The organism is Microcoleus sp. MON1_C5 (assembly GCF_036701875.1).
Classification (GTDB): Bacteria; Cyanobacteriota; Cyanobacteriia; order Cyanobacteriales; family Microcoleaceae; genus Microcoleus.
In genome coordinates this window covers 1-87,168 of record NZ_JAUBRN010000027.1, presented here as the reverse complement: position 1 = coordinate 87,168, position 87,168 = coordinate 1, and the positions used below count along the sequence as shown (strand labels likewise).

Genomic DNA, 87,168 nt, shown 5'->3' with positions numbered 1-87,168 from the left:
ACATGGCTCAAGCTCAACGTCTTGCTGGCTTTAATTTTAACATCCTCAAAGACTTGTTTAGAATGAAATAGCCCTGCGCTAAGACTACGCAATAAGCGCTTAAGTCGTAGCGACCTACATCTTTTTTTGTGTCCATCCAGTACCTGATGCAGCTATTCCGAATAAAACGAGCAGTACGAATGGCTTCGTCTAGCCGTTCGTACTGCTCGTTTTTTCCTTCTAGCTTGGCTTCAAATACTAACATTTACGTCGGTGGGATGCTGCATATAAAGACTAATTCACAGTTTTGGCTAAATTAAAGCCGTCCTATAAGGACGGGGCTTTAGACCCAGTTTTTCGGTAACCAATTTAATCCTGGTTCGATCGCGCATCATCTCAAACAAAAAAACCTCACAGATGGAGGTTTTTTGATGATTATTTGGGAGCGTCGGACAGGTTAAAACATCCTGTCCCTGCATAATGCCCACAGCACTAAGACTCAATTCTTAGCGGTAGTCAGTGCGCGCAGCGGGCTCGCGATCGCTCGTTGTAGTGGTATGGCGGACATTTTCTTCGCGTTTGCGCGGAATCAAACCCAACAAGCCAGACAAGCCTAGCAGTCCCAACCATCCCCAATCAAAATCGCGATCGGTCTCAGCATTGGAGACATCGGAGCCAGGAGTGGTGGTGGTTGTAGTGCTGTTAGTACCGGAAGTTGTACCGCCAGTTGTATCTGTCTGAGCTGAAGCAGGGAGATGAGCAGGTGCTAGGGCTAAACCAGCAGCTATAATACCTGCACCGATTGCTTTGGATAAATCAGAACGTTTCATAATTCAACTCCTCTGTGTTGGCTAAAATCTTTAACTATCAAAACTATATCGATCGGCGGACAGGTTAAAACATCCTGTCCCTGCATAATGGCCACAGCACTAAGACTCAATTCTTAACGGTAGTCAGTGCGCGCAGCGGGTTCGCGATCGCTCGTTGTAGTGGTATAGCGGACATTTTCTTCGCGTTTGCGCGGAATCAAACCCAACAAACCAGACAAGCCTAGCAGTCCCAACCAGCCCCAATCAAAATCGCGATCGGTTTCAGCATTGTAGACATCGGAGCGAGGAGTGGTGGTAGTTGTAGTGCTGTTAGTACCGGAAGTTGTACCGCCAGTTGTATCTGTCTGAGCTGAAGCAGGGAGATGAGCTGGTGCTATGGCTAAACCAGCAGCTATAATACCTGCACCGATTGCTTTGGATAAATCAGAACGTTTCATAATTCAACTGCTCTCTGTTGGCTAAAATCTTTAACTATCATCACTATATCGATCGGCTATCCAAGTTAAATCCACCTCTAGCAGTAAACATTGTTATGTTCCACGTATAACTACAGATTGATATCAAATTTTTAGCACCCGCACAAAATTAAAGGTTGCTCGCGGAGGCACTCCGGCACGAGAAATGGCGCATCTGGCACCTCACTCGGTTGTGAGGCCCTGCGGCAGTCCCGACAATAGACAAGGTGTGGGGGACAAAAAAAGGTAAACTCAGATATTGCACAGACAAGTGCTGGAACTCGATCGACGGAGATCAAAACTTTTGGGAATAGAGTTACGCAGCTACGTATTTCTAGACAACTTGCAGCCACAGCACGCAGCATACATCGGCACAGTCGCTGCCGGATTCTTGCCGCTGCCAGGGGATGCGTCGCTGTGGATAGAAATCTCGCCCGGTATCGAAATTAACCGAATTACCGATGTCGCCCTCAAATCTGCCTCCGTGCGCCCGGGAGTGCAGATAGTCGAACGCTTGTACGGACTTCTGGAAGTACACTCGAGTCAGCAGGGGGAAACGCGGGCCGCAGGCAAAGCAATTCTAGAATTCATCGGACTCCGCAGAGAAGAAGGTATCAAACCGCGCGTGATTTCCAGTCAAATTATTCGCAACATTGACCCCCACCAAACACAATTAATCAACCGCACCCGCCGCGGACAGTTGCTGCTGGCGGGACAAACGCTTTACGTCTTAGAAGTAGAGCCGGCTGCTTATGCAGCGCTGGCGGCCAATGAAGCAGAAAAAGGCGCATCTATTAACATCTTAGAGGTTCAGGCTGTAGGCAGTTTCGGACGGCTTTACCTCGGCGGCGCAGAACGAGATATTATAGCAGGTTCCCAGGCAGCAATTGCGGCAGTGGAAAACGTGACGGGTCGAGAAAATCCAGCAATTGTTGGTCGCAAGGAATAGCCGTTAAAGGAGATGCAATTATGGCAAACACACAGCATTTAGCGCTGTTAAAAAAAGGTGCAGTTAATTGGATTGAATGGAGAAGTCTCAACCCCAATATAGAACCGGATCTCAGCGAAGCTAACCTCGCCGAAGCAAATCTCAGAGGCGCGCATCTTTGGGGTTCGAACCTTTTTAAAACAGATTTGTTTAAGGCTAAATTAATTTCGGCAAACCTCGCCGAATCTAATTTTAGTTTAGCAAATCTTGCGGGAGCGCAACTGCTCGAAACTAATTTAATTAAAGCTAATTTAACTGGAACCAACCTCCGAGCGGCCGACCTCAGGGGAGCTGATTTGAGCAGTGCTAATTTAATTGGGGCTGACCTCACCGCTGCTAATCTCCAACAAACCGATTTCGGTGATGCGAATTTAATCGGTGCGGTGATGTTTCGAGCTAATGCGATGGGGGCGAACCTCAATTCTGCTAATCTCAGTCAAGCTAATCTCACTCAAGCCGAATTGATTGAAGCACATTGCTATGCAGCCAATTTCTCTAAAGCTCACCTCGGGGAAGCTCACTTCACTGGAGCATATCTTTTCAGAGCCAATCTCAGTTTTGCGGAGTTGAGCGCTGCCGATTTACGGTGGGCAAACCTCGGCAAAGCTGATTTGAGAGGGGCTAATTTGACCGGGGCAAATCTCAGGGGAGCGAAATTGGCGGGAGCTAATCTGGGCGAAGCTATTTTGAAAGGAACAATCATGCCTGACGGCAGCATGGTTTCATAAATATTGGATAATATTTACTCCTGTAAAATAACCGCGATAGTTAAAAAAAGTCAGTTGCGCGTTTACCGAAAGGATGGCCAAAACATGAGTTTTTGGGGCGGGTTGAGGCTTTCTCTCTAATACAAATCCGAGATGAGAGTAAACCCGCCTCGGCTCAAAACTCGCAACTGTCGATCGACTAATTCTTGCGAGCGGGCGATACTTGATAAAGTCCTCTAACTGGCCCTGGATCGGTCTGTGAACCTTCCTGCTGTGTTGGAAGTGTAAACTGATCTTGGAGTCCGGCGGGAGTGGCGAAACAGCCACTTGGCTGAGGTCCTAGCTGACAAGCTGGAGGCAGTGCCATGACTGAGGCATCGAAGGGATTAACTGCATCTGGGACGCGGAGAATCGGGTCGCTGGAAACTTGCCGCTGCATTACTCGTCGGTAGAAGCCGTTGACGCGACTGGCATCCCTCTCGATTTCTTTTTCGGGAAAGGCAACGACGCCGCTGGGGGAACCGATGCCTAAATAGTCGCCAAAGTAACCTTGCAAGCTAACGTTGTGGTAAAAGTCTCCTGAAGCTTGAAAAAATTGTCGGTTGAAGTCGTCGGCAATCGGGTGAAATCGCTCTGTTTGTGCTTGAGCTGGTTTGACGGATGCCATTGCGACAGAGGCGACAGCGAGAATCAACGCGCCGCTCAGGCTTTTTAACTTTTGACTCATAATATTTCAGCCTCCTTAATTAATTCCGATTCCACTATAAACTGATTATCGACGGATTATTTGTGTTTTTTACAAGGTGTGAGTTATGGATGCTGGGAATTTAAAGGTGTTGCGCGATCGACTTCTCGATTTGCTGTGCGAGTTTGCCTATCGCGAAGGCGATTTTGTGCTGTCTTCGGGGCAGAAAAGTTCTTATTATATTAACTGCAAACCGGTGACGCTGCACGCTGAAGGTGCTTTGGCAACGGGACGTTTGCTGTTGTCGATGCTGTCGCCGGATGTGCAAGCTGTGGGCGGTTTGACTTTGGGTGCTGACCCGATTGTAACTGCGGTGAGTGTGGTTTCGGCTCTGGAAGGTCGATCGATTCCGGCGCTAATTGTCAGAAAGGAGACGAAGGGACACGGGACAATGGCTTATATTGAGGGGCCGCTGTTGCCAGAGGGCACGAATGTGGCGGTTTTGGAGGATGTGGTGACGACGGGTAAGTCGGCGATGCAGGCGGTGGAAAGGTTGCGGGGTGCGGGTTATAAAGTCGATCGCGTGTTGTCGCTGATTGACAGGGAGCAAGGTGGTGCGGAGTTTTATCGCTCTGTTGGATTGGACTTTGAAACAGTTTTTACGATTAAGGATCTTAAGGAATGGCGATCGCGCATGGCTGAATCACAAGAATAGCCCTAGCTTCTGCCTCCAAAAATAGGACAAAGGCGCAACTTTAGTCGCTACTTCTCAATAGTAGTGATTAAAGTCCCTGCTACGAAGAGCTAAGGGAATATTTACGGGTAATGGGTAAGCCCTAGTGCCATGTGCCGAGAGTTAAAAAGGCAGGGACTAACAAAAAAAATACGCTCCTAGGCCGTCAAGCTGCGACGCCGTGCAGGTACAAAAATTAAGAGTAGAATACTGCGAAAAAGTGAATTATACAGAGCCATAAAACTTGGTAGTGCTAGAGGAAAGCGGTGTTTTATGGGGTGGTATTAATTAGAAACTATGCCTGCTCTAATTTTATCAAAATCAGCTCAGGTACTTGGATAACAATGGAAAATAAAGTTTTCCGTGCTAAACAAGCGCAAGCTTTCAGGTTCACAATCTATACCAATCGGCTGATTTTAGCAGAGGGAAATTATAACCTGCGTGAGATATTAACTAGAGAAGACAGTTTTAATATGTTATATGACGCGGCGCAAGGAGAAGCAGCAATGATTTTACCTGCATCTATTAAAATGAAATGGAAACTACTGGCAACAGCCTTTATTTGTCCTCTGACACTAATTGGTGTTGGGATTGGGCAACAACCGATTCAAGCACAACAAAATCCATCTAAGACTAATGTTGCTGCTTTGCCCGATGGTATTTACCTGTACGGAGATTCGCCACAGCCCAACCAAGTTCTTCAAAACTACATTGTGTTTCAACGCCAGAACGATCGGGTGGTTGGTGCAATCTACGCGCCGCGATCGGACTTTGCGTGCTTCACTGGTAAAATTCAGGGAAACACACTCTCCGGGAAGGCAATCTCACCCGGCGGAAAAATTCCAACAATTGAAATCAATACTCAGCTAACAAATCTGCATTCTATTCGCACAATTAGCTCAAACGATCGGCGCATTCTTTCAACGTGCCAACAGACAGCGCAAGCTAACATATCCCGGTAAATCTTTTACTTAGCTCAAATGCTGCATTAGGCGGGCGGTGCGTTACACTTCGTTAACGCACCCTAGGACTTGAAAATTTCTGGTTACTAGGATTTGCCGGGTAATAAATATCTAGAGGCTATGCCTCGATTGAAAAGTAGTAGAAAATATAAGCTTTTACCGCCGGCTTAATGGCCCTGAAAAAAATCCGTTTTATTGACTTATTCTCAGGAGTAGGCGCCATGAGATTAGCGTTTGAATCCGCCGCTCGTTCCTTGAATCTGGAAACGGAATGCCTCTTAAGCAGCGAAATCAATCTCGACGCTCAGTTAGTTTACCAGTACAGGGTAGGCGACTAATTGACTCTCGCGGTGGCAATTCTCTTCATTCTTGGGAACTGGGTTTGCGAGGCGAGTTCAGTTTAGACGAAATTGAGTTGATGAAGAGTTTTATATTGAAAAGGCGAAATAAAGAATTTGGGCATGACCCAGATTGCCAGCTATTAACTAAAGAGCAAATAGCTACTTTTTTTGCTCATCCCAATCTCGATAAAATTCTGGCTTCCTTGGTAACAAAAAAATTACCTGCAAAGGAACATCGCAATTCTCCTTGTCGGAAACTCCTTTTAATATAACCTTAAGTGAGGTGCGCCATCAGCACCCTAGTTTTGGGCGAGCAGGATGCCCGCCCCACAAGAAACGAAACAGCTTTACGATTAAGTAAGGCGGGCATTGCCCACCCTACGAATTAATCCAATTAGCTTTGGGCTACAGGTTCCTTAGCCAAAAACTTCTCTAATTCCGTCAAAGCATCGGCATCAACTTTAGTCTGCATCGGACAGAACTTAGGCCCGCACATTGAACAGAATTCAGCAGTTTTGTAGATATCCGCCGGCAAAGTTTCGTCGTGATATTCCTTTGCCCGTTCTGGATCTAATGACAGCTCAAATTGACGGTTCCAATCGAAATTGTAACGCGCTTTCGAGAGTTCATCATCGCGATCGCGCGCACCCGGACGGCCCCGTGCAATATCCGCAGCGTGAGCCGCGATTTTGTAAGCAATCAGCCCGTTTCGGACATCCTCAGCATCCGGCAATCCTAAGTGTTCCTTCGGCGTCACGTAACACAGCATTGCAGTACCGTACCAACCAGCCATCGCCGCCCCAATTGCTGAGGTAATGTGGTCGTATCCAGGCGCAATATCTGTCACCAACGGCCCCAAAACATAGAAGGGTGCTTCGGAACATTCCTCCATTTGTTTTTTGACATTAAACTCAATTTGATCCATCGGCACGTGGCCCGGGCCTTCCACCATTACCTGCACGTCATGTTCCCAAGCTTTGCGAGTTAATTGTCCCAAAGTTTTGAGTTCAGCTAATTGAGCTTCATCCGACGCATCGTGAGTGCAACCGGGGCGCAGAGAATCTCCCAAACTAAACGAAACATCGTATTTTTTGAAGATTTCAATGATGTCGTTAAAGTGAGTGTAGAGAGGATTTTGTTTGTGGTGATGCAGCATCCACCGCGCCAAAATTCCGCCACCGCGAGAGACAATTCCAGTTAGCCGATTTTTCACCAACGGCAAATGCTCAATCAAAATTCCGGCGTGAATAGTTTGGTAATCAACACCTTGTTGAGCGTGTTTGTCAATGATGTGAAGAAAGTCATTGGGGGTCAGACTTTCCATATTACCGTGAACGCTTTCTAGAGCTTGGTAAATTGGTACAGTACCGATCGGCACCGGTGAAGCTTTGATAATCGTAGTGCGAATTTCATCCAAATTGCCGCCGCCGGTGGACAAGTCCATCACGGTATCAGCGCCGTATTTCACTGCTAGTTTAAGCTTGTCAACTTCTTCTTCCATATTGGAAGAGTTGGGAGATGCACCGATATTAGCATTGACTTTGCATTTAGAGGCAATGCCGATCGCCATCGGTTCTAAATTCGTGTGATTGATATTAGCGGGAATAATCATCCGTCCCCGCGCTACTTCGGCGCGGATAAGTTCTGGCGGGAGATTTTCTCGCTTAGCAACAAAGTGCATTTCCTCAGTAATTACACCTTGGCGGGCGTAGTGCATCTGAGATACATTGCTTTGCCCCTGACGCTTCGCGATCCATTCGGTACGCATATTTAATTTCCTTGATAAACAGCTTCCCTCCGCTGGTATTACCCAGACTCAGGTTCTAAGGGTGTTTTCTCAGCCCGGATATTCGGGCACCCCTAGCTAAGCTGTTGATTGTATCACCGATTTCTGTGCGCGACGCCCGCAACTAAGGAAATCTTAATATTGAGATATAGATGAGGGGAGCGATCGCCATTTTGGGCCTTCTGATATTTTTACTGTTTAAAAAGTGCGATCGGACCGCATTTAACAATCTAAAAACAATCACACCTCATCAGGATTAATCCCCATTTCGCGCAATTTTGCTGCTAGGCGAATCGTGTTATTTTTTGCGCGAATCTCTGATGTTTTTCCCTTGCTGTCGTCGCTAATTAGTCTAAAAGCTACTTAAAACCTTTATAATTTTCAATAATTTTTCTCTGATTTCCAAAATTTGATGTAGTAATTGTTGGGAGTCTTCTGAAGAGTTAGCAAGTTTTTTAGAGAGTTGACCGTTGTATTTTCTAATTTTAGAATTGAGAAGTTTCAGAGGCTTAATATAATTTTCTTTCTTAAAATATAGTTCTCCCAATTTAATTGAATTAACTTCTTGCGTTTCAGCAATAAGATTAACTAGAGCTTCTAGTTTGGTGAGATTTAATACTAATAAGGGAGAATCGAGTTTCTCTTGAATTCTTGTTTCATTTATCTTCAATCTCCTAAGGTTCTCCCAGCACTCTACTAAAAGAGAGTTTGCTAAAATCTTATCTCTTTTTCTTGAGTCAGATTTTTCTTTTTCCTGGGCAATCACTACACCTAGAACAAAAGTAAATATTGATAAAACTTGTTTAAACGCTCCGGTTAGTTCATACTCAGGCAGCGCAAGACGAGTCAATATAAACGGAGATATTAACACTATTAATGAAGGTAATATTATCGGTTTTTTATTAAAAAATTTGAAAAGCTTTGATAAATAATTATCATACTCTTTGCTAAATCCAATGGATAATCCTGTATGAATAAACCATAAAACAGCTATGCTTGTACCCAAAATAGCAGGCCAATAGTTAGGAGTTGTTTCAGGCATACTTTTTCCTTTTCATTTGCTGAATCTACGCTTGAACCGGGGGTCAATACGGTCTTTTTTTCGTCTATTGCAATCGAAGCAAAGCGTTTGCAGATTGCTGATGTCATTTGAGCCTCCAAGAGCTAAGGGAATGATGTGATCGATCGTAAGATTAGTCTCTTGGTCAGTTGTGCCACAGCTTTTGCAGCAATTTCCATCGCGCTCAAAAACAAGTTTTCTCACCTTTGGTGGAATTAAACTTCGTGGAGTTTTTCTCATCAAAGACATTGCTGGTAGAAATTATAAAATCAGACACTTCCAGGCTCGTCATGTGGGGGCATATTGCCAATACCTCCTTGACAAATGCCTATGGCTTAGGCAGCTTTTTAAAGGCTCGTTTGACGCGCTTCTCTGCATCATCCATCACTTCTTTCTTTTTCTTAATTATTTCACCCTTACTAATTTCAAGAACCCTAGTAGATAAAGAAATTCGCCCCTTATCATCGTCTATTGCCAAAACTATTGCCTTAATTGCCTCACCCGTTTCAAATATAGGAATAAGAGATTCAAGGAAATCTTCGCTTACATTCCCTATATGTAAAGACCCCTCCTTATGCTCATTAATTTCTACGTCTCTCTCTCCGTCTTTAAAACTATCCACCTCGACATATACAACACGGTCGGTAACAGAAGTTACTGTACAATACACCAGTTTTCCTCTCTCTAATTGGTTGGATGTTGCAGATTGAGCAGCCAAGTAATTAGGTCGCATTAGCGGATCGGGACTCGCTCCAGATTCCGGGCTGTCATCTGACTCTACAGGATTTGTCTCACTATAACTTTGTGTAGCACTCGAATCATTTTCTGAGTCGAAACTGGAAGCCGATTCTGGTGGGATGTTATTTGAATCAACAGAATCTGTGTTAGTGAGAATTGATGTTACACTCGAATTATCTTTCGGTATTATACCCAGCTTGTAGTCGTCTAATTTCATAGCCTCTAAGCAGCTATTGATACCTTCAACAGCTTGGTTATAGTCGGAAATCTTTAGCTCAACTTCTCTCAACTTCTGGTCACGCTCGTCGATTTTAGCTTGAGCCTCTTTTTCTATCGCTTGCCGTTTGTTGGCGCGAGCGCGAGCGGATTGCTGCCCAATCAATTGCCGTTTATTTTCAGCCATCGACAACAGATATTTATTCAGCATTTTGATAATTTTTGAACCCAAATCAACTTCTATTGTTTGTTTAAACTTAGCTTTAAAATCAATTTCTAGCAGTTGACGTATAGGTGCTTCTGCTTCTACCATGCGTTTGACATCTCGACTTTTAGATGCTTCTTGCAAAGTTTCACGGAACTGATAGAGCCAAACACTATCTTCGTAATCATAAAGGTCGGGGCTTTCGACGATATAAAACACACATTCGGCACTCGCCAAAACCTTTACCCCCTCAATAATTATTTTTTCTATATTCTGTAACTCTTGGACAATTTCACAATCATCACCCAACAAATTACGAAGCTGACGGTAGTATGGTTGCTTGCGTACTCGCTTAATCAAGCGTTGGAAAAAACGAGCAATCAAAATTTCTGATTCCTTAACCAGAACATTCTCTAATCCATTAGCAATGTCATAGAAGGCTTGTCCCAAAACGGCTACTAAGGGCGCTGTGACATGACGATGATTGCGGCAGGTATTGGCGAAGGCATCTAATATAGAAAAGTTTTCTATCAAGTCGGTGAGATTCTCCTGCATATTCTGGTGAAGGTTGTTGAAATCTTGCTTAAAATCTTCGCAAGTATTTATCACCAATAGTTGAATTTCTTCTTCTATTTGTCGATAAAAGGCTTCGCCAACCTCCCATACTTCTTTCTCGATCTGTACCAAATCTCGTTCTGTCATTTCTGCAGTATTTGCAGGTTTATTTTTCCACTGACCGCGCTCTTCTAAGTAAGATTCACACAAGTCGTTACAGAGTTCGCTAATATCATTAGCTAGGTTGGCAAATAATTCTGGTCGCTTTTCCTCAGTCAAATAGCGGGTGATAGCATTACTAAATTCCTGAATACCACTATCCTGAAGCAACTGCTCGATTATGCTATCTTTATAAAGATTGAGAATTTCTATATATTTTTCGTTTTTGCTTTTATTTTTACGCAGTACAATATCGGGGAATTTATCAACGGGTAGTTTATCGGAATCGCAGTAGTCAAGAAACTCTCGCACAAATTCATGAGGGATTCCCTCAACTCCATCTGAGTTTTGTACAGGTTCAGTAGCCAATATAGAATTTAGTCCCCATCGCTCACTTTCACTTGTATTTTTGATCTGACAAGCCCAGAAACCTAGCAAAGCGCTAGTTTTATAAAATCCTCTAGGTGTATCATTAAAGTTTGTGCTAATCAGGTCAGAGAGGTCTTGTTCAAGTTTGGGGTTACGCCAGGTTTTATCAATAAGGTTAAATACATAAAACACACGATCACGAATTCCAGTGTTTTCTCGCATTACCTGTATTAGTCTTTTTTCTGCTGTTTCTGTTTCCCCTTCTTGATTGGCCTTCATGACACAGACAACGGCAGAAGTATTAGTGTCTTCGACTTTGCGAGAAGTCAATTGTGCATCTCTTTTCACAGGAGCATCAATCCCTGGTAAGTCAATCAGAACATTACCATCCTCTAACAACTGATGATGACGATAATAATCAATACGTTTGAGAACAGCACTACTTCTTCCGCGACCAGCGTAATTATGTGAATCTTTGGCTGAAAGACCTAACTCCTCCCTTTCATAAACTTTATTTTCAGATGAGTGAATGTACTCGCGGTGAAGCTGAAATCCTTCCAGTAATTCTTTCAGCCCATTAGCTTCTTCTCCCTTCTCTGTGTTTTTGGAACCGCCCTCCTGTTTAATGATTGTTGCACATTCTTCCACAAGCTGTTTAATTGCCTGCTCGTTAGTAATATCAATTTTATTTTTTAGTCTTAAGTTTTCACCCCGCTCATTCACTTCTTCCTGAATTTCTGATATGCTCAGAAATGTGAGTACATCTCGTTCTTCTTCTGGTGACTTGGCATACTCAATATAACATTCGAGGCCAGTAGCATGACCGGTATTACTGTACAGTAAGTTTTGCCCTAACAAGGCATTGATCAGCATTGACTTACCGGCACTGTATGTTCCTGCAAAAACAATCTCGAACCTGGGGGCAATTGCCTTATCACGGGAAGTCCTAATTGCGGCAGTATCGTGCTTCCCTCTCAAAGATGGCTCCTTCTCTAACAGCCGCAACAGACGATTTACATGGGCTTCTAAATTTTCACATTGATGTGGTTTTTGGGTCATGTGGAAAAAGCACTCTAATTTTCAGACAATTATTCAGAAGAGCCGGACTCCCTTAGCAAATCAAGCCCCCCTAGCCTACCTACCCACCAGTTAGTCTCGCCAGAGTCACCCGTGCCGATCGCAATCGCGCTCACCTTATTTGCCCCTAAGTCAGTATAGCTGAATTTAAGTCTCTTTTTCACCCGATGAAATTTTGTCTGTCTCCTGTTTTAATTCCGATATAATTGCGCCGCGATCGCGCCAAGCTTCCGCATTCTCAAGCTTAATGGCAATAGCTCGATCGTAAGCTGCCATTACTTATTCATACTAACCCAATATAAAATCAACGCTCACTTCTAAATCGGGAAAAGCCAGCGGCGCAACTTGTTGACCGCGCCAAAACTTGAGCATTAAACTATAACCGTTCGGGCCGGGCTGACGGTAGACTTCCAAACAATTTTCAACTAAATCTACTAGCCAAACTTCCTGAATTAGCGATCGAGCGTAAATGGATACTTTCACCTCTCTGTCATAATCAACCGTACTATCTGAAACTTCAACTAACAGCAAAACTTCAGACGGTACTGGATGGGCTGTGGCGTAGTAGTCAGCGCGAGGTTCCAGCAATACAACATCCGGTTGAGGTTCAGTCCGCTCAGTCAACTGGATAGGGTCTTGGGCACCTACAATCGCACGTCTTCTCTCCAAATCCGAGAACACAGCGATCAGACGCTTAACAGAACTTGCGTGACGAGTACCAATTGCAGCCATTTTAACAATCTCTCCTTCTATGAGTTCTACCCGATCGCCCTCGGAGAGAATACCAGCCTCAGTCATCAAATGATATTCTTTTACTGTAAATAACCGTTTTTGAAGCTGAACAGACATATAACTATTCTCCTCGTTTGCAGCTTACCTAAATTTACCATAAAAAAACCGCCCCAAACGGAGCGGAAAAAAGAGGAAAAATTTAGATGAGAAACCGTAGACAAAAAGCATTTAAATGTCCGCTATCAAGTCGGTTTAAATACTCTTAATAACTGTAGGGATGGTTCATCGCCAACTATTAATACAGTTGAATTTGAGTGCTGTTGCAAAAGTTTAGCTCGATATACAGGCAAAATATTCTCATCCATTGCCAACTTAAAACTAGAGCTTGCCTCCCGATTCCCTGACACTTAGGAATTTTGAAGAACCGGATTTTGACTGAGTTTAAGTCTCTTTTTCGGCGGAGTCAATTTTTTCTGTATCGTGCTTTAATTCTGATACAATTGCGCCTCGATCGCGCCAAGCTTCGGCATTTTCTGGTTTGATGGCAATAGCTCGATCGTAAGCTGCCATTGCTTCTTCATAGCGCTTTAATTCAGACAAGACTATCCCCACATGACGCCAAGCATCGTAGGAGTCTGGCTTAATAGCAATCGCTTTCTCATATGCTGCGATCGATTCTTCATGGCGCTGCAATTTGGCCAAAGATTCGCCTTTACCAAACCAAGCTTCGTAACACTCGGAATTAAGGGTAATTGCTGATTCGTAAGAGGCAATTGCTGCTTCGTGCTGCGACAGTTTGTCGAAAGCTGCGCCTCGGTTGTGCCACACTTCAAAATCCTGCGGTTTAAGGGCTATTGCTTTGTCGTAGGATTCGATCGATTCTTGATATCGCTGCATTTTGCCGAACACAGCGGCTCTATTGTACCAAACTTCGTATTTATCGGGCCGGATGGCGATCGCCCGATCGTAAGAATCAATAGCATCGCTGTAGCGGAGCAGTCTCCACAGCATATTGCCTCGATTGTACCAAGTTTCATATCTCTTGGGATTGAGTTCAAGGGCGCGATCGTAAGAATCAACTGCTGCTGCGTGCTGCTGTACTTTGGCCAGCATTGCACCTCGGTTGTGCCAAATTTCGCTGTCGGTTGCTTTGATAGCGAGGGCGCGATCGTAACTGGCGATCGCTTCTTCGTAATGCTGCAATTGACCCAACAAAGCGGCTATACTGTGCCAACAACCGTATTTTCTAGATTCGCTCGAACTTGCTCGCTCGTAACAGGCGATCGCCTCTTCGTACCTGTGCATTTTTCCCAGCAAGTACGCTTTATTATACCACACTTCGTAGTTATCTGGTTTAATCGATAGTGCTTGATCGTAACAGGCGAGTGCTTCTTCTGGGCGCTGCAATCTTATTAACACATTTCCGCGCCAATACCAAGCCTCATCCAAATTTTTATTCGCTAAAATAGCTTTTTCCAAGCAGCCTAATGCCTCATCATAATTCCCTTGAAAATAAAGCCCTTCGGCTTGCTTGATATAATCGTCAGCAATCAACTTTTCGTCGCTAGCAGGTGCCGTTTGCGAATTTTGGGAAGTGTTTAAGGGCGGTTGAGGTGCGACTTTGAGAGCTTCTTTGGCAACAACTGCGGGAACTTGGGAAATTTCTTGAACAATTTGAGATTTTTTCTCGTCAACTTCTGTCCGCAAAACTTGCAGGTGCATGATAAATTGAGATTTGAGAGTCTCAATTTGCTCGACGGAAGATTTGGAAAGTTCAGTTTCTCTAGTTAAAAAATCAATAGATTGTTTAGCGGCTGTCATTTGCGCTTCTAATTCATTCCTCAACTTTTGAGTCAGTTGGCTAGAATTTATGAGTTCTGATTCCAATACACCAATGCCTTGCAATCGTTTATTGGCATCCGCAACCAAGTGTTTGATTATCAGCCGTCGCATCATCCAAAAAAACGCAATTGTCACTGGTGGAAATACAGTACCAAGAATTAGTAAAATGTTGAGCAAAGTTATGGTACTATTAAAACCGTATCCCGATTCAGAACTGCCACTAGACGGGGAGATAAAAGCGACAACCTCGCGAACTTGAGGATTGGTCTCAACCCCAGTTTCGATTAATTTAGCCAGCCAGGTTTCTTGTAAAGATTTTGTTAGTTCATCGCCGGATGCAGCAGGAGTATTCGCCTTGGTTTTTGCACTAGCAGATAAATCCGGTTGAGCGGCCGCTACCAGCAAACCAGTCGGCGATTTTACAGCAATTCGCGGGGAAAATTGTTCGTGGGCGATCGTCTCAGGCTCGCTAATTGCCTCAGCCCGACGGGATAGGGTAGTATTTAGGAAAAATTGTTCGTGAGCGATCGTCTCAGGCTCGCTAATTGACTCAGCCCGACGGGATAGGGTAGTATTTGGGGAAAATTGTTCGTGGGCGATCGTCTCAGGCTCACTAATTGACTCAGCCCGACGCGATTCAGTATTATTTACCGCATCAACAAAGTTGCTAGCCTGCGGTGTCTCAGGAGAAATAGGATGTGCAGCAGGATTGGCGCTAGTATTAGCAGTTAAATTGTGGGATGCGAGGGCAGCCAGAGTCAAGAGAGCTACATTTGAGACGCGCATAAACGTCAACTCATTTAGGAGAAATTAGTGCTTGGTTGTCAGCGATCGGGCGATCGACCTCATACTCTCAGCAGTTAGAATAGCTGAGATGAGGAATGCTGACTTACTATCTCCAAAATACGCGCGGAGTCTGACTTTTCAGGAAAACTGCCAGTAATTCTGGGTGGGGAACTTTGATGAAAGAATATATTCTCCCGCCTCATGCGGTTGGATAACTCTCGGAATCATCATTAGGCTGGTAGGGCGGGGTTCACCAATCTGCACAATTAGCCAACTATCCCGGTGAACCCGCCCCAGCCGACCCGATTTTTAACTCTAAACCCCAGCTAATACCGCTTCCGGCTGCTGATGTTCAACCGCCACTTCTTCTAAATCAGCACCGTAAATTTCACAGCTATTATTCGGACTTTCAATCAGCTTAATTTTGTGCAACTCTGCGCCCAATTCCCGAACGGGCGCAAGCAACAATTGCCCGATCCGAACAGCAATATTCTCCGCAGTTGGCACAACGTTCTCAAAATAAGCAATATCCTGATTTAAAAAAGTGTGATCGAAAGGTTCAACAACATAATCGTCAACTGCTTTTTGCAAAGCTCCCAAATCAGCAATCATGCCAGTCCGCGCATCAATTTCCCCTTTAACAGTCACCTCTAAATGATAATTGTGACCGTGACCGTTGGGACGAGCACATTTGCCGTAAATTTCCGAGTTTTCTTCAAAGCTCAAATCGGGACGAGCCAACCGATGGGCGGCGCTAAAATGAGTGGACAAAGTTAGATAAGCTTCCATTCCGTTTCCTAAATATTCAGCCCAAAGTTCGGGATGTTCAAACAATTGAATTTTACTCACAGGTAAATGAGGGGCTAGCCGCAGCCAAATTTGCCGTGCTATGTTTTCGGTAGTTGGCAGAGTCTGCTCAAATTCCGGCCACGCTTCGTTAAGGTAGGAAAAATCGAGATGCTTGATAACTTCCCGCTTGATGACGTGCTTGACATCAGACAGGTTGAGCACCATGCCGTACTCGTCGAGTTCGCCTATCATGGAAACGTAAAGGACGTAATTGTGTCCGTGTCCCGGTGCGCGGGCAGTTGGGCCAAACCGCTCAAAGTTCTCGGCTTCGCTTAACTCCGGCAGCCAGTACCGGTGACTCGCCGAAAACTGTGCCCGACGATTGATGATGCACTGCATAAAAGTCAAGTAGGGTAAGCTTGTTAAGTTCTGTAAAGGACTTACTTCTTAAGGATAAACTAATTTTTGCTGGAATTTTTCGATTATTTGAGGGTGCTGTAAATGAATTTCTACCAATTTTCCAAATATTGGCAACAAGTCGCTCGATCGCGCCGCCGGGCCCTTTTTACGCCACAACACAGATATCCGGCAGAAAATACCGCTACAAAACCGTTTTTCGCCACCAGTTACTAACCCATCAGTTACCAGCCTTTGAGAAAGTGCGTGAAGCGGATCTATCCCGTTCGCGAAGCGTTCCCGAAGGGTAGGGAATCGACCTTTTTTGCAACACAGGGCACTCCACCGTTCGAGTTTTTCGCCTAAGCTCTGCAATAGTTAGCAGTTTGCGGTTCAATTGCGCTCAAAACTAATCACCCATTATCAATCACCAATTACCCATTACCAAATATTAATGAATTGGATTACTGTACGAGCCGATCGCTTTTTTGAACATTTCTGGGGTGCGATGACAACCCCGCTATTCTATATCGGGGACACTCATCTGTCCATCAGTGCGATCGTCAAACTGATAATCTTAGCTATATTTGCCTTCATTATAGCTAAGATTATCAGTGAAGGAATCAAGCGCAGCCTGCTAGTTCGGATGGGATTGGATCGCGGCAGTCGAGAAGCAATTTCTACAATCATTAGCTATATTTTAGCCACTATTGGCTGTATATTCGTCCTGCAAGGTTCCGGCATCAACCTCACTTCTCTCACCGTCTTAGCTGGGGTTGTCGGCATTGGTTTCGGCTTCGGCTTGCAAAATCTCGCCAGCAACTTTATCAGCGGTCTCACCCTGCTATTTGAACACCAAATTAGAGTCGGAGACTTTATTGAAATAGACAAGTTATTAGGAACAGTAGAAACAATTTCTATCCGCTCTACAATTATTAAAACAATTGACGGTCTATTTGTAATCATACCAAATATTAAGTTTGTCGAAACTAACATTATTAACTGGAGTTACAGAGACCCCCGATGTCGCCTCCACATCCCCGTGGGCGTTGCTTACGGATCTGACCCAGTAATAGTTACGGAAGCGCTGTTAATTGCGGCGCGGATGGAACCGAATGTCTTGTCCCATCCTTCTCCTAAAGTATGGTTTCACGGTTTTGGAGATAACGCTTTAAATTTTGAACTTTTAGTTTGGATTGACCAGCCGCAGGAAAGCGATGCTATTAAAAGCGCGGTAAATTTTTTAATAGATTACGAATTGCGCCACCGAAATATCGAAATTCCCTTTCCCCAGCGGGATTTGTGGCTGCGAAACCCCCAAGAGTTAACTCAACTTTTTCACAATAACAAAGACGATAATTCCAACGGAAAACTTTTTCCGCAGAATGCCAAACATTCAGCCGAGTTAAAATCTAATTCCACCGTTTCTGAACCTAAAAATTCAGCGCCTAAATCCCCCAATAATTGGACGCTGCGAGATTTGTTGCGGCGAGTAACTTATTTTGAACAGTGTACGGATTTAGAACTGCGGCAGTTAATTGAATACGGCTACCGACAACTGTTTCCAGCGGGACAGGTGGTATGTAAGGAAAATGACCCTGGCGATTCTTTTTATATTATTCTTTCAGGTACTGTAGAAGTTCTTTCTCAAAAAGCCGGTCAGTATATTGCTACGCTTCATGAGGGCGAGTTTTTTGGGGAAATATCTTTGCTGTTGGGTACTCCGAGAACGGCGACTGTTAAAACTAGCGAAGATGCAATTTTGTTTGTGGTGGAGCGTCACGATTTGCAAAAACTTTTAAGAGAACAACCCAATTTAGCCGATCAGATTGCTCAAAAATTGTCGGAACGCCAGCAAGCTTTGAGAGATTTGGGATTGTTAGATGACGACTCTCTGGAACAAACTCCTTTTATTAAAATTCGCAAGCGAATTCAAGTTCTTTTTGGAATTTGAAAGAAGGAAGAAGGAAGAAGGAAGAAGGAAGAGGGAAGAAGGAAGAGGGAAGAAGGAAGAAGGAAGAGGGAAGAAGGAAGAGGAAAGAAGGAAGAGGGAACAATCTGCTTTTTTAACTTTTAATTTTTAATTCATCCTGCGCTTCCCGCCGCAGCCTAGCGGCAATTCTAAACAGTTCTTGACCGGTGTGCAAGTGGCGATCGTCATAATTGAGGGTAAATAGCTGCAATTCTTCTATTCCGTCTCCGACTTGATTGATGCTGTAGTAGAGATAGGCCGCAACTCCGGCTACATTAGATGGATTGGGCATCGATGTAAGAAAGTTATGAGCTTTTTTAAGATACTCGCGGCTGGTTTCGATATAAAGTTGAAACTTTTCTATCAGTTCGTCATCAAACGGATCTGCGGACAACTCGTCTATTTCCTTTTTAAGCGGCTTCAAGATGCTGTTGAGCATTTTATTGACGGGTTTGTATACTTTAATCAGCCACTGTTCCATTTGTTCGTCAGCGTCCCGTGCTGTTTGTGTTTGCTGGCGGCTGACGTTTGGTGCGACTGGTGATTGCTGTTCGGTTTGCTCGGAAAATTGGCGATCGTAAGATTGTCTGTGCTGGGCGTCTCCTAATATTTCATAGGCTGCATTGAGGCGGACAATCTCTTCGTGATCGGCTTTGGAGCTGTGGCTGTCTGGATGAAATATTTTGACTAAACGGCGGTATGCTTGTTTAATCTCGGCTTGTGTTGCGGTTGGGCTAATCTTTAAGGTTTTGTAGTGATTGGTAACGGAAGACACGCTGTTATTTCCTTGAAATCTGGATAATCGGCGAAAAAGTGCTTGACAAAAATATCATTATTTGCTAATTTATTAGGTATTTATCTGATATAAATGCCAAAAAGTGTAAGTTGAAAAGGTCAGTTTTCAAATTATCATAAATCTATTTTAGAAAAAGATTGAGGCTTTTGAAGTGGCAAGCCGATCGATATTGCGGACTCTTATATAGCAATCCTAAATCATTTGTGAATTTCTTACTCCCTCCCCTTACCAAGGGGAGGGTTGGGGTAGGGTAAAAAATTTATGACTCATTTGGGACTCATCTAGCGCTCCTCCCACCAATTGTTACCTCCTTCTCTTGTCTTCCTTCCCGACAAGAGCGCTTACCCGCCGTTTCCCTAACGCGCTGAAAGCAGTTCGTTCAAAAAAAAGCCCCTTCAGAAATTCGGCTTCGCTCGCGATCGAGGAAGCTACAATATATCGCCATTCTTTAATCTACTAAAAAGCCAAGCAGGGCGTACACTGTACGCCCTGCTCTCAGTTTCTGCTACTTGGGCCGGAGGCTAGCCTAGTTGAGGGCCATCGCCAGATTCAGTTCTGGATCTTGGAACAAGGGAGTGCTGAGATAGCGTTCGCCGAAGCTAGGCTGAATCATCACAATCAATTTCCCTGCATTTTCGGGACGCTTGCCGACTTTCACCGCCGCACATAGTGCTGCACCGCTGGAAATACCGGACAAAATTCCTTCTTCTCTCGCCAAGCGCCGGCTGTAGGCGATGGACTCGTCATCGGTAACAACTATAATTTCGTCGATCGAATCCACATTCAGCACCGGTGGCACAAAACCAGCACCGATACCTTGAATTTTGTGAGGCCCTGGCTTTCCGCCCGAGAGTACCTGACTGTTGGCCGGCTCAACGGCGATCGCCTTAAACTCGGGTTTCCGCGACTTAATCACCTCTGCGACACCCGTAATCGTACCGCCCGTGCCGACTCCCGAAATCAGGAAATCCACCTCGCCGTCTGTATCTTCCCAAATTTCCTCAGCCGTTGTCGAACGGTGAACCTGCGGGTTCGCTGGATTCCGAAACTGCTGCAACATATACGCATTGGGAGTTGTGTCCACAATCTCTTGAGCGCGGCGGATGCAGCCGCTCATGCCCTCTATTCCGGGAGTCAGTTCTAGTTGGGCCCCGTAAGCTCGCAGCATCGATCGGCGTTCCGTGCTCATCGTATCAGGCATGGTCAAAATCAACTGGTAGCCCTTAGCCGCCGCCACCATTGCCAGAGCAATTCCGGTATTGCCAGAAGTCGGTTCCACTAAAACCGTTTTGCCTGGACTAATCAGCCCTTCTGCCTCGGCTTGATTGACCATACTGACACCGATGCGGTCTTTCACCGATGATGCCGGATTCATGCCTTCGAGTTTTACCACAATCCGAGCCAAGCAGCCTTCGGCTTGGGGAATGCGGTTGAGTTGCACCAGAGGCGTCCGCCCTACCAATTCTGTAATGTCGCCAGCAATACGCATAATCTTTGTCAGTGTGTGGTTGAAAGTAAATGTTAATTCCTAGTTGGCAATATTTTAACTAGATGTAATACATGATATCGAGCTGCCGTCTGCCATTGCGCTTTTCGCACAGATCCTGTAGCGTGTATTTTTGCAAAACTGAGTTGGCAATCGATCGAGCTTCTTGCCAAACTTCCCAAATCACCGCACTTTCTACAGTTTGAGCAGGCGAGTCTTTTTCAGATCGATCGAACTCTGAGCCTTCGAGACAGGTAATAATTTCTAGGAGTGTAATTTTCCACGGTTCCCTCGCCAAGATATAACCTCCCTTTGCTCCTCGCTGGCTGCGAATCAGCCCGCAGCGTCTCATAGTAGCCAGCAACTGCTCTAAATATCGATCGGGAATATTTTGCTGAGCTGCTATCTGGCGAATTTGCAGAGGCTCGCCTTCTTCGTAGCAATCGGCAAGCTCCAGCAAAGCTAAGATTGCGTATTCGCTTTTACAGGAGAGTTCTACCATACTTGCTTCCAATACCAGAATTATCAACTCCGAAGTCAGATGTTAAAACTCTCCTCAATGTTGAGTTCCCAATTCTAACTCCTAACTTTACCTTTTATTATACCCCGGTTTTCCACTGAACTTAATCGACTTTCGTCACTTCATCCTTGGGACGATCGGCAATCTGAAGCAAACAAACCCCGTTTCTCGTTTCAACTCCCTCCGCTTCCAGCACGGTCTTATTTCAAGAAGCGGGTTGTCTGCCTCTAGGACTGATAATTTTTTATTTTTAATATATTCTTGGCGCCCCCTTCGTCCAGCAAACAAGAAAGCCCTGCAGCAGGCAGGGCTAAACTTGGCGTCTAGAGTGGCCGGCAGACAGTGTATGCCCCCCTGCCTCCTCTAACCCGCTCTTAGAAGGTGAAAGTAGTTCTCAGAGTACCAATGATGATGTCATCATTACTGCGATTTTGATCGGGATTCGTCACCCAAATCACGCCCGGAGTAACAGAAATGTTGTCCGAGAGCTGAAACTTGTAGAACCCTTCAACGTGCCACGACTGGTCATTTGTGAAGCCCCGCAAATCCCTCGGAACCTCAAGTTTATCCAAGTAAGGCTCGCGACCTACCACGAACCCTAGCAAGTTGCCTTCTTTCCCTAAATCTGGCAAAGCCAAGGTGACAGCGTAATTCCAAATTCTCGCATCGCCGACGCCGAGAATGCGAGCATGGGTTAAACCACCCCAGCCGCCAATGATAAACCTCGGGCTCAGCCGCAACGAAGCCTGAGCGCCGTAGGAGTTGGTGACAACTTTGCGAGCGCGGAACTCAGTGCCGTCACCGAAGTCAAAGCCCGAACTCAACAAGCCCAGAGAATTAGCCTGGCCGGTACCGGTGAAACCGCCTTCGACGCTGTTCCCGAAACCGTTGTCAAACCCAAAGTTACCTCTGCCAAAGTAACCGTGGTTGTAGTTGAAAGCAACTTGCAAGTTGCGTCCGGGGGTAAAAGTCAACTGACCCATCGCTGTGTAGTCGCCGTTCGTCAAGCCTGCACCCTTGCTAGGATTTGCTGCATTTGACGCCAAATAACCGAAGGACAGAGAAGTCGGGCCGAACACGCCGCCCAGCAAGCCCCTGCCGCCGAAGGCATAGTCAAAGCCGATACCTGCACCGCCACCTAAGCGATAAATCGGGTTCCGCTGTCCAAAGGTACTCAATGACCCGTTGCCGCCGTCAAAGTCTTCAAAGTAAGGGTTGACAGTCGGCAGAATGTCGTCCCACACAACACCGTTGGCTGCAAGGGTTACGTTCAGTCGCTGACCGACGGGAAACTTGTACAGCAAGGTGTCTAGCGCAACAGCGTTGTCGGTATTGCCGACAAAATTCCAAGTTTGAGTGCCTTCGTTGGTAAACCCTACGTTCAAGCGTCGACCGTTGCCTACCTGAAGCCTCGTCAGGAGCAAGTCTCTGCCGGTGAAGCTAGTGTTTAAATTGAGACGTACCCGCTGTTGGAAGACAGCTTCGTTGTTGTTGCTGCCGACTGTTCTGCGCTTTAGGCCCGGCACGTTAATACCGCCAGTAAAGTTACTAAAGTCGTCCGTGAGGGCAAAAATTGCTTCCCCAGTCAGCTTGGTAGTAGTTGAGAATTGGTTGGCTTCGAGTTCAGATGTCCGAGCTTCCAAAGCATCGACGCGACCGCGCAGGGTTGCCAGTTCCGCTGCAAATTCTTCTTGGAGCCGTTGGAGGGCTGCCAAGTCATCTCTCGTAGCGAAGTTGCCAGTGCCGCCTCTAATTAGCTCGCTCACCTTGTCTAAGCAAGCATTTAAACCGGCTGCGAATTCGTAGCGAGTCATTGCGCGGTTGCCGCGGAAGGTGCCGTCGGGATAACCGGCAATACAGCCGTAGCGCTCGACTAGGGATTGCAGTGCTTGGAAGGCCCAGTCTGTGGGCCGCACGTCGGAAAGTTGAGATACTGAGGTAACTTGACCTTCAGTTTCGCCGCCGGCAGCACCTTCGCTGCTGTACTGGTTGAGCTGTTCTAATGTGGCGGCTGGGTTTTGCTCTTGCGGTGCGGCAGTTTGGGCTAAAGATTCAGCCGGTTTTGGCAAACTTTGTTCTGTCGCCTCTGCCACTGCCGGGGCTGGAGTTTCTAATTGAACTGCACCGATTTGCTCTGGGAGAGCCGTAGCTGCCGGGGCTGGAATTTCTAGTTGGGCTGCCGGGGCAGAATTTTCTACTGGTTGAGCGACTGTTGGCTCAACTGCGGCTAAAGATTCACTTGTAGGTTGTGATGCCGCTTGGGGATTTGCCTCAGCAGGGGCTGCGTTGGCTCCGACGATCGCACTTTCAGTTGCAGCCGTGGCCACATCTGCCATCGCTGCCTGGGTTTCGCTGCCAGCGGCTTGGGAAATTTCTTCTACTGGCTCGGAGGCTGCAGTTGTTTCGGAAACTGCAGCTAAAGCATTTAGTTTCGCTTCGGAGGTTTCAGCAGTTTCAGCTTTTGCGACAGCGGGATTGAGCGCATCAGCAGCCTGCTGAGCGTCTGCTGCCATCGCGCTCGAAGAAACTACTAGGGTAGCTCCTAAGACTGCTGGGCTGATTAGTAAGTAACTCCACAAAAATTTCGACATATTCACTCTCATCCTCACACCGATTACAGAGAAACTTTTCTAGTCTTCTATGTGGTCAGTCGTTGCTCAACTAGCATACTCTAAAAAGAGACCTAAAATTCACTTTTTCTTTTGATTCTTTCGGGCTGACCGAGTAGATAGATGTGACTGACGGCTGCAGAGAGCCTGTTTTTTTACCTGTACTCAACGGCGTCAAAACCCGACCCCACTTGGGCTGTCGATTGATTTTACTGATGACACTTGATAGCGCCCGATCGCCTATTTACTTTTTAGCACAGCACGCCCGACTCGTCTAGGCTGATTCGACTTTAACACTCAAGCTGTGTCCGAGGACGCTAAAGACTTGGCGGTGATCGAACAGTTCTAACAAATCGGCGTTAATTTTGTTGTGAGCTGCTTCTTGCCGCAAAATTTTCATCGCTGCCTCTGTACGCAGGGCTCGCTTGTAGGGTCTATCGCCTGCTGTCAGGGCGTCGTAAATATCGGCGATCGTCATCAATTGCGCTTGAATTGGAATTTCTGACTTGTTTAGGCCTCGCGGATAGCCTGTGCCGTCGAGTTTTTCGTGATGTCCGTAGGCAATGTCTGGAACATTTTTCAAATCCTTTGTCCAAGGAATTTGTTTCAGAAACTCGTAAGTGTGAGTTACGTGAAATTCTATTGCCGATCGTTCTTCCTGCGTCAGGTTGCCCCTCGACACCATCAATTGCACGATCTCGTCTGGGTTCAGCAGGGGTTTCTTTGCCCCATCTATATCTCTGTAAGTTTGTCGAGAAATTTCTCGCAGTTGAGCTAGGGGTTCTGCTGCCAAAATGTGAGGCTCGTTTGCCTCTAGCAGCACTTCCCAGTATTCTGCTAATCTGCTTTTCGCCTCTGCTAGCTTAGTGTCTAGCTGTTCGATTTCCTGGCATTGAGCGCACTCTGGCTCCTGGCTCGAGTGTTTTCGGTAGGCTGAATGCTCCAGCAAGTATTTATATTTAGACTGGACGCATTCCATTTCCATCGTCCGTTGAGCTAAGCCAAAGCGGTGGCGAATGACTTCTAGCTGTGCGGGGTAGAGCTTTTTCTGTTTGGTCAAAACTGCTTCGGGCACTCCTATTTTGCCAAAATCGTGCAGCAGGGCGGCGTAGCGAAGTTCTTGAATTTGGCGGTTGTTAAAGTAAATAGAGCGCAGTCCTCCGCTGCTGACGGTGTTTACTTCTTCTGAAAGGCGTACTGTCAGGGCTGCTACTCGTTCTGAATGGCCGTAGGTACAGGGGTCTCTGGCTTCTATGACTTGCACCGAGGCTTTGACGAAGCCCTCGAACAAATTTTCTATGCTGTCTTGGAGTTGATTGCGCTCGATCGAGATTGCTGCTTGAGAAGCGAGCGATCGCACTATCCTTTCTTCCCACTCCGAATACTGCTGCGTCGATTCCCAGGCATTGTCTGCTGTCAGCACCGTCTCTGCCTTTGTTTTGCGGTTGATCAATTGCAGTACACCTATTGTCTCCCCCTGTCGGTTTTGCATCGGCAGTACCATTACCGAGCAGGTTCGGTAATTAATATCCCTGTCAAAACTGGTATCTAGCCGGTAGGGTACGCCCGAGGGTAAGTCGTAGGCATCAGACAGGTTTAAACTTTGACCTGTAATTGCCACGTATCCTGCCAAGCTTTTGTCTGTCAGGGGCAGAGCAAACTCTTTAAACGACAGGCTCGGTTTAGAAGCGTTTTGGGCTACCTTGAACAGCAGCTTAGGTGTTTCGTCGCTGTGATCTACTAAGTAAACGCTGCCAGCATCGCTGTAGGTAATTTCCCTACTTTTGGATAAAATTAAGTTTAACAACTCGCCCAAATCTTGGGCGCTCGACAGAGCCGCGCCAATATCTAAAAGCTTTTCTATCAGATCGGTTTTTTCTGCTGCAGACTCGTTCTTGAACTCTGGCTTTTCAAATACGATCATGGTCGGATGATGGGGAATAGCCTTTTATACATTGAACGTTGGGCCTCTCGACTTTTTCACACCCGATTTTAACCCCAAGTCGATTTTTTATTTGCGAGCTTTCCGCGATCGGGGACTGTGGCTAGATCCAGGGCTCTTGTCGGGTCAACTGGCACTCTTTTAATCGAGCGCAGAAATCTCTTGGGCTAGCGCAAAGTCTTTCTCAGTTAAGCCTCCGGCATCGTGGGTTGTCAAGTTAACTGTAACTTTGTTGTAGGAGATTTCTATGTCGGGGTGATGTCCTGCGGCTTCTGAGGGGGCGACCAACTTATTTACAAAGGCGATCGCTTCGATAAAATCTTTAAATAAACGGGTAGAGCGCAGTTGTTTACCTTCAATTGTCCAACCTGACAATTGACTGGCGCGCTCTTGAATTTCAGTATGGTTAATTAGCTCAGCCATAATTTTTTTTCTTTGGGATTAGCAATGGCAGATTAACTGCCCACCTGTAGAAACCCTGCCCAAAAACTATCCGCTCTCACCAATAGCGTTTAGCCTCAAGTTTTTATACTTAAGATTTAACACTATTTGAGGTGAGAGCGGTCTAGCGGGTCTTCAGATTAGAACCTGACTGCCGGGAGAATCCCTAGCTCAGCCTGGTTCCCCGTGGAAGTCGTTTCCCGTTGGAGACGACGGCTGACTGCTAGTGAGCGGCCCCGGCGCACAGCCGGTAGTTTCCAATCTGATGACCCATGCGTTTACTACTTTCTATCATGGGCATCACCTCCAGGTTTAGCTAAATGGCTTAATATTGGAACGCACATCACCTAAATACAAGATTTAAGGTGATGATTTGTGCGCTAGCCATTGCCAGCGTTACCAGAAGAACTTGCGTTCTGAGTATCATTCTAGTATTCACAATTATTAGAATAACACAAGGAATTAGAAGTGGGGGGATACAAATTGAGATTTTTGTAAAATGATGGCAAATTACTGCTGCAGCAAGGTCTTCGATCGATCTCTACAGCAAGCGGGCGATCGCAGTTTCAGCCATTTGCCTATATTTGCTTCAGAATCCGGGCTGTGCGGTTATCAGGTGCCTTGCAACTCTGGCGGCGGGGAAAGGCCGCTCGATTTCTTGCCAGATAGGAGAGTTCACCAGATATAAAGACGCAAGTTGTTCTAGCTACAGGCAGAGTTGGTTTTTGTACAAAATCAACTTTTTTTCGGGCGCTAATTCGATCGAATCCTGGAAACAAAAAGCTCCTGCCTGGTGGCGGGAGCTTTTTGAGCATTAAGGGTAAAGCCTAAACTGCTTTATCTTACCCTTTTAAAATGTTGGAAATTTTGATATTTCGCGCTGATTACAGAGCGTTACCGCGAGGCAGAACTTCTTCAGGGAAGATGTAGTTTTCATGAGGTTGGTCCGTAGGAGCCATCCAAGCACGAATGCCTTCGTTAAGCAGAATGTTCTTAGTGTAGAACGTTTCAAACTCAGGATCTTCAGCAGCGCGCAATTCTTGCGATACGAAGTCATAGGCGCGCAGGTTCAATGCCAAACCGACGATGCCAATGGAGCTCATCCACAAGCCTGTGACAGGTACGAACAGCATGAAGAAGTGCAACCAGCGCTTGTTGGAGAAGGCAATTCCGAAGATTTGCGACCAAAAGCGGTTAGCTGTAACCATTGAGTAGGTTTCTTCTGACTGAGTTGGGTTGAAGGCGCGGAAGGTGTTTGCGCCTTCGCCGTCTTCAAACAAGGTGTTTTCTACGGTTGCACCGTGGATAGCGCACAACAGCGCGCCGCCCAAGATGCCTGCAACGCCCATCATGTGGAATGGGTTGAGCGTCCAGTTGTGGAAGCCTTGCAGGAATAACAAAAAGCGGAAAATTGCTGCGACGCCGAAACTGGGGGCGAAGAACCAGCCTGATTGACCCAAGGGGTAAAGCAGGAACACCGAAACAAACACGGCGATGGGGCCGGTGAATGCTAGGGCGTTGTAGGGACGGATGCCTACCAAACGGGCGATTTCAATCTGACGCAGGCAAAAGCCTATCAGTGCGAAAGCGCCGTGGAGGGCTACGAATGTCCACAGCCCGCCGAGTTGGAACCAGCGGGTGAAGTCCCACTGTGCTTCGGGGCCCCACAGGAACAGCAGCGAGTGTCCGAGGCTGTTGGCTGGGGTGGAGACTGCTACGGTAAGGAAGTTGGCTCCTTCGAGGTAGGAACTTGCCAAACCGTGGGTGTACCAGGATGTGACGAAGGTGGTGCCTGTTAACCAGCCACCGATGGCTAGGTAGGCGCAGGGGAATAGCAGGATGCCAGACCAGCCTACGAAGACGAAGCGATCGCGTTTGAGCCAGTCGTCGAGTACATCAAAGATGCCTCTTTCGGTCTGGGCGCGTCCGACTGCGATTGTCATTTACGCAAATCTCCAAATGGATATAATTACAACGGATCTGCCTCTAGTCATTAGTCTCTAACCGTTGCCTCTGCTTAGCAGAAAACAAGTTGGATTATGAACAGAGTTTACTTTTCTTTACCGTATTAACGATTATAGAGGTAATTCTTTACAAGAGCAAGTTTTTATTAAAAAACTTCCGGAGCTTGACTTGTCGGAAGTCCCCGAAGTCCGCGAAGCCCTCGAAGTCCCCGAAGTCTTTGCCCTGCGTTTGGGAACTTCTACTATATAGGAGTCTCTGCGCTTTGCCTCAGAAGCCCGGTGGCTTCGTAGATATATCGGGCTCAACCTCTTATTTTTCTAAGAAACTGGGTTTCCGTGGGTAAGTCCTATATATATACTGAGGATAGAGCTCCAAACTTAGGTTTTTAAGACTATATGTTCAGCATTGACATCATTGTGAAAAATACGCCCGTCTCGCTGTCGGTGCAGCGGAAGTTGGAGGAGGACGCTGAGACTGTTTACCAGCAGGTGCTGGCGGCGATTCGCAACTCCCAACCGCAAATTTTGGAACTAACTTGCGAGAAAAATCCTGAGAAAAAGGTAGCTGTGCTCAGCAGCGAGATTTCTGGGGTGGTGGTTTCTCAGAAATCGGGGGCGTCATCTACAGGCAGATCCCCTGGCTTTGTCTCGATGGGAGCAGAATGAGAGCTGGGGGTGTTGGTGCCGATATGAGCCAGTCAGCCGTTGCTGTGCGGGATTTGGGTTTTTGCTGGCCGTCGGGCGATCGAGTGTTGCAAGGTTGCTCTCTGGATGTACCGAAGGGCGAGTTTTGGATGCTTTTGGGCACTAACGGCAGCGGCAAGTCTACGCTGTTGAGGCTGATGGCTGGGCTGCTGCACCCCCAGTCGGGGGAAATTGACCTCGGCGGGCGGGTGGGGTTTGTGTTTCAAAACCCCGATCACCAATTGGTGATGCCGACGGTGGGTGCGGATGTGGCTTTTGGTTTGGTGGAGGAAAAGCTTTCTAACGTTCAGGTGCGGGAGAGGGTGGCGGAGGCTTTGGAGGCTGTGAATTTGCTGGATTTGCAGCGGCGGCCGATTTATGCTTTGAGTGGGGGCCAAAAGCAGCGAATTGCCCTGGCTGGGGCGATCGCCCGTCACTGCGAAATTCTGCTGTTGGATGAACCGACGGCTTTGTTAGATCCTGATTCTCAGTTGGATTTGGTGGCGGCGGTGCAGCGGTTGGTGAAAAATCGCGGGATTACGGCTTTGTGGGTGACTCACCGTTTGGATGAGTTGAATTACTGCGATGGGGCTTTTTTGTTGGAAAAGGGCGAAGTGGTCGATCGGGGAGATCCGGCGCGTTTGAAGCAGCGGTTGATGCAAAGTCAAGATGTTTAGCCCTCAAGCAATGCTTGAATTAAGTCATTCGGCGATTGAAATCGCTTCTACAAAAACGAAGTCGGCCTCCGCAGACTAAGAGAATGGCTGCACGCCAAATCAATCTCGCAATCCTCGATCGCCCAACCAAGCATCTGCCCAAATCGTATCGGCTTCTGACAGCGGTGGCATGACTTCCCAGTTGCGATAATCTATCTTCAGGTCGTAACTTGCTATGTCGTAAATTTGAGTGAATAATTCCTGCAAATTGATTATAGGTTCGGTATCGCCCGATCGCAGCGGTAAAGGAAAGGCTGGCAGCGGGTTCTGCACGTTAAAAGCGTACAAATCTGCTCTGGGACGGCGATTTCCCCGACACACCAAAACGCTATAGTGGCTTTCAATGTCATTGCCAATAACTGGCATTTTTTGACCGCGCCGCAATAAATCTATTTCAATTAAATGAGTGCGGCTACCTAAAATTTCTTCTCGCTTTTCTTCGTACATTTGTCGTCCTTTTCCTGTGCGCTTATTGCTAGGCGAGAGGATTTCAATCAGGGTGATTAATTCTTGGTTTCCTCTTTCTCTAATTTCTAAATAGCCTTCCCGAACCTGGTAGGGCATGGGAATAGTTACTGTTAATGGTTGTGTAGGCGGTGCTGCAACTGCTACGTTTAATGCTGTTGTTTCTGTTGCCGTTTGCGGCTGTATTACGTTTACGTCAGGAATGCCAATAACGGACAAATCCTCGTCAGCGGTTTCATACATTCTCACTTCCAATGACACGAAATACTTAGGACGCAGTTGGGGAGATAAAAACCTGAAAATTTCACTAATCAGCAAGTGGCGTATCCCAGGCCAAAAGTCGGGATGTTCTAAATACGGGTCCATGCCGGGAAAGGGAGATGGCATTGATGTGACTCCTTGACTCAAATCTATTTTCACTTTAGCAACATTTTTTTTGCAAATTAGGGTCGATCGCACTTCCGGTAAAATAGAATAATTCCTATTTGTGGAAGGGCGATCGCACTTTTCAACAATTAAACTTCGATCGGCAATTGTGTTTGAATTGGAACGCTGTTTTCATCCAACACAGACACCGCATTTACGAACACAATTGTATGGGGGACTGCAGGCATTAAGCGGCGCAGCGCGTTCAAGTAAGATTCGGCATCGGGGCGGCGGGCGAAACGGGCGACTGTTAACCGCTGACAGTTGGGGAGGTGGCGAATTAGATGCCAAGGTTGAAGTCGATCGCGATATGTCGATTGTTTTGGTATCATAGATGTGTTCTGCCCACTTTTGTGGGTGGTAAAGGAAAGGCGTTCGCCCTTGATTTCTCAGGTCGGAGGGCGATCGCTGTTAACTATCTTTATTAAAAGATATGAGCATAGCTGCTGTCAAGCATAAATGGGATTAATTCGATTGCGAGTTCGAGAACTCGCTGAGGAGAAGGGTTGGACGCTCAAAGAAGTCTCTGATAGAACGGGAATTCCCTACAGCACGGTTAAAAAATACGCCCAAGCTCCTAAACTGGCAACGGTGGACTACACGGCTTTGCAGAAACTTGCTGCTGTCTTCGATTTGATGATCGAAGATTTGGTTGAGGTTTTGGAAAATTAAACTGATTTGTCAGCGGGAAGATGGGGTTAATTCGGTTGCGGGTTCGAGAACTAGCCCAAGAGAAGGGTTGGACGTTGAAAGAAGTTTCTGAGCGATCGGGCATTCCTTACAGTACGGTTAGAAGCTATGCCCATTCTCCCAAACTGGCAACTGTAGATTATACGGCTTTGAACAAAATGGCTCGCGTGTTTGATATTGCGATCGAAGATTTAGTTGAGATTTTGGAAGAGTAGGCTGATTTATCGTTGGGAATATGGGACGAATTAGGCTGCGAGTTCGAGAATTTGCTCAAGAGAAGGGTTGGACTCTCAGGGAAGTCTCCAACAGAACAGGTGTTCCATACACCACGATCGCCACCTATGCTAATTCTGCAGGTATGGCAACTGTAGACTACACAGCTTTGGACAAGATGGCTCGTGCGTTTGATATTGCGATCGAAGATTTAGTGGAAATTTTGGAAGAATAAACTGATTTGTCAGCGCCAAGATGGGGTTAATTCGGTTGCGAGTTCGAGAACTAGCTGAGGAAAAGGGTTGGACGCTGAAAGAAGTCTCTGACAGAACGGGAATTCCCTACAGCACGGTTAAAAAATACGCCCAAGCGCCCAAAATGGCAACGGTGGACTATACGGCTTTGCAGAAACTTGCTGAAGTCTTCGATTTGATGGTGGAAGACTTGGTTGAGGTTTTGGAACGGTAAACTGATTTGTGATTTAGTTTTTGCACTTCTTGCAACAGTCCGTCGGGGGTTGAAACCCCCGCCTCAAAGCTCAAGTCGTCTGAAGACGACTGAAAAGGCGATCGATCTCCGCTTCCATCCTTTTTTTTAAATTTTTAATCAATCCTTTCTTAAGTCCACTTAAGTGGACTTTCGCTTTGAGGCAGGGGTTTCAACCCCTGCCGGAATCTGGCAACAAATGCAAGACATCAGTTCGATCGCATTAATGCGTATATTGGAATTTTCCGGATGTAGACTAGAGTCAGGAGTTGTTCAGTCTGCCGGAGTTATATCAATGCCAATTAATCGTCTGTCTGACATAGAAGAGAACTTAGAATCGCTGCGAGAGCAATTAGGGGGCAAGGAGAAGGCTCTAGTTTTAGCACGATTAGAAGATAAAATCCTAATTAAACAGCAAATTAGAGAGCTATGTAAGGAGATTCAGGAAGAGGAAGAAAAGTATTGGCAGGTTTTCGCTAGGCAAACTAAAACGGTGGAAATTCCCGAACCGGAAGCTGAGATTATTGTTGCCGAGATTGTCGAAGAAGTTGGGCAAATTGAAGTGCAGCGGCAGTATCCCGATGAGGTAGTTCAGATTTTGCAGGAGATTCGGGACAAGCTAAACCAACCGGGAGCAACAGCGGCCGCGAAACTTAAAGGCGTAATCTCAAGCATTCCGCCGTTTGTGGGAATTTCCTACGAGGCTGAATTGGATACAGAGAATTTTTTACAGCAGCATTTTCCAACGTTTCAGAAATGGGCTAAGGTATTAGCAAAAAAGTCCTAGACCTGGAGCGAAAAACACTTAATCCAGGTTTCACAAGTTTTTACCAACTATACGATATTCCCTCGGAACTCGGTTCAAAAAACTTTGTCGGACGGGATGAGGAGATGCAGCAATTGCAAGGATTGTTGCAGGATGGAAGCCGCGTTGCCATTGCCGCTGCGTCGGGAATGGGCGGCATCGGCAAGACAGAATTGGCATGGCAGTATGCAACATTTCACCGCGACTGCAACACCTATCCAGCGGGGATTTGGTGGCTGTTTGTGCGGGAAATCGATTTAGCGCCGCAGGTGTTGCAAAAATCGCTGCGAATGGGAATTGAGCCGCCGGATACTCTCGACAATCTGGAGGAACGGTTGCAGTTTTGCTACGAAGAGTGGGCAAAACAAACCTCTGGCAATGCTCTGCTGGTATTGGATGATGTCAACGATTACCGCGCGGTGCAGCGGTTGCTGCCGAGAAATCCCCGCTTTAAGGTGTTGCTGACTGCGCGACAGCGACTGGAAGAAAAAACCTTGCAGCGATTGGATTTAAAGAAGCTCAGACCCTTGGATGCTTTCAAGTTACTGTATGAAGTTAGTCAGGCAGAGACTCGCATTGTTCAGGAACAGATTGTTGCTGAGAAATTGTGTGCTTGGTTGGAGTATTTGCCCTTGGGGATTGAACTGGTGGCAACCTTTCTCAAGGTAGAGCCAGATGTGTCGGTAGCAGAGTTATTGGCACAGTTGCAGCAAAAGCTGTTGCAGGATGAGGTGCTGACTCCTGTAGCGGCGGCTTTTGAGTTAAGTTGGGTGCAGTTAAATGCTGCCGAACAGCAGTTGGCGGTATTGCTGAGTGTATTTGCTTTGGCTCCCATGCCTTGGGAGTTGGTGGAGTCAGTGGTCGTAGTTTGTAGAGTAGAAGCCCCAAAGCAAAACTGGCTGAAGAAATTGTTGGCGGTGTGGGGAAAGGTGCAAGCACCCCAGCAGTGGTGTTTGCTACTGGACGATCGGGTTTTGAGCCAGAGTCGGCGGCGTTTAGTGGAGTTGAGTTTGCTGGGGCGCGTGGAGCAAAAGCAGTATCAACTTCATGCTTTGATTCGGGAGTTTTTTGCAGCCAAATTGCAGGGATACGCCGATGCTGAGAATTTGCGGAGAAGTTTTGCCGCGGCGCTGACAGCGGTGGCAAAGACGATTCCGCAGACTGTGACGCTGGACGTGCAGGAACGGGTAAAAGAGGCGCTGCCCCATTTGGAGGCGGTGGCGGAGCAATGGTCGCAATTGGTGGAAGATAGCACTGATGCTGTGTTGCCTTTTACGGGCTTAGCGCGGGTTGCCGAGAGCCAGAGTTTGTGGGCAGAGGCGGAAAAGTGGTATCAAGCTTGCCTTCACATGACGGAGGAACGCTACAGAGCCGACCATCCCAATACGGCATTGAGTTTGAACAATCTGGCAGGGATTTACAAGTCAATGGGGCGCTACCCAGAAGCGGAACCCTTATTAGTGCGATCGCTCTCGATCTGGGAGCAGCAGCTCGGAGCCGACCATCCCGATACGGCTAAGGGTTTAAACAATCTGGCAGAGCTATACCGTGCAATGGGACGCTACCCGGAAGCAGAACCCTTGTATGTGCGATCGCTCTCGATCTGCGAGCAACAGCTCGGAGCCGACCATCCCAATACGGCATTGAGTTTGAACAATCTGGCATTGCTGTACGATTCAATGGGTCGCTATCCGGAAGCAGAACCCCTGTATGTGCGATCGCTCGCCATCATGGAGCAGCAGCTCGGAGCCAACCATCCTCATACGGGAACGAGTTTGAACAATCTAGCAGGGCTGTACGAGGCAATGGGACGCTACCCCGAGGCGGAACCCTTGTTAGTGCGATCGCTCACGATTAACGAGCAGCAGTTCGGAGCCGACCATCCCAATACGGCATTGAGTTTGAACAATCTGGCATGGCTCTACTATGCAATGGGTCGCTACCCGGAGGCAGAACCGTTTTTTCTGGGAGCATTAGAAATCTTGTTTAACCAATTGGGGAAGAATCATCCCGACACCCAAAGAGTTTGTAGGAATTTCATTAATTTTCTCCAGCAGGCGATATCAACGGGTCAAGACTCGCAACTTTCCCAGCATCCAACAACGCAAGGAATGCTTCAGCGAGTTCGGGAGACGGAGTAGCTGTTGTTTAAATTAGGATTTACGCACGGGTGGTCAGAAACCGGGTTTTTGCGGGAATACTTCGTTACAGCCCGCAGATAAGGCAAAAAACCCGGTTTCTATCACGAAGCGCATAAGTCCCGACCGCACAAAAAAGAGGTAAGTTGCGATTTTTAGTTGGGTGGGGGCGGGTTTTTGAGATTGTCTATCTGTGTCATAAAAGGTTGGAAAAACCCGCCCCAACAGGTCGATCGAGGATGTGCGATATCTCAGATTTTACGGTTGATTCCCCTACTTCATCTCATAGCCAAACAAATTCGGATCGACTTCTCCCAAATTCAAATCGGCCAAACCGTACTCAGCCCAACGCCTTTCTACCATCGCCGCCACATCCGGATCGGACTCCAAAACTTCCCCCCACTCGTGCTCGCTTTCCGGCGGCATCTTCGTAGTAGCATCAATCCCCATTCTGCCTCCCAAACCAATCTTTTCACTGGCAAAATCTAACGTATCAAAGGGCGTATTCGGCAGAATAAATACATCTCGAACCGGATCGACTTTAGAACTAATTGCCCACACAACTTGACGCGGGTCGCGAATGTTGATACTTTTATCGACAACAATCACAAACTTAGTGTAAGTAAACTGCGGTAATGCACTCCAAAATGCTAAAGCAGCCCTGCGCGCTTGACCGGGATATGCTTTATCAATCGAGATAATTGCAGCTTTATAACTCAGGGCTTCCATCGGTAAGAAGAAATCGACAATTTCCGATACTTGCTGCCGCAAAATAGGGGTATAAATACGGTTAAGCGCGATCGCCATCATTGCTTCTTCTTTCGGCGGCCGCCCGCTAAATGTGGTCAGATAAATCGGGTCTTTGCGGTGCGTCATGCAGTTGAATCGAACCAACGGCGAATCCTCCACGCCGCCGTAATAACCCATGTGATCGCCGAAGGGCCCGTCGGGCAGAACTTCCCCCGGCGTAATCGTTCCTTCTAACACGATTTCCGAGTCCGCCGGTACTTCCAAATCTACGGTTTTGCACTTCGCCAATTGCACGCCGGAACCGCCGTAAAGTCCGGCAAATAACCATTCCGATAAATCTACAGGAATTGGGGTTGCTGCTGCGAGGATAATCAGGGGATCGACTCCAAGGGCGATCGCAACTTCCAACTTTTTACCAGCCTGCGCCGCTTTCCGCAAGTGCCGCGCCCCGCCCCGCACCGATAACCAGTGTACAGTCATCGTGTTTTTTGACTGCAACTGCAACCGATAAACCCCCACATTCGGCGTACCGGTTTCGCAATCTTTGGTAATTACCAAACCCAGGGTAATAATTTTGCCCGCATCTCCCGGATAAGGGCGAATCATCGGGATTTTGTTCAAATCCAGCCCTTCTCCCTCAAGTACCACTTGCTGACAAGCTGGGAAAAAGTCGCGGCCGGGTTTGGCTTTCACTACGTCGAACAGGACTTTGCCGAATTCTATCGCTTGGGAAATCTTTTTCGGCGGTTTTGGCTGTTGCAGCATTCCCAGTTTTTTGCCGAGCTCTTCTAGTTCGATCGGCTTTTCCATGTTCATCGCCCAGCAAACGCGCTGTTCCGTACCCAAGAGGTTAATCGCAACGGGGAAATCTGCCCCTTTGACGTTTTCAAACAGCAATCCCGGGCCGCCTTTTTGCAGCATTTGGTTGGAAATTTCGGCAATTTCGAGGTCGGAATCGACTAAAGCGCTAATCCGGCGCAGTTGTCCCCGTTCTTCGAGTAGTTTTAGGAATCCCCGCAAGTCTCTAGCCATTTTTTTTAAGAATTGTTAACGTTCTTTTGTTATTATGAGCCGATCGACTGTCACAAGTTACTCCTGAACCGCTCAAAAGATACGTATTTAACGAACCGCGAAGACGCCAAGGGCGCGAAGGAAGAGAAAGAAGAAGATAGGTAATGCCTTGTTCGGTTCGGGAGTAGGCTGCATAATGGGTTACATGAAATGTCCAAGATGCGAATCTGACCAAGTTCGTAAAAACGGTCGTCCCAACGGGCACCAGCGGTATCTTTGCAAAGCTTGCCGCAAACAATTTTTTGAGCGGTTGAGTCCGCAGTCTTTCAGTCGCAAATGCACCGAAACACGGTTAAGCGAAGCTATCCCGAAGGAAATCGCCCATGCAACCACCACAGAGTCCGGCGGGATTGCGATTTTGCTGTTGGATGCCGAAAATCTGAAACTTAAGGTTAATACAGAACAATTTTTAGCCGGTTTGTGCGACTATCCCCTGCAAGTTAAAATTGCTTTTGCTAACTGGAAAAACCCGAGTATCGGCAAGTTGGATGCTGAACTTTACGATCGCGGTTACGAACTGATTCACGTTCCGGGCGGTGCTAATAGTGCTGATGGTAAAATGATTGCTTTTGGCGCGGCTATTTTATATCGATATCGGGATGTGCAACAAGTTTTTGTCTGTTCTTCGGACGGTTTGTTAAATCACCTTTGCAATCAGTTGCAAAATCAGGGATTGACTGTGTTTCGGGTGCGTCGGCAAAATTCTGTTTTGTCTGTAGAAAACTGTCAGAATGGTGATAGCAAGCACTATTCTTGCGAAAGGGAAGAGGAAATCCCTAGTTTTGAAGAATTGGCTAATCAAGTTGCAGAGTTGTTGAAGGCTGAACACAAATCTATTGATGAGCGAATCGCTCGTTTTTCTAGTGTGGCTGAGCTTTTTCAAGAGCGCCGTAATGTTGCGTTCAATTCTACAACTTCCCATCCAGCAAAACTGTTGGAGTCAGCAGAAGACAAAATTTATTCTGGGACTAAAGAGTGTGTAACTCCTCTTGTCGTAGATCTAGATATTGAATCCCAAAAACTTCCCGAAACCCAGTCAGTAAATTCAATTGGGATTAATTCGCTGGCTGCTTTAGAAAAGATACTTGTAGCCATGATTGCGAAAGCGATAGTTGAGTTAAAACAAAATGCTATTCCTGTTACAACAATCAAGAAACAATTTTATACTAAATATCAGTGTCATGCCGATTTACTTGTGAAAAAATTTTTGCCTGATTCTAGTCTAATTAATTTTTTTAAATCGCGTCCGTCTGTTTTCAAAATGGAATTGCTCGGTAACGAACATCAAGTGGCGATCGCTCCAAAAGCAGCAGCGGCTTCAAAAACAGAGTCCTCATCCGCCCTGGAAGCATCTATAGCAAATATTGTACTGGCATTAACTGCTAAATCTCCAGGCAATTACATTGGCATTAACCAGGTAGCGACCGAATTTCACAAGCAATACGGTCAACCAATAACTAAAAAGCTGCAATCGCTGCATTTGGGTAGCAATTTTTACGATTTTTTGCAGTCATGCCAAAAATTTAAAGTTCAGAAAAAGGGTAAGGAGCATCAAGTGGCGATCGCACAGGCAGCTCCCTGATGTATTTAATAAATCAGGTTTACGAGTCTTCGGTATGAAAATTTCATCTATTATTAACCAAAATTTAAGACTAGCTTATTCTTTTATTATTTAATCTAAACTTAACCAAAGTTTAAAACAAGCTTATTCTTTTATATCCCTTTCTTTGGAGGTTTCAGTCTATCCTATGGAGGAGATTTGCAAAGTCGGCTATTAAGGGAGAGGAGGAGTATGAATTTTTTCACAGGACGTTGGCGACGTAGTTTTATAGTGACACTAGCGGTAGCAGCATTTTCGCTCTCGTTGATTAGTTCTGCTGTAGCTGCTGTCACACTAAACGGTTCGGGAGCAACTTTCCCTAAACCTCTTTACGATCGCTACTTCTCTCAGATGAGAAGTGCCAATCAAATTACTGTAAACTACGAAGGAACTGGCAGCGGTGCTGGTATCAAAGCATTAATTGCAGGCACTGTTGATTTCGCAGGCAGCGACGCGCTGATGACTGCGGCGCAAATAGCCGAAGTAAAGCGCGGCGTCATGGCGGTTCCGACTGCTGGCGGTGCTGTTGCAGTTGTTTACAACTTGCCCGGAGTGACGAATCTGAGGCTAAATAAGGATGCCATGAACGGCATCTTTGAAGGCAAGATTACTCGCTGGAATGATGCGAAAATAGCCGGAATTTCTGGACAAGCTAAAGGCTTGCCAAATACTCCAATTCGAGTAGCTGTGCGGGCAGACAGCAGCGGTACAACGTTTATTTTTGCTAACCACTTGCAGGCAACTGGTAGCAGCATCAAAGCTGCCGCTCAGCCGAAGTGGCCCGACACCGCTGTCAGCGGTCAAGGAAACCCCGGCGTAGCTGCTTTGGTGAAAAATACAGCGGGTGCGATCGGCTACGTTCAAGATACTTATGCTCGGCAAAACAATCTCCAAACAGCATTTATTCAAAATAAAGCTGGCCGGTTTGTAGATCCTAGCTTGGCTGAAGCAGAGAAAGCTTTAGCAGGGGAAACATTCCCCGCAGACTTCCGCTTAGTAGAAGGCAATCCTAACGACGGTTATCCGATTGTTGGCTTGACTTGGCTGTTAATCTACAAACAGTATCCTGCTGCGAAAGCAGAGGCTATTAAAAAGATGGTTAATTGGGTGATGACTACAGGTCAAGGTATCAACAAACAGCTAGAGTTTACTCAGATTCCTTCAGCTACAGCTCAAAAGGTGGTTCAAACAGTTAATCAGACTGTGGTTGCCAGAGGTTAATTGGGGCGAGCGCACGGGGTTAGGAGTGGACGAGTTAAATGTATGACTCAAAACTCATAAATTATCAGGTTAATGTGCGCTAAGTTTACTATGTAAGGTGCGAGCTGCACCCCCTACAAACCAGGTTTGCAGCGCGCACCAACCCCCTTAGAATTACTCGTCTTTCAAGCAAATATTTCGCTTTTTACGCAATAATTCCGGTATGACCAATCCTTCCAAAAAACGTAAAAAAGTGACGCGAAAATCGGCAGAAATAAACACAGCATTAGACTTGACAGATACTTCTGGCGAAGGTTTATGGATCGAGTCAGGATTTACAGTGTTTGTATGGGCTTTTGCCTTAGCGACAGCGGGCACGCTGTTCTGGATAAGCGCGATAATTTTTAAAGATGCTTGGCCAGCTATTAGCAATTTTGGGCTCTCCTTCTTGTGGAATCCCAAGTGGGATATCGGCGAGTTGCAGTTTGGGGCATTGCCGTTTATTTACGGCACTGTGATTAGTTCTGCGATCGCCATAATCATCGCACTTCCTTTAGGGCTGTCAGTAGCTATAGTTACTAGCGAGAACTTCTTACCCCCTTGGGTGCGATCGCCCTTGGGATTCATGGTTGAATTAATCTCGGCTATTCCCAGCGTGATAGTTGGCCTTTGGGGAATCTTTGTTTTGATTCCCTTTTTGTTGCCATTGCAGCAGTCATTGTTTGATAATTTCAGTTGGTTTCCCCTGTTCAGCAGCGAACCTTTAGGCCCCGGAATGCTGCCGGCAGGAATACTGTTATCAATTATGATTTTGCCAACAGTAGCCGCCATCAGCCGCGATGTATTGCTATCTGTCCCAGTAGATTTGCGAAGTGCTTCGATGTCCCTCGGTGCCACCCGCTGGGAAACAATATTTAAGCTGTTATTACCAGCAGCTAGTTCAGGAATTATAGGCGCTACAATCTTGGCCTTGGGACGCGCTTTAGGCGAAACAATGGCCGTCACAATGGTGATTGGCAACTCGATTCAAATTAACAAATCCCTGCTAGCTCCCAGCTACTCAATTCCTGCTGTTTTGGCAAGTCAATTTCGGGAAGCTCTCGAACCGCTGCACATTGGCGCTTTGATGTATTTAGCCTTGATTCTATTTGTCATCACTCTGTTGGTGAATGCAGTGGCAGTATTGCTGGTTAAGCTAATGGGCGTTAAGGGAGCTAAAAAATAAAAATGACTCAAGCACAAAAATCAAACAGTATTCTGGATGCAGAAATCTACAACCCCCTGTCACTGAGCAGAACTTTGTTCAGCCGGGGAATGACACTTATTGCCTGCTTTCTCACAGCTCTTGCCGTGCTACCTTTGTTCGCTATTTTGTACAAAATCTTGGGGGAAGGACTTACACATTTGAGCTGGGAAGTGCTAGTATCTTTGCCCGCACCCGTCGGAGTTGAAGACCAGCCCAACGGCTTTGCCAATGCCATTCTCGGCACTGCTTTAATGGTGGGAATTGCGACATTGATCAGCGTGCCTATCGGCGTAATGACGGGAATATTTTTGTCTGAGTTTGGTAGAGAAAACAAAGCGATGGCCAATAGTATTCGCTTTATCACCGTCATTCTCAGCAGCGTTCCGTCGATCGTCGTTGGCGTCTTTTCCTACGCCCTAATTGTCGTTACCACCAAAGCATTTTCATCATTAGCAGGCGGTTTTGCCCTCGGCATCATCATGCTTCCAGTTGTTGCTCTGACAACAGAACAAGCATTAAAATTAGTGCCTACTTCTTATCGCCTCGCTTCTGCTGGTTTGGGAGGCGGACGCTTTCAAACTATGTTTCGCATTATCATACCCTCAGCACTTCCAACTATTACCACAGGTATTTTACTCGCTGCTTCCCGGGCCGCCGGCGAAACCGCACCGCTGATTGTAACGGCGTTGTCGAGTCAATTTTGGCCTCCTTTAGTTGATAAATTGGGCGAGATAATGCAGTCTCCCATAGGTGCAGAAACTATCTCAAAACTCAAAGAAATTCCCGAGACACTGCTGACTCCGACTCCTTCTATGTCGGTATTAATATATAGCTACGCCAGCTCTCCTTACAAGGAGCAGAACGAATTGGCGTGGACTGCTGCCTCTGTCCTTTTGGGTATGGTTTTAATTGCTAGCGTCGCATCCCGTACAGTAACTCGGAAACGCTTGCAAAACCGATAAATCAATAACTAAAGTGCATTTTTCAGTCAAATACTAACAATATAACCCGCAAATAATGAAACCTAAAGCTAACTTGAAAGCAGAAAACTATACAGATCAATTCCTAGACGATGTTACCCCGGAAATTGACCCCCATGCAATGCCAGCACTGCGGGTTCAGGACTTGAGTTTTTATTACGGAACTCACAAAGTCTTAGAAAATTTATCGATGAATATCCCTCACCCGCAAATTACGGCGATTATTGGCCCTTCAGGTTGCGGCAAATCTACCTTTCTCAAAGCTCTCAACCGGATTGGTGAATTGGAGGGAAAGGTTCAAATTAAAGGAAGAGTAGAGTTTTTTGGACAGGATATTTACAGCCCGAAAGTAAACATTAATAGTTTGCGCCGCCAAATTGGAATGGTGTTTCAAAGGCCGAATCCTTTTCCGCTGAGCATCTACGATAATATTGCTTACGGGGTGAGAATTTTTGGTCGCAAAAGCAAAGCAGAATTAGATGAAATTGTGGAATCTGCACTTAAAAGTGCGGCGCTTTGGAATGAAGTCAAAGACGATTTGAATAAATCAGCTCAGGGGATTTCGGGCGGACAGCAGCAGCGGCTTTGTATTGCTCGCGCTTTGGCTGTGAAGCCGAAAATTTTGCTGATGGATGAACCTTGTTCTGCTCTAGATCCGATTTCAACGATGAAGATTGAGGAGTTATTTCAGACTCTGCGGCAGCAGTTAACTGTTGTGATTGTGACACATAATATGCAGCAGGCGGCTCGTGTTTCTGATTACACTGCATTTTTTAATACTGATGAAAGTCGCATCGGCCGCCTGGTGGAGTTTGGACCGACAAGTAAGATTTTTACTTCTGCGGGCAATTCGAGTACGAGAGATTACATTCAAGGCCGTTTCGGTTAATACCAGGGTGTTTTGCTTTCTCTGAGTCGCTATATTATGACAGGGCCTTAAGTCCCTGTCTCACAGTTAAAGTCCTCTTAACAAAACTCTGAAATAGTAATAGTATTTGACTTACTGTTAACTCAGATTGGTCAACATTCTCAATAAGTATTTCAGTCCTCCTAGCTGGGGACTTGATTTTGGAGGCGGGGGTTTAAGCCCCTGCCGGAATTATTGCAAATATTACTAGATGTAACCTAATATCAGTATGGCACTGAACAGAAAACCGCTATATTTATGTCTTCACCACTTCTGAAGCGAGAGTTAGGTGTTTTCGGCGCAACTCTCATGGGCCTGGGATCAATTCTTGGCACGGGAGTATTTGTGAGTATCGGGATTGCAGCGGAAGTTGCTGGGCCGGGAGTGATTTTGGCTGTAGGTATTGCGGCTTTAGTTGCTGTTTGCAATGGCCTTAGCAGCGCTCAATTAGCGGCAAATCATCCGGTTAGCGGCGGTACTTATGAATATGGCTACAAATATCTCAATCCTTGGCTGGGTTTTACAGCAGGCTGGATGTTTCTGTTGGCGAAAACGGCTTCTGCGGCTACTGCTGCTTTAGGTTTTGCGGGGTATTTTTTAAATGCCGTTGGTGTAGCCGATCGCACTTACCTGATCCTAACAGCTTTAGTCGCCCTCGCCGCCCTCACTTTAATTGTATTGACGGGAATTAGGCGATCGAATATTGCCAATACTGCCATAGTCTCAGTTACACTTCTATCCTTAGCGGTGTTTGTTGCTGTCGGTTTGCCAGAGGTAAGGTGGGAAATGCCCGCGCTACAGAATCATAGCTCGATCGGCTCCATCTTCCAGGCCACCGCCCTGATGTTTGTCGCTTATAGCGGTTACGCTCGCATCACCACAATGAGCGAGGAAGTGCGGGAACCGAGGGAAACCATTCCGAAAGCCATAATTTTTACTTTGGTGCTGACAATGCTGCTTTACGTGGGGGTAGCAGTAGTTGTCGCAGGCGCGGGGGGAGGCGATAAATTGTCTTTACAACCAGGCGGCACGACTGCACCCCTGGAAGTCATCGCCCGCAGTTTCCCAATTCGAGGAGTTTCTCAACTGCTAGCCGTCGGCGCAATTACCGCTATGTTGGGAGTCTTGCTGAACTTAATTTTAGGGCTCTCGCGCATCTGGCTGGCGATGGGGCGGCGCTTGGATATGCCGAGAGTCTTGGCGCGGCTGAATCCTGCGGGGACAACTCCCTACGTGGCTGTGGTGGTTGTCGAAGTTACGATCGCACTTTTAATCCTCGTCGGCGATGTCAAAACCACTTGGTCATTTAGCGCTTTTAGCGTTTTGATATATTACGCTATCACCAACCTCGCCGCGCTGCAACTTTCCCCCGCCGAAAGGCTTTATCCGCAGTGGTTGGCTTGGGCGGGTTTGGGGAATTGTCTGTTTCTGGCTTTCTGGGTGGACAGGGAAATTTGGCTGACAGGATTGGCATTAATTGCCGCCGGTTTAATTTGGCGGGCGATCGTCCGACTCCCGGCGACAAACTAGAATTGTGATAAATTGAAACAGCATCCCGCATTGTAGAGGGCCATGCCCGATCGAACCCCCTTGCTGGCGACTCAAGAATCTCTCGCATTCAGCGCCATCAGTCGCTATATAGCTCAAACCCTAATTACCATTCAGGAACAGCATCCCGAATGGATAGCTGAAAAATACAGGAAAACCCCCTGGGCAAAACCTGAGTTTCAGTCAGTTTTGATTGGAAAATTGACAAAAAGTTTCACAGTAGCCAGCGATACAGATTCCCTGCTGCTGACTGCGAAAAAATACCTACAAATTCTGCTGGTTCCAGAATTCGTTAATTCACCTCAATTCAGCAAATTATCGGCCAAAATTCAGCAGCTAGCCCAATCTCAAACAGCACCCGCTAAATCACAAAACTCAGTTTCGTCAAAGCCTCCCACTCCCACCACCCATCAAACAAATTCGCTTCCTATCGGCATTGCTATCTTGCTGCTAGATGTCGAAAACTTGCAACTCACCATCGAAACCGAAAAATTCCTAGAGGGAATTTGCAACTATCCCATCCAAATCAAAGTTGCCTTTGCCAACTGGCGCAGCATGGGCAAAAAAGATGCCGAATTTCACCAGCGCGGCTATCAACTAATTCACGTCCCCCCCGGCAAAGACAGCGCCGACTTAAAAATGGCTACAGTCGGCGCATCGATTTTCGTACATTATCCCACAGCCAAAGAGATTTTTGTCTGTTCGTCCGATCGCGCCCTCACTCACCTCAGCAATACACTGCAAGCCCACGGACTAACCGTATTTCAAGTCCGCAAACAAATAGATAAAATCCTAGTTTTAAACAGCAAAACCGGACAAATGGAAACCCATTCCCTTGTAACCATACCGGAAATTACACCCCTAGAACAATTAGTTGTTCAACTAAAAGAATTAATTAAAAAAGAGCAAAAACGCACCTCAACTCAGTGGATAAAAGTTTCTACTGTTTCAGCTTTATTTAGGGAAAATTACGGCTTAGTCCTCAATCAAGTTGTTGCCCATCATTTGCTCGGTACTAAAACCCGCGATATCTTTCTTAAATATCCCACCGATTTTGTCCTCCACAAACCCTCAGAAGTTTCTCAAACTTATGTCACTCTTTTTGAAGTAAAATTATCGCCCCCACCGCCAATACTTAGCCAAGAAATTCTGAATAACCACCAGACAGCACCTGCGACTTTGACCGATATTAATTCTCTGGAAGACTTGGAAAGAGCTCTTGTCAAAATCGTTGGCGACTTAACCGGCAACTCTCGTGAAAATTCTGTATTTCTCTCCAATGTAGGCAGCGAATTTCACAGACAATACGGCAAACAAATTACCCAAATAATTAAAGATTTTAATCTCGGTAGGAAATTTACTAAGTTTTTGCAATCCTGCACTTCTCTCCAGCTAAAAAAAGCCGAAAAAGGCTGGCAAGTTTCCCTCAATTAATTAAAAATTAAAATATATCAACCTCCCCATTACTAGCAACTTGAGTTATCATACAATCGGGACGTAAAGAAATGTAAAGGGATATGCAGGACAAAGTTGTGGTTGTGGTGGGTGCAACTGGCGGCATCGGTTCAGCGGTGGCCCGCAAACTCGCTGATGCGGGTGCGAGGCTAGTGCTCGCCGCCAGAGACAGCAGTAAATTAGACGCTTTAGCTAGCGAACTTTCGGCAACAGAGGTACTGTGCGTACCCACCGATATCACCGATTTGCCCCAAGTCGAGACGCTGATGCACAAAGCTGGCGGGCATTTCGGACAAATTGATGCCCTCGTAAACGCCGCCGGTGCCGGAATTCTCAAGCAGTGGAACAAGTTAGAACCCGCTGATTTAGATGCCATGCTTGACTTGAACTTGAAAGGCAGTTTTTACACGTCTCAAGCAGCAGCGAATGTGATGAAAGAGCGCAAATCCGGCCACATTTGCAATGTCATCGGGATTTTGGGCAAGCATTCGATGGCGATGGGAACTGCTTATTGCGCTTCAAAGTTTGGGGTAGTTGGTTTCAGCAAGTGCATGGCAGATGAACTGCGACGCTACGGTATTAAGTTTACGCTATTCTATTTTGGCGGGGTGGATTCTCCGTTTTGGGATAATGTGAGTTTGAAGGTAGACAGGTCAAAAATGCTGACTACCGACACTGCCGCCAATGCGATTATGTTTGCTCTTTCGGCTGACCCGCAAGCTGTGCCCATGGAGATTAATATTCAGCCGGAAAGTCATTTGTTTTTTTAGCTATTGAGGAGTGATTTGAAGGCAGAACGCAGCGGAAGCTGAAGGCAAGAAAAATTATGATATTTTTAGGTTTGAGAACTTGTACAGCAGTTAATTATGTAGGTGCATGGGCTCGCGCACCTTACTCCTATAAATAGCACGTCAAACCATTTTTTTGCCTTAGTCCTATTGGTGAAGGCCTAGCGGTCAAACCTAAGTTATCGCACACACCGGGTTTCTTTTAAGGGCCGACTTATTTCTACCTTCAGAGGGAGCTAGGATATTCAATCTTTAGGTTATTATTAACTGGGCGCGTAATAAAAAATATGAAAAATATCCATTACTCAATTCCTCCCTTGCAATTTCGCCTTGAAAATCAGCAGATTTTCCATTTTTCAGTTTCCATTTTCAATTATTGATTATGGAGTTCGATCGCATTCAATTTTACGTTGAAAACGCTAAAGTATCCCGCGACTGGTTTGTCGGCAAGTTAGGCTTTCAATCAATAGCAGGTTATGCCAGCAGCCACACTCGCACTGAAGTTGTCAGCAGCGGCAATGTATGTTTTATTTTATCTTCGCCCCTGACACCCGCTAGTCCCGCTGCTAGTTGGTTGAAGTTTCATCCTCCAGGGATTGCCGATGTGGGTTTTCGGGTAAAAGATATTGAATTAGCGGTAGCTAGAGCGGCTGCTGAAGGCGCTAAAATCCTAGAACCGATTCAAGAAGACCTAAACGCAGGAGGCTACTTTAAGCGGGCAAAAATTTCGGGCTGGGGAGATTTAAGCCATACGCTCGTGGAGCGAATTGGCAGCCATTCACTGCTATCGGCTTCGGATAAGCGGCCGTTGTTTACCCGGATTGACCACGTAGTGTTAAATGTTGAATCTGGGGATTTGTCAAGTGCTGTTAGTTGGTATCAAAAAATATTAAATTTTCAACCGCAGCAAAATTTTGACATTCAGACTGAGAAATCGGCTTTGCGGAGCCAAGTTATGGTGCACGCTGAAGGTGGGGTGCAATTCCCGATTAATGAACCGGCATCAGCTAATTCTCAAATTCAAGAGTTTTTGAGCGCAAATCGGGGGCCGGGAATTCAGCACATGGCTTTGCAAACTAATAATATTGTGGGTGTTGTTGCCGATTTGCGATCGTGCGGTTTGCCTTTTCTGCCGGTTCCTCCAACATACTACTCGGAATTGCAGCAGCGGCAAAACTATTTGCCCGCAGATTGGCAAGCAATTGCAGCTTGTCAAGTTTTGGCAGATTGGCAAGAAGATACTCCCGCAGCGATGCTGCTGCAAATCTTTACCCAGCCAATTTTTGCAGAACCGACTTTCTTTTTCGAGATTATTGAGCGCCGAGTTAGTTTAGTTAACGGCAAACAGGTGCAAGCTGGAGGTTTTGGGGCGGGGAATTTTCGAGCTTTGTTTGAGGCAATTGAACGGGAACAAATCAAGAGGGGAAGTTTGATAGATGATTGACAAAACTTCCACTTTTTAGGTCATACAGGCGTGTTAATCAGCACTGCGATATCTTTCCAACCGTAGGCAATTTCTTTGAGTGCAACTCCTGCTCTACTTGTTTGCTGTTCGTCTACTTTTTCACCTCCTAAGAATTCATAAAACCTATAGGCTGAATTGTCTCCTAGTACCCAAACTAGCATCGAGTTCAAACCTAACTCTGCCAATTTTGTGGCAACTGTTCTCACGAGTTGCCGTCCGATTCCTTGACGCTGATATTCCTCCAAAATATAGATGGCAAATAATTCTCCTTTATATACATATTTGCCGGTGCGCTCGCAACCACCTGCCGCAAAACCCACAATTTGTCCCGAGTCATTCTCAGCAACGCAGACAAATACCCCACTATTTTTGACGTTTGCCAGGATTTCTTGCCAACGGCTTTCTCCTTTTTCATAGGACAGTTGCGCGAGGTAATCTGTAGGTACAATTTTTCGGTAAGCTGTCCGCCAAGTATCTAGATTAACCCGTGCGATTGCAGGTGCGTCAGCGATTTTAGCTTCTCTCACAATCATCAGAAAATACTCCTTTCCCGGCCTGAAATTCTCTTTTCAAGTCTAGGCAAACTATACGATCGCGCCCTTCTAGTTTAGCTCGATACAGCGCTCGATCGGCCTGTCCAATTAACTCCTCAATCGATAAACCAGCAGCAGGTACAGTAGTAGCGATACCCATACTAAGAGTTATAAAATTACTTACCTTGGAAGCAGCATGAAAAATTGCCGCTGCTTTCAAATCGCTGCGAATTGCTTCAGCTATCTGCTTTGCTCCTTGCACATCAGTGCGCGACAAAATTACCGCAAATTCTTCGCCACCGTAGCGGGCAGCTAAATCTCCTGCCCGCTGAGCCTTGCTAGCTAAAATCTCGGCTACTTGTTTTAAACATTCGTCGCCTCCTTGATGCCCGTAATGATCGTTGTAAAGTTTGAAAAAATCGATATCGCACAAAATTAAAGACAGCGACTCTTTTTCTCGCTCCATCAACTGCCATTCTAACTCCAATTTTTTGTCAAAACAGCGGCGGTTGGGAATTTGAGTCAATCCATCCACCGAAGCGAGGCGCTGCAATTCCATGTTAGCTGCTTGTAATTCTAATTTGGCTTGTTCTAAAGCTAAATTTTGCCGAGCTAATTCTTCACTTTGGCGTTTTTCTTGTTCGTACAAAAATCGGATTGAAGCTTCAGCTTCTTGCAATTCTTTCTCTGCATATTTGCGCTTGACAAATTCCCCTAATTGAGAACTTACCACAGCTATGATTTGAAGTAAATCTTGATCCGGTGGCAGTTCTTCCCGGCAAAAAAAAGTCATTACTCCTACAACTTGGCTCCTAGCGTGAATGGGGAAACCGAATCCCGATCGCAGTCCCGCTTCCTCGGCCAAGCGCGATCGCACGAAATTGCGATCGCCCACAAGATCGGTAATCCACTGCGTAGAACCGCTTCTGGAAACCGCTCCCGGCAAACCCTCACCCGCAGCCAAAGTAATCTGCTCCTCGTTTTCGGCAAACTCCCTAACTTCCTCCGCTGCCTGCCAAATTGCCACCCGCCGCCAACAAGGAGCTGCCTCGATCGGACAGCAAAGCGGCAGGCACCAAAGCGGATCTGTTTCAGAGTTTATTTCCTCACCCCATCTAGTTTCTTTCTCAACCTCTGCAGGCGTCCAAAGCTCGCCAAAATCCCACCCAAAACTTTGGCAAATAGCTTGCAAAATTTTCGGAGTTGCACTATCTAGAGAAGTTGATTCTGACAGGATATGAGTAACAGCATACTGTGCTTCTTGACACTTTTTTATGCGTTGTTGCTTGGTAACGTCTTTGCCGATATAAACAAAATCTTGTATAACCTCGCTATCTGCATCCGGGCTTCCTGTGCTTGTCTCAAAATTAGAGCATGAAAACGCAACAATCAGCTTTAAACCTATTTTCGTTTGGCAAGCTACTTTTACTTGAGGCCAATATTCGCTTTTAAGTGCAGGAGGTAGCTGGCTGACTTTGCGTAACAATTCCTCCTCAGCCGTAATCAGGGATATGGATTGGCCGATTAATTCCGATTCGGTATATCCAAATAATTGCTGTGCAGCTTGATTCACTTTTTTGATTTCGCCCGATGTTCCTGTTACGAACAAAACATCCCCTAGGGAATTAATAATTTTGTCAATATAATCGCCAGCCGCAGCTAAGTTATCGCCTTTAATACTTGTTTTGTTGGCAGCCTGAACCATGGTTGGCTGAGAGCCAATGCTATCTGTCACATCTTCACATAAAATAATCAATCTATCAGCATTGGCTTGTCCCTTATAACCAAAAATGTACAAATTTAGATACAAATAAGAGCCGTCTTTGAGAACTCGGCTAATTGATTTTAACTGACAATCTTGCTGTCGTTCTTCAATAATATCTTCAAGAAGTCCTTCAATTCCTATCAGTTCGGGAAAACTATCGCGCACGTCTTTTCCTTCGCCTACTTCCTCATGAATGTAGGCAAAATCTTGCACTTTCACAGATATTTCTTTAATCTTAAGTTCCCGATCGACTGTGAGGTATTCAATCCTGCGTAAGGATAACAGCTTATAAAGAAGAATATTAATACTTCTGGGGCTGCTCTCTACAGTTAATGTGGGAAGCATATCGTTATTGTAGAGCATCTCTCTCAAAGGTTAGCCGGTAAAGTTAGTTGTTGTTTGGCTGCGATTTATCATGGGAATTTCTATACTGGCAGAGGTCATCACCTGTTACCGGTGGCAAATTTATGCAAACAGTACACTTTGGATTCTCCAAGCAGTTTTTTGCTTATTTTAAAAATGGGGCCAAATATTAATTTGACCCACTTTTTGTGAGAAAGCGCAGTCAAAATCATCCTCTGTTGAGGTTGAGATTTATGAAGAATATGTAGCGGTTTACACTATTTGTGCGGCACATTTTAATTTTAAATTCCCGGATATGGCTTACAACCGCTAAAGTTGAGGAACAGCACAGTTTAATTCAAATGTTTGCTTTAATTAGCACCATTCCTATAGACCTTACCTCCCCTGGGTATTTGTGTCAATTTTTGTAAACAAAGTGTTACCTTTAAGTGATATAGTATCGAAGGATTTGTATAAAAGCTTAAAAATACTCTGCTAAATGCTGAGACTTATTACCGACTTTGACGGCCCGATCATGGACGTGTCCGATCGCTACTACCGAGTTTACCAGTATTGTCTCGCCGAGACTAAGCGTTCGGACCAACCAGTGCGCGAACTCCCCAAAGCCGAGTTTTGGGACATGAAGCGCGCGCGGGTTCCCGAAACCGAAATTGCCATCCTCTCAGGATTAGATGCAGATCAAGCCCGCGATTTTGCTCAGAAACGCCGTCAAACCGTCCACACCCTACCCTACATGGTTTACGATCAACCAGTCGCCAGCGCCATGGAAACCCTCGAAAAGGTGCAGCGCGCTGGAGTAGACTTAGCGGTGATGACCATGCGCCGCGTTAGGGAACTAGATGAAGCCTTCAACCGCTGCAATTTAGGGCAATTTTTCCCAGCAAACCGCCGCTATTGCCTCCCCAACGATTACGTTAAAACCGGGGATGTCAAAGATAAGCCGCTGTTGATGGCAAGAGCTCTCGCCGAACTGCCGCCGGCTTCTGACACTTGGATGGTTGGCGATACGGAGGCGGACATTATAGCAGCAAAAACGCACGGTGTCAAGGTAATTGGTGTTTTGTGCGGAATTCGCGATCGCACCCAACTAGAAATGCACCAACCGGATTTAATTGCCAACAATTTGAGCGAAGCAGTTGAGATTATTTTAGGTCGCAAAAATTAGTCATTAGTCATTAGTTATTAGTCATTAGTCATTAGTTATTAATTGTTAGCCGATGTTACTTGTCGGAGGTCTTAATTCCACAGTTATTAGTGGTTGGCTGCTGACTAATAACTGCTGACTAATAACTGCTGACTAATGACTGCTGACTATCGCAGAAAACCGCTGACCAGCCACAGAATTAAAAACGTAAACAAAGCGATAAATTTCTCTGTTGTTATAAATGCCGGACTGACCAAAGAACCCAAAAAGCCTCCCAGCAACAAGCCTATAACCAAGCCCGCCACAGTCAGCAGCACAGCCCGACCAAATTTTTGTTCCTTGCGATTAACAAAATAAAGACAAGAGCCGACCCCAAGAGCCAGAGTCAACTGTAGTAAACCATCATTAGCTGCCGGATAAATACTCAGTCCGCCTAACCCCACATACACCCCAGCCGGCCACAAAATGTCCGATCGACTAGGAGTATCAATTAGCCGCTGCAACCAAGCTGGGCTGCCACTAGGAGGAGAGGGAGTAAAGCTTGGGGGTGGCGGAGTCAGCCGCTCGGGAAAGCGGATGCGTTCGGGTACTTTAATTTTACCTTCCTGTCGCTGCCGCAGGCGATCCATGAGGATCGCATCGTAAGCGGCTTCGAGCAATTCCAAACGTTTCTTGTCACCGCTGTACTGCTCAGCTAGGCGCGTGCGGGCCTCTTGCACTTCATCAAAGGAAGCATCTTCATCGACTTCAAGCAGTTGATAGGGAGTTGGCTCACTCATGGTAATAACCCGCTGAAGACTCTCGTTATAGAGTAATCTTAACAAGAGAGGAAAGCGGGGCGGGGGCTCTGCCGCTTTCCCAAAAGTTTTGCTGCTAGTTTTTGGTGCTTTAAAACAGGAACCAGCAAACCTTACGAAAATAGAAACTAGAAGGCATTTGGCATTCGTAAATAAAAAATAATGAATCCAAAGATTTTTATTTTTATCTTGGCCGTCTAAAATTTTACCTTCTGCCAAATGCCCTCAGAAGGGACTTGTCCCGCAGGCACTCACAATTCCCGACCACTGGACTTTTTTAAGTCGATCGCGGCGGTACGAAAAAAAGTGAGCCGAGTCAGAATAAGTACAGAAAGGAGCGATCGCCACTTGAGAAACATCGATTCCCAACTGCTGCAATTGCAGAGCATTGCAGAGGCGAACATCCAAGCGTACTTTTCCCGGTTCTGGATCGGCTAAGACAGGCGTTTCCGGCAGTTGGTGCAAAAACTCTAGAATGCCGTCGGCTGTCGCACTAACGCCACTCTTAGGAGCAAAGGTGGCTCCCAGTTCCGCTGCTACCTCCACAGATACCTGGTAAACCTCTCCAGCGATCGCCGGCCCCATAGCAATCTTCAGATTTTCTAGTTGACTGCCTTGTGCCACAAGTTGAGCGATCGCCTCTGGTAATATCTTAGCAGCAGTCCCGCGCCAACCCGCGTGAACTGCAGCAACGAGTCCCGTGCGCTCGTCAGCAATCAGCACCGGCACACAGTCAGCCGAGCAAACCCACAGCGCCTCCAATTCTCGCTCGGCTACCAAGCCATCAGCCTCAGCATAGCTTGGGGCAGCGGTTTCCGGGCCCGGAGCCACAACCGGGGACAACTCACTCGTTTTGAGTACCGCATTGCCGTGTACCTGTTGGAGTCGGTAAACCTTAGCCCCAGGTTCGAGAACTTCCGTCAGCTCGATCGGCCCCCGGGGCGAGAACTCGCGAGTAAAAAAGCCGTGAGACCAGCGAGAAAGCAAGCTGCAAGTCAGATACGGCAAGCCTTCAGAACTCTGCCAGTCCCAACTGATACCCTCAGGCTCTCCGGCGCATTCAGAGTCAGGAAAATTTGTCAAGCGATCGCCAGCTACAGTCATGAAACCTATCCATCCCCAAGCGAATCATTTAGCTTGTATTCTAAACAATCAACAATTTTGTCCGCGAAGTTTAAAGGCAGCGCCAGCTTTAAGGAAAAAATCGCGATCGAGCAGGCGGTTTTAGGACAACCGACTGCGCCGAAATTTTGCATAACCCGAGAAATATAGGCAACTAATTAACATAGAGGAACGCCAAAGCGCTATCATCAGTGTGGCCGTCAGACACTTCTAGGCAAGTGCCATCGGGATCAAAAAAACCGGATATCGATCGCGACTGAATGTGCAAGGTATTCGAGCTTGTTCTATGTGCAAAAAAAATTGCCTCAAGCCCGGTAAAATCAGTTAGGTCTGTATATAAAGACAAGGATTGCCATACATTCGATCCTGACTTCGAGATCCTTGTGCCCCCTGTTGAGTTGGGAAAAAAAATCGTGAAACCAGTTCCAGACAAGCAAATAACAGCCCCTTTGAACACCAAACAGCAAAAAAAGAACCCTACAGGCACCCGGACTCGATCGCGCCTTTTGTCCGATCGCTCACTGCTGGTGGGACTGGGTTGCCTTGCCAGTCTGGGACTGCTCAGCAAAGGCCTAGTTTGGGCCCAAGCCGAAACTCCGCCAGCAGAACAAGCCGTCCCCGGCGCAGCAGACCTCCAGCCATTATTTGAAGCTCCTCTCCCGCCCCCGGAACCCGAATACAGCCAAGTGGAGCCAGAACCATACCCTGAACCTGAACCGCAGGCAGAAGTTCCGCCGTCCGAGCCTTTCGATGCCGCACCGCCGTCCGAGCCGGAGTACGCCAGCGAACCACCTCCCACCCAATATTATCTGCCAGAACCCGCGCTGATTCCTTTGCCAGAAGCGACGGCCCAGGAGCCGCCTTTTGAAGCGCCAGTTAACCCAGCCCACGCTGAAATCGACCAAACAGACTACAGCATTGGCGCTACCAGCGAGTACCAAGAGTACGAAGCGCCAACAAGTATAGAGTTTGCAGAACGATCGACCGGCTGCGAAGGAGGTGGCGATTTGTGCGCGCCTCCTCCTGTTTCCGAGCCGGTGACGGCCGATGCCGGAGAACCCAACTACAGCCCAGAACCTCCGATCGCAGACGACGGCTATATTGCAGCCCCTCCTCCTCGAAATCTGCCAGAAAGCATTCCAGACAATGTTGGGGAAACTGTAGCCGGAAATAGTAGCGGAAATCCTGTCAGTAAGATCGGTCAAGCCGTTCAACAAATAGGCAGCCAGGTTTGGGGGGGTTCAAATCCGCCGGAACCAGCCTACGCACCCCCGCGCTACCCAGCAAACATCGGCTACTCGGCAGACGCAGGATACTCGGCAGACACTGGATACTCGGCAAACACTGGATACTCGGCAAACATCGGCTACTCGGCAGACGCAGGATACTCGGCAGACGCAGGATACTCGGCAGACGCAGGATACTCGGCAGACGCTGGGTATTATGCCGGATCTGCATCTTACGGTGGCGGCGCTCCAGCGCCCAGCATGGGACTCGGGCCGGTTCAAGTCGGTGCCATTAGTGTCAGCAGCGGCAGCAATACCGGTTTTGCTTACTACAATCTCACACCGCGTCCCGCAGGCCTGCCCGGAAATGGCAACACCAGCTTGCTGTTTCCGCTATCTATTGCTTCGGCAATTACTTCGCCCTTTGGGTGGCGAACTCATCCGGTTATGGGCTACGGCAGGTTTCACACCGGAACGGACTTGGGGGCCCCGATGGGAACGCCCGTACTGGCAGCCTATGCGGGTCAAGTGGCGATCGCCGATTGGTTGGGCGGCTACGGTTTGACAGTGGTTCTCAACCACAACAAAAAGTCTCAGGAAACTCTCTACGCCCACCTTTCGGAACTGTTTGTGAAACCGGGAGAGTGGGTGAAACAGGGAGAGACGATCGGCCGCGTCGGCAGTACGGGAATGTCTACAGGGCCTCACCTTCACTTCGAGGTTCGGCAAATGACTGACCAAGGTTGGGTGGCGATCGACCCGGGATCTCAGCTAGAATTCGCTCTGGCAAAAATGATCGGCAGTTTGGAAACCGCCAAAGTACCGCAAATGCCGAAGATGGTGGAAATACAAACCGCTAGCGGACTCAAGGATTTGGAAAACGATCTGCCCCAGCTTCCACCTCTGCCGCTGGGAATGGACATCGAAGTTCACAACCTCCAGCCGCCATTCCCGGAACTCTTAAAAGCTGACATTTCTAAGCCCAAAGATCCCGAAGCAGTCAAACCCAAAACTCAGAAGCAAGCTAACAGGTAAAAATTAGGGATTGCTGAGATTAATTTTCTTGTGGAACGGTCGAAAAGCGCACCCCACAAGAAAATTAATGTTTTGTGCAACCAGCACGCGAACTCGTTGTTTTTCGTCGTTACCACGCTCTTTTGGGCAACGAGGAAAAACTGATAAAAAAGGGTAACTTGCAGCTTATGCTAATAGCGCAGCATTTGTGGGAATTAATTTTATTTCTGATTATTATAGTCGGCCCGATTCCCTTAAGCTTGTCTCTTGCCTTCGAGAATCAGAAAGAAAACAATAAGTATTCATTTCCCCATTTTCTCCTCGTACTCGTGACGGGATGGAGTATTGCACAAGTTTGTATGGGCTTGATTTTAGGAAGCGCCGATCGACTAAATATTGCTGCGGTGATTATAGCAGAAATTTTGATTTGTGCGATCTGCTTCATCCTGATTTATACAAAAAACCACAAAACTTTTACCTTCTCGCAGTGGCCGATTCCCCAACTCAAGCAACCTTTGGGCCCCTCAGAATTCCTAATTATTTTTGCCACCGCTGTTGCAGGATTTTTGCTGTTAAAAACTCTCGCAAGCAAACCCACAACCAATTATGATTCATTGTGGTTTCACCTACCTGCGATCGCCCGATGGTATCAAACCCATTCATTTACATTATTAGATGCTGCGGGAAATTGGATTTTTGAACAAGAACAAGCCCGAGTATATCCTTACAATTGGCACGTTTTATCTGCTTTATGTGTGCTTCCCTTCGGAGAAGATTTTCTAGCAGCTTTTCCCCTGCTAATTGCGTGGGTACTGGAGGGAATTGCAGTCTATCTCTTAAGCGTAAAATTTGGAGCAAGGCGAATTCACGGTATGGCAGCAGCATCTTTAGTATTGACAGTACCGATGATGCTCAACCAAGTTAACACCATTCACCCAGACTTACCGCTAGCTGCAATATTTACAGTCGGTTTATATTTTGGTTTATCCTACCATAGCAGCAGATCGCAATCCGAACTTTCCCTATTTTTGGCAGCCACAGGAATGCTAGGCGGAATAAAAATCACGGGAATAGTCTATGCAGCCTCACTTTTAGGAGGATTAGCAATATTAGAAATTAAAAGATTCGCGGTTAATAAAAAATCTACACCAGCTAATTTTGGAATTCGCCACTTTCTCAAACCAGTGTTACTGTGCGGCATAGCTTGTTGCTTGCTTTTAGGAGGTTTTTGGTATGCGAGAAACTTGCTGCACATCAATTATCCCGTCAGCGAAGTCGGCGATATTAAAATTCCCTTAGAGCCTGTTCCCTTACCGTCTCCCATACCTGCACCACTACCTCCGGTACAGCAGCCGCCCGCTTCGCCAATTCTAAAGATTTGGCAAAGCACTTTAGCAGCTCAATTTAATCCCAGCAATATTTCCCACTGGCAAACTGTCGGCTTACAAATTATCATTAGATTGCAACTGCCATTTCTGGCGATCGCGCTTCAGGTATTGGCAGCGCCTCTGGCTTTTATCCAGAGTAAAACCAGAAAAATTAATCAAAATAATATTATTTTAATTGTACTTCTCGCCAGTACAGGAATTCTGTATTTAATTACACCTTACACCTCCGGTACTGTCGGAGAGTCGATCGGTCAACTCAGCCCTATACTCGGTTTTAACCTCAGATACGGATTTCCTTTTTTAAACGTACTCGCCATCGCCGCAGCAGCTACAGCAACTCTCTTGAGAACTCAAAATCAAGTTGTTCTGGCAGTGGTTGTGGTTAGTGGTTTTTTAGGAATTACTAGCAACACAATTTTTGATAATATTAAAAATGCTTCTTTCACCGGAGATAGTATTGTTTGGGGGAGTTTGTTGATTGACAATTTTAAGTCTAATCCAGTAGAAGGTATTAATAGTATCGTAAAAATATTACGCCCCATTTGGCAAGATATATTACCCGATCCGATATTTTATCTTGTGTCAGTGACGTTGGCTGCGATATTGTGGAAAATGAATCCTGGCTTCGGATGGCTGAATCATCTATTTCCCACCCGCAAAAAATCGATTTACATAGTGATAATGGGTGTCTGTATAGGATTGATACTAATTGGTCATTGGAGGGAAAAGCGAGATTTTGCACGCACAGAGCTGTATCGTGGTATTTACGAATATATTGATAAAAATACAGTACCCGATGAAAGAATAGGCTTCTTTTTAAGTTCGCGCAGCTACCTGTTTTACGGGAGAAATTTGGACAGACAAGTTTTATATGTGCCGTTTAGAACCGATCGACTTTCGGCATGGATTGACAACCTGCGGCAAAATAAAATTAGGACTGTGGGATTCGGGCCCCTGACTGGGACAGACGCAGCTACTAGGAAAGCTCTATCTTGGCTGACAAGTGGCCAGGGCCCGCTGCAACCAGTTTTCGGTAAAGATTTTAATACTGAGTCGGTGCTATATCGCTTGAAAAATTAAAAGTTATTAGTTACCATGAACCAAGCTAAAACTCTATTTTCAATTATTGTTCCGACCTACAATCGACCCGATAAATTAGCGGCGTGTCTTCAGTCTTTTGTTGAAATTGAATATCCCCGCGATAAATTTCAAGTTATCGTGGTCAACGATAGCACCGAAATTTCTGTAGAAAATACAATTTCGCCTTTTCAAAATCAGCTAAATATCACACTTCTGACACAACCCAACTCCGGCCCTGCAACGGCGCGAAATACTGGATCTTTTGCCGCAGAAGGCAAATTTTTAGTGTTTACAGACGATGACTGTACTGTGGGGGTAGATTGGCTGCAAAATCTGGAAAAGCGATTTGTGGAAACACCAGATTGCTTAATCGGAGGTCGAACTGTAAACGCGCTGCCGGATAACATCTATTCTACTGCCAGCCAGCAACTCATCGATTACCTTTACAGTTACTATAATGCTATTGGCGATCGCGCGCAATTTTTCACTTCTAACAATTTTGCCCTTCCCGCTGAGGCTTTCCAAAAAATCGGCGGCTTTGACACGACTTTTTCTCTAGCGGCTGGAGAAGACCGGGAATTTTGCGATCGGTGGTTCCATTCGGGCAATGCCGCAATTTATGCTCCCGAAGTTATAGTCTATCACTTCCATGCACTAACTCTTCGCAAATTTTGGAAACAACAATTCAATTATGGTAGAGGTGCTTTTTTGTTTCAGCAAATTATCTCGAAACGCGGGGCTAATGGGAAACTACAACATCCGTCATTTTATCTGAATTTGCTAACTTATCCATTTTTCCACGCACCGGGCTTTCAAAAGCTATTAATTGCTGCATTGTTTTTAGTTTCTCAGGCAGGAATTGCTGCGGGATTGTTTTGGGAGAAAAACAATTTTGTTGAGGAATAGATTTTTATTAATGAACCGCAGAGAGCGCAGAGAGCGCAGAGAGAGAATTAAGAGTTAGTGGGGTGCCTCTGCTTTGAACAGTCAATTATTGATATAATTAATTCGCTGCTGAGGCCTTATACAAATCAAAAACCGGCTCACCTGCCTGTTCCACAAAGAGTGAGTTTTCTTGTGGGGTTGGCAGGATAACCCGCGCGTAAAGGGCTGATTGAGGAGGGTGTAAGATCTCAGATATTAGCAAGGTGCGCGGTGCGTACCCACAGATTAGATAAATCCGTGTTCTGCTAAGAATTCTGGTGTAATTGTTCCCAAACTGTTGATTGTGGGGGTTTCTTCCCACGGTTCGGGGTGGGATTTTGAGCCGCTGCGGAGAAATTTGGCGACATATTTGCCCAGAATATCTGCTTCTAAGTTTACTAAACTTCCTGGTTGCAAATAGCTGAGGTTTGTCTCACCAAAACTGTGGGGAATGACAGCAACTTCAAACCAATTGCCGTCAGCATCGCAATCTGCCACGGTTAAGCTGATGCCGTTGACGGCGATACTGCCCTTGGAAACGATGTAAGGTGCGATTTGACGTTGCCATCCCGAATTTGCTGCTGGTGGGGCAGTAAACCGCATCTCCCAAGCGTTGGCGGTTTGGGTTGATGTTGCTAAAGTGCCGATCGCATCTACGTGCCCCGTCACAAAATGTCCCCCCAATTTGCTACCGGCGCGCAGGGAGGTTTCTAGGTTCACCAAAGCATCGGGGAATGATCCCAGAGTTGTGCGGCGGAGGGTTTCTGGGGAAGCGACGGCGACAAAACCTTGCGGCAGAACTTCCACTACCGTTAAACAGACTCCATCCACGGCTACGCTGTCCCCAATGGCTAAATCTTGTAAAATTGGGTAGGAGTTGTTTGATGTGCAGGAAATTTGGAAATAATCGTTGCCTAGCGACTTCAGCTTTCCGAGAGATTGAATTAGTCCTGTAAACATAAGTATTTTTCCGTAGTCGATCGCTTATTTACATCAAACCATAGGGACAAACCAGAGACAGGAGGTTTTGCCGTCCCCCTGTCCCCTGGAGTCAATCTAAAATCTAAAATCGACAGTCCCAGATCTGTTGCAGATTCAGGCGAAGATCAAGTCATACTGGATTTAGGTGATCTTTATGTCCAAGTTCTCTACTGCCTTACAGTTTCTTAATTCTATGAGGCCGATCGAATGATTGAAATGAAAGTCGCTGGAATTGCCTTAGATGCAGCCACGCGCAGTCCTATTGTCTTATTGAGAGACGCTACTGAGCGACGGGCTTTGCCTATTTATATCGGTCAGGAGCAAGCAAAGGCTATTATTAGCGCGATCGAAGGGCACAAACCTCCTCGGCCCTTAACTCACGATCTGATGGTCAATTTCTTAGAGGCATGGAGTCTTACCTTGGAGCGCATAGTTATTCACTCGCTGCAAGATAACACGTTTTATGCCGTCCTGATCGTCCGTCAGGGAGAAGTTAAAAAAGAGATCGATGCCCGACCTAGCGACGCGATCGCCCTAGCCCTGCGAACGAACTGCCCCATCTGGGTGATGGAAGAAGTCGTCGCCGATGCTTCGATACCGGTCGATCGAGATGCTGATGAGGCCGAACGCCGGGCCTTCCGGGAATTTATCTCAAACCTCCGTCCAGAGGATTTGATCAAGAGAAGCGGCTTCAGCCCGGGCGAAACTTCCTGACATTTATGCGCTATCGACGGTTTGGCAAAACGGAGTTGCACCTGTCGGTATTTTCCTTGGGAACCATGCGCTATTTGGCTTCTGAGGAAACTGCCTGTCAGACTGTACAACAGGCGGTGTCTCAGGGAATCAATCACCTGGAAACTGCGGCTGGTTACGGTTGCAGCGAGGAATATCTTGGCGCGGCCCTTTCGGCTGGTTTGTCTGTCGATCGATCGCGCCTCCACGTCACTACAAAAATTTCCCCAACGGAGGATGCAGCAGCCATGGAACGCTGCATCGACGCATCCCTCAAACGCCTGAATTTAGACTATATCGATTGTCTGGCAATTCACGGTTTGAATACTTGGGAACATTTGGCTTGGGTGCGATCGCCCACAGGCTGCATGGAAGCTGTACGTAAAGCCCTGGCTGATGGTCGCATTCGGCACGTCGGCTTTTCGACTCACGGGCCTCTGGATCTGATTTTGGCTGCAATAAATACAGATTTGTTTGAATTTGTCAATCTGCATTATTACTATTTTTTTCAGCGCAACGCCCCGGCAATTGAACTCGCCAAGCACAAAGATATGGGCGTTTTCATCATTTCCCCAGCCGATAAAGGAGGGCAACTCTACACGCCTCCGGAAACTCTCGCACAATTGTGCTCGCCTTTCTCGCCTTTAGAGTTGAACTATCGATTTTTACTCAGCGATACTAGGATTGGGACTCTGAGTGTGGGGGCTGCAAATGCGACCGAATTAGAGCAACCTCTGAAATATGCCGATCGCGACTTTCCCCTCACCCACGCCGAACTCGCTGCGTTCGATCGGCTAGAATCGGCTATTGCAGCCACTTTGAAAACCGACAAATGCAGCCAGTGCTATGCCTGTTTGCCTTGCCCGGAAAACATCAACATTCCCGAAGTATTGCGACTTCGCAATCTCGCCGTTGGGTGCGACATGACTGACTTTGGCAAATACCGCTACGCCATGTTTGAAAATGCCGGACACTGGTTTCCCGGCAGCAAAGGCAACCGCTGCACCGATTGTGGCGAATGTTTGCCCCGGTGTCCCGAAGAGTTAGACATCCCCAGCCTCCTCAAAGATACTCACCAGCGACTGGGCGGCAAAGCAGGCAGGCGGTTGTGGGATTGAAAAAAAGGTGATGAAGGGAAAAGGCCATCGAGCGTATCTAAGTGTTGCAATAATTACGTTAAACTTTGGTTTAAGTGAATTTACTCTAGAGTCGATCGAAAAACTACTTAGCTTGCGGACTGTCTGCAGGCATTGGTGTCCACTTAACGTCTTATGTTGTACCAATCTACTGTTTGAGTTCATAGTCTTCCTGATCCCCCCTAACCCCCCAGGGACAAGAGCGTCAAAGTCCCCCTTCTTAAGGGGGATTTACGGGGAGCGAGACTCGGCTATAAACGAGAGATACAAATGGTTTTAGTCTGAAGTTGACACCCATGTCCCCTGTCTGCTCGCAACAAACTTTAAATAGGAGCCGACAGTATATGGAAAAACAACTAAATAAGACAATCTGATTGAACACCGAGAAATTGATTTATTTAAAAATATCCCAGTCATTTTCTTGCTTTATTGCCCCCGGCGAGAGCTAACAATTTTATGATGAGTGATTAAGCGAACTCGATATAAAATATAAAATCGTTCGACTGAGCGCTCACGCCGAAGTCTAAAATCTCAAATCTCAAATCTCACCTTGATTCCCTTCCCGATTAATTGATGGCCTGTCATCTAAAACCGATCCCGTATTTACTACTATGGCTCATACTCAGTTAAACGACAGCCAGCCAAATTGTCTGCCGCAAACTAAAGTGGCGACTTCCGAAAGAAGATTGAAAGCAGCTTTCAAGCCGTGTACCTACAACTTATCGGTTACCAGAAAACAGCTAATCGGACTGCTGACTTTACAAACAATCTTGCCCGTCGGACTAACGGCAGCAGCACTTTGGCTAACATCGGCAGTTGGAAGCAATCAACTGCAAAATCAAGCTAAATCCGAACTGAGCCTTAGTGAAATTAACTACAACCTCCAACTCGATAGCGCCGCCGACCGTTTGCAAAACTCTTCTGACAGCAAAACGATCGCCCAAACAGCCTTAGCTTACAACAGCGGTAAACAAACAACATCTGATTTGCGAAAATCAGTCAAGCAAATTTTGGAAAATCAAGTCAAAACAGGGGAAATAGACAGCGCAGCTTTAGTGGGAAAAAACAGGCAGATTGTGGTTAGCGTCAACTCCAACCAGAAGGGAAAAAGTTTTAACCTGCAAAAAATAGTCGATCGAGTATTCGCTGCAAAACAGCCAATTACGGCTACCGAAATCATTGCCAAATCAGAAGTTCAGGAACAATTGGGATCTTTGCCGCCCGGAAAGGGCGATCGCCCTGTTCTCCTCCGCTACGCAGCAACTCCCGTAAAAGATCCAAAAACTCAGACAGTGATTGCTGCCTTAGTATTAGGAAAAATAATCAGCCAAACGTCGGTAGTTGCTAGCAGCAAAATTCTCAATTTACAGGGCGGGGGATATCAGGCTATATACGCACCGCTGGCTGACGGCAAATTTGTTTTGGCAAGTTCGCAAACATTTACAAAAAACCAACAGTTACCAGACTTGCTGGCAGAGAAATCGCTGCTGAAATCTGCACTCGCCGCCGGCGGCAAACCAGTCGCCGGAAACGTACAAACAGGCAGTCAAACTTATGCAGTAGCTGCCAAGTCCCTTGGCAATTTAGCGGGAAAACCCGCAGCAATTTTAGTGCGATTCATCCCCAAAACCTCGATCGCAACTGGGTGGGGCAATAACTGGCTGCTGGCACTGTCTGCGGCTGCCGTTGTCCCCTTCGCCTTGGCAGTTGCAGTCACCCGCCGGATTGCCAAACCCACAAACTCAGATTTATCCACAGCAGACGGGAATGAGGCATCTAACTCCACCGCCGAACCGCAGCAGCGACCCCGGAAGTTGGATCTAATTTATGACAATTTAAATTTCGGCGAATTCCCCGATTTATTCAAAAAATCGAGTTTAGATGGTCAATTAGCCGTCGATTTTCGATATAAAAAAATTGCGGGCGATCCTCTTCGACCGCTTCGCCAACGCCCGATCGCAAATTCCCACATCCCGCTCGCTTTCCAACCCCTAGAATTGCCCGAAAACTCCATCTCAAACCAGTCGCGGCAGGTACATACAGAACTAGAAAAAAGCGAGATAGCCTTAAATCTAGTCCAGGAAGCTTGGCAAGACTTAAATCGCCTCAACTTGGAATTGCAGCCAGAAATACTCGATCGCCAAAACACTCAAAAAGCCCTGCGAAAGAGCGAAGCACTGCTGCAAGCGATTTTAGACAACTCAACAGCAGTAATTTACATCAAAGATGTTGACGGAAAATACCTGCTCACCAACCGCCATTTTGACAATTTGTTCGACATCGCAAAAGAGCAAATAACAGGGAAAACCGACCGTGATATTTTTCCCCAAGACAAAGCAGCAGCTTTGCGAGAAAATGACCTGAAAGTTCTCGAATCCTCCTCGCCCCTAACCATCGAAGAAATCATCCCTCAAGACGATGGCCCGCACACTTATATTTCTCTGAAATTTCCCCTCTGCAACTCCGAAGGTAAAGCTTATGCAGTCGGTACAATTTCTACAGATGTGAGCGATCGCAAACTTGCCGAACTCACCCTAGAAAAAGCCAAAGCAGAACTAGAAATAGAAGTCGAACAGCGCACCCTATTCCTCAAACAAGCCAACGAACTCTTGCGGTTTGAACTCGCCGCCAGAGCCCGCGGCGCCATCACAGTCAGACAAATGACCGCTCAGGTAGCCCGACACGCCAGAACAGTTGACGGCATTCTAGGTGCTTCTCTTGACCTAATTTTTCTAGTAGATCGATTGGGAAAATATACCTATGTCAGCCGCACCGCCGCTCAAGCGGCCGGCCTGAACCCCAGAGAAATGATTGGCAAAACCTGGCAGGAATTAGGCTGGTCGCCAACAATTATGCAGCGGGTTCACCAAGAATGCCACGCCATATTTGCGACAGCCGAGCCCAAGAAAGGCGAAGTAATTGTCCCCACGGCAAACTGGGGAACCCGCGACTACGAGTACATTCTCAGTCCGGTTTGTGCCACAGACGGCAGCGTCGAAGCCGTAGTGGCGACACTCCGGGATATCACCGAACGCAAAGATGCGGAGGAAGCGTGGCAGTTGGCCAAAGAAGCAGCAGAACTCGCCAACCGCGCCAAGAGTGCTTTTCTGGCAAACATGAGCCACGAGTTACGCACTCCCCTCAACGCGATTATCGGCTACAGCGATATGCTGGTGGAAGATGCCGAAGAGTTAGGCAACTTAGAGGTAGTCTCGGATTTAGACAAAATTCGCACTGCTGGCAAACACTTGCTGCACCTAATTGACGACATTCTCGACATTTCCAAAATTGAAGCTGACAAGATGGAGATTTACCTCGAAAGCTTCGATGTTGGAGGCTTAATCGAGGAGGTGGTAACAACTATCAAACCGCTAATGGATAAAAACGGCAATACTTTGGAAGTATTGATCTCTGACAATATCGGCGCGATGCACGGCGATTTGATGAAAGTGCGGCAGGTAATGCTGAATTTGCTCAGCAATGCTGCTAAGTTTTGTGCGAATGGGACGATCGTGCTGGGTGTCGAAAGAATTACCAGTGAAGAATTAAAAAATAAATATCAACCGAGAGTTGCTCAAATGTTAATTTTGGATGCAGACTTTTTAATTTTTCGAGTGACGGACACGGGCATCGGCATGACACAAGAACAGCAAGAGCGACTGTTCCAACCTTTTACTCAAGCTGACAATTCAACTACTCGCAAGTACGGCGGTACGGGTTTGGGCCTGACTATCAGCCAGCGTTTTTGTCAGATGATGGGCGGCGATATTGAAGTAACTAGCGAGTTAGATTGCGGTTCTACTTTTACTGCTTTTCTGCCTGCTTCATTGTTTAAGCGCTCGGAATTTTAACATGACTGTAGGGGCGGGTTTTACCAACAATAAAAGAAAAAAAAAACAATCTAATAAACCCGCCCCCACACAACAAAAAATCGCAATGTACATCTTTTGCCTCTAATAAAATGTAAGGTTGATGTAGGTTATGTGCTGTGCGCGGGCGGGTTTTCTAGATGGCGAGTTTCCGACATAAATGGTTGGTAAAATGCGACCCTACGGGAAATATATAAAAAATAAAACAATAATTATGAAATACGATGTTTATCCCCGCAAGAATTGCATTTTGACAAAAAGTTTATTTTTGTTCCTTATGGCGGCTTCTGCGTGCTTCGGAGCCTTGCTGTGGGGACAATCTGCCGCATATTCCCAGCAGCCGAGCTGCCCGACTGGCAACGCTGCTAATTTCCCGCCGCCCCCGCTTTCGCAAACCGAAAAAAGTGTGCCGAGTCTGTGGTTAGCTCAAAAACTCTATGGCGGAAAATTGCTCGATCGCTGGTTTGTCGATCCCGGCAATACTTGGGTAATAATCATAGTCAACCGCCAACTTTGGAGTTTGCTCGATTATATGGAACGCTATCAGTTTGTTAACCGCTTTGGCACTGTCGCCAACGATTACGGTTACAATGTGCGAGTTTGCAACCGTCAAGGCACTGCTTTGGCAGTTTATTCGTGCCAGGGCGATCGGCTTAACTGTCGCATTGATTTAGAATCTCTCTCAAATCCGGGTATTCGAGGAAGGGTGAAAGGATTTTAGTAGGGTGCGTCAGTCGCGAGTAATTTTCTGGATAATCGATAAATCAAGAGCTGACGCACTCTACATTTTAACTTCTCACTACTTGCCTAGTTTCTTGCCAGAGCGATCGATATTGGGCAATCCCCGCATCCCCAAACGGCAGCAGAAAGTCGCTAGCAGCAAGAATCTTCGCATCTGGCAACAACACAGAATTAGTGCGAACAGCTTCCGGCAAATCCTCGGGTTTCATGCCGACAATTATCGGCGAACTAGCCTTAGCCAGCAAAGATAATTGAGGAGCAACCCGAGGCTGCAAGCAAAAATCAATCCATTTTTCCACTAAAGAAACTGGATTCCCTGATGCTGGTTCTACCCACAAATCTGTCCAAAGTGCAGTTCCCGAAACTGGAATTACTAAAGCAATATCCTTTTGAGTTTGCAGCAGCGGCAGCAAGTCCCCAGAGGAACCTACTGCCAACCAAGTATCGCCTAAAATTAATGGTTGCAGGTAAGCGTCAGAACTATAAAGTTTAACTTGTTGGTGCAGATTTGCGAGTTCTTTTTTAAGATTTGGGACTCGATCTAATTGCTGCGTATTGTAAGATTTTCCGAGTTTTTTTAATGTTAAACCGATAACTTCTCTGGCACTGTCTGGCAGAGAAATTCGATCGCGTAATTCCGATCGCCACAAGTCTTTCCAATCTGTCGGAGTCCACCCCAAAGCCTTAAATTTGTCGGTTCGATAAGCAATTACCGTACTTCCCCAGCGGTAAGGTGCAGCCCACACTTTACCTTGAGGATCTAATTTACCCTCATCGTTGCGCCTGACGAGTTTTTGCCATCTTTCTGGCAATTGTGGCCAATTAGCAAACTTAGCAGGATCGATCGGCTTAATCAATTTTTGCCTAATTGCCAAAGTCAGCCAGTAATCTCCCAACATCACCAAGTTAGCTTGATTTTTTGATTGGGGAACCTGTTTCCACTCCTGCAACAGGGCGAATAATTCTTTTAATTGTCCTTCTTGCGTTACCTGCAAAAGCGGAGACGGTTGTACATCGCGGCTAAATTTGCTTACCAGTTGGGCCGGAATACCGTTTTTGAGCGATCGAATTTTGAGAATGGGCTTCGAGTCGCACCCTGCCGCCAATTGACTTAAAGTTAGGGTGGCGGCCCCCAATAGCAAAGACCTTCGTTTCACCTGTGAATCCGCTTTCTAAATATTGACCGATCGTTTTGTGTTCTACAGCCCGGGAAATAATTGTTTGTCGAGTCCGGTAGTTGGCGCCGATTTGTCTTATTTCTTCCTCAAACACAGAGCCATTGTACTCGGTTCTGCTGCGGTCTGAGTCTGTTGGACTCTTGCCCAGATTTTACCTTCTACCTTGTCGATCGAGCTTTCCGATGCCGAAAACTCCGTCAACTTAACGCCTAATTTCTTTGCTCCAAGTTCCTTTGAGCCAGTTTTGCTCGCCAGCCGGCTCGATCGACTGCATCTGTGTTACATTTTTTAATATAACGAAACAACGAGAGCGCTGCCATCGGCCGTTGGAGGACGCTTTTTACACAACCCAAGTAAAAAATCCTTTTTAAATCGGCGACAGCTTAATAACTAAAAAAACTAAAAATCCATTCATCTGAATCCTGAAAGCACTGGCGAGAGCGAACTCAATCTAATAGGACGCTCTGCGATCCGACTCTCAGAAACCCGACGTTTTAACTCTGATTAAAGGTTTGAACGAAGTATGGGGGTTAACCAACCCGGTTCTTGTGTCCCAGACTGTGTAAAACCTAGAATCTAAAATCTACAATCGACTCACGAATGGCGAGCGATTATCTTCAAGCTGGCTCCCTAAATCTACCGTCAGGATTGGGAACACAACAATTACGTCAAAAATTAAATAATTTAGTGATAAATCCCAGTTATGTAAAGATTTACCTTATATGTAAAGATATAAGTTACGAGCCAAAGGATGATTGTATGGAAGCGCTCCGCCAGCAAGTTACAGTATTGAGCCAACAAGTCGATGCCCTCTACAAACTCATAGAAAACCTCAATGAAAAGTTCTTGGAGTCTGCCAAGGACACGAAGCTGACCCAGCAACAGAGAAACGATCGCTCTGGAACCCTAGGAAATGACCAAACCTCGCCCTATCAAAGCTACAGCAGTCTCGACGGCCTCCTCGAACACAAGGACATACTGTTAGATGACAGCTACTTCGACAAGAATTCTCAAAGCTTGGAAAAAGAGCTGAGCGCAGAGATTCAAATCCAGCGCTTAACTGCTCAGCTAACAGCAGCTTATAATCGAATTGCCGCCTTGGAAGAACAGTTGCTCTCGAAAAGAATGCACTCGCAACATCTAGGCGGGCCTAATTAAATATTGCTAGCGGGGATCGGGTACTAATCAAAAAAAAATACAAGTTGTTTTGATTTATGCTCGTCTACTTATAGATTCATTGCATAGAGTTTTTTATCTCCCGCAATTAGCAGGGGGAATACTGCATCCAAGCCAGATATTGTGTAGGTAATTCTGTAAATATGAGAGCATAAATGCTACAGAAAGTGATATAATTATTCAGCTAAAAGCAAGCTGGGTGAGCAGCACAACCATGTTCGCAGCTCGATCGGCGCATCTGAATTTTTAATGTTTAATTCCTAAGATTCCTGGACGCACAGAAAACTAAAAACCCGGTTTGCGAGTGTATTCGTTGCTGCAAAACCCCCATATTTTCAGTAAAAACCTGGTTTTTTGCCTCCAGGACTCTCTAATGTTTAATTTCACACCGCGAGGCTAAAGCTTCAACAGCTTGGAGGAGTTGAGGAGGAGTCCAATTTGCAGTCAGGCCACTGGCGATCGCACAGGCTCCCGCACCGACACCTTCCTTAACATAGCCGCGATCGTAAGCTTGCAGTTGCCCGTAGCGAGATCCCGCAAAACTTAGCTGCGCCGCTAACAGAGGCACACCGCCGATATGATTAGCAAGTCCTACAGTGTCTCCTGTAGGGTCTTCGGCCACCCAGCGCGTAGTCCCCACCGCAACTTGTTCGGGACGCCATACTAGAGTATATTCACGGGCTAAGGCTTGCATCAAAGCGTACACTGCCAGCATTTGCGTGCCCCCGGCCAGAAGCACCCCGCAAGTCCGACTCGCGGCGATCGCCATTGCCGCGACCGCTATTTGCATCGGATCGCCCACCGCCGCTACCAATTCCAGGGGAGTGCTGTTTTGTCCGCCAATTTCCCACTCAGCATTCTTGAGTCCCGCTGTCACCGCAGCCAATTTTTGAGCGTGATTGCAGCGAGGATGAGAACTATTAACTTTGCCCGCCGCTGCAATACCCAAACCCATTAACACGCCCAAAGCAGTAGTCGTTCCCCCAACTACGCACTCCCCTAAAATTAAATAGCTGCCATTAGTTTGAGCAGCCAATTTAGCTCCCCAAATTAATCCTTGTTCGAGCAAATGTTTGACTGTTTCGAGTTCTAAAGCATTCCCAGAAATCAGACACTTTGCCGGAGTGCCGCCCAAATCAATTGCAGGTACCGGAGGTGGGAGGGGCAAACCAGCATTAAATAGGTAAAGGGGAAGTTCCAAAGCTTCGACTACAGCGCGAGATATTAGTACCGGCGACGCGCCCGCTTCTAGGGGCGGCAAAGGATATTGGGGCGACGGTTGGGGGCCGTTATACAAAAATTCTGCATCGGCTAAACAAGTAAATTGTCGATCGTGCGGGGTTGCTCCTGCTGCTGAAATCCCCGGAATTAAGCCAGTAGCGGTAAATCCTAACACGCAGGCAAATATCGGTTTTCGTCCCCGATAGCGATCGAGCCATCGCTGCCCCTGTTCAACTTTTGTATAAATACCAATCATAATAGTTAGTTATTAGTTATATAGCAATCCTCGCATCATTTGTGAATTTCTTACTTTCTCCCTGCGGGTTCGGGGAGGGTTGGGGTAGGGTAAAAAAATTACGACTTCTGCAAGGATTGCTATAGCAGAAGGAAGAAGGAATAATAAAAAAGAAGTAGTTAGTAATAGTTTCAATGATTTAAAATGCCTTAACCGTCTTGGCGGTTGCTAAATTAGTCATATCATGTCCGCAGTCACGATCGCAATGGAAGAGGTTTGTAGTGAAAATTTTAGTCCTCATAAAAATCTGCCCTTAAAGAGGTTTGTAGTGAAAATCTTAGTCCTCATAAAAATCTGAGGACTCAATTCCTCACTACAAAATTTCTAACGGTTATCATAAGAGAAATAATATAATTGGTAAAGAGATTCTTCTTCCCTCTTCCTTCTTCCCTCTTCCTTCAAATAACTACTCTTCATAATCGATCAAAACTTGCACCCAGCTTGGTGGCCGCGGGATTGGATTTCCCAAACGATCTAATAGCAGCAAAGCTACTAAATGCACTACAAATAAATAGACAATATTGTTAACCAAAATCATCCCGGCGGCGATCGCCCCAATTGTGTTCAAACTCGGTACATTAAGCCAGCCCAGCTTCACAAACACCCACTCCACCATCTCTGTTACCTGGGCGGTTACGTAAACCCATAGATCTTGACCCACCAACGCTGACAGCAGCCAAAACCGAAAAAAGAAGCCGACAGTACCAATTAGTGCGCCCACACTAATAGAGAGTGACCAACTCGCTTTACGCCTCCAAAGTCCTCCCAGCGCAACTCCCATAATTCCAAAAGGCATCACGTATAAAATGCTGCGCGTCGGGCCCATGAGTACCGACAGCAGTAAACCCGATACCAAAGCTGCCATCCAAGCTGCTCGGTTGCCCCAACGCAAGTAAACTAGGGCGATGGGTATCGGGAAAAAAACCCGCAGCAAAGGCCCCAGCGGAAAGTAATAATTTACCAGCCAAATTAAGCTAGCCGTACTTGCTAAAAAAGCTGTTTCTACCAGCCTTAAAGGCGCTTCCCCAGAGGCGCGCTTCCCCGGATCGGGATTGGTACGATCACCAGCCATTGCTGAAATATCGGCGGTTTGCGGCTCGTTATTTGTACTGGGTGAACTACCCGAATTAGACGCAGCGTCTGCTGAAAAAAAATCACTCATCCGATTTTAGATTTTAGATTTTAGATTTTAGATTTTACGGGACCTGCGCCCGATACGGCTGATTCCCGATTTTAGATTTTAGATTTTAGATTTTAGATTTTAGATTTTAGATTTTACGGGACTTGCGCCCGATACGGCTGATTACCGGTTTCACTGTTTGGATGCCTCGCCGCCAAATTTAATATTGCTCGCAGAAACCGGGTTTAGGTAGGAACGCAAGTCTCCTTTTAGATGGATTTTCTCAGCCAAAATTTTCACCAGCATTATTTTTGGATTTTGGCTTCCTGGATTACAAGCACCGAACAAGATGCGTGGTGAACGACATAATTGCTGACGCTGCCGAGAAAAGCTTCTGTAAACCCAGTGCGGCCACGCCTCCCCAACACTATTAAATCTGCGCCCCAATTTTCGGCGGATTCACAGATACAATGCCCCGGATCTCCGTCCATTTTGCAGTCAAATTCCACCTGCAATCCTTTTTTTGCTGCGGCGTCGCAGTAATTGTTCAGCAAACCCGAAGCCTGTTTTACCTCCCTGTCCAGCCGCAAACGTTGAGCTTGATAAGCTTGATCCATTAACTCGACATTAAGACCCAAATCTACCGGAATTGGCACTGCTGTCTGACCCACCGTGCTAACAGTAACGCAGTTAAATAGCATCACCTGGGCGCGATCGCTCAGAGCTAGTTCTAAAGCTTGAGTGAAGACGCGGTGGCCGAGTTCAGAATCATCTAAGGCGGCGAAAATTTTCTTAAAACTCACAGCTTTACCTCCTGCGGGAAATCATTAGTATCAGTTAGGTAACAGAGAGTGCTGTTGAATCTAATTCAAATTAGCAAACTCTGATACTTCTAGACTAACAGACGCTCTAAGGCGTGCAGGTCGGGAATGCACAAAACGTCACGTTCGCGCTGAATAGTTCCTTTTTTTTCCAGCTTGCTCAGCACTCGCGTTACTGTTTCGCGAGCCAGCCCGCTGAGGCTGCTCAATTCTCTGTGTGGCAAGTTGGGAATTTCTGTACCTCCTGTGGACATGATTTTCCCTTGTCCCTCGGCCAAAAATAATAGAATATCTGCTACTCGCGAGGTACTGTCCGACTCTCGCAAACGCAGGCGGCGGTTGACTTGTCGCAGGCGACGGGCCATCAGTTGGGCTAGCCGAATCCCTGCTAGTGGCTCGGTATGAATGAGCTGCACAAAATCCTGAGATGGCATATTGCCGATCAGTGTCGGGGCTAGGGTGATCACATCTGTCGATCGCGGTGCTTCTTCGATCGCGGCCATTTCCCCGAATAATTCTCCTTTCCCTAAAATATTCAGTGTTACTTCTTTTCCGTCTAGGTTGTAGGTGCGAATTTTCACCCAACCATCCAATATAAAATACACTGATGTTCCCCAGTCATTTTCGAGTAAAATCACTTGATTAGACGGATGACTGCGGGTAACGATGTGGACAGTTGCTCTCTCGATTACAGGATCGGGTAATCCTGCAAAAAAAGGAGTAGAAACTATCAATTGATTTATATTGGAATTCGGATCTCGGGTGTTAAAGCGGTCTTCCATGAGGCCATCATTTTAATTTATGCGCTTGAGCTGCGCTGGGCAGTTAGAAATAGCTTGCAGCCGAGTCATTCGATTTGAGATTCAAGAAACAAGGATCTCAAATCAAGGATCTCAAATCGGCAATTTTACCTCTAAAGTTTTGCGGGCAAAGGCTCAATATGGGAATTAATAGCCTCAAGCTCTGATTGGGAGCTAGAAACTAAAGAATATACCATAATTTTTTAGATATATACCACTGAGCAAATTTTATTAACAAAATTTTAGCAAGGTGGCAAACGACTGAGCCGATCGAATTACCTTTGAAAGCACTTCGCTTAGAAAGCTTAACACTGCTGAGAGATTTGTTGTCACTAGGCCCTGCTGTCGAGAAGGCAGAATCGACGAACACAAGCCTGCAAGCACGGTAGACAGATCCCAAATCCGACTGCAAGCCTGAAACCTGGCAAAGGTCAGCACGATCGGCAAAATCCACAGCCATTGCGAGCCTAAAGACTGGCGCTCTTGGCGAGCGAAACCCACCGACTTCCCAGCCAACTTTTCTGCTACCCCAAGATTATTGTACCATTAGTATCTAGCCATGAATACATATAAAAGGCTATAATTAAAGGTTACTCAAACCCAGTATATGGGAACAATCCCGAATCTCGGTATCCCAAACCGCAAATTGTTTGAGGTTTTTTCCAAGTCGGTGAAACAGCAAGAGACAGTGGCGCGCCACCATACTAACCAAACTCGCGGTGACAGTGTGCGGCCCGCCGTTCCAGCCGGTGAAGGCAAAAGTTCGTCGGGATCGCAGCTCTTACGAGCAGGAATCAGCCTCCGGGTCGGGAAACTCGCCCCTGAGCCGCAGAATTTGACAGCACTTGCCATTGATAGCAGCGGGCATTTGGTGCGGAAGTACCGGCTAACCTATCATAGGCAATAGAAGTTATCCGAAGGCAAAACGTTAATTAACAGTTGTCAGAAAATATTAGTGAATTATTGACGGACTCGCATTCAGATTATTCTATCTATTGGCATCGCTGCCGCCTGACTTCAGTCTTTTTTCGGTAAAGTTTCTCCCAAGCCGCATTCCCAGAGGTTCCGCCCTTGAATTCTCAGAAGTACAAAATTCAAGCACTGATTGCTGAGATAGACGAGGTACTCAGCAAGCCCGCACCCCGCTTGCCTTGGACGGGTTCGATCGATACTGTCCACCAGCGCCAACTTTTAGAGCGAGTTCGCGCTTATCTGGTTTCCTCAGACTCAAAGCTAACGGCCGCAAAAGCCCCCGCCCGCCCAAATGTCCGCCCGCAACCAGTTCCAGTGCCCAAAGTGCCTCTGCCCGCCCCTGGCCCCTCAGCAGCAGAGCAAATCATGCTTGCCGTAACCGGAGAAATCAGCCACCTGCGTTCCAGCCTGACAGGGCCGCTCCAAGAAGACATAGAAGCTCTGCGGCAAGAGCAGCAAGCTCTAATTCAAGAAATCAAACAGCTAGAAGCAAAACGGCAGCAGCAACAATCCCTAGCTCAGCAACAAGCCAACCAACAGCGAATCATTGCTGAATTCTTGCAGGTACTGACTGCCCGCTTGGAAGAAACCTTGACTAGCGATTTCTCCCAAATTCTAAGTTCCCTAGAAAATCAGTTATTGCAAAGCAGCGCAACAGCTTACTCTTTGGGCGGTGCGGGTGATGAACAATCGGCTATTGACGTAACACTTAACCGAGAAACCTCAGAAGAACAGCCGCTGCTGACGCCGGCTCAGAGGTTGGAGCAAATGCAACTGTTCCAATCTCATGCTGACAGTCTGCTGATGAGTCTCGATTCTAGGATGGGTAGCGTGTTCGAGGCTTTGCAAGCAAATCTGCAAAGCTATCAAGCTTCCTTGAGACAAGAACTCGAAAATATGTACGGTTTGAGCCAGCAGAGCGAGGCGATGTTCGCAGGTTTGCTCAACCACTTGGCCGCACAGTTGGGACGAGAAGCATCTTCCTACGTTCAACAGCCGATCGATTTAGCAAATAATCTCGAAACCGTCACCCCAACCGCAGCCGATCAATCTCCTGTCGCTCCCACCCTTTCAAATACTTCGATCGAGCACTCAGCCGCAGAGACTCTGACTGAACACTCGGTGCAGGAAATTCGCACCGGCGAATTCGGAGAACAAGACAGATTGCCCTACGCCGGTACAGAAATTTCTCCGCAATTCAGACAGTTGAGGCGCGACCGCGACCGCATTCAAGCCCCCATTTTGCTCCCGGAGTTGGAAGATAAATTTGTCGGTTCTGCACCCGAAGTATCTCGAAATGAAACTCGGTTTCCTGGCGGTGAATCGGAAAATACGTTAACAGAAAAAAACGAAGAGATTGAGGATTTGTATGCAAGTTTGTTCGCGGGAGAAGCGGTTCCTGAAGTAGAATTACAAATCGAAAGTTTCCCGGTAGAAAATACTGAAATCGAGGTCGAAAGTGAAGGTGTAGAGTATCAAAATGCGGCGGATAATGAAACTGCCGACTCGCTAAAAATGACCGAAGATTTGTTTGTAAATCTGCTAGAGGAAGGCGACTCTCTGGAAGAGATTTTAGGAGATGAAGATTCAGACTTTGTAATGGGTAATTCTGTAGACGCTCTAACTTTAGATACTGCAGATTTATTTGAACCGCAAGTGGCAACAGTAGCTCAAGTTTCAGAAGCACCACCCTCAACCGCTGAGGTGCAACTTGAGGCGGACGATCGAGAAAATCTAGAAACGGATCAAAACCTCAGCGACCAGTTCGGCGCTACTGTGCCTCAGTCAGCAGCTTTGCCGTTGAGAACGCCTGTAGAAATTAGCCCTCACCACCCCAGTGCCGCGCCCCATGTGCCGAGTGCCGGCGATGTTCAAACTGGTGAGTTCGACTCATCCTCGCAGGGGCTCGATGATGGGTACATCCAAGCTTCGCCGGACGAGGATTTGCTGCCGGTCGAGGCATTAGAAGATGACCTCGATCGAGCTCTAAATTTGGACAACAATACTCTGGAACTTTTGGAGGCAGACCTCTACAATCTGGAGGGATTGGAAAATACTAGCTCCCGGCGATCGATTTTCTCAGCCGCTAACAGCTTGGATTTATCGGCGAGTTCCCCCGAGGACATTGCAAAAAATCCCTTTGCCGAGGCCGCAGAGGAAGAACTCGGCACGCTGGAGGATTTGTTCTCCGATGTGTTGGAACTCTCACCTGAGGATGAACCCTTTGTTTTGGAAAACGAAGTTGAGGATGACTTGTTTGCAGAGGAAGACGACTCGAATTTGACGCTAGACGAGATTTTGGCTAGTTTGACCGAGACCGATCACCCTTGGACTGATTCTCCCCCTCCAGAAACTGCCGAAACTAACGAACTGCGATCGAGTCCTCCAGAAAGTAAAAAAAAAACCTAATTTCGACAGAGAGTAAAGCAGGAGTTGTTGAGGGGAAAACCGAGTTTAGCGAGTTTGCCACACAGCAGGAAGAGTTGGCGCCTCCTTTTGTTGCAGGTGCGATCGCCCCATCCCGAGAACGCCGGAATTCTAGCTGGTATTTGGGCATTGATTTCGGTTCCAGCGGCCTGTCTGCGGCTTTGCTCGATCGCGAAGCAGGCCAGTTGCACCCGATTTACTGGGAAGCATTGCAGGCTGAGGCTTGGGCAGCAGACGCCAGCTTTCGGATTCCCTCGGCTGCGGTGCTGGCGAACACAGCCCCAGGAAGCCTAGGCTCAGAGGTGACAGTCAAGTCAGTGGGATTCCGACCCCAGGCTTTGGCGGCAGGAGAATTTTTACTGGAAAATTTTAAATTGCCTTTAAAGGTGGGCATTCCTTATCAGCGGGAGGCTGCTGGGATGTACGAACCGCTGTTGCAGTGGTCGCCCTTGCAGGCTTTTTCGATCGCCTTGCCGCTGCAAGGTGTGCGCGCACTGCTGGCTACTTTGAATCCGAGTTTGCGGGGACAAATATTTGACGGATCGGGGGAAGTTTTGGATTCTGCACCAAGGGCAATTTTTGCAGGATTGCCAGTTTCCAATTTAATCTGTAGGGCTTCGGGACTAACGCCAGAAACTCTCGATGCGGCGCTTTTAGACTTGCAGGGTGTAATTTTGGGGACTCCTGCCGGCTGGTCGGATGTTTATATGTTCAATCTGCGGGAGGCGGTTTTGGGCGCGTCTCTGGTGGCTTCTGATTCGCAAATTTTTGTGGTGGAAGATGCGATCGCCACTTTGCTTGCTGCTGTAACTCCTGTAAAAAATGGCATGGAAGTCGAGTCGTCAGCCGTGGATTCTGCTAAGGACGGCGAAGAAGCTGCACCGCTGAGTGTTAATGCTTCGTCTTTTAGCGGGGGAACTTTGATTTTGAATGCGGGGGCGGCGACGGTGGAATTAGCTTTAGTTGAGTTGCCGTCCAATCTTCAAGATTTAACTCGTGCTGATTTTACTTGCCAGAGTTTTTGTTTTGCTGGCGATGCTTTCGATCAGGATATTATCTGTCAGTTGTTGGCTAAAAATGAAACGTGGGGAATGTCGATCGATTTGCCACGTCCGGGGCATCCAGATTTGCCGAGCCGCTATCAATTGCAGCAGCGGTTACAAGGTTCTGCTTTTGGCCTGCAATTGTTAGAAGCGGCAAGGCAAATAAAAGTTATTTTGCAACATCAAAAAAGTTTTGCTTTGGATATTGGCCAGCAGCATTGGGATGTGAAGCGCAAAGATTTGGAAAGTCTGGTTTTAGTGCCTTTTGTGCAGCAGTTAAACCGCGAATTGAATGCTTTGCTCAGCCGCGCGGGAATGTCGCCGGCGGGGATTAATCAGGCGATTTGTGCAGGGGGTATGGGTGCTTGGCCTGCGATCGCCCGCTGGTTGCGGCAGAAGCTGCCGAATGCGATCGTGGTTCAAGACCACGAATTGCAGGTCGATCGAGATATTTTTGAGATTCACAATTCTGCATTAAATTCGGTATCTGAAAGTACAAATTTTTCCCAAAAAGTTGGTCGAGTTGCCTGCGGGTTGGCGAGTTTGGGTCTCTATCCTCACATTTTAGATGTGTCGCAGCAGCAGTACAGCGACTTTTTTCTGCTGTGGGAATTAATGCAGGTTTTGGGTGAGGAAACTTTGAGCTTTCAGGAAATTTTGCAGTTGTTGGAACGTCAGGGCGTCAATACCCGCACCTGCGAACCCCGGATTTTGCGGATTTTGGAAGGAAATTTGCCGGCGGGACTTGTGCCTGCGGAGGAAGATTTCATGCTGTTGGCCCAGGAGTCGAAGCAAAATCCTGATTGGGAAGAAATTTTGGCTGAGCCGCTTTTCTTTGAAGATGTCTCACGGGGTTATCGTTTGAATCTCGAACACGCCTCTGTTGTCCGCGAATATTTAGCCAAACTCGCCTCTAGCAGCCAGCAAAAATTCTTAGAGCCGCTAACACTTGCTTGGGATGTTCGCACCGATATTTATCGCTAAACGGCCAAAAACCCGGTTTCTCAGTAGTATCCTCCCTGTCTTTCGGGAAGAGTCCTAGTCGAAACCAGGTTTTTTTGCGTCTAGGACTAACTTTTTTCTGTAAATTTACGTAAGTTTACATAAACTTTATACGTTTTTATAAAAAATACATAGAAACTTTATAAAAGTATTATTGGTTTTTAAAGATTGTGCAAAGCTCAGCATTTCAGGTTCTGCAGATTTGGGATGGCTAATAAGATGGACGTAAGAGATCGTTAAAGTTGAGACAAATCATATGAAATTTCCCATGGGTGCCTCGTGGAAATCATCATTATCAGAAATCCTGTCCTTATTTTTTCAAGAATTTACTTACAGAGTCGGTGTATCGAAACAACAGCATCACCGATCCGTAACGAGCAAGGTAAAACGGTTAATCGATATTTTGGGATCGCTGCTGGGACTGGCAATTGCTGCTGCGGTGGCGGTGCCGGTGGCAGTGGCGATGCTATTGGACAATCCGGGCCCGCTGCTTTACAGTCAAGTCCGCTGCGGCTTCAAAGGGCGGCTTTTCAGAATGTGGAAATTTCGATCGATGGTTGTCGGGGCAGAAAACCTCAAACATTTAGTTAGGAATCAAGCCAAGGGTCACATTTTTAAGAATGAAAATGACCCGCGAATTACCCGCATCGGCCGTTTTTTGCGGAGGACGAGTTTGGACGAGTTGCCTCAATTCTGGAACGTGTTAGTCGGCGACATGAGTTTGGTGGGGACTCGGCCGCCCACTCCTGATGAGGTTGCTGCCTATGACGAATTTCACTGGAAACGTTTAAATGTCAAACCCGGTATGACTGGGGAGTGGCAAGTCAACGGACGGTCTGGAGTGAAAGACTTTGACGATATTGTACTCATGGATCTCGACTATCAGCGCAAGTGGTCTGTTGTCTACGACATCAATCTGATTTGCCAAACAATTTGGGTTGTCTTCAGTAAAAACGGTGCGTGTTAATAGACTTGCTGTTTTGGGGTGTTTTGGGATTTTAAATTTTAGGAAAAAACAGGGGATGAAATAGTAGGAAACGGATTAAATATATGTTAATAGAATTAGCGATTGGTGATGCTTACGGTGCGGGTTTTGAATTTGTTGACCAGCAGACGATCGAATTGTACAACAATCTCAACGGCTACATCAAGCATCCCCGTCACGACATCCAGCCTGGATGTTACACAGACGATACGCAGATGAGTTTAGCCGTCGCAGAAGCTATCGTCAGCCGAGAACCTTGGACACCGGAACTTTTAGCCAGCAAATTTGTTGCAGCTTTTCACCGCGATCGGCGATTTGGTTATGCTGGCAAAATGTACAATTTTTTGCTACAAGTTCAAGACGGAAAAGAATTCTTAGAAAAAATTCACTCCGCTAGCGATAAAAGCGGCTCGGCGATGCGAGCAGGCCCCATTGGCATTTTTCCTACTATTGAAAAAGTCATTGAAAATGCTACCGTTCAAGCTGCAATTACTCACAACAGTCCCGATGGCATTAATGCAGCTATAGCGGCCGCTTTGATGTCCCATTACTTTATTTATCAGCTAGGTTTAAAGAAGAATTTGGGAAATTTTCTAGAAAGGCACGTAGCTGGTGAGTGGTCGATACCTTGGCAAGGAGAAGTCAGCGTTAAAGGTTTGGTCTGTGTTAGAGCAGCTATTACTGCGGTCATGCGAAATGATAGTATGAGCAAACTGCTCCAAGATTGCATTGCTTTTTCGGGAGATGTCGATACAGTAGCAGCTATCGCTTTAGCTGCTGGTTCTTGTAGCAATGAAATTGCCCAAGACCTGCCCGAAAATCTGGTACAAGGATTAGAAAATAAATCTTACGGCAGAGATTATATCATAGAACTGGATCGACAGTTAATGAATTGCACGATCGACTTCTGACTTCTTCCTGAGATAGGTTACATTCGTTAAATCCCTTACACTGTTTCGTTGCCGAACTTCTTTCTATTAGGATTAAGACCAACTGTCACAAATAGGGTTAAATTTTATGTATGTAGTTGCGCTTGGGCGCTCTTTCCTAAGCTCAGAGCGCTAAAGCGCAACTACATACCTTTGTTTAATTTTCCAGTTAACCTTAGTCCTATCTCTTATGAATTTGCCTAATTTGATTACTTTCTCTCGCTTACTGGGAGTGCCTTTTCTGCTCTACGGTTTGTACGATCCAAGCGCGCAAAGCCGCTGGATTTGCACGGCGATTTTTGTGGTAGCTGCGGCTACTGATTGGCTGGACGGCTATTTGGCTAGGAAGCTGAATCAAATTACCGATTTGGGTAAGTTTCTAGACCCTTTGGTGGATAAATTGTTGGTGCTCGCGCCGCTTTTAGTGTTGATTGAGTTGGGTAGAGTGCCGGCTTGGGGAGTGTTTTTGATTTTGGGCAGGGAGTTGACGATTGCGGGGTGGCGTGTTAATAAAACTACGATTTCAGGAGCTAATATTTGGGGCAAATTGAAGACGGTGAGTCAGATTGTGGCGATCGCACTTTTAATTGCTCCTCTGTCTGAAGCGTGGAATTTTCCCGCAGTAATTGCTTTTTGGGTTTCTGTGGCTTTAACTTTGATTTCTGGCGCTATTTATCTATGGCCGGAAAAGGAAATAAAAGAAAAGTAAGGGAGTTTTATATCATTAAACACGCGCTTTCCCCCAGTCCGGCAGGGGTTTAAACCCCTGCCTCAAAGCAAAAGTCCTCTAAAGAGGACTGTTAAAATCATCAGTCCTCTTTAGAGGACTTTTGCTATTAGCCGGGGGTTTAAACCCCCGGCGGACTTGTGGAAAAGCGAGGATTTATCAAGATTACTTCCCCTTAATAATGACTCCCAGATTTCCGGTAATGCACCGCTGTCACGCCGTCATTTTTGAGCAAATGACCGTTTTCAATCGCCGCATAAACTACCCAGTGATCGCCGCATTCCATCCGACTTATCACTTCGCATTCCAGATAAGCTAGAGCATCAGTCAAAACGAGACAGCCGTTGCTAGCTTCCATTGTTTCGACTCCGGCAAATCTGTCTTCTCCCGGAGCAAAGTTTTTCATGAAATACTTCCGCAACTGTCGCCCTTCTGCTAAGATGTTGAGCACAAATTTGTCTCCGGCATACATCAAAGATTCGATCGATCGATCTTTGGCCACCGCAATCGTCACACCGGGCGGATTAAACGTTGCTTGCGACACCCACGAAGCCAGCATCGCACTGGTGACATCCTCCCGCTTCGCCGAGACTACGCACAGCGAACCAACGAGTCTCCCTACTGCTTGTTCAGTGCGATCGCTTCCCGCTGCTAACTGCGGTTTCGGTGCCCGCAATTTTTGCGATCGAATCAAAGCTTGAGCAAAATCCGTTCCCACATCTGTGCACTCGTGAATCGTCGCCGCCGTCGGCTTAAATTTGGCTCGAATCGGCTCAAATCCAATTCTATAGCCAGCATCTTTCAGCTTGTTTTCCACTAAGTCGATAGCCTCTCCACTCCAGCCAAAAGAACCGAAAACCCCCGCTAGTTTGCTCTTAGTTGCGGTAGATAAAACAATTCCCAAAGCAGTTTGAATTTGCGTCGGAGCGTGTCCTGCTAGCGTCGGGGTTCCGATGATAAATCCCGCGCATTTTTCGATCGCCTCTTTAATTTCCCCCGGTTCGGCAAATTCGCAGTTGATACTTTCCACCGCAACACCGGCTTTCGTAATTCCTTTGGCGATCGCCTGCGCTAAAGTAGCCGTATTTCCGTAAGCCGAAGCATAAATCAAAGCAACTGTCAAGTCTTTTGAATTTTGTTGCTGGCTCCATTCCCGATACAAATTGCTCAGTTCATTAAGGCCGTAACGGACGATCGGGCCGTGACCGGGAGCATAAAATGCTGTGGGTAAATCTGCTAATTTATCCATTGCCGCCAGCACTTGTTTTGCTTGAGATGCGTGCAGGGAATCGTAATAATAGCGCCGATCTTCGCTGTAAACGCTCCACCCTTCATCGAATACTTGATCCCCGCAAACGTGAGCTCCAAATAGTTTGTCCGTTAACACGATTCTAGTGTGTGGATCGTAGGTGCAAAGTTGGTCAGGCCAGCGGGGAGTCGGAGTCGCGATGAATTTTAAGGCGTGACCTTTTCCTAAATTGAGAGTTTCTTCTCCCCGAACGATCAGAATGTTTAATTCTTGTTCGGGAAAAGCGGCCCGCAAACTAATTGCGGCGGGATTCGTGCAAACCAAAGCTACTTGAGGAGCTAATTCTAACAGAGCTTTAATTGTTACTGACCTGTTAGCATTGAAATGCCCCAAAATTATGTAATCCAGCTTGGTCAAGTCCACCCGTTTCTGCAAAAATTCCAGGTAATTTTGAGTAAAAGATTCCCCCGGCGGGTCGAACAAAGCAGTTTTGTCAGCTTGAATAATATAGCTATTTGCTGTCGTACCCTTTTGCAGCGAATACTCGACTTCAAATTTGAGTCGATCCCAAGTGCGCGATCGCAGAATAAAAGTATCGAGTGCGATCGGGATAAACTGCACGTCGCGGGGTTTGACATCAGATGCGAGTCTATTAATCAAAGTGTTAGTCATTTATTGCACCTATGAGAAACTGAACTACAGAACTTCTTTTGATTTCGTGCCAAAACTTGGTATCTACAATGTCAAATCTTGCACCTCTACCCTGTAAATTGGTATCCAGATCAGTCAGAAATTCCCTGGTTTCTAAATCATCCCCAATTTGGATAAAGCTCACTCCAATTTCTTCATCTTTCTCTATTTTATTTGCCGCACTTACAATAATTTCGGCGACAGCAGCGACTTCTTGGGGTTTTTGATCGAGGACTGCAACAATTATTGCTCCTTTCTTCCCTTTGCCATCTGTTTTGTTTGCGAAATAATCGCTAAAACTTGCTTTCAGAGCTTCTTCCAAATTAGTTGCCGTCGGGCTTGCTGAATCCGGTTCCGTATTTTGTCGCTGCAAAATTTCAGCTAACCGGCCAACAGTTGAATTTTTATACTTCCACATAGGAGTAGAAGCTTCGTAAAGGGTGATGCCGTCGCTGTCAAATTCCTGACATTTTTTTGCTAAGTCAATCAGAGATGCCTGTGCTTCTACCCACTCCTCGTACCAAGGATGGTGAGGGTCTCGGCTGGCATCGCTTCTGGCAATAATAATTGTGTAATCTCGGTCTTCTAAAAGATTTGCAGGCATTGGCAATTCCTAAGAGTGAAAATGGAAAAGCAAAAAGTAAGAAAAGGCTTATGGCGCACCGTAAGTTTAGCTGCCGGTAAGATTCGCCATAAGCACCCTACGTTGAGAGTTTTTGCGTAGGTAAGATGCCGCATAAGCACCCGAAATTCCTACCTAATAATGATTTCCGACTTTTCGGTGGTGAACTGCCGGCAGTGCATCTGGATTGGAGACGCGGCCGCTATCGACGATCGCATATACGATATGATGATCCGAAAGTTCCATCCGGCTGACTACTTCGCATTCCATGTACGCCAAAGCCTCTGTCAGAATGGGAGAACCGTTGGTTGCTGGTTGAGTTTTAACTCCGGCAAATCGATCGGCACCAGGAGCAAAACGCTTTAAAAAGTGCCTCATCAAAGTTTGATAATTGCCTTCTTCGAGCACGTTGAGAACAAATTTATCTCCCGCGTGCATCATCGATTCAATAGCCCGATCCTTCGCAACTGCTATTGTTAAACCTAGCGGTTTAAAGCTAGCTTGAGTTACCCAAGAAGCTAGCATCGCACCGCTAACATCGCCTTTTTGGGCGGTAATGATGTACAGTCCGCCGCTGATTCGTCCCAAAGCTTTATCGAGGTCGCTGTCGAGGGATTTCATCTGTTTGACTGCTTTGTCCCGCGTCAGCCACTGTCCCAAGTCGGTGCCGGCTTCGTCGCAAAGTTGATAACTCGCTTCTGTCGGTGATTCTTTAATTAAAATGTTGGGAAATGCTTCTTTTAAACCCAACTCTTTGAACTTGTTTCTCAGCGGGTAAATAGATACGTCATCGCCGCCGCCAGATTCGCACAAACCGAAAGATTGTTTGTTGTTAGCTGCAACTAAAATTGTGTTGATTGCGGCTTCGGCATTCACAGCAGCAGTACCGCCACTCGGTGGCGAACAAATTACGATGCCGGCAGCATTACCGACAAGTTCAGCAACTTCTTGTAAGTCGGCGATTCTCAAGTCCATCATTTCCACAGCGACACCGGTTTTGGTGATACCGTGGGCGATCGCCTGGCTGAGTCGATCGCTAAATCCGTAGTCGGAAGTGTAAAATACCGCTACAGTGGTTTCTGCCTTAGCTTGCGCTTGGCTCCACTTTTTGTAGCGCCCGGTGAGTTCAACTACGTTGTGTCGCAGCAAGGGGCCGTGACCGGTCGCAACTGTACCTATTTCTCCCAACTCTGCCATCCGCTTCATTGCAGCGAGTACCGATCGAGCATTGGGAGCCATCAAACACTCATAATAAAAGTGGTAATCTTCCTCAACTGCTGCTAAATCGTCATCGAAGGTGCTGTCGGAACAGTAGTGCATCCCGAAAGCATCGCAAGTGAACAGCACTTGAGTTTTGCTGTCGTAGCTGAAAATAGTATCAGGCCAGTGCAAGTTCGGCGCCGATACGAATTCGATAATGTGGCCGTTTCCTAAATCTAGTTTGTCCCCGTTTTTTACTACCAATCGCTCAAATGGTTGGTGTACAAGGTTTTCTAAAAATTGAATTGCTACTTTCGCGCCCACGACAATCGCTTGGGGTGCCAGCGCCAGCACGTCTTTGACTAAACCGCTGTGGTCTGGTTCGGTGTGGCTGATAATTAGATAGTCAATCTCTTTGGGGTCAATTTCGCCCGTCAGAGTTTCCATGTATTGCTGGCGAAACTTCTCGTGCGAGGTATCGACGAGGGCGGTTTTTTCACCGCGAATGATGAATGAGTTGTAAGTTGTACCGTTTTTGAGCCCGAATTCGATGTCAAAGCGGTCTCTATCCCAGTCCAGGCATCGAATTGCCGTTGTGTCAGAGGCAATTTCGACTTTTTCCACCGTCAATCTGCGTTGGACTCGTTCAGTCAGCGCTACCATCAGTGCCTCCTTGTCTTTTACCCATTACCTTATTGTTTCCATTCTGACACGTTTCTTTTGTAAATCTTTATAAAATTTCTTATGAGGCTGTTAAGTATCCCAAAATTTATGGCGTAAGGCAGTTCGGCAACAAAGCACTGTACCGGATGTAACGGATTTGAGGAAGAAGGAAAATTCAATAAAATCAATTTTGTGCCTATAAACAGTTGACAATAAGCTTATCTCTGTGGTAAGAAAACTGAGTTCAAGTGGTTGGGCGATCGCCTCTTTAGAAGACTATCAGTCAAATGCGATTCTCGATCGCGCGGCAATTTGGATTAGCGAGAATGACTTGGCATTTAAGTCAACCTAATTAAACGTCAAAGGCGATCGCCCTCTCTTATCCCGATGTGTTTAAGCAGTCGGGGATTTGGGGATAATGATAGAGTAAAAAAAATTCCACTCCACAAGCAAAAATCGACTCATATAGCAATCCTTGCAAGAGTCGTAAATTTTTTACCCCACCCCAACCCTCCCCGAAGCCGCTCTGAGGGATTAATAAATTCACAGGGAGCATCTCAATGAAAGCAGCCAAGCCCAAAATTCGAGTTGGGAGGAAGGAGGCAGGAGGCAGAAGGAAAGAGGAAGAAGCAAGGAGCCAGAAGAAGTGTTTTTACAAATATGAGATGCTCCCAATTCACAAATGATTGAGGATTTCTATAGATGTAAAGCTACAGCAAATTGCAGGTAAATAGAGTACACTTAAAAATAGTATATTAATAGCAGTAATGAAACCATTACCGATCTAAGTTCGAGAAAAGGTGGTCAAAGCTGTGCGTGCAGGGCAACACATCAGTTAGACAACTAGCGACCAGATTTGATGTCAGAAAATATAATTGTTGAGCGACTATTAAAGCGCTACCAACTTACAGGAAATATGCAACCACTTCGTCAAGGTAGAAGTCTCTAAAGTGAGTTGAATGGAGATTAAGCGTCAACTTCATGAACTGGTAGAAAAATATCCAGATAGCACTTTGTCAGAATATTGTGAATACTGGGGATTTTTTTACGGACAATGGATAAGTCCTAGTACCATGTGCCGAGAATTAAAAAGGCTGGGACTAACAAAAAAAGACGCTACGAAGCAGTCAAGCGGCGACAGACCCGGTGCAAAAATTAAGAGGAGAATACTGGGAAAAAGTGAAAAATATATATCTATAAAACCTGGTATTTATAGATGATATGGGGGTTTTACTTATTAACCAGGAATTATGCTAGCTCGCCTCATGGTACCAGAGTATCCGATCTAAAACCATTTTACCGAGCCGCAATAATTACAGCAAGTGGAGCCATTAGTCTTAAAAAAGTGATGACATTAATGATGATGAATGACTTAATGGATGGCAAGGGATTTGAAGTATTTATTGACGGGGTGACAACCCCGTCAAAACATTGATAAAATAAAGGACATAGCCCTTAGACCCCTCTGAAAAAACGGTAG

The 87,168-nt window shown here is 46.5% G+C and carries 77 protein-coding genes and 1 riboswitch; of the genes, 41 read left to right on the top strand and 36 right to left on the bottom strand.

The genetic code is table 11. The features are described from left to right. Positions 1-13: 13 nt before the first annotated feature. From QUA71_RS15260 to QUA71_RS15250, 3 genes are all read right to left on the bottom strand, one after another. Positions 14-244, bottom strand: coding sequence for a hypothetical protein (locus QUA71_RS15260; protein ID WP_333286147.1), 231 nt, complete (start codon positions 242-244; stop codon positions 14-16). Positions 245-485: 241 nt separating this feature from the next. After that, positions 486-809: a WGxxGxxG family protein gene (locus QUA71_RS15255; RefSeq protein WP_333286145.1), complete on the bottom strand. Its 324-nt coding sequence runs from the start codon at positions 807-809 to the stop codon at positions 486-488. A gap of 113 nt (positions 810-922) precedes the next feature. Then, positions 923-1,246: a WGxxGxxG family protein gene (locus QUA71_RS15250; RefSeq protein WP_333286143.1), complete on the bottom strand. Its 324-nt coding sequence runs from the start codon at positions 1,244-1,246 to the stop codon at positions 923-925. A 322-nt stretch (positions 1,247-1,568) separates the two neighbouring features. On the opposite strand from QUA71_RS15250, the gene QUA71_RS15245 reads away from it, so the two are divergent. Then, complete coding sequence (locus QUA71_RS15245) at positions 1,569-2,213, top strand: hypothetical protein (protein WP_190661578.1); 645 nt, start codon at positions 1,569-1,571, stop codon at positions 2,211-2,213. Positions 2,214-2,233: 20 nt separating this feature from the next. Beyond that, positions 2,234-2,980, top strand: coding sequence for a pentapeptide repeat-containing protein (locus tag QUA71_RS15240; protein ID WP_333286141.1), 747 nt, complete (start codon positions 2,234-2,236; stop codon positions 2,978-2,980). A gap of 178 nt (positions 2,981-3,158) precedes the next feature. Here the strand turns inward: QUA71_RS15240 and QUA71_RS15235 are convergent, their stop codons facing one another. Then, positions 3,159-3,686: a hypothetical protein gene (locus QUA71_RS15235; protein WP_333217731.1), complete on the bottom strand. Its 528-nt coding sequence runs from the start codon at positions 3,684-3,686 to the stop codon at positions 3,159-3,161. Positions 3,687-3,771: 85 nt separating this feature from the next. On the opposite strand from QUA71_RS15235, the gene pyrE reads away from it, so the two are divergent. The 3 genes from pyrE (at position 3,772) to QUA71_RS15220 (ending at position 5,677) form a co-directional block, all read left to right on the top strand. Then, complete coding sequence (gene pyrE / locus QUA71_RS15230; RefSeq protein ID WP_333286138.1) at positions 3,772-4,359, top strand: orotate phosphoribosyltransferase; 588 nt, start codon at positions 3,772-3,774, stop codon at positions 4,357-4,359. 362 nt (positions 4,360-4,721) lie between these two features. Next, on the top strand, positions 4,722-5,339 hold the full coding sequence (locus tag QUA71_RS15225; RefSeq protein WP_333286136.1) for a hypothetical protein: 618 nt from the start codon (positions 4,722-4,724) through the stop codon (positions 5,337-5,339). A gap of 221 nt (positions 5,340-5,560) precedes the next feature. Next, positions 5,561-5,677 carry a hypothetical protein gene (locus QUA71_RS15220; RefSeq protein ID WP_333286134.1) on the top strand — a complete coding sequence of 39 codons (117 nt, stop codon included), beginning with the start codon at positions 5,561-5,563 and terminating at the stop codon, positions 5,675-5,677. A 397-nt stretch (positions 5,678-6,074) separates the two neighbouring features. Here the strand turns inward: QUA71_RS15220 and thiC are convergent, their stop codons facing one another. The 9 genes from thiC to QUA71_RS15175 form a co-directional block, all read right to left on the bottom strand. After that, positions 6,075-7,448, bottom strand: a complete 1,374-nt coding sequence (gene thiC / locus QUA71_RS15215) for a phosphomethylpyrimidine synthase ThiC (protein ID WP_333286132.1) — start codon at positions 7,446-7,448, stop codon at positions 6,075-6,077. 7 nt (positions 7,449-7,455) lie between these two features. Then, positions 7,456-7,552, bottom strand: a riboswitch (TPP riboswitch). Between the two features lie 266 nt (positions 7,553-7,818). After that, entirely contained in the window at positions 7,819-8,508 is a 690-nt protein-coding gene (locus QUA71_RS15210) for a hypothetical protein (protein WP_333286130.1), read from the bottom strand. A 12-nt stretch (positions 8,509-8,520) separates the two neighbouring features. Beyond that, positions 8,521-8,766: an HNH endonuclease gene (locus QUA71_RS15205; protein WP_333286128.1), complete on the bottom strand. Its 246-nt coding sequence runs from the start codon at positions 8,764-8,766 to the stop codon at positions 8,521-8,523. Between the two features lie 88 nt (positions 8,767-8,854). Then, positions 8,855-11,827: a dynamin family protein gene (locus QUA71_RS15200; protein WP_333286126.1), complete on the bottom strand. Its 2,973-nt coding sequence runs from the start codon at positions 11,825-11,827 to the stop codon at positions 8,855-8,857. 165 nt (positions 11,828-11,992) lie between these two features. Then, complete coding sequence (locus QUA71_RS15195; RefSeq protein ID WP_333286124.1) at positions 11,993-12,121, bottom strand: hypothetical protein; 129 nt, start codon at positions 12,119-12,121, stop codon at positions 11,993-11,995. A gap of 12 nt (positions 12,122-12,133) precedes the next feature. Next, positions 12,134-12,694 carry a Uma2 family endonuclease gene (locus tag QUA71_RS15190; protein ID WP_333286122.1) on the bottom strand — a complete coding sequence of 187 codons (561 nt, stop codon included), beginning with the start codon at positions 12,692-12,694 and terminating at the stop codon, positions 12,134-12,136. A 324-nt stretch (positions 12,695-13,018) separates the two neighbouring features. Next, positions 13,019-15,205 carry a tetratricopeptide repeat protein gene (locus QUA71_RS15185; protein WP_333286121.1) on the bottom strand — a complete coding sequence of 729 codons (2,187 nt, stop codon included), beginning with the start codon at positions 15,203-15,205 and terminating at the stop codon, positions 13,019-13,021. Positions 15,206-15,520: 315 nt separating this feature from the next. Continuing rightward, positions 15,521-16,393: a 6-carboxytetrahydropterin synthase gene (locus QUA71_RS15180; protein WP_333286119.1), complete on the bottom strand. Its 873-nt coding sequence runs from the start codon at positions 16,391-16,393 to the stop codon at positions 15,521-15,523. A 48-nt stretch (positions 16,394-16,441) separates the two neighbouring features. Next, on the bottom strand, positions 16,442-16,765 hold the full coding sequence (locus QUA71_RS15175; protein WP_190738166.1) for a hypothetical protein: 324 nt from the start codon (positions 16,763-16,765) through the stop codon (positions 16,442-16,444). 79 nt (positions 16,766-16,844) lie between these two features. Here QUA71_RS15175 and QUA71_RS15170 point away from each other — a divergent pair, with 79 nt between their 5' ends. Together QUA71_RS15170 and QUA71_RS15165 are read left to right on the top strand one after the other, a co-directional pair. Then, positions 16,845-18,344: a cyclic nucleotide-binding domain-containing protein gene (locus tag QUA71_RS15170; protein ID WP_333286116.1), complete on the top strand. Its 1,500-nt coding sequence runs from the start codon at positions 16,845-16,847 to the stop codon at positions 18,342-18,344. Next, complete coding sequence (locus QUA71_RS15165; RefSeq protein WP_333286114.1) at positions 18,334-18,474, top strand: hypothetical protein; 141 nt, start codon at positions 18,334-18,336, stop codon at positions 18,472-18,474. Before QUA71_RS15170 ends, QUA71_RS15165 begins: the two co-directional genes overlap by 11 nt. Here QUA71_RS15165 and QUA71_RS15160 read toward each other — a convergent pair. The 6 genes from QUA71_RS15160 to QUA71_RS15135 all read right to left on the bottom strand — a co-directional run bounded on the left by QUA71_RS15160 (position 18,457) and on the right by QUA71_RS15135 (position 26,138). Beyond that, complete coding sequence (locus QUA71_RS15160) at positions 18,457-19,137, bottom strand: J domain-containing protein (RefSeq protein ID WP_333286113.1); 681 nt, start codon at positions 19,135-19,137, stop codon at positions 18,457-18,459. The two genes, QUA71_RS15165 and QUA71_RS15160, sit on opposite strands and share 18 nt — an antisense overlap. Positions 19,138-19,684: 547 nt before the next feature. After that, entirely contained in the window at positions 19,685-20,647 is a 963-nt protein-coding gene (cysK, locus tag QUA71_RS15155) for a cysteine synthase A (RefSeq protein WP_333286110.1), read from the bottom strand. Between the two features lie 58 nt (positions 20,648-20,705). After that, on the bottom strand, positions 20,706-21,146 hold the full coding sequence (locus QUA71_RS15150; protein ID WP_190661550.1) for an Rrf2 family transcriptional regulator: 441 nt from the start codon (positions 21,144-21,146) through the stop codon (positions 20,706-20,708). A gap of 392 nt (positions 21,147-21,538) precedes the next feature. Further along, positions 21,539-23,755: an iron uptake porin gene (locus QUA71_RS15145; RefSeq protein WP_333286109.1), complete on the bottom strand. Its 2,217-nt coding sequence runs from the start codon at positions 23,753-23,755 to the stop codon at positions 21,539-21,541. Between the two features lie 292 nt (positions 23,756-24,047). After that, a complete protein-coding gene (locus tag QUA71_RS15140) occupies positions 24,048-25,697 on the bottom strand; it encodes an HD domain-containing phosphohydrolase (RefSeq protein WP_333286107.1) in 1,650 nt (549 codons plus the stop codon). Between the two features lie 159 nt (positions 25,698-25,856). Next, on the bottom strand, positions 25,857-26,138 hold the full coding sequence (locus QUA71_RS15135; RefSeq protein WP_190736199.1) for a 4a-hydroxytetrahydrobiopterin dehydratase: 282 nt from the start codon (positions 26,136-26,138) through the stop codon (positions 25,857-25,859). Positions 26,139-26,655: 517 nt separating this feature from the next. On the opposite strand from QUA71_RS15135, the gene QUA71_RS15130 reads away from it, so the two are divergent. Continuing rightward, on the top strand, positions 26,656-26,844 hold the full coding sequence (locus tag QUA71_RS15130) for a hypothetical protein (RefSeq protein ID WP_333286105.1): 189 nt from the start codon (positions 26,656-26,658) through the stop codon (positions 26,842-26,844). Between the two features lie 196 nt (positions 26,845-27,040). Here QUA71_RS15130 and psbD read toward each other — a convergent pair whose 3' ends face one another. Beyond that, entirely contained in the window at positions 27,041-28,099 is a 1,059-nt protein-coding gene (psbD, locus tag QUA71_RS15125; protein ID WP_006633757.1) for a photosystem II D2 protein (photosystem q(a) protein), read from the bottom strand. A 417-nt stretch (positions 28,100-28,516) separates the two neighbouring features. Between psbD and QUA71_RS15120 the strand changes: the two genes are divergently transcribed. Both QUA71_RS15120 and QUA71_RS15115 read left to right on the top strand, forming a co-directional pair. Beyond that, entirely contained in the window at positions 28,517-28,786 is a 270-nt protein-coding gene (locus QUA71_RS15120) for a hypothetical protein (RefSeq protein WP_333156957.1), read from the top strand. Further along, on the top strand, positions 28,783-29,481 hold the full coding sequence (locus QUA71_RS15115; protein ID WP_199297326.1) for an ABC transporter ATP-binding protein: 699 nt from the start codon (positions 28,783-28,785) through the stop codon (positions 29,479-29,481). Before QUA71_RS15120 ends, QUA71_RS15115 begins: the two co-directional genes overlap by 4 nt. 99 nt (positions 29,482-29,580) lie before the next feature. Here QUA71_RS15115 and QUA71_RS15110 read toward each other — a convergent pair whose 3' ends face one another. Together QUA71_RS15110 and QUA71_RS15105 are read right to left on the bottom strand one after the other, a co-directional pair. Then, a complete protein-coding gene (locus tag QUA71_RS15110; protein WP_333286102.1) occupies positions 29,581-30,372 on the bottom strand; it encodes a DUF4058 family protein in 792 nt (263 codons plus the stop codon). Positions 30,373-30,500: 128 nt separating this feature from the next. Further along, positions 30,501-30,743 (bottom strand): hypothetical protein, encoded by a 243-nt coding sequence (locus QUA71_RS15105; RefSeq protein ID WP_333286101.1) that lies wholly within the window; start codon positions 30,741-30,743, stop codon positions 30,501-30,503. A 127-nt stretch (positions 30,744-30,870) separates the two neighbouring features. On the opposite strand from QUA71_RS15105, the gene QUA71_RS15100 reads away from it, so the two are divergent. From QUA71_RS15100 to QUA71_RS15075, 6 genes are all read left to right on the top strand, one after another. After that, the gene (locus QUA71_RS15100) at positions 30,871-31,083 is read left to right on the top strand and encodes a helix-turn-helix domain-containing protein (protein ID WP_333093481.1); all 213 of its coding nucleotides are present in this window, start codon (positions 30,871-30,873) and stop codon (positions 31,081-31,083) included. 20 nt (positions 31,084-31,103) lie between these two features. Next, entirely contained in the window at positions 31,104-31,316 is a 213-nt protein-coding gene (locus tag QUA71_RS15095) for a helix-turn-helix domain-containing protein (RefSeq protein WP_333102249.1), read from the top strand. Positions 31,317-31,336: 20 nt separating this feature from the next. Further along, the gene (locus QUA71_RS15090; RefSeq protein WP_333217711.1) at positions 31,337-31,549 is read left to right on the top strand and encodes a helix-turn-helix transcriptional regulator; all 213 of its coding nucleotides are present in this window, start codon (positions 31,337-31,339) and stop codon (positions 31,547-31,549) included. 20 nt (positions 31,550-31,569) lie between these two features. Beyond that, positions 31,570-31,782 (top strand): helix-turn-helix transcriptional regulator, encoded by a 213-nt coding sequence (locus QUA71_RS15085; protein ID WP_333286098.1) that lies wholly within the window; start codon positions 31,570-31,572, stop codon positions 31,780-31,782. 313 nt (positions 31,783-32,095) lie between these two features. Beyond that, complete coding sequence (locus QUA71_RS15080) at positions 32,096-32,587, top strand: hypothetical protein (protein ID WP_333286097.1); 492 nt, start codon at positions 32,096-32,098, stop codon at positions 32,585-32,587. A 104-nt stretch (positions 32,588-32,691) separates the two neighbouring features. Next, positions 32,692-34,746 (top strand): tetratricopeptide repeat protein, encoded by a 2,055-nt coding sequence (locus tag QUA71_RS15075; protein WP_333286095.1) that lies wholly within the window; start codon positions 32,692-32,694, stop codon positions 34,744-34,746. Between the two features lie 270 nt (positions 34,747-35,016). Here the strand turns inward: QUA71_RS15075 and QUA71_RS15070 are convergent, their stop codons facing one another. Next, entirely contained in the window at positions 35,017-36,525 is a 1,509-nt protein-coding gene (locus QUA71_RS15070) for a UbiD family decarboxylase (protein WP_333286093.1), read from the bottom strand. Positions 36,526-36,700: 175 nt separating this feature from the next. On the opposite strand from QUA71_RS15070, the gene QUA71_RS15060 reads away from it, so the two are divergent. The 9 genes from QUA71_RS15060 (at position 36,701) to hppD (ending at position 47,732) form a co-directional block, all read left to right on the top strand. Beyond that, entirely contained in the window at positions 36,701-38,146 is a 1,446-nt protein-coding gene (locus QUA71_RS15060) for an IS1/IS1595 family N-terminal zinc-binding domain-containing protein (protein WP_445243785.1), read from the top strand. 210 nt (positions 38,147-38,356) lie between these two features. Further along, positions 38,357-39,385 (top strand): phosphate ABC transporter substrate-binding protein PstS, encoded by a 1,029-nt coding sequence (gene pstS / locus QUA71_RS15055; RefSeq protein ID WP_333286091.1) that lies wholly within the window; start codon positions 38,357-38,359, stop codon positions 39,383-39,385. A 202-nt stretch (positions 39,386-39,587) separates the two neighbouring features. Then, positions 39,588-40,589, top strand: coding sequence for a phosphate ABC transporter permease subunit PstC (gene pstC, locus QUA71_RS15050; RefSeq protein WP_333286089.1), 1,002 nt, complete (start codon positions 39,588-39,590; stop codon positions 40,587-40,589). Between the two features lie 2 nt (positions 40,590-40,591). After that, positions 40,592-41,572 carry a phosphate ABC transporter permease PstA gene (pstA, locus tag QUA71_RS15045; protein WP_333286087.1) on the top strand — a complete coding sequence of 327 codons (981 nt, stop codon included), beginning with the start codon at positions 40,592-40,594 and terminating at the stop codon, positions 41,570-41,572. A gap of 55 nt (positions 41,573-41,627) precedes the next feature. Continuing rightward, complete coding sequence (pstB, locus tag QUA71_RS15040) at positions 41,628-42,479, top strand: phosphate ABC transporter ATP-binding protein PstB (RefSeq protein WP_333286085.1); 852 nt, start codon at positions 41,628-41,630, stop codon at positions 42,477-42,479. A 276-nt stretch (positions 42,480-42,755) separates the two neighbouring features. Next, entirely contained in the window at positions 42,756-44,027 is a 1,272-nt protein-coding gene (locus tag QUA71_RS15035) for an APC family permease (protein ID WP_333286083.1), read from the top strand. 42 nt (positions 44,028-44,069) lie between these two features. Then, entirely contained in the window at positions 44,070-45,479 is a 1,410-nt protein-coding gene (locus tag QUA71_RS15030; protein WP_333286081.1) for an NYN domain-containing protein, read from the top strand. An 83-nt stretch (positions 45,480-45,562) separates the two neighbouring features. After that, positions 45,563-46,270, top strand: a complete 708-nt coding sequence (locus QUA71_RS15025) for an SDR family oxidoreductase (RefSeq protein ID WP_190663739.1) — start codon at positions 45,563-45,565, stop codon at positions 46,268-46,270. Positions 46,271-46,670: 400 nt separating this feature from the next. Continuing rightward, a complete protein-coding gene (gene hppD, locus QUA71_RS15020; protein ID WP_333286079.1) occupies positions 46,671-47,732 on the top strand; it encodes a 4-hydroxyphenylpyruvate dioxygenase in 1,062 nt (353 codons plus the stop codon). Between the two features lie 20 nt (positions 47,733-47,752). Here hppD and QUA71_RS15015 read toward each other — a convergent pair whose 3' ends face one another. Both QUA71_RS15015 and QUA71_RS15010 read right to left on the bottom strand, forming a co-directional pair. Next, positions 47,753-48,286, bottom strand: a complete 534-nt coding sequence (locus QUA71_RS15015; protein ID WP_333286077.1) for a GNAT family N-acetyltransferase — start codon at positions 48,284-48,286, stop codon at positions 47,753-47,755. Next, the gene (locus tag QUA71_RS15010; protein ID WP_333286075.1) at positions 48,267-50,414 is read right to left on the bottom strand and encodes a diguanylate cyclase domain-containing protein; all 2,148 of its coding nucleotides are present in this window, start codon (positions 50,412-50,414) and stop codon (positions 48,267-48,269) included. The genes QUA71_RS15015 and QUA71_RS15010 overlap by 20 nt, the downstream gene beginning before the upstream one ends. Before the next feature lie 478 nt (positions 50,415-50,892). Here QUA71_RS15010 and QUA71_RS15005 point away from each other — a divergent pair, with 478 nt between their 5' ends. Beyond that, a complete protein-coding gene (locus tag QUA71_RS15005) occupies positions 50,893-51,579 on the top strand; it encodes an HAD family hydrolase (protein WP_333286073.1) in 687 nt (228 codons plus the stop codon). Between the two features lie 146 nt (positions 51,580-51,725). Here QUA71_RS15005 and QUA71_RS15000 read toward each other — a convergent pair whose 3' ends face one another. Beyond that, positions 51,726-52,337 (bottom strand): CPP1-like family protein, encoded by a 612-nt coding sequence (locus QUA71_RS15000; protein ID WP_190663744.1) that lies wholly within the window; start codon positions 52,335-52,337, stop codon positions 51,726-51,728. Between the two features lie 243 nt (positions 52,338-52,580). Further along, on the bottom strand, positions 52,581-53,459 hold the full coding sequence (pgeF, locus tag QUA71_RS14995) for a peptidoglycan editing factor PgeF (RefSeq protein WP_333286071.1): 879 nt from the start codon (positions 53,457-53,459) through the stop codon (positions 52,581-52,583). A 431-nt stretch (positions 53,460-53,890) separates the two neighbouring features. On the opposite strand from pgeF, the gene QUA71_RS14990 reads away from it, so the two are divergent. From QUA71_RS14990 to QUA71_RS14980, 3 genes are all read left to right on the top strand, one after another. Then, on the top strand, positions 53,891-55,738 hold the full coding sequence (locus tag QUA71_RS14990) for a peptidoglycan DD-metalloendopeptidase family protein (RefSeq protein ID WP_333286069.1): 1,848 nt from the start codon (positions 53,891-53,893) through the stop codon (positions 55,736-55,738). Between the two features lie 74 nt (positions 55,739-55,812). After that, complete coding sequence (locus QUA71_RS14985; protein ID WP_333286067.1) at positions 55,813-58,185, top strand: hypothetical protein; 2,373 nt, start codon at positions 55,813-55,815, stop codon at positions 58,183-58,185. 15 nt (positions 58,186-58,200) lie between these two features. Further along, a complete protein-coding gene (locus QUA71_RS14980; protein ID WP_333286065.1) occupies positions 58,201-59,091 on the top strand; it encodes a glycosyltransferase in 891 nt (296 codons plus the stop codon). Positions 59,092-59,355: 264 nt separating this feature from the next. Here the strand turns inward: QUA71_RS14980 and ribE are convergent, their stop codons facing one another. Next, entirely contained in the window at positions 59,356-60,069 is a 714-nt protein-coding gene (gene ribE / locus QUA71_RS14975; protein ID WP_333286063.1) for a riboflavin synthase, read from the bottom strand. Between the two features lie 228 nt (positions 60,070-60,297). Between ribE and QUA71_RS14970 the strand changes: the two genes are divergently transcribed. From QUA71_RS14970 to QUA71_RS14955, 4 genes are all read left to right on the top strand, one after another. Beyond that, complete coding sequence (locus tag QUA71_RS14970; RefSeq protein WP_006635481.1) at positions 60,298-60,804, top strand: bifunctional nuclease family protein; 507 nt, start codon at positions 60,298-60,300, stop codon at positions 60,802-60,804. A 5-nt stretch (positions 60,805-60,809) separates the two neighbouring features. Beyond that, positions 60,810-61,940, top strand: coding sequence for an aldo/keto reductase (locus QUA71_RS14965; RefSeq protein WP_333286061.1), 1,131 nt, complete (start codon positions 60,810-60,812; stop codon positions 61,938-61,940). Between the two features lie 629 nt (positions 61,941-62,569). Next, positions 62,570-65,809, top strand: coding sequence for a PAS domain-containing protein (locus tag QUA71_RS14960; RefSeq protein ID WP_333286059.1), 3,240 nt, complete (start codon positions 62,570-62,572; stop codon positions 65,807-65,809). A gap of 232 nt (positions 65,810-66,041) precedes the next feature. Beyond that, a complete protein-coding gene (locus tag QUA71_RS14955) occupies positions 66,042-66,548 on the top strand; it encodes a hypothetical protein (RefSeq protein WP_333286057.1) in 507 nt (168 codons plus the stop codon). A 67-nt stretch (positions 66,549-66,615) separates the two neighbouring features. On the opposite strand, the gene QUA71_RS14950 is transcribed toward QUA71_RS14955, so the two are convergent. Beyond that, on the bottom strand, positions 66,616-67,725 hold the full coding sequence (locus QUA71_RS14950; RefSeq protein ID WP_333286055.1) for an extracellular solute-binding protein: 1,110 nt from the start codon (positions 67,723-67,725) through the stop codon (positions 66,616-66,618). 780 nt (positions 67,726-68,505) lie between these two features. Here QUA71_RS14950 and QUA71_RS14945 point away from each other — a divergent pair. Continuing rightward, a complete protein-coding gene (locus tag QUA71_RS14945) occupies positions 68,506-68,904 on the top strand; it encodes a hypothetical protein (protein ID WP_039887923.1) in 399 nt (132 codons plus the stop codon). A 388-nt stretch (positions 68,905-69,292) separates the two neighbouring features. Here the strand turns inward: QUA71_RS14945 and cobT are convergent, their stop codons facing one another. The 4 genes from cobT to QUA71_RS14925 all read right to left on the bottom strand — a co-directional run bounded on the left by cobT (position 69,293) and on the right by QUA71_RS14925 (position 73,161). Continuing rightward, entirely contained in the window at positions 69,293-70,399 is a 1,107-nt protein-coding gene (cobT, locus tag QUA71_RS14940; RefSeq protein WP_333286053.1) for a nicotinate mononucleotide-dependent phosphoribosyltransferase CobT, read from the bottom strand. 445 nt (positions 70,400-70,844) lie between these two features. Beyond that, complete coding sequence (locus QUA71_RS14935) at positions 70,845-71,600, bottom strand: DUF2232 domain-containing protein (protein ID WP_190663939.1); 756 nt, start codon at positions 71,598-71,600, stop codon at positions 70,845-70,847. A gap of 263 nt (positions 71,601-71,863) precedes the next feature. After that, entirely contained in the window at positions 71,864-72,361 is a 498-nt protein-coding gene (locus QUA71_RS14930; RefSeq protein WP_333286051.1) for a universal stress protein, read from the bottom strand. Between the two features lie 89 nt (positions 72,362-72,450). Beyond that, positions 72,451-73,161: a Crp/Fnr family transcriptional regulator gene (locus tag QUA71_RS14925; RefSeq protein WP_006632342.1), complete on the bottom strand. Its 711-nt coding sequence runs from the start codon at positions 73,159-73,161 to the stop codon at positions 72,451-72,453. A 625-nt stretch (positions 73,162-73,786) separates the two neighbouring features. On the opposite strand from QUA71_RS14925, the gene QUA71_RS14920 reads away from it, so the two are divergent. The 6 genes from QUA71_RS14920 (at position 73,787) to pgsA (ending at position 81,246) form a co-directional block, all read left to right on the top strand. Next, positions 73,787-74,086, top strand: a complete 300-nt coding sequence (locus tag QUA71_RS14920) for a hypothetical protein (RefSeq protein WP_333286049.1) — start codon at positions 73,787-73,789, stop codon at positions 74,084-74,086. 164 nt (positions 74,087-74,250) lie between these two features. Then, positions 74,251-76,560 carry a hypothetical protein gene (locus QUA71_RS14915; protein ID WP_333286047.1) on the top strand — a complete coding sequence of 770 codons (2,310 nt, stop codon included), beginning with the start codon at positions 74,251-74,253 and terminating at the stop codon, positions 76,558-76,560. Positions 76,561-76,634: 74 nt separating this feature from the next. Continuing rightward, positions 76,635-78,605 carry a hypothetical protein gene (locus QUA71_RS14910; protein ID WP_333286045.1) on the top strand — a complete coding sequence of 657 codons (1,971 nt, stop codon included), beginning with the start codon at positions 76,635-76,637 and terminating at the stop codon, positions 78,603-78,605. A gap of 274 nt (positions 78,606-78,879) precedes the next feature. Continuing rightward, on the top strand, positions 78,880-79,590 hold the full coding sequence (locus QUA71_RS14905; RefSeq protein WP_333286043.1) for a sugar transferase: 711 nt from the start codon (positions 78,880-78,882) through the stop codon (positions 79,588-79,590). Positions 79,591-79,673: 83 nt separating this feature from the next. Next, a complete protein-coding gene (locus QUA71_RS14900) occupies positions 79,674-80,519 on the top strand; it encodes an ADP-ribosylglycohydrolase family protein (protein WP_333286041.1) in 846 nt (281 codons plus the stop codon). Between the two features lie 208 nt (positions 80,520-80,727). Then, complete coding sequence (pgsA, locus tag QUA71_RS14895) at positions 80,728-81,246, top strand: CDP-diacylglycerol--glycerol-3-phosphate 3-phosphatidyltransferase (protein WP_333220601.1); 519 nt, start codon at positions 80,728-80,730, stop codon at positions 81,244-81,246. A 193-nt stretch (positions 81,247-81,439) separates the two neighbouring features. On the opposite strand, the gene QUA71_RS14890 is transcribed toward pgsA, so the two are convergent. From QUA71_RS14890 to QUA71_RS14880, 3 genes are all read right to left on the bottom strand, one after another. Continuing rightward, complete coding sequence (locus QUA71_RS14890; RefSeq protein WP_333286039.1) at positions 81,440-83,185, bottom strand: diflavin flavoprotein; 1,746 nt, start codon at positions 83,183-83,185, stop codon at positions 81,440-81,442. Further along, complete coding sequence (locus QUA71_RS14885; protein ID WP_333220605.1) at positions 83,178-83,807, bottom strand: hypothetical protein; 630 nt, start codon at positions 83,805-83,807, stop codon at positions 83,178-83,180. Before QUA71_RS14885 ends, QUA71_RS14890 begins: the two co-directional genes overlap by 8 nt. Before the next feature lie 153 nt (positions 83,808-83,960). Beyond that, entirely contained in the window at positions 83,961-85,688 is a 1,728-nt protein-coding gene (locus tag QUA71_RS14880) for a diflavin flavoprotein (RefSeq protein WP_333220607.1), read from the bottom strand. 226 nt (positions 85,689-85,914) lie between these two features. Here QUA71_RS14880 and QUA71_RS14875 point away from each other — a divergent pair, with 226 nt between their 5' ends. Further along, positions 85,915-86,040: a hypothetical protein gene (locus QUA71_RS14875; RefSeq protein ID WP_333286037.1), complete on the top strand. Its 126-nt coding sequence runs from the start codon at positions 85,915-85,917 to the stop codon at positions 86,038-86,040. The last annotated feature ends 1,128 nt before the right edge of the window (positions 86,041-87,168 follow it).

Bases quoted from the DNA above. Each gene is read 5' to 3' on its own strand.
- ribE (WP_333286063.1), bottom strand. From the start codon at position 60,069: ATGTTTACAGGACTAATTCAATCTCTCGGAAAGCTGAAGTCGCTAGGC.
- pstC (WP_333286089.1), top strand. From the start codon at position 39,588: ATGACCAATCCTTCCAAAAAACGTAAAAAAGTGACGCGAAAATCGGCA.
- QUA71_RS15205 (WP_333286128.1), bottom strand. From the start codon at position 8,766: ATGAGAAAAACTCCACGAAGTTTAATTCCACCAAAGGTGAGAAAACTT.
- QUA71_RS15095 (WP_333102249.1), top strand. From the start codon at position 31,104: ATGGGGTTAATTCGGTTGCGGGTTCGAGAACTAGCCCAAGAGAAGGGT.
- cobT (WP_333286053.1), bottom strand. From the start codon at position 70,399: ATGATTGGTATTTATACAAAAGTTGAACAGGGGCAGCGATGGCTCGAT.
- QUA71_RS15060 (WP_445243785.1), top strand. From the start codon at position 36,701: ATGGGTTACATGAAATGTCCAAGATGCGAATCTGACCAAGTTCGTAAA.
- QUA71_RS15250 (WP_333286143.1), bottom strand. From the start codon at position 1,246: ATGAAACGTTCTGATTTATCCAAAGCAATCGGTGCAGGTATTATAGCT.
- thiC (WP_333286132.1), bottom strand. From the start codon at position 7,448: ATGCGTACCGAATGGATCGCGAAGCGTCAGGGGCAAAGCAATGTATCT.
- QUA71_RS15255 (WP_333286145.1), bottom strand. From the start codon at position 809: ATGAAACGTTCTGATTTATCCAAAGCAATCGGTGCAGGTATTATAGCT.
- QUA71_RS15240 (WP_333286141.1), top strand. From the start codon at position 2,234: ATGGCAAACACACAGCATTTAGCGCTGTTAAAAAAAGGTGCAGTTAAT.
- QUA71_RS14965 (WP_333286061.1), top strand. From the start codon at position 60,810: ATGCGCTATCGACGGTTTGGCAAAACGGAGTTGCACCTGTCGGTATTT.
- QUA71_RS14890 (WP_333286039.1), bottom strand. From the start codon at position 83,185: ATGACTAACACTTTGATTAATAGACTCGCATCTGATGTCAAACCCCGC.
- QUA71_RS15070 (WP_333286093.1), bottom strand. From the start codon at position 36,525: ATGGCTAGAGACTTGCGGGGATTCCTAAAACTACTCGAAGAACGGGGA.
- pyrE (WP_333286138.1), top strand. From the start codon at position 3,772: ATGGATGCTGGGAATTTAAAGGTGTTGCGCGATCGACTTCTCGATTTG.
- QUA71_RS15025 (WP_190663739.1), top strand. From the start codon at position 45,563: ATGCAGGACAAAGTTGTGGTTGTGGTGGGTGCAACTGGCGGCATCGGT.
- pstB (WP_333286085.1), top strand. From the start codon at position 41,628: ATGAAACCTAAAGCTAACTTGAAAGCAGAAAACTATACAGATCAATTC.
- pgeF (WP_333286071.1), bottom strand. From the start codon at position 53,459: ATGACTGTAGCTGGCGATCGCTTGACAAATTTTCCTGACTCTGAATGC.
- QUA71_RS15115 (WP_199297326.1), top strand. From the start codon at position 28,783: ATGAGAGCTGGGGGTGTTGGTGCCGATATGAGCCAGTCAGCCGTTGCT.
- QUA71_RS14905 (WP_333286043.1), top strand. From the start codon at position 78,880: ATGAAATTTCCCATGGGTGCCTCGTGGAAATCATCATTATCAGAAATC.
- QUA71_RS15090 (WP_333217711.1), top strand. From the start codon at position 31,337: ATGGGACGAATTAGGCTGCGAGTTCGAGAATTTGCTCAAGAGAAGGGT.
- QUA71_RS15130 (WP_333286105.1), top strand. From the start codon at position 26,656: ATGATGGCAAATTACTGCTGCAGCAAGGTCTTCGATCGATCTCTACAG.
- QUA71_RS14880 (WP_333220607.1), bottom strand. From the start codon at position 85,688: ATGGTAGCGCTGACTGAACGAGTCCAACGCAGATTGACGGTGGAAAAA.
- QUA71_RS15080 (WP_333286097.1), top strand. From the start codon at position 32,096: ATGCCAATTAATCGTCTGTCTGACATAGAAGAGAACTTAGAATCGCTG.
- QUA71_RS15035 (WP_333286083.1), top strand. From the start codon at position 42,756: ATGTCTTCACCACTTCTGAAGCGAGAGTTAGGTGTTTTCGGCGCAACT.
- QUA71_RS15150 (WP_190661550.1), bottom strand. From the start codon at position 21,146: ATGGTAGAACTCTCCTGTAAAAGCGAATACGCAATCTTAGCTTTGCTG.
- QUA71_RS15140 (WP_333286107.1), bottom strand. From the start codon at position 25,697: ATGATCGTATTTGAAAAGCCAGAGTTCAAGAACGAGTCTGCAGCAGAA.
- QUA71_RS14945 (WP_039887923.1), top strand. From the start codon at position 68,506: ATGGAAGCGCTCCGCCAGCAAGTTACAGTATTGAGCCAACAAGTCGAT.
- QUA71_RS15220 (WP_333286134.1), top strand. From the start codon at position 5,561: ATGAGATTAGCGTTTGAATCCGCCGCTCGTTCCTTGAATCTGGAAACG.
- pgsA (WP_333220601.1), top strand. From the start codon at position 80,728: ATGAATTTGCCTAATTTGATTACTTTCTCTCGCTTACTGGGAGTGCCT.
- QUA71_RS14935 (WP_190663939.1), bottom strand. From the start codon at position 71,600: ATGAGTGATTTTTTTTCAGCAGACGCTGCGTCTAATTCGGGTAGTTCA.
- QUA71_RS15105 (WP_333286101.1), bottom strand. From the start codon at position 30,743: ATGATACCAAAACAATCGACATATCGCGATCGACTTCAACCTTGGCAT.
- QUA71_RS15200 (WP_333286126.1), bottom strand. From the start codon at position 11,827: ATGACCCAAAAACCACATCAATGTGAAAATTTAGAAGCCCATGTAAAT.
- pstS (WP_333286091.1), top strand. From the start codon at position 38,357: ATGAATTTTTTCACAGGACGTTGGCGACGTAGTTTTATAGTGACACTA.
- QUA71_RS14920 (WP_333286049.1), top strand. From the start codon at position 73,787: ATGGGAACAATCCCGAATCTCGGTATCCCAAACCGCAAATTGTTTGAG.
- cysK (WP_333286110.1), bottom strand. From the start codon at position 20,647: ATGCGTATTGCTGGCGACATTACAGAATTGGTAGGGCGGACGCCTCTG.
- QUA71_RS15210 (WP_333286130.1), bottom strand. From the start codon at position 8,508: ATGCCTGAAACAACTCCTAACTATTGGCCTGCTATTTTGGGTACAAGC.
- QUA71_RS14980 (WP_333286065.1), top strand. From the start codon at position 58,201: ATGAACCAAGCTAAAACTCTATTTTCAATTATTGTTCCGACCTACAAT.
- QUA71_RS15170 (WP_333286116.1), top strand. From the start codon at position 16,845: ATGAATTGGATTACTGTACGAGCCGATCGCTTTTTTGAACATTTCTGG.
- QUA71_RS15000 (WP_190663744.1), bottom strand. From the start codon at position 52,337: ATGAGTGAGCCAACTCCCTATCAACTGCTTGAAGTCGATGAAGATGCT.
- QUA71_RS14955 (WP_333286057.1), top strand. From the start codon at position 66,042: ATGAAATACGATGTTTATCCCCGCAAGAATTGCATTTTGACAAAAAGT.
- QUA71_RS15195 (WP_333286124.1), bottom strand. From the start codon at position 12,121: ATGGCAGCTTACGATCGAGCTATTGCCATTAAGCTTGAGAATGCGGAA.
- QUA71_RS15030 (WP_333286081.1), top strand. From the start codon at position 44,070: ATGCCCGATCGAACCCCCTTGCTGGCGACTCAAGAATCTCTCGCATTC.
- QUA71_RS15190 (WP_333286122.1), bottom strand. From the start codon at position 12,694: ATGTCTGTTCAGCTTCAAAAACGGTTATTTACAGTAAAAGAATATCAT.
- QUA71_RS15100 (WP_333093481.1), top strand. From the start codon at position 30,871: ATGGGATTAATTCGATTGCGAGTTCGAGAACTCGCTGAGGAGAAGGGT.
- QUA71_RS15120 (WP_333156957.1), top strand. From the start codon at position 28,517: ATGTTCAGCATTGACATCATTGTGAAAAATACGCCCGTCTCGCTGTCG.
- QUA71_RS15110 (WP_333286102.1), bottom strand. From the start codon at position 30,372: ATGCCATCTCCCTTTCCCGGCATGGACCCGTATTTAGAACATCCCGAC.
- QUA71_RS15185 (WP_333286121.1), bottom strand. From the start codon at position 15,205: ATGCGCGTCTCAAATGTAGCTCTCTTGACTCTGGCTGCCCTCGCATCC.
- QUA71_RS15085 (WP_333286098.1), top strand. From the start codon at position 31,570: ATGGGGTTAATTCGGTTGCGAGTTCGAGAACTAGCTGAGGAAAAGGGT.
- QUA71_RS15145 (WP_333286109.1), bottom strand. From the start codon at position 23,755: ATGTCGAAATTTTTGTGGAGTTACTTACTAATCAGCCCAGCAGTCTTA.
- pstA (WP_333286087.1), top strand. From the start codon at position 40,592: ATGACTCAAGCACAAAAATCAAACAGTATTCTGGATGCAGAAATCTAC.
- QUA71_RS15225 (WP_333286136.1), top strand. From the start codon at position 4,722: ATGGAAAATAAAGTTTTCCGTGCTAAACAAGCGCAAGCTTTCAGGTTC.
- QUA71_RS15260 (WP_333286147.1), bottom strand. From the start codon at position 244: ATGTTAGTATTTGAAGCCAAGCTAGAAGGAAAAAACGAGCAGTACGAA.
- QUA71_RS15180 (WP_333286119.1), bottom strand. From the start codon at position 16,393: ATGCAGTGCATCATCAATCGTCGGGCACAGTTTTCGGCGAGTCACCGG.
- QUA71_RS15005 (WP_333286073.1), top strand. From the start codon at position 50,893: ATGCTGAGACTTATTACCGACTTTGACGGCCCGATCATGGACGTGTCC.
- QUA71_RS14960 (WP_333286059.1), top strand. From the start codon at position 62,570: ATGGCTCATACTCAGTTAAACGACAGCCAGCCAAATTGTCTGCCGCAA.
- QUA71_RS15015 (WP_333286077.1), bottom strand. From the start codon at position 48,286: ATGATTGTGAGAGAAGCTAAAATCGCTGACGCACCTGCAATCGCACGG.
- QUA71_RS14885 (WP_333220605.1), bottom strand. From the start codon at position 83,807: ATGCCTGCAAATCTTTTAGAAGACCGAGATTACACAATTATTATTGCC.
- QUA71_RS15075 (WP_333286095.1), top strand. From the start codon at position 32,692: ATGCAGCAATTGCAAGGATTGTTGCAGGATGGAAGCCGCGTTGCCATT.
- QUA71_RS15010 (WP_333286075.1), bottom strand. From the start codon at position 50,414: ATGCTCTACAATAACGATATGCTTCCCACATTAACTGTAGAGAGCAGC.
- QUA71_RS14970 (WP_006635481.1), top strand. From the start codon at position 60,298: ATGATTGAAATGAAAGTCGCTGGAATTGCCTTAGATGCAGCCACGCGC.
- QUA71_RS15235 (WP_333217731.1), bottom strand. From the start codon at position 3,686: ATGAGTCAAAAGTTAAAAAGCCTGAGCGGCGCGTTGATTCTCGCTGTC.
- hppD (WP_333286079.1), top strand. From the start codon at position 46,671: ATGGAGTTCGATCGCATTCAATTTTACGTTGAAAACGCTAAAGTATCC.
- QUA71_RS14925 (WP_006632342.1), bottom strand. From the start codon at position 73,161: ATGGAAGACCGCTTTAACACCCGAGATCCGAATTCCAATATAAATCAA.
- QUA71_RS14900 (WP_333286041.1), top strand. From the start codon at position 79,674: ATGTTAATAGAATTAGCGATTGGTGATGCTTACGGTGCGGGTTTTGAA.
- psbD (WP_006633757.1), bottom strand. From the start codon at position 28,099: ATGACAATCGCAGTCGGACGCGCCCAGACCGAAAGAGGCATCTTTGAT.
- QUA71_RS15135 (WP_190736199.1), bottom strand. From the start codon at position 26,138: ATGGCTGAGCTAATTAACCATACTGAAATTCAAGAGCGCGCCAGTCAA.